The sequence below is a fragment of the Gemmatimonadaceae bacterium genome (assembly GCA_036496605.1).
Lineage (GTDB): Bacteria > Gemmatimonadota > Gemmatimonadetes > Gemmatimonadales > Gemmatimonadaceae > AG2.
Window position 1 is genome coordinate 230686 of record DASXKV010000050.1, and the last position, 111731, is coordinate 342416.

119 protein-coding genes (2 of these 119 only partly in view) are annotated in these 111731 nt (G+C 64.1%); 65 read left to right on the forward strand and 54 right to left on the reverse strand.

Translation table 11 applies throughout. The features are described 5' to 3' along the window. The 3 genes from VGH98_19620 to VGH98_19630 all read right to left on the reverse strand — a co-directional run. Positions 1–452, reverse strand: the 5' end (the start) of a protein-coding gene (locus VGH98_19620) for an ABC transporter permease (GenBank protein HEY2378195.1). The gene continues 2188 nt to the left of window position 1, outside the view; 452 of the gene's 2640 nt are visible here — the first part of the coding sequence; its start codon is at positions 450–452; its stop codon lies off the left edge, out of view. A gap of 18 nt (positions 453–470) precedes the next feature. Continuing rightward, positions 471–800, reverse strand: coding sequence for a PadR family transcriptional regulator (locus tag VGH98_19625; GenBank protein ID HEY2378196.1), 330 nt, complete (start codon positions 798–800; stop codon positions 471–473). A 92-nt stretch (positions 801–892) separates the two neighbouring features. Beyond that, entirely contained in the window at positions 893–1519 is a 627-nt protein-coding gene (locus tag VGH98_19630; protein HEY2378197.1) for a hypothetical protein, read from the reverse strand. 77 nt (positions 1520–1596) lie between these two features. On the opposite strand from VGH98_19630, the gene VGH98_19635 reads away from it, so the two are divergent. The 8 genes from VGH98_19635 to VGH98_19670 all read left to right on the forward strand — a co-directional run bounded on the left by VGH98_19635 (position 1597) and on the right by VGH98_19670 (position 8589). Continuing rightward, entirely contained in the window at positions 1597–2004 is a 408-nt protein-coding gene (locus VGH98_19635) for a cupin domain-containing protein (GenBank protein HEY2378198.1), read from the forward strand. 78 nt (positions 2005–2082) lie between these two features. Beyond that, on the forward strand, positions 2083–3174 hold the full coding sequence (locus VGH98_19640) for a M55 family metallopeptidase (protein HEY2378199.1): 1092 nt from the start codon (positions 2083–2085) through the stop codon (positions 3172–3174). 55 nt (positions 3175–3229) lie between these two features. After that, positions 3230–3694 (forward strand): DinB family protein, encoded by a 465-nt coding sequence (locus tag VGH98_19645; GenBank protein ID HEY2378200.1) that lies wholly within the window; start codon positions 3230–3232, stop codon positions 3692–3694. A gap of 101 nt (positions 3695–3795) precedes the next feature. Then, positions 3796–4317, forward strand: coding sequence for a hypothetical protein (locus VGH98_19650; GenBank protein ID HEY2378201.1), 522 nt, complete (start codon positions 3796–3798; stop codon positions 4315–4317). A gap of 168 nt (positions 4318–4485) precedes the next feature. Next, a complete protein-coding gene (locus tag VGH98_19655) occupies positions 4486–4989 on the forward strand; it encodes a hypothetical protein (protein HEY2378202.1) in 504 nt (167 codons plus the stop codon). Between the two features lie 188 nt (positions 4990–5177). Next, entirely contained in the window at positions 5178–5522 is a 345-nt protein-coding gene (locus VGH98_19660; GenBank protein HEY2378203.1) for a PadR family transcriptional regulator, read from the forward strand. After that, positions 5519–8251, forward strand: a complete 2733-nt coding sequence (locus VGH98_19665) for an ABC transporter permease (GenBank protein ID HEY2378204.1) — start codon at positions 5519–5521, stop codon at positions 8249–8251. Before VGH98_19660 ends, VGH98_19665 begins: the two co-directional genes overlap by 4 nt. Before the next feature lie 23 nt (positions 8252–8274). Next, positions 8275–8589: a hypothetical protein gene (locus VGH98_19670; protein ID HEY2378205.1), complete on the forward strand. Its 315-nt coding sequence runs from the start codon at positions 8275–8277 to the stop codon at positions 8587–8589. Here VGH98_19670 and VGH98_19675 read toward each other — a convergent pair. The 3 genes from VGH98_19675 to VGH98_19685 form a co-directional block, all read right to left on the reverse strand. After that, positions 8565–9233 carry a hypothetical protein gene (locus VGH98_19675; GenBank protein ID HEY2378206.1) on the reverse strand — a complete coding sequence of 223 codons (669 nt, stop codon included), beginning with the start codon at positions 9231–9233 and terminating at the stop codon, positions 8565–8567. The genes VGH98_19670 and VGH98_19675 overlap by 25 nt on opposite strands. Before the next feature lies 1 nt (position 9234). After that, positions 9235–10074, reverse strand: a complete 840-nt coding sequence (locus VGH98_19680; protein ID HEY2378207.1) for a sugar phosphate isomerase/epimerase family protein — start codon at positions 10072–10074, stop codon at positions 9235–9237. A gap of 84 nt (positions 10075–10158) precedes the next feature. Further along, positions 10159–10671: a L,D-transpeptidase gene (locus VGH98_19685; GenBank protein ID HEY2378208.1), complete on the reverse strand. Its 513-nt coding sequence runs from the start codon at positions 10669–10671 to the stop codon at positions 10159–10161. A 182-nt stretch (positions 10672–10853) separates the two neighbouring features. On the opposite strand from VGH98_19685, the gene VGH98_19690 reads away from it, so the two are divergent. Beyond that, positions 10854–11213, forward strand: coding sequence for a PadR family transcriptional regulator (locus tag VGH98_19690; GenBank protein ID HEY2378209.1), 360 nt, complete (start codon positions 10854–10856; stop codon positions 11211–11213). 1 nt (position 11214) lies between these two features. After that, complete coding sequence (locus tag VGH98_19695; protein ID HEY2378210.1) at positions 11215–13905, forward strand: ABC transporter permease; 2691 nt, start codon at positions 11215–11217, stop codon at positions 13903–13905. Positions 13906–14064: 159 nt separating this feature from the next. Here VGH98_19695 and VGH98_19700 read toward each other — a convergent pair whose 3' ends face one another. Continuing rightward, positions 14065–14367, reverse strand: a complete 303-nt coding sequence (locus VGH98_19700; protein HEY2378211.1) for a hypothetical protein — start codon at positions 14365–14367, stop codon at positions 14065–14067. Between the two features lie 626 nt (positions 14368–14993). Between VGH98_19700 and VGH98_19705 the strand changes: the two genes are divergently transcribed. The 10 genes from VGH98_19705 to VGH98_19750 are packed head-to-tail and all read left to right on the forward strand — an operon-like array spanning position 14994 to position 24729. Then, positions 14994–15671 (forward strand): 4'-phosphopantetheinyl transferase superfamily protein, encoded by a 678-nt coding sequence (locus VGH98_19705; GenBank protein HEY2378212.1) that lies wholly within the window; start codon positions 14994–14996, stop codon positions 15669–15671. Continuing rightward, positions 15668–16636 (forward strand): 3-oxoacyl-[acyl-carrier-protein] synthase III C-terminal domain-containing protein, encoded by a 969-nt coding sequence (locus VGH98_19710; protein ID HEY2378213.1) that lies wholly within the window; start codon positions 15668–15670, stop codon positions 16634–16636. Before VGH98_19705 ends, VGH98_19710 begins: the two co-directional genes overlap by 4 nt. A gap of 2 nt (positions 16637–16638) precedes the next feature. Then, positions 16639–17703, forward strand: coding sequence for an SDR family oxidoreductase (locus VGH98_19715; protein HEY2378214.1), 1065 nt, complete (start codon positions 16639–16641; stop codon positions 17701–17703). 2 nt (positions 17704–17705) lie between these two features. Next, on the forward strand, positions 17706–17957 hold the full coding sequence (locus VGH98_19720; protein HEY2378215.1) for an acyl carrier protein: 252 nt from the start codon (positions 17706–17708) through the stop codon (positions 17955–17957). Beyond that, positions 17944–18852: a hypothetical protein gene (locus tag VGH98_19725; protein HEY2378216.1), complete on the forward strand. Its 909-nt coding sequence runs from the start codon at positions 17944–17946 to the stop codon at positions 18850–18852. The genes VGH98_19720 and VGH98_19725 overlap by 14 nt, the downstream gene beginning before the upstream one ends. Beyond that, on the forward strand, positions 18845–19597 hold the full coding sequence (locus VGH98_19730; protein HEY2378217.1) for a ferritin-like domain-containing protein: 753 nt from the start codon (positions 18845–18847) through the stop codon (positions 19595–19597). The genes VGH98_19725 and VGH98_19730 overlap by 8 nt, the downstream gene beginning before the upstream one ends. 2 nt (positions 19598–19599) lie before the next feature. Next, entirely contained in the window at positions 19600–20148 is a 549-nt protein-coding gene (locus VGH98_19735; protein ID HEY2378218.1) for a ferritin-like domain-containing protein, read from the forward strand. Further along, complete coding sequence (locus VGH98_19740) at positions 20136–21302, forward strand: DUF3419 family protein (protein ID HEY2378219.1); 1167 nt, start codon at positions 20136–20138, stop codon at positions 21300–21302. Before VGH98_19735 ends, VGH98_19740 begins: the two co-directional genes overlap by 13 nt. A gap of 2 nt (positions 21303–21304) precedes the next feature. Next, positions 21305–22432 (forward strand): GNAT family N-acetyltransferase, encoded by a 1128-nt coding sequence (locus VGH98_19745; GenBank protein HEY2378220.1) that lies wholly within the window; start codon positions 21305–21307, stop codon positions 22430–22432. Further along, positions 22429–24729: an MMPL family transporter gene (locus VGH98_19750; GenBank protein HEY2378221.1), complete on the forward strand. Its 2301-nt coding sequence runs from the start codon at positions 22429–22431 to the stop codon at positions 24727–24729. The genes VGH98_19745 and VGH98_19750 overlap by 4 nt, the downstream gene beginning before the upstream one ends. A gap of 8 nt (positions 24730–24737) precedes the next feature. Here the strand turns inward: VGH98_19750 and VGH98_19755 are convergent, their stop codons facing one another. From VGH98_19755 to VGH98_19765, 3 genes are all read right to left on the reverse strand, one after another. After that, positions 24738–26252 carry a hypothetical protein gene (locus VGH98_19755; GenBank protein HEY2378222.1) on the reverse strand — a complete coding sequence of 505 codons (1515 nt, stop codon included), beginning with the start codon at positions 26250–26252 and terminating at the stop codon, positions 24738–24740. 14 nt (positions 26253–26266) lie between these two features. After that, entirely contained in the window at positions 26267–27751 is a 1485-nt protein-coding gene (gene glpK, locus VGH98_19760) for a glycerol kinase GlpK (GenBank protein ID HEY2378223.1), read from the reverse strand. 96 nt (positions 27752–27847) lie between these two features. Next, entirely contained in the window at positions 27848–28579 is a 732-nt protein-coding gene (locus VGH98_19765; GenBank protein ID HEY2378224.1) for an MIP/aquaporin family protein, read from the reverse strand. 29 nt (positions 28580–28608) lie between these two features. On the opposite strand from VGH98_19765, the gene VGH98_19770 reads away from it, so the two are divergent. Continuing rightward, positions 28609–28809 carry a hypothetical protein gene (locus VGH98_19770; GenBank protein ID HEY2378225.1) on the forward strand — a complete coding sequence of 67 codons (201 nt, stop codon included), beginning with the start codon at positions 28609–28611 and terminating at the stop codon, positions 28807–28809. Positions 28810–29039: 230 nt separating this feature from the next. Further along, the gene (locus VGH98_19775) at positions 29040–31451 is read left to right on the forward strand and encodes a hypothetical protein (GenBank protein ID HEY2378226.1); all 2412 of its coding nucleotides are present in this window, start codon (positions 29040–29042) and stop codon (positions 31449–31451) included. Between the two features lie 65 nt (positions 31452–31516). Here VGH98_19775 and VGH98_19780 read toward each other — a convergent pair whose 3' ends face one another. From VGH98_19780 to VGH98_19805, 6 genes are all read right to left on the reverse strand, one after another. After that, positions 31517–32356 (reverse strand): hypothetical protein, encoded by an 840-nt coding sequence (locus VGH98_19780; protein ID HEY2378227.1) that lies wholly within the window; start codon positions 32354–32356, stop codon positions 31517–31519. Between the two features lie 14 nt (positions 32357–32370). Further along, positions 32371–33231: a DUF2092 domain-containing protein gene (locus tag VGH98_19785; GenBank protein ID HEY2378228.1), complete on the reverse strand. Its 861-nt coding sequence runs from the start codon at positions 33229–33231 to the stop codon at positions 32371–32373. A gap of 87 nt (positions 33232–33318) precedes the next feature. Continuing rightward, positions 33319–34104, reverse strand: a complete 786-nt coding sequence (locus tag VGH98_19790) for a hypothetical protein (GenBank protein ID HEY2378229.1) — start codon at positions 34102–34104, stop codon at positions 33319–33321. Positions 34105–34111: 7 nt separating this feature from the next. After that, on the reverse strand, positions 34112–35407 hold the full coding sequence (locus tag VGH98_19795; protein HEY2378230.1) for a porin: 1296 nt from the start codon (positions 35405–35407) through the stop codon (positions 34112–34114). A 5-nt stretch (positions 35408–35412) separates the two neighbouring features. Then, positions 35413–36525: a type II asparaginase gene (locus VGH98_19800; protein HEY2378231.1), complete on the reverse strand. Its 1113-nt coding sequence runs from the start codon at positions 36523–36525 to the stop codon at positions 35413–35415. A gap of 53 nt (positions 36526–36578) precedes the next feature. Further along, the gene (locus tag VGH98_19805; GenBank protein ID HEY2378232.1) at positions 36579–37982 is read right to left on the reverse strand and encodes an aspartate ammonia-lyase; all 1404 of its coding nucleotides are present in this window, start codon (positions 37980–37982) and stop codon (positions 36579–36581) included. 293 nt (positions 37983–38275) lie between these two features. On the opposite strand from VGH98_19805, the gene VGH98_19810 reads away from it, so the two are divergent. The 4 genes from VGH98_19810 to VGH98_19825 all read left to right on the forward strand — a co-directional run bounded on the left by VGH98_19810 (position 38276) and on the right by VGH98_19825 (position 41712). Then, complete coding sequence (locus tag VGH98_19810; protein ID HEY2378233.1) at positions 38276–38716, forward strand: hypothetical protein; 441 nt, start codon at positions 38276–38278, stop codon at positions 38714–38716. Positions 38717–38876: 160 nt separating this feature from the next. After that, positions 38877–40010, forward strand: coding sequence for a protein kinase (locus tag VGH98_19815; GenBank protein HEY2378234.1), 1134 nt, complete (start codon positions 38877–38879; stop codon positions 40008–40010). A gap of 54 nt (positions 40011–40064) precedes the next feature. Next, on the forward strand, positions 40065–41021 hold the full coding sequence (locus VGH98_19820) for a nitrilase family protein (protein ID HEY2378235.1): 957 nt from the start codon (positions 40065–40067) through the stop codon (positions 41019–41021). A gap of 4 nt (positions 41022–41025) precedes the next feature. Then, the gene (locus VGH98_19825; GenBank protein HEY2378236.1) at positions 41026–41712 is read left to right on the forward strand and encodes a DUF4397 domain-containing protein; all 687 of its coding nucleotides are present in this window, start codon (positions 41026–41028) and stop codon (positions 41710–41712) included. A gap of 37 nt (positions 41713–41749) precedes the next feature. Here VGH98_19825 and VGH98_19830 read toward each other — a convergent pair whose 3' ends face one another. Beyond that, entirely contained in the window at positions 41750–42679 is a 930-nt protein-coding gene (locus VGH98_19830) for a polysaccharide deacetylase family protein (protein ID HEY2378237.1), read from the reverse strand. 409 nt (positions 42680–43088) lie between these two features. On the opposite strand from VGH98_19830, the gene VGH98_19835 reads away from it, so the two are divergent. From VGH98_19835 to VGH98_19865, 7 genes are read left to right on the forward strand one after another with little or no spacing between them, the layout of a single operon-like run. Further along, the gene (locus VGH98_19835) at positions 43089–43304 is read left to right on the forward strand and encodes a hypothetical protein (GenBank protein ID HEY2378238.1); all 216 of its coding nucleotides are present in this window, start codon (positions 43089–43091) and stop codon (positions 43302–43304) included. A gap of 31 nt (positions 43305–43335) precedes the next feature. After that, positions 43336–44991, forward strand: coding sequence for a beta-N-acetylhexosaminidase (locus tag VGH98_19840; protein ID HEY2378239.1), 1656 nt, complete (start codon positions 43336–43338; stop codon positions 44989–44991). Positions 44992–45016: 25 nt separating this feature from the next. After that, positions 45017–45439, forward strand: a complete 423-nt coding sequence (locus VGH98_19845) for a VOC family protein (protein HEY2378240.1) — start codon at positions 45017–45019, stop codon at positions 45437–45439. Next, positions 45436–46326: a type II CAAX endopeptidase family protein gene (locus VGH98_19850; GenBank protein HEY2378241.1), complete on the forward strand. Its 891-nt coding sequence runs from the start codon at positions 45436–45438 to the stop codon at positions 46324–46326. The genes VGH98_19845 and VGH98_19850 overlap by 4 nt, the downstream gene beginning before the upstream one ends. Positions 46327–46351: 25 nt before the next feature. After that, positions 46352–47299: a class I SAM-dependent methyltransferase gene (locus VGH98_19855; GenBank protein HEY2378242.1), complete on the forward strand. Its 948-nt coding sequence runs from the start codon at positions 46352–46354 to the stop codon at positions 47297–47299. Continuing rightward, positions 47283–47888: a hypothetical protein gene (locus VGH98_19860; protein ID HEY2378243.1), complete on the forward strand. Its 606-nt coding sequence runs from the start codon at positions 47283–47285 to the stop codon at positions 47886–47888. Before VGH98_19855 ends, VGH98_19860 begins: the two co-directional genes overlap by 17 nt. A gap of 3 nt (positions 47889–47891) precedes the next feature. Then, positions 47892–48740, forward strand: a complete 849-nt coding sequence (locus VGH98_19865; protein ID HEY2378244.1) for a hypothetical protein — start codon at positions 47892–47894, stop codon at positions 48738–48740. Between the two features lie 5 nt (positions 48741–48745). On the opposite strand, the gene VGH98_19870 is transcribed toward VGH98_19865, so the two are convergent. From VGH98_19870 to VGH98_19880, 3 genes are all read right to left on the reverse strand, one after another. Further along, complete coding sequence (locus tag VGH98_19870) at positions 48746–49906, reverse strand: hypothetical protein (protein ID HEY2378245.1); 1161 nt, start codon at positions 49904–49906, stop codon at positions 48746–48748. 1 nt (position 49907) lies between these two features. Next, positions 49908–52187, reverse strand: coding sequence for a TonB-dependent receptor (locus tag VGH98_19875; GenBank protein ID HEY2378246.1), 2280 nt, complete (start codon positions 52185–52187; stop codon positions 49908–49910). Between the two features lie 197 nt (positions 52188–52384). Further along, positions 52385–52573 (reverse strand): hypothetical protein, encoded by a 189-nt coding sequence (locus tag VGH98_19880; GenBank protein ID HEY2378247.1) that lies wholly within the window; start codon positions 52571–52573, stop codon positions 52385–52387. 46 nt (positions 52574–52619) lie between these two features. Between VGH98_19880 and VGH98_19885 the strand changes: the two genes are divergently transcribed. Beyond that, positions 52620–53024, forward strand: coding sequence for a hypothetical protein (locus tag VGH98_19885; GenBank protein ID HEY2378248.1), 405 nt, complete (start codon positions 52620–52622; stop codon positions 53022–53024). A gap of 107 nt (positions 53025–53131) precedes the next feature. Beyond that, positions 53132–53356, forward strand: a complete 225-nt coding sequence (locus tag VGH98_19890) for a hypothetical protein (GenBank protein HEY2378249.1) — start codon at positions 53132–53134, stop codon at positions 53354–53356. Positions 53357–53523: 167 nt separating this feature from the next. Here the strand turns inward: VGH98_19890 and VGH98_19895 are convergent, their stop codons facing one another. Beyond that, positions 53524–54114: a DinB family protein gene (locus VGH98_19895; protein ID HEY2378250.1), complete on the reverse strand. Its 591-nt coding sequence runs from the start codon at positions 54112–54114 to the stop codon at positions 53524–53526. Between VGH98_19895 and VGH98_19900 the strand changes: the two genes are divergently transcribed. The 9 genes from VGH98_19900 to VGH98_19940 all read left to right on the forward strand — a co-directional run bounded on the left by VGH98_19900 (position 54113) and on the right by VGH98_19940 (position 58978). Continuing rightward, positions 54113–54667, forward strand: coding sequence for a GNAT family N-acetyltransferase (locus VGH98_19900; GenBank protein ID HEY2378251.1), 555 nt, complete (start codon positions 54113–54115; stop codon positions 54665–54667). The genes VGH98_19895 and VGH98_19900 overlap by 2 nt on opposite strands. A gap of 31 nt (positions 54668–54698) precedes the next feature. Further along, the gene (locus VGH98_19905) at positions 54699–55184 is read left to right on the forward strand and encodes a hypothetical protein (protein HEY2378252.1); all 486 of its coding nucleotides are present in this window, start codon (positions 54699–54701) and stop codon (positions 55182–55184) included. A gap of 274 nt (positions 55185–55458) precedes the next feature. Then, the gene (locus VGH98_19910; protein ID HEY2378253.1) at positions 55459–55947 is read left to right on the forward strand and encodes a polymer-forming cytoskeletal protein; all 489 of its coding nucleotides are present in this window, start codon (positions 55459–55461) and stop codon (positions 55945–55947) included. Positions 55948–56003: 56 nt separating this feature from the next. Beyond that, a complete protein-coding gene (locus tag VGH98_19915) occupies positions 56004–56342 on the forward strand; it encodes a hypothetical protein (GenBank protein HEY2378254.1) in 339 nt (112 codons plus the stop codon). A 125-nt stretch (positions 56343–56467) separates the two neighbouring features. Next, positions 56468–56815 carry a hypothetical protein gene (locus VGH98_19920; protein HEY2378255.1) on the forward strand — a complete coding sequence of 116 codons (348 nt, stop codon included), beginning with the start codon at positions 56468–56470 and terminating at the stop codon, positions 56813–56815. Positions 56816–56972: 157 nt separating this feature from the next. Beyond that, a complete protein-coding gene (locus VGH98_19925) occupies positions 56973–57242 on the forward strand; it encodes a hypothetical protein (protein HEY2378256.1) in 270 nt (89 codons plus the stop codon). Between the two features lie 2 nt (positions 57243–57244). Next, positions 57245–57685: a DUF5946 family protein gene (locus VGH98_19930; protein HEY2378257.1), complete on the forward strand. Its 441-nt coding sequence runs from the start codon at positions 57245–57247 to the stop codon at positions 57683–57685. A gap of 83 nt (positions 57686–57768) precedes the next feature. After that, positions 57769–58446, forward strand: coding sequence for an isoprenylcysteine carboxylmethyltransferase family protein (locus tag VGH98_19935; protein ID HEY2378258.1), 678 nt, complete (start codon positions 57769–57771; stop codon positions 58444–58446). Positions 58447–58525: 79 nt separating this feature from the next. Beyond that, the gene (locus tag VGH98_19940; GenBank protein HEY2378259.1) at positions 58526–58978 is read left to right on the forward strand and encodes a PspC domain-containing protein; all 453 of its coding nucleotides are present in this window, start codon (positions 58526–58528) and stop codon (positions 58976–58978) included. 48 nt (positions 58979–59026) lie between these two features. Here the strand turns inward: VGH98_19940 and VGH98_19945 are convergent, their stop codons facing one another. Further along, a complete protein-coding gene (locus VGH98_19945) occupies positions 59027–60346 on the reverse strand; it encodes a hypothetical protein (GenBank protein HEY2378260.1) in 1320 nt (439 codons plus the stop codon). 64 nt (positions 60347–60410) lie between these two features. On the opposite strand from VGH98_19945, the gene VGH98_19950 reads away from it, so the two are divergent. Then, positions 60411–60932: a hypothetical protein gene (locus VGH98_19950; protein ID HEY2378261.1), complete on the forward strand. Its 522-nt coding sequence runs from the start codon at positions 60411–60413 to the stop codon at positions 60930–60932. A gap of 63 nt (positions 60933–60995) precedes the next feature. Here VGH98_19950 and VGH98_19955 read toward each other — a convergent pair whose 3' ends face one another. The 4 genes from VGH98_19955 to VGH98_19970 are packed head-to-tail and all read right to left on the reverse strand — an operon-like array spanning position 60996 to position 63171. After that, the gene (locus tag VGH98_19955) at positions 60996–61376 is read right to left on the reverse strand and encodes a hypothetical protein (protein ID HEY2378262.1); all 381 of its coding nucleotides are present in this window, start codon (positions 61374–61376) and stop codon (positions 60996–60998) included. Positions 61377–61391: 15 nt separating this feature from the next. Beyond that, positions 61392–61889, reverse strand: coding sequence for a DinB family protein (locus VGH98_19960; GenBank protein HEY2378263.1), 498 nt, complete (start codon positions 61887–61889; stop codon positions 61392–61394). Positions 61890–61936: 47 nt separating this feature from the next. After that, positions 61937–62446 (reverse strand): opioid growth factor receptor-related protein, encoded by a 510-nt coding sequence (locus VGH98_19965; GenBank protein HEY2378264.1) that lies wholly within the window; start codon positions 62444–62446, stop codon positions 61937–61939. After that, the gene (locus VGH98_19970) at positions 62443–63171 is read right to left on the reverse strand and encodes an NAD-dependent deacylase (GenBank protein HEY2378265.1); all 729 of its coding nucleotides are present in this window, start codon (positions 63169–63171) and stop codon (positions 62443–62445) included. The genes VGH98_19965 and VGH98_19970 overlap by 4 nt, the downstream gene beginning before the upstream one ends. 21 nt (positions 63172–63192) lie before the next feature. Here VGH98_19970 and VGH98_19975 point away from each other — a divergent pair, with 21 nt between their 5' ends. Beyond that, positions 63193–63774: a hypothetical protein gene (locus VGH98_19975; protein HEY2378266.1), complete on the forward strand. Its 582-nt coding sequence runs from the start codon at positions 63193–63195 to the stop codon at positions 63772–63774. Here VGH98_19975 and VGH98_19980 read toward each other — a convergent pair. The 4 genes from VGH98_19980 to VGH98_19995 form a co-directional block, all read right to left on the reverse strand. Beyond that, complete coding sequence (locus VGH98_19980) at positions 63766–64251, reverse strand: GNAT family N-acetyltransferase (protein ID HEY2378267.1); 486 nt, start codon at positions 64249–64251, stop codon at positions 63766–63768. The genes VGH98_19975 and VGH98_19980 overlap by 9 nt on opposite strands. A gap of 11 nt (positions 64252–64262) precedes the next feature. Then, positions 64263–64943 (reverse strand): RDD family protein, encoded by a 681-nt coding sequence (locus VGH98_19985; protein ID HEY2378268.1) that lies wholly within the window; start codon positions 64941–64943, stop codon positions 64263–64265. Positions 64944–64946: 3 nt separating this feature from the next. Then, complete coding sequence (locus VGH98_19990; protein ID HEY2378269.1) at positions 64947–65609, reverse strand: RDD family protein; 663 nt, start codon at positions 65607–65609, stop codon at positions 64947–64949. Positions 65610–65682: 73 nt separating this feature from the next. After that, on the reverse strand, positions 65683–66213 hold the full coding sequence (locus VGH98_19995) for a hypothetical protein (GenBank protein HEY2378270.1): 531 nt from the start codon (positions 66211–66213) through the stop codon (positions 65683–65685). Positions 66214–66458: 245 nt separating this feature from the next. On the opposite strand from VGH98_19995, the gene VGH98_20000 reads away from it, so the two are divergent. Both VGH98_20000 and VGH98_20005 read left to right on the forward strand, forming a co-directional pair. Continuing rightward, positions 66459–67034, forward strand: a complete 576-nt coding sequence (locus VGH98_20000) for a Uma2 family endonuclease (protein HEY2378271.1) — start codon at positions 66459–66461, stop codon at positions 67032–67034. A gap of 45 nt (positions 67035–67079) precedes the next feature. Beyond that, a complete protein-coding gene (locus VGH98_20005; protein HEY2378272.1) occupies positions 67080–67673 on the forward strand; it encodes a type 1 glutamine amidotransferase family protein in 594 nt (197 codons plus the stop codon). A 32-nt stretch (positions 67674–67705) separates the two neighbouring features. Here VGH98_20005 and VGH98_20010 read toward each other — a convergent pair whose 3' ends face one another. The 6 genes from VGH98_20010 to VGH98_20035 form a co-directional block, all read right to left on the reverse strand. Beyond that, entirely contained in the window at positions 67706–68545 is an 840-nt protein-coding gene (locus tag VGH98_20010; protein HEY2378273.1) for a heavy metal-binding domain-containing protein, read from the reverse strand. A 51-nt stretch (positions 68546–68596) separates the two neighbouring features. Further along, positions 68597–68989 (reverse strand): hypothetical protein, encoded by a 393-nt coding sequence (locus tag VGH98_20015; GenBank protein HEY2378274.1) that lies wholly within the window; start codon positions 68987–68989, stop codon positions 68597–68599. A gap of 73 nt (positions 68990–69062) precedes the next feature. Further along, complete coding sequence (locus VGH98_20020; GenBank protein HEY2378275.1) at positions 69063–69635, reverse strand: RES family NAD+ phosphorylase; 573 nt, start codon at positions 69633–69635, stop codon at positions 69063–69065. A gap of 27 nt (positions 69636–69662) precedes the next feature. Beyond that, positions 69663–70013: an antitoxin Xre/MbcA/ParS toxin-binding domain-containing protein gene (locus VGH98_20025; protein ID HEY2378276.1), complete on the reverse strand. Its 351-nt coding sequence runs from the start codon at positions 70011–70013 to the stop codon at positions 69663–69665. Positions 70014–70232: 219 nt separating this feature from the next. After that, on the reverse strand, positions 70233–72275 hold the full coding sequence (locus VGH98_20030) for a M13 family metallopeptidase (GenBank protein ID HEY2378277.1): 2043 nt from the start codon (positions 72273–72275) through the stop codon (positions 70233–70235). Between the two features lie 284 nt (positions 72276–72559). Then, positions 72560–73579, reverse strand: coding sequence for a hypothetical protein (locus VGH98_20035; GenBank protein HEY2378278.1), 1020 nt, complete (start codon positions 73577–73579; stop codon positions 72560–72562). 342 nt (positions 73580–73921) lie between these two features. Here VGH98_20035 and VGH98_20040 point away from each other — a divergent pair, with 342 nt between their 5' ends. Beyond that, a complete protein-coding gene (locus VGH98_20040; protein ID HEY2378279.1) occupies positions 73922–74248 on the forward strand; it encodes a hypothetical protein in 327 nt (108 codons plus the stop codon). Between the two features lie 28 nt (positions 74249–74276). Here the strand turns inward: VGH98_20040 and VGH98_20045 are convergent, their stop codons facing one another. The 9 genes from VGH98_20045 to VGH98_20085 form a co-directional block, all read right to left on the reverse strand. Further along, complete coding sequence (locus VGH98_20045) at positions 74277–74771, reverse strand: hypothetical protein (GenBank protein HEY2378280.1); 495 nt, start codon at positions 74769–74771, stop codon at positions 74277–74279. Positions 74772–74782: 11 nt separating this feature from the next. After that, the gene (locus VGH98_20050; GenBank protein ID HEY2378281.1) at positions 74783–75436 is read right to left on the reverse strand and encodes a hypothetical protein; all 654 of its coding nucleotides are present in this window, start codon (positions 75434–75436) and stop codon (positions 74783–74785) included. Between the two features lie 446 nt (positions 75437–75882). Next, positions 75883–76047 (reverse strand): Clp protease N-terminal domain-containing protein, encoded by a 165-nt coding sequence (locus tag VGH98_20055; GenBank protein ID HEY2378282.1) that lies wholly within the window; start codon positions 76045–76047, stop codon positions 75883–75885. A gap of 155 nt (positions 76048–76202) precedes the next feature. After that, the gene (locus VGH98_20060; GenBank protein HEY2378283.1) at positions 76203–76694 is read right to left on the reverse strand and encodes a GNAT family N-acetyltransferase; all 492 of its coding nucleotides are present in this window, start codon (positions 76692–76694) and stop codon (positions 76203–76205) included. A 178-nt stretch (positions 76695–76872) separates the two neighbouring features. Next, positions 76873–77352, reverse strand: a complete 480-nt coding sequence (locus VGH98_20065) for a hypothetical protein (protein ID HEY2378284.1) — start codon at positions 77350–77352, stop codon at positions 76873–76875. 365 nt (positions 77353–77717) lie between these two features. Then, positions 77718–78008 (reverse strand): hypothetical protein, encoded by a 291-nt coding sequence (locus tag VGH98_20070; GenBank protein HEY2378285.1) that lies wholly within the window; start codon positions 78006–78008, stop codon positions 77718–77720. A gap of 87 nt (positions 78009–78095) precedes the next feature. Then, a complete protein-coding gene (locus tag VGH98_20075) occupies positions 78096–80540 on the reverse strand; it encodes an ABC transporter permease (GenBank protein HEY2378286.1) in 2445 nt (814 codons plus the stop codon). Between the two features lie 44 nt (positions 80541–80584). Continuing rightward, positions 80585–82270, reverse strand: coding sequence for a carboxypeptidase-like regulatory domain-containing protein (locus tag VGH98_20080; GenBank protein HEY2378287.1), 1686 nt, complete (start codon positions 82268–82270; stop codon positions 80585–80587). Positions 82271–82334: 64 nt separating this feature from the next. After that, positions 82335–82457, reverse strand: a complete 123-nt coding sequence (locus VGH98_20085) for a hypothetical protein (protein ID HEY2378288.1) — start codon at positions 82455–82457, stop codon at positions 82335–82337. Positions 82458–82664: 207 nt separating this feature from the next. On the opposite strand from VGH98_20085, the gene VGH98_20090 reads away from it, so the two are divergent. Continuing rightward, on the forward strand, positions 82665–83822 hold the full coding sequence (locus VGH98_20090) for an ABC transporter permease (GenBank protein HEY2378289.1): 1158 nt from the start codon (positions 82665–82667) through the stop codon (positions 83820–83822). A 2-nt stretch (positions 83823–83824) separates the two neighbouring features. Next, positions 83825–84772, forward strand: coding sequence for an FtsX-like permease family protein (locus VGH98_20095; protein ID HEY2378290.1), 948 nt, complete (start codon positions 83825–83827; stop codon positions 84770–84772). A gap of 15 nt (positions 84773–84787) precedes the next feature. Here the strand turns inward: VGH98_20095 and VGH98_20100 are convergent, their stop codons facing one another. Then, positions 84788–85018 (reverse strand): hypothetical protein, encoded by a 231-nt coding sequence (locus tag VGH98_20100; GenBank protein ID HEY2378291.1) that lies wholly within the window; start codon positions 85016–85018, stop codon positions 84788–84790. A gap of 86 nt (positions 85019–85104) precedes the next feature. On the opposite strand from VGH98_20100, the gene VGH98_20105 reads away from it, so the two are divergent. Next, a complete protein-coding gene (locus VGH98_20105; GenBank protein ID HEY2378292.1) occupies positions 85105–85557 on the forward strand; it encodes a response regulator in 453 nt (150 codons plus the stop codon). A gap of 48 nt (positions 85558–85605) precedes the next feature. Here VGH98_20105 and VGH98_20110 read toward each other — a convergent pair whose 3' ends face one another. The 3 genes from VGH98_20110 to VGH98_20120 all read right to left on the reverse strand — a co-directional run bounded on the left by VGH98_20110 (position 85606) and on the right by VGH98_20120 (position 89792). Beyond that, positions 85606–87090 (reverse strand): hypothetical protein, encoded by a 1485-nt coding sequence (locus VGH98_20110; GenBank protein ID HEY2378293.1) that lies wholly within the window; start codon positions 87088–87090, stop codon positions 85606–85608. A 120-nt stretch (positions 87091–87210) separates the two neighbouring features. Then, on the reverse strand, positions 87211–89325 hold the full coding sequence (locus tag VGH98_20115; GenBank protein ID HEY2378294.1) for a prolyl oligopeptidase family serine peptidase: 2115 nt from the start codon (positions 89323–89325) through the stop codon (positions 87211–87213). A 218-nt stretch (positions 89326–89543) separates the two neighbouring features. Continuing rightward, on the reverse strand, positions 89544–89792 hold the full coding sequence (locus VGH98_20120; protein HEY2378295.1) for a hypothetical protein: 249 nt from the start codon (positions 89790–89792) through the stop codon (positions 89544–89546). Positions 89793–90127: 335 nt separating this feature from the next. Between VGH98_20120 and VGH98_20125 the strand changes: the two genes are divergently transcribed. From VGH98_20125 to VGH98_20135, 3 genes are all read left to right on the forward strand, one after another. Next, positions 90128–90517, forward strand: a complete 390-nt coding sequence (locus tag VGH98_20125) for a BlaI/MecI/CopY family transcriptional regulator (protein HEY2378296.1) — start codon at positions 90128–90130, stop codon at positions 90515–90517. After that, positions 90514–92331, forward strand: a complete 1818-nt coding sequence (locus tag VGH98_20130; GenBank protein HEY2378297.1) for a M56 family metallopeptidase — start codon at positions 90514–90516, stop codon at positions 92329–92331. The genes VGH98_20125 and VGH98_20130 overlap by 4 nt, the downstream gene beginning before the upstream one ends. 318 nt (positions 92332–92649) lie before the next feature. After that, positions 92650–94992, forward strand: a complete 2343-nt coding sequence (locus tag VGH98_20135) for a carbohydrate binding family 9 domain-containing protein (GenBank protein HEY2378298.1) — start codon at positions 92650–92652, stop codon at positions 94990–94992. Between the two features lie 16 nt (positions 94993–95008). Here the strand turns inward: VGH98_20135 and VGH98_20140 are convergent, their stop codons facing one another. Beyond that, positions 95009–97141, reverse strand: coding sequence for a prolyl oligopeptidase family serine peptidase (locus VGH98_20140; GenBank protein ID HEY2378299.1), 2133 nt, complete (start codon positions 97139–97141; stop codon positions 95009–95011). A gap of 149 nt (positions 97142–97290) precedes the next feature. Here VGH98_20140 and VGH98_20145 point away from each other — a divergent pair, with 149 nt between their 5' ends. The 3 genes from VGH98_20145 (at position 97291) to VGH98_20155 (ending at position 100876) form a co-directional block, all read left to right on the forward strand. Further along, a complete protein-coding gene (locus tag VGH98_20145) occupies positions 97291–97758 on the forward strand; it encodes a hypothetical protein (GenBank protein ID HEY2378300.1) in 468 nt (155 codons plus the stop codon). Positions 97759–97877: 119 nt separating this feature from the next. Continuing rightward, positions 97878–98225, forward strand: a complete 348-nt coding sequence (locus tag VGH98_20150) for a PadR family transcriptional regulator (protein HEY2378301.1) — start codon at positions 97878–97880, stop codon at positions 98223–98225. Next, positions 98222–100876, forward strand: coding sequence for an ABC transporter permease (locus tag VGH98_20155; GenBank protein HEY2378302.1), 2655 nt, complete (start codon positions 98222–98224; stop codon positions 100874–100876). Before VGH98_20150 ends, VGH98_20155 begins: the two co-directional genes overlap by 4 nt. A gap of 44 nt (positions 100877–100920) precedes the next feature. Here VGH98_20155 and VGH98_20160 read toward each other — a convergent pair whose 3' ends face one another. Further along, entirely contained in the window at positions 100921–101796 is an 876-nt protein-coding gene (locus tag VGH98_20160; protein ID HEY2378303.1) for an AraC family transcriptional regulator, read from the reverse strand. A 174-nt stretch (positions 101797–101970) separates the two neighbouring features. On the opposite strand from VGH98_20160, the gene VGH98_20165 reads away from it, so the two are divergent. After that, positions 101971–102552 carry a hypothetical protein gene (locus VGH98_20165; protein HEY2378304.1) on the forward strand — a complete coding sequence of 194 codons (582 nt, stop codon included), beginning with the start codon at positions 101971–101973 and terminating at the stop codon, positions 102550–102552. A 30-nt stretch (positions 102553–102582) separates the two neighbouring features. Here VGH98_20165 and VGH98_20170 read toward each other — a convergent pair whose 3' ends face one another. After that, a complete protein-coding gene (locus VGH98_20170; protein HEY2378305.1) occupies positions 102583–104475 on the reverse strand; it encodes a BTAD domain-containing putative transcriptional regulator in 1893 nt (630 codons plus the stop codon). 147 nt (positions 104476–104622) lie between these two features. Here VGH98_20170 and VGH98_20175 point away from each other — a divergent pair, with 147 nt between their 5' ends. After that, a complete protein-coding gene (locus tag VGH98_20175) occupies positions 104623–105252 on the forward strand; it encodes a hypothetical protein (GenBank protein HEY2378306.1) in 630 nt (209 codons plus the stop codon). A 74-nt stretch (positions 105253–105326) separates the two neighbouring features. Continuing rightward, positions 105327–105668: a PadR family transcriptional regulator gene (locus VGH98_20180; GenBank protein HEY2378307.1), complete on the forward strand. Its 342-nt coding sequence runs from the start codon at positions 105327–105329 to the stop codon at positions 105666–105668. A 199-nt stretch (positions 105669–105867) separates the two neighbouring features. Here the strand turns inward: VGH98_20180 and VGH98_20185 are convergent, their stop codons facing one another. Further along, the gene (locus tag VGH98_20185) at positions 105868–106107 is read right to left on the reverse strand and encodes a hypothetical protein (GenBank protein ID HEY2378308.1); all 240 of its coding nucleotides are present in this window, start codon (positions 106105–106107) and stop codon (positions 105868–105870) included. Between the two features lie 105 nt (positions 106108–106212). Then, positions 106213–107865, reverse strand: a complete 1653-nt coding sequence (locus VGH98_20190; protein HEY2378309.1) for a tetratricopeptide repeat protein — start codon at positions 107863–107865, stop codon at positions 106213–106215. A 118-nt stretch (positions 107866–107983) separates the two neighbouring features. On the opposite strand from VGH98_20190, the gene VGH98_20195 reads away from it, so the two are divergent. From VGH98_20195 to VGH98_20210, 4 genes are all read left to right on the forward strand, one after another. After that, entirely contained in the window at positions 107984–108376 is a 393-nt protein-coding gene (locus tag VGH98_20195; protein HEY2378310.1) for a hypothetical protein, read from the forward strand. Positions 108377–108455: 79 nt separating this feature from the next. Beyond that, positions 108456–108809, forward strand: coding sequence for a PadR family transcriptional regulator (locus VGH98_20200; GenBank protein HEY2378311.1), 354 nt, complete (start codon positions 108456–108458; stop codon positions 108807–108809). Continuing rightward, positions 108802–111531, forward strand: coding sequence for an ABC transporter permease (locus VGH98_20205; GenBank protein HEY2378312.1), 2730 nt, complete (start codon positions 108802–108804; stop codon positions 111529–111531). The genes VGH98_20200 and VGH98_20205 overlap by 8 nt, the downstream gene beginning before the upstream one ends. A gap of 152 nt (positions 111532–111683) precedes the next feature. Continuing rightward, on the forward strand, positions 111684–111731 hold the start of the coding sequence (locus tag VGH98_20210) for a TM2 domain-containing protein (GenBank protein HEY2378313.1). 231 nt of this gene lie beyond the right edge of the window; 48 of the gene's 279 nt are visible here — the first part of the coding sequence; its start codon is at positions 111684–111686; its stop codon lies off the right edge, out of view.

Here is a 111731-nt window from a genome sequence, read left to right on the forward strand (position 1 = left end):
GCCGCGGCGGGGTAATTGCGCGCAGAGTGTCGTTCCAGCCAGATGGTCACGAGGCGATTCGGCTCACGAAACGGCAGCGGTTGCAGCATGACGCCGTACACGACGCTGAAGATGGCCGTCGCCGCGCCGATCCCAAGCGCTACGAGCGCTACACCGGTGAGACCGAACGCGGGCGACTTCCGAAGCAGACGCGCGCCGAAGCGCACGTCGCGCACCCACTCGCGCATCGCCGCGCCAGGGCGCTCATCGCGTGACGTTTCCTGCACGGCGTCGACGCTTCCGAACGTGAGCCGCGCTGCGCGGCGGGCCGCGTCCGGCGACATGCCACGCGCGATATTCGCCTGTATCTCGCGCTCGAGATGAAAGCGCATCTCCTCGGCCAGATCCGCGTCGACGCGTCCGCTCCTGGCGATGGCACGAAATACCGTTGCGATTTGGTGGATGAGTCTCACGTCTCCCTCTCCAACAGACTACGCGGTGCGCATCACGAGCGAGATCGCGGCCGAGAGTCGCTCCCAGTCGGCACGTTCCTGCTCGAGGCGCCGCCGGCCGGCGCTCGTTAGGCGATAGAATCGAGCGCGACGGCTGGTCTCGGACACGCCCCAATCGGCCGTGATCCAGCCCTGGCGCTCGAGTCGCTGGAGCGCGGGATAGAGCGAGCCCTGGTTCACCTGCAGGACATCCTTTGAGAGCAGTTGAATCCGCTGCGCGATCGCCCAGCCGTGGAGCTTCTCGGTGGCGATGGTGCGGAGGATCAGGAGGTCGAGGGTGCCCTGAACCAGGTCAGTGGGCTTGGTCACGTTGGCCTTGGTTATCTACAAGAGACAGTATGGCGTCGCTGTTGTAGATAAACAAGGGAAGGCGACCTGAAGTAGTCAACGCACGCACTGACCTACATCTTGCTTCCAGTGTACATGATGTGCGCCTTCGGCGTGCCCGGGAACATGATCCACGGTCCCGTCGCAGTCGGCCTGGCGGAGAGGCCGGTCGTTGTTGGCGTTGCGAACGGGATGTACGTGACGAAGAGCGACGTGCCGCCGCTCGCCTTTGCGGCGACGGAATCGAAGGTGCCGCCGAAGATCTGATACAGCATCGAGGGCTGCGTCGGCATCTTGAGCTTGCCCGCCTTGACCTCCGCGAAGCGCACCGTGTCGACCTGGCCGCCACTCACGCCAGTCGCTCGTAAGGCGCGTCCGCGCGCCATGAATGGCTCCATGGCTTTGTGATAGCACGCCGCATGAAATGCCGGCGCCATCGGATCAGGCAGGAGACAGATCATGTCGTTCGTGCCTGAGCGGAGCGTCACGAGCGGCTTGCCGGCCGCCGTGTAGCCGAGGACGATGGCGCCGGCGCGCATCTCCTCCGGAAGCGGCGTCACCGCCGCGGCGATCTGATAAGCAGCCGAATGCAGCGCTGCTCGGCCGGCTGGTTCCTGCGCGCCGACGCTAGAGGACTTTGCAAGAAAGAGCGCGCATACCGCGGCGCGCGACCAATGAATAATGATCGATGTACGAGACATGAACTGTTCTCCGGAGTAACGTGCGGCGGCAGCATCAGAGTACGAAGAAGCAACCCCTCGCACAACCTGAGCTGATCATGACCTTCGATTCATCGAGCGCGTTCCCCTACGCGACGCACCTCGACGTGCTCTTCCCTGCCCTCGAAAAGGTCGCACTCGATCCTCTCGTCGCCAGCGTCCGCGACAGCTGGTACAACCAGACGCTCGTTCGCGTCAACGACTCAGTCGTTAGGCTCGGTGTGATGCAAGGCGAGTATCACTGGCATCGCCACGACAATGACGACGAATTCTTCTACGTGATCGAGGGACGCTTTCTCATCGACCTCGAGCCCGCGACTGACGGCGGCACCCCGGGACGAGTCGTCGAGCTCGAGCCGCGCCAGGGATTCGTCGTGCCGAGAGGCGTCATGCATCGCACGCGCGCGCCGGAACGGTCGGTCATTCTCATGATCGAGACGGCGAACATCGTTCCGACGGGGAATTGAGTCGTCCAGACGCGACGCCCTAGCTCGTCTGCGGTTGGAGCGCCACATTGGTGCGTCCCCTTCGAGCTCTCGACTGCGATGACACGTTCACGCGCGCTCTCCCTCGCGGCGGCCTTCCTTTCCCTATCTCTCACCGCCGCCTCGCCGATGCCTGGCGGGCGAGCGAGGCACGTCACGGGCGCTCCCATCCGAATCCTCGTCTACCACGATATGGAAGGACTCGCCGGTCAGGACGACTGGCGCACCTTCCTCTTCAGTCACCCGGAAAAGTATCCCGAGGGACAGAAGATGCTCGCGGCGGATCTCAACGCAGTGATCGATGGCCTGTTCACCGGCGGCGCGACGCAGGTCGACGTCGTCGACGCGCATGGAAGCGGGAATCCCGAGCCCGATGTCCGCCGCGATCTCCTCGACCCGCGGGCAAAGCAGGTCTTCCGCGACAAGGCATTCGACCCGTACGTCGACCTCACCGCGCCTAACGTATATGACGCGGTCGTCGCCGTCGCGATGCACGCCAAGACCGGGAGCCACGGCTTCGCGTCGCACACGATCACGCTGGGCATGGACATGCAGATCAATGGAAAGTCCATCACCGAGAGCGAGATCGTCGGCTACTCGTGGGGGCGCGTCGGCGTGCCGATCATCTTCGTGTCGGGCGATGATCATCTCCAGAAGGATCTCGAGGTGATGCCATGGATCGAGTATGTCGTCACGAAGAAGGCAACGAGCGCGTCGACGGCTGAACTGCGTCCGGTCGACGAGGTGCACGCCGAGATGCGCGAGAAGGCCGCGCGTTCGGTGCGGAACATCGGAAAGGCAAAGATCATGACGCTTGCAACGCCGATGCAGGCAGCACTTCATGCCGCCCCACCGGCGAGCCTCGCGTCGTTCAATGGTGTTCCCGGGATCAACTACGCGAACCAGACGGTGACGTTCACCGCGGGGGATTTCGGCGCAGCCTACGCGGGCGTGATCGCCCTCGTCGGCGCGGCGACGGCGGGCTATTCGCAGGTACTGAACGAGACGGTGCGGAAGCTGCCAGACGGGAAGAAGATCCTGGCGGAGAACAGCGATTCGCTGTTCATGCGATGGATGGATAGCGAGTCGGGCCGTTGGACGCCGCCCCCGCCGTCACCGCGCACGAACAAGACGTACTTCGGCGATCGATAAACCGGCATGTCCTCCTGAGCGCAGCGAAGGATGACAAACACCCAAGGAGGCTCCTGTGGACGACCGCTCACTCTTCACCGATTTCTGGACGAAGGAGTCAGAGACCACTCGTAAGGTGCTCTCGCGGATCCCCGAAGACTCCGACTACCGTCCCGATCCCAAATCACGGACCGCACAGGAGATCGCGTGGCAGATCGTATGCGAAGAGAAGATGCTCATCGAGGCGCTGGAGAGCGGGAAGGCAGACTGGGCGCCCGCGCCGATGCCTTCACAAATGAAGGAGATCGTCGACACCTACGAGAAGCAGTGTGCCGACATGCCGCGCCGCTGGGCGGATCTGCCCGCCGAGCGATGGGAAGGCGCGCTCGAGTTCTTCGGCAGCGTGCGTCCGGCGTCGCCGATGGCGTGGGGTTTTCTCTTCGACATCATCCATCATCGCGGACAGATCACGACGTATCTGCGGCCGATGGGATCGAAGGTACCGCAAATCTACGGACCGAGCGCCGACGAGCCGATGTAGCGTCCGGCTCTTCCAGTCCGTCTTCGCCAACGTGGTGATCGTTATGCGCCGTCACCTACTGGTCACTCGATCGTCAACTGAGTTGACCCGCCAACTCACCCATGCGCATCTCCGAAACCACATCGCGACTCGTCGTCAGGGACACACCGCACGGCATGTGGTCCCTCGGAATCGTATTCGTCGCGACGGGCGCGTTCGTGCTGTCGGCGCCGCTTTGGTCGGGCGACTGGCGCGCGTTCGGCTTATGGGATCGTCTCGTTCTGATCGCAATCGGGCTTGTGCATCTCGGCGGCGGCCTCGTGTCAACGTTGCGTCCCCGCGCGACGGCGACCGATCTCGATCAGGCGACGGGCACGCTAATTCAAAAGGTTCGTCGTTTCTGGCCGCTGACTGAAAACATGGCGCGCTTCCCGCTCGGCGAGGCTCGTGCCGTGGAGATCGTGCGCTCGTCGGACAGCGACAACGATCCGATGTTCCAGCTCAGGCTGTGTCTCGCAGAGAGCCGAGCGCTCTGGCTGCAGGCCCAGCCGGTGTACGGCGAGGCGCTCGCGCGGCACGAGGCGGCGCGCTTGAGGCGGTTTCTCCGGTTGGCAGCGCTCGACATGGACCTCGGTAGTCGTTAGGCCAGCAAGCTGTCTCGAATGAGGCGTGGCGCATGGCTATTGTCGGGCGCTGTGATGGCGTGCACGCAGTCGAACTCCAATCGGCGCGACACGGCTGTCGCCGATACTGTTCATGGCGCACCTCCGGCTGCGCCGAGTGTATCGCCGGCCAGGAGCGACACGACCAGCGTGAGACCTCGCGATCTCACGCTGCGGCACACTGCCAGGAGAGCCAAGACACGCGTCCGCAGCACTAGCGGCGCTCGCGTCGACGTACTCGGTGCCTACCGTTGGGGCTATCTCGCGGCGAGCGGACGCATCGTCATCGGACAACCGATTCCCGCGTCCGCTGGGCCTTGCGAGCCGTTCCTCGATGGAATGAGAACGTGCTCGATGCGCGAGATCCACGGCACCGACACCGTCTGGGTCAATGCGTTGGTGCGGCACGACCGCGTATACCACATCGACATCCAGAAGCATGCCCGCGATTTGCGCCCATTCTACAATCGTCTCATCGCCACCCTCGGCAAGCCGGTCGCGGGCGCGCCTCCAGCTGCGCGGACGTCGACACTCTACTGGCGCGGCGCGATGATATGCGCGCGCGTCGATCCGGCGAGCGCTGCCGAGGCCAAGGGAGCAGTCCAGTTTCAGATCTGGGATGGTCGTGAAGAAGGCGGCTGCCGGTTCGAGTAGCCGCTAAGGAGCATGTGACGCACGCTTCGGCGTGCTAACCGAGACATGACTCGTCCAGATTCGCCGCGGCTGATGCCACTCCTGTCTGAAACCGTTCCGGGAATACCCCGTATGGGCAACCCATACGACACTATTGCGCGCCGCGGCCCGGCGTCGCATTGTGATATGGGAAACCCATAGGACGACGCATGTCGCCGAAACTCGAAGTCCAGCAGGGCACGCTCGCCCTCATGATCCTCAAAACCCTCGAGGGACTCGGTCCCCTCCACGGCTACGGCATCGCGCGCCGAATTGAGGAAATCAGTAAGAACCGCCTCACGCTCAATTACGGCACTCTCTACCCCGCCCTCCTCAAGCTCGAGCAGGAAGGCTTCATCGCCGCGGAGTGGAGGCAGTCCGAGAACAATCGCCGCGCCAAATTCTACGGGCTCACCGCCGCCGGGCGGAAGCAGCTCGCGCGCGAAACCCGCGAATGGCAGCAGACCGCCGATCTGATCGCTGCCTTCTTCGCCCCGAAACGGGAGGCACCATGAGCATCCTTGGAACGGTCCGCGGCGCGCTCGCCCGCGTCCGTGGTCTCTTCACGTCACCGGACCGCGACGGCGAGCTCCGCGAAGAGCTCCAGGCCCACCTCGACATGGCGACCGCCGAGAATATCCGCCGCGGCATGGACCCTAACGAGGCACGACGGCACGCGCTCATCGCTTCGGGCGGACTCACCGTCGCCTCCGAAGCCGTCCGCGACCAGCGATCGCTCCCCTGGGTCGAGAGCATCGCCGCCGACATCAAGTACGCCTTTCGGACGCTGCGCAATGCTCGGGCGTACACCGTCGTCGTGGTCGCGACATTGGCGCTCGGCATCGGTGCGAATACCGCAATCTTCAGTGTCGTTCGCGGCGTGCTGTTGAAGCCCTTGCCCAATCGCGATGGTGATCGGCTGCTGTATTTGCGGCAGTCCACGGACGGCCCCGGCGGCGACAATATCTCGTTCTCCGTTCCCGAGGTCACCGACATCCGCCACGGCGTTCCCGCGTTAGGCGACATCGCCGAGTACTCGCCCTTTACCTTCACGCTCGAGCAGTCGGAGGGCTCGACGCGGCTCAGCGCCGGGCTCGTCACCGGGAACTTCTTCGAGATCATGGGTCTGTCGCCCGTGCTCGGGCGAGTCACTCGGCCGAGCGACGACGGCCCCGGCGTGCCACCGGTCATGGTGCTCACGCAGGAGTACTGGACGACGCACTTCGGCGCCGACCCGAGCATCGTTGGCAAGCAGGTCAAGCTCGACGGAAGGTCCGTGACCGTCATCGGCGTCGTGCAGGCAGCGCCCTGGTTCCCGAACCAGGTTGATGCTTTGCTCAACATGGTCATCAGCCCGCATCATCTGAGCGCGATGATGATTCAGGGACGCACCCATCGCATGACGGAAATGATCGCACGCCTCGCTCCGAGCGCTACGTTGCAACAGGCACGTACCGAGGTCGCGTCGACCTACGCGCGGATGCTGCACGATCACACGGACGCCTACGATCCGAACGCGCACTACCGCGTCGCCGTCATGCCGTTCAAGGAAGCCCTCGGCGAGCGTGCGAGCTTCACGCTCTGGCTCCTCATGAGCGCAGCGGCGTTTGTGCTGATCATCTCCGCGGCGAACGTCGTGAACCTGACGCTGATGCGCGGCGTGCGACGCGAATCGGAGCTCGTCGTGCGTGCCGCGCTCGGCGCTGGCGTCGCGCGGCTGCGCCGGCTGCTGCTCGTCGAGAACACGCTCCTCACGCTCATGGGCGCCATCGTCGGTGTTGGAATCGCGTTAGGCGGCGTACGCCTGCTCACCACACTCGTCGCGCGCTATTCGGCACGCGCCAATGAGATCAGCCTCGATTATGTGGTGCTGGGCTTCGCCCTCGCGTTGGCGATCGTCCTTGCACTGTTACTGTCATTCGCTGCCTTCATACCGCGCGAGGGGACCCTGGCGTCCATAGTCAACGCGGGGTTCCGCCGGATGGCCGGCAGCCTGACGCGGCAGCGATTGCAGCGCACGCTCGTCGTCGCGCAGATCGCCGTCTCGGTGGTGCTGCTCGCGGGCGCCGGACTACTCACGCGAACGATGGTGCAGCTATCCGAGGTGAGTACCGGGCTCAAGACGGAGCAGGTGCTGACAGTCCAGGTACCGCTCCTCAAGTTCAGCGCGCCGAACGGCGCGACCGACAATGCCTCGCTCTACCGGGCAATCATGACCGCCGACGTCGGCAACAAGGCGCGCTACGACGAGATGCAACGCGAGATCCGCGCGCTTCCGGGAGTGATGGACGTCGGACTCGGCTCGACGACTCCGCTGCACGGCGCCGATGCAGTCTTCGAGGTCAAAGCCCAGGATCAGTCGCTCGCGGTTGGAGAGGCCGTGCCCCGCGCGTCGTATCGCACCGCCGATCCCGAGTACTTCCGCGCGGCGGGAATCCCTCTGCTCGCGGGTCGCGCATTTCAGGCGACGGATCGTCCAGGCGGTGCACGCGTCGTGATCCTCAATCGTGCGCTCGCCGAGAAGCTCTTTCATGACGAAAACCCGATTGGCAAGCAGGTCGCACTAACGGGCGAGCTGCTGAAGTTCTCGCCGCTCTCGGGCGATTGGCGCACGGTCGTTGGCGTCGTCGGTAACACGCAGGACGGCAGCCTCGACGCGCCGCCGACACCGGCAATGTTCTCGCCGTTCGCGCAGGAACTGGCGCTCGGCGGTGCGCTCGTCATTCGCGCCGACAGCAACGCTGATCGGCTGGCGACGGCGGCGACGCGCATCGTCCGGCGCGTGGTGCCGATGGCGGCGATCGAGCACGTGCTCACGATCGCGCAGATCAAGGATCAGAGCGTGGCGCCGCGACGGTTGAACGCCGAGCTCGTGTCGTCGTTAGGCCTGCTCGCGGTGATCATCGCGACGGTGGGTATCGCCGGCGTGCTGGCGTTCTCGGTGAGCACGCGCACGCAGGAGATCGGTATTCGCATGAGTCTCGGCGCGGACAGCGGGCGCGTCCAGCGCATGATCCTCGGCGAGGGCGGGTTGTTGGTCGTGATCGGGCTCACGTTAGGCATGGCCGGCGCGTTCTTCGCGACGGAGGTGCTGCGCGGGCTGTTGTTCGGTGTCGCGCCGCACGATCCGACGACCTTCGTCGGCGTAGCGCTCGGGATGGCAGCGGTGGGTATCGGCGCCTGCTGGATTCCTGCGCTTCGCGCCGCGCGAATCGATCCGGCGATCACGATGCGGTCTTCCTAGTAGCGACTCCACGGAGGCCTGACATGAGCATAACACAAGCAACGGATGACCGGACGTTCGCGGCTTCAAACAGCCGCTCCTTCGCCTGGCTTGGCGTCGCATTACTTCTCGCTGGTCTGAGCGGGCATCTCTTTGCCGCGCGCGCGATCGGCGGTTATTACATCGCGTATCGAGACCACATCTTTGGATTCTTTCTTCTGACGACGGTCTCGGTCGCAATCGTCGCCGCGCTTGGCTGGAAGTTCTGGAAGGGTCGCCAGGACGTCACGTTGCTGATCGTCGGTGTGCTGCAGGCAATCATCGGCTTGCTGATCTACATTTTCCGATACCACGTCTGACGATAGCCGCCTAACGGCGTCAGGCTGTCGAGCCAACGCTTCGCCGCCGCGTCACCCGACCACAGCGCCGTGCCAAGAGGTGAACCGAGGAAGACAAGCGTACCCGAACCGACGCGTCGCGCGAGCGCGACGGGGATGTCGCCGACGCGGGCGATGATGGTACCTGCCTGTGGCGCGAGTGGGATCACTCGGCTGAAGTCGCGCACGCTCGCACCGACCGGCCAGCTGTAGTCGACGTACGGAATGCCGTGCGCCGGCCACAATTCGACTGGCGACGTGACGTGGATCTGGAGGTGGTCGCGCAACTGATCGCGGTACGCGGGAAAGTCACCGAACGCGGCGCCGGATTCGAGCAACACGGTGCCGCCATGATGCAGCGAGGCCAAGATCAGCTGCTCGGTCGATGGATCGATGTGTGTTGCGCCGGGGATAATCAGCCAGCCTGTCATCCTGAGGAGCGCTAGCGACGAAGGATGACACAGGTGTGTCGCGTAGCCAGCGAGCGACTCACGCAAGCCACAGTGCTCTCCGAGATCGAGGACCACGCAGGCGGCTCCATCGCGTTCCTCGAGCTCCAGCGGCAGAGTCATCAACGCCGTCGCGGCGGATGCACGAACGAGAAACTCTCGACGTGAGAGGCTCATCTCATAGCGTGCCCACGATGAACCGGTCCATCGCCTTCGACGTATCGTAGAACTGTTGATCCGGCGCGTAGCGGTACCGCGCCTCCATCTCGGCGACGAGCCACCCATCGTAGCCCACCTTGCTGAGCGCGGCGCGAATCGCCGGCCAGTTGTTGTCGCCGAGAAAGAGGTTCGTGTACACGCTCTGATCGCCGGAGCGGCCGCGATGCTTGAGCACATCCTTCATGTGAATGCGCGTGATCCGCGGTCCGTGGATCTCGATCCACTGTTCGGCGAAACCGGTATCGTGAATGTTGCCGACGTCGAGATGCAGGCCGACGGCGGGGCTGCGCACGTCGTCGAGGAATCGAGCAAACTCTCGTGGGCTGAGAAGAAATCGTTGCTCGGAGTTACAGTTCTCGCAACCGATCTTCACGCGCGCGCGTGCGGCGCGCTCGCCGAGCGGGCCGAGCGTCTCGACGCAGCGTTGGTAGACCTCGTTGTACGGGACTTCCTGCGTCACCAGTCCGGCGACGACGAGAATCGCGTCGGTGCCGAGCAAGGTCGCCGTCTCGATTTGCCGCTCAACGATCTGGCTGGCCCGCGCGCGCACTGTCGGATCGCGTGCGGAGAGGGGCGTAGCCCAGTGCAAACCAGTCGAAACGTTGGAGACGACGAGTCCCGCTGCTTCGACCTTACGTCGGAGCTCGCGGACGTCGGCATCCGTCGTCGTCAGCTGGAACCACGGCTCGTCCCCGAGCCAGAGCTCGATGCCATCGAAGCCCGCGTGTTTCACGAGGTCGAGGCCTTTCTCGAATCCCCACCCCTTCGGGATCATGTTGTCGCCGATGGCTTTTCTCATGATGCTCGAGAGGTTGTGTGGGACCGTCAGCGCGCCACATCGTAAGCCTGGAGCTCATCGGGACGACTGTCAAGCAAGCGAGGTTCAGTCTTCTATAATCAGTCGCACGCCGCCACCCTGGCGTTGGATCCACTTCGCGAGGCGAATCGCGTCGTCAGCGGTCATGCGAATGCAACCGTGTGATGCGGCGTCTCCGATCGAGTCGGGATCGTTCGTGCCGTGTATGAAATAATCGGGCGACTCGAAATAGATCTTCACACCCTGCATTGGATTCGCGGGGACGCCGGGCGGCTGATACCTCTCATCGCGCGCCCATGCAACGTCGGGTGGTTTCCAGCTCGGGTTCCAATCGATCTTCCCCGTTCGGAACGAGCCCTTCGGCGTGGGATGTTTGTGAGTGCCGACGGCGATTGAGTATGTTCTGACGACCTCGCCTTTGACGATGACGTCGAGCTCGCGCGCGGAGAGGCTGACCTCGAGTCGCGTCGGCGGACGTGCCGAGTCGGTGGGCCGAAGCACCGTCCACCAGATGAGCACGGGGACGACGGGCAGAATCGTCAGGAGCGCTCCGATCCGCCAGCGGCTCCTCCGATGCATCTGCCCCTCCCACCTGATTCAGAGTCGTAAAGGGCAACTCACATTCCTTGGCGTCGGCTCGTGATGTTGGCCTTGGGGAACGTCCCGCCGGCGTACCTTCGCTCCCGCGACCATAACCCACGTTATCAAAGAAATTCACGACGGATTGAAACCCTTTCGTCCTTTTGGCCGTCTAAAGGAGCATGGCACCCGACCGGCAACCCAGCCAGCGATCCGAGGTCCTCCAGGGCACCCTCGAGATGCTGACGCTGAAGCTCCTCACCGCCGAGGCCATGCACGGTTGGGGACTTTCATTGAAGCTCCGCCAGATCTCCCACGACGTCTTCGACGTCAACCAGGGGTCGCTCTACCCCGCCCTCCAACGCATGCTGCGCCGCGGCTGGATCCGCGCCGAGTGGCGCGCGAGCGACAACAATCGGCGCGCGCGCTACTACGCGATCACGCGCGAGGGCCGCCGGCAGCTGGAGGCGGAGATCGAGGACTGGGAGCGGTCGTCCGGTGCCGTGAACCGCGTGCTCCGCTACGCCTTCCAAGGGGGATGACATGGCCTGGTATCACGAGTTGTTCTCGTCGTTCGTCGCATTGGTCGGCCGGCGACGGCAGGAGCGCGAGATGAGCGAGGAGGTGCGCTTCCATATAGAGATGGAGACGCGCCGGAACGTCGAGGCCGGACTCTCCGAAGCGGAGGCGCGACGCCGCGCCGTACGGGACTTCGGCGGCGTCGAGCGGCACAAGGATCACGTCCGCGACGAGCGCGGAACGAGCTGGTTCTACGATGGCTGGAACGACGTACGATTCGCCGCGCGCTCGCTCCGTCGACGCGCCGGCTTCACGACGATCGCGACGATCACGCTCGCGTTAGGCATCGGCGCGACGACGACGCTCTTCGGCGTGGTCAAGCAGGTTCTATTGACGCCGCTGCCTTACGGACAACCCGAAAGCGTCGCTGTCGTCTGGAGCGCGTGGAAAGGCTTTGACCAGACGTGGCTCTCCTACGACGAATGGGAAGGATGGAAGGCGCGTATCCCGGCGTTCCAGGACATCGCGATTTATTTCGACGGTTCATCCACGTTCGACGGAGACAACCCGGAGCGCATTCGCACCGCGAACGTGCAGATGAACGTCTTCCCGATTCTCGGCGTTCGTCCAATTATCGGACGCAACTTTACTGCCGATGAGGATCGACCCAACGGACCAAGCGCCGTGATCCTGGGCAACGCGCTCTGGCAGCGGCGCTTCGGCGGGGACCCCTCCGTGATTGGGCGCAAGGTCCAGATCTCGGGTCAAACGTACACGGTCGTGGGCGTCATGCCTAACGGCTTCCGCTTGCCGATCGACTTCGGCGGCAGCGGGCCGAGCGAGGCGTGGTTCCCTCTCGCGACCGACGCGGCAGCGCAGGGAGCCGTGCCCGGGCCCGAATTCCCGAAGACTGGAGCGAACCACGGCTTCTATGCGGTCGCGCGCTTGGCGCCGGGCGCCACCGCCGCGACGGCGAACGGCCAGCTGCGAAGTGTCGTCGCCGAGCTCGAGAAATGGGGCTACATGGCGAACGTTGGTTTCCACGCGTACGCGGTGCCAGTGGAAGAGCAGATTACCGGCCGCGTGCGGCCGGTCCTGCTGGTTGTCTTCGGTGCGGTCGGATTCGTGCTGCTGATCGCGTGCGCGAACGTCGCTGGCCTCCTACTCGTACGCGGCGAGTCGCGCAAACGCGAGTTGGCGGTCCGCGTCGCCCTCGGCGCCGGGTCGCAGCGCCTAACGCGGCTATTGCTCGCGGAGAGCGGAGTGCTTGCGGCACTGGGCGCGACGCTGGGTATCGGTCTCGCCACGTTAGGCGTGCGTCTCATTCGCGCCAGCGCCCCCACATCTTTGCCGCGCGTCGCCGAGACGACGCTCGACTGGGGCGTGCTGACGTTCGCGTTGGTGGTCGCGGTCGTCGCCGCGCTATTGGCCGGTATTATCCCAGCACTACAGGCGACGCACCTCGCGCCTGCAGTTGAGCTCAAGGAGGGCGGTCGCGGCGCGACGACCAGTCGCGCGCGGCTCCGGTGGCGTCAATCGCTCGTGGCGACGGAAGTCGCCCTCGCCGTGGTGCTCGTCGTGGCCGCGGGGCTGATGATTCGCAGCGTACGCAACCTGCTTGCGATCGACGCCGGCTTTCGGCCTGATGGCGTGCTAACGATGCGCATCTCGACGCCGTCGACGTTCTATCCGGACTCGGTGCGCGTCGCTGCATTCTGGGACGAGCTGCAGCGGCGCGTTGCTGCAGTGCCAGGCGTCAGGCGGGTCGGTGCGGTGCGTCTGTTGCCGCTGGCGACCGAGATGGGCGACTGGGACGTGCAGGTCGAAGGCTACACGCCGCCGCCTAACCAGGGCACGCCTGGCGACTGGCAGATCGTGACGCCTGGATATTTCCAGGCGATGGGACTCACGTTGCGCGAGGGCCGCGTGTTCGAGGCGCGCGACGATATGGCAGGTTCGTTGGCGTTGATCGTCAACCGCACCTTCACGGAGCGGTATCTGGCGGGCCGTCACGCGCTCGGTACGCGTGTGCGGATCGGCGCTACCGACACGACGAAGTGGTACACGATCGTCGGCGTCGTGGACGACGTGCACCACAATACGCTGGTCGGTAAGGTGAAGCCCGAGTTCTACGCGACGCTCGCGCAGTTCGCCGTGGCCCCGGGGAGCACGCGGCGCAGCATGAGCCTCGTAGTACGCACGGACGGCGATCCGACGACACTCGTCGCACCGGTGCGTTCGGTCGTGAAACAGCTCGATGCTCGGTTGCCCGTCTCCGAGATCCGGACGATGCGCACCATCGTCAATTCGGCGATCGGTGGTCCGCGCTTCGCGATGGGCGCGCTGGGGCTGTTCGGCGTATTGGCGCTCGCGTTATCGGCGATCGGAATCTTCGGGATCGTGTCGCAGGTCGTCGCGTCGCGCGAGCACGAGTTCGCGATTCGATCCGCGTTAGGCGCGACTCCGCGAGAGCTGGTCGGTTTGAGTCTGAAGACAGTCGTTCGTCAGGCTCTGGCGGGGCTCGCGGTCGGAATCGTGATCGCGCTGTTGTTCACGCGGGCGATGACGTCGATGCTGCAGGGCGTGACGCCGACGGATCCATGGACGTTCGCCGCGGTGGTGGTTGTGACTGGATTGGTCGCGATCGCGGCGAGCGTGGGTCCGGCGCGTCGCGCGGGAAAGGCGGATCCGGCGAGGGTGTTGGGGAGTTCCTAGGACGGTTGGCGTCCTGAGCGAAGGATCTTCGTCGCTTGGGCTGCTCGAGGGCAGGTCGCTCAGGATGACGCTCCGCCACCAGGACCTGTAGAGATCTCGACCGCGGGCTTTCAGTCCGACGGTATACTGGCAAACTTCGTAGCAGTGCTGGTCGGGACCTCAGAATTGCAATAACGCGTGCGTCATCAGACAATCGAAGCAGAAAAAGACATAGAGCATTCCGACGTCGGCAAACATGTAGTGCTGCTGTTGAGAGAGACTGCTGACTGCGTGCGGATTTGTCGCATCGTTATGCTCTATTGAGTCGATCTGCGCGACAAACGGCATCCGCTTCCGACATTTATTGCAGCTTGGCGTTCCGTCGTATTGTTGCCAATCGGGCTTCCCGCCGAGTTTGCTCCTCTGGCCGAGCGCGTAACGGTCCACCGCGGGCTTTCCTTCCGGCGGCCGTGAAAAGGACATCGTGTACTCGCGCAGCGTCTTTGGTTTTGGGCGCGAAGCGCGGGGGATTCGTTTCATAATCGAACCACTGTAAGCAGCAAAGATCTCGACCGTCCGCCGTCAGTACAACAGTACTGAGTACGAAGTATTGAGTTGCGAACCTACTAGATGTTAGCTCATTTGCGAGCCGACGCATTGCCTCAGAGTGTCGAGCGACAGCAGGAGCGGGCCACAATGACGATAGGGTGTACGGATTCAACGGATGCAGCTGATCTGAACCGCTCGCTCCTCGTGCCGAGCGGCTCCGCTCGTAACGAGCCCGGACGATGCTTTGTGACGACCTCGGGATGTCCCACGAACCTGACAAGGCGTCGATATTCGATCGGTGTGCTGATAACGAAGCATCGTCACGGCTCGTGGTGGAGCGGAGTTTCAGGCGCCACCAGAACGGATCCGTTCAGATCCGTTGAATCGGTCGGATCCGTACACCCTCTCGTCATTGTGGCCAGATTGGTCATCTCCGCTCGTCACGACGCCGAAATGCAAGGCCGGCCTACGTAATACGTAGCACCCGACTACGTCATTCGCCGGATTAGGCTAGCCCGGCCCAACCGACATTCTGCAGCTGTCCTCATCCGGGAAGCAGAATGCCGAACGCCACTCGAAAAGAGAGCGCGCCCTACTCGCTCGCCTTCGCCACCAGCGAGGCTGCGTCGCTGCGCGCGCTCACGCTTCGCGAACGGCGTGACCATGCCCGGCTCGCTCACGAGCCGCGGCAGCGCGATTGGCTCGCCGGGCGGTTAGCGGCCAAGCGAGCAGTCGGCGCGTTTCTGTGCACATCCCTGCCCCTGCACCACATCGAGCTCGAATCGCAGACTGGCGCCGCGCCACGGTGTCTCGTGCGCAACGACCTCATCGAGCCGTGGACACTCGCGCCACTCCTGCTCTCCATCGCGCACCGAGATGGCATCGCGATCGCCGCGGCGTCGAATCCGTCGACGCGTATCGGCGTCGACATCGAGTGCGCGGGCGAAATCGACACGGAGCAACATCGATACTTCCTCGCGCCGAGCGAGCTTGCAGACACGAAACGACTCGGCGCAACCCTGATCTGGGTGCTCAAGGAAGCCTTCTGGAAGGCGCTCGGGTTGAGCCAGGCGCTCGCCTTCACCTCGGTGCAACTGGCCTTTTTCCATGGCACCGGCACACTCGCGGGTGCGTGGGTCGAGAGACGTTGGATTCGTGCGCACGCACGGCGCGTGCGCCTTCGGACACGACCCGAGCTCGTCGCCGCCGTCGTCACCATCGACGAGGAGCCGCGATGAACAACACATCCATCGGCATCCGCGGCATCGCCTACGCACTCCCCGCCTCGCGGCGCTCGTTGAGTGAGCTCGAAACACTCGGCAAGCTCCGCAGCGAACCGGAGTTGCTCGAGCAGTTCGGCTTCGCGCAGGTGTGCGTGGCCGAGGAAGAAACCCCGTACGCCCTGGCACTCGAGGCAGCGTCGACGTTGCTGTGCGAGCATAACGTGAAGCCGGAGAGTGTGGACGTTCTCATCTACTGCGGCACGCCGGCGGTGGCGTTCTCGCGCGGCGGCAGCGTCGCCGCGGCGGCGAACGACATCGCCACGACGCGCCGCTTCCGCTATCCATCGACCCGGTTGCAATACGACCTCGGCCTCGCCTGCGCATCGACTCTTGCGCTGGATCAGCTCGCGTGTACGTCGCTATTCGCCAGTGTGCGCATGGCGCGCGCCCTGATCCAGTCTGGCGACGCGCGACGCGTGCTCTGCGTGTCGGCTGAGTTCTTTCCGGAGCGGGCCGGCCGCGAGGCGATTTATAACTGCACGGCCGACGCCGCGTGCGCGGTGCTCGTCGAGGCGGGCGCGGACTGCAATCGGATCCTCGCGTCGGCGCAGACCACCAAGGGATACTACTGGGACGCCGACTCGATGCCTAACGAAATAGTCGCGTCCTACTTTCCGACGGCGGCGTACGTCATCAGTGACGTCCTGCGCCGCGCGGGATGGCGGGCGAGCGACGTCTCGCTCGTCATCCCGCACAACGTGAACGTTCGCAGCTGGGAGATTCTCGTCGGCCTCACCGGCATCGCCGAGGCTCGGCTCTGGTGTCGCAACGTCGCACGCATCGGCCACACGCTCGCCGGCGACAACTTCATCAACCTGCGCGACGCCACCGATGACGGCAGCGTGAAACGCGGTGACCGCCTGTTGCTCTTCTCATACGGCTACGGCGCGCACTGGACCGCGCTCGCCCTGGAGGCATGACCATGCGCCCAGAGCGTTCGATCCTGATCACCGGTGCCACGGGCTTGCTGGGGCGAGAGGTTCTTGGCCGCCTCCTCGCCTCCGATCCGCGCCTCCGGGCGTACGCGCTCGCGCGCGACCCCCGAGGGCTGGCGTCCGATGCGCGCGTCGTGCCCGTGGTCGGCGACCTGCGCGCCGATGGACTCGCCCTGTCGCCTAACGACCGCGATGCGATTCGGCGTGACGTCTCGGCAATCATCCATATCGCTGCCGACACCACCTTCTCGGCGCCGCTCGATCGCGCGCGCAGCGTGAATACTCGAGGGACCGCTCGCGTGCTCGAGCTCGCGAACGAATGCGCGTCGGCGGTACACGTGGCGTATGTGAGCACGGCATTTGTCGCCGGGCGGCGCACAGGCCCGATCGCCGAGGTTGCCAGCTGCGCGACGAGCTGGGTGAATGCATACGAGCAATCGAAGCATGAAGCAGAAACGCTCGTGCGCGAACAGGCCGCGAGTTGGATGATTCTTCGCTCGAGCACCGTCGTCTGCGACGACGCGAGCGGGCGCGTGACGCAGGTGAACGCTGTGCACCGCGCACTGCGGTTGTATCACCACGGTCTGGCCGCGATGATGCCGGGCGTCCCCGATTCGAGCGTCGATGCCGTCACGGCCGATTCCGTCGCAGACGCGATCGCACGGCTCGCTCTCCGCTCCGACGTGGCCGGCGAGACGGTGCACCTGTGCGCCGGTGATGGCGCGCTCCCGCTCGACGAACTGCTCGACATCACGTACGCGCGCTGGGCCCAGCATCCCGAATGGCGGCGTCGGCGCGTCGCGCGTCCCGTCGTTGCCGATCTCGCCACCTACACGTTGTTCGAACGGACGATCGAGCAGGTCGGTGACGCTTCACTGAGGCGCCTGACGCGTGCCCTGTCACACTTCGTGCCTCAGCTCGCGCTCCCCAAGCGCTTCCAGACGACAAACGCCGAACGACTCCTCGGGCATAGGGCACCACCAGTGCGCGCCTTCTGGCTGCCGATGATCGACAATCTCGTCGCGCGGCACTCGATTCGGAGGGCCGCGTGAGTATGGCAATGTTCGTGTCGCGCACCGTGGATTGGGTCAATCGGACGCTCGTTCCACCAGGCGTTACCGTCGATGCCGACACGCCACTCTTCGCGAACGGGCTGATCAACTCGATTCGCATTCTCAAGCTCATCGCCTGGACGGAGCACGCGCTCGGGATCCGCATTCCGGACACTCAGATTCGCATGGATTACTTTCGCACGGTGCGCCGCATCGCCGAGACCTTCGCTGGAGACTCCGATGTGGCCGCGTGAGGCAGTCATCAGGGTACTGCGTGCCCGTGGTGAGCTGTGGGACATTGCGCCCGGCGTGACCGTGCTTCGGGGCGATGCCGCGACCTTGCTTCGCGCGCTCGAGCGCGCAATCGGCGCACTGTGTGGCGTCGAGACCAGCGATGATTGGCGTGTGCCACCGGCGATCGACTTCGCGACACTCGCGCGCGCGGACTATTTCGCATCCTTCCCGCAATGGTTGACGCTCGCGTCGCATCTGAGCGACGATCCCGATGTACTGCGCAATGTCGCCGAGCATAACGAGCTGAGTGGTGCCGTGGCGCCGGCGCGCCTCGCACTCAACCCGGCGGTCTGTTATCACGTTTACGCTGCGCTCGCGGGCGATATCATCAATGCTCCGAAGATCGTGACAGCGCAATCCGAGTGCTGGCGGCACGAGGGCGGCCGACACGTACCGCTCGAGCGAGGATGGGCCTTCACGATGCGCGAGGTGGTGTGCGTCGGCAGCGACGAGGACGCGCGCGCCTTCCTCGAACGATCGGTCGAGCGCGTTGGTGATCTCGCACGCACGCTCGAACTGGACGCGACGGTCGAGGTCGCGACCGACCCCTTCTTCGCGCCAGTCGCGCGAGCGAAGCTGCTGCTCCAGCAGATGAAGGAGCTCAAGCGCGAGCTTCTCTTGCCGGTGAGTCCGCAGGCGCGCATTGCCGCGTCCTCGTTCAACCTGCACGACACCTTCTTCGGCGAGAGCTTCGACATCCGGCTCGCCAATGGACGGCCTGCGACGAGCGCCTGCGTCGCATTCGGTCTCGAGCGCTGGCTCCTCGCCATTCTCGTTAGGTACGGGCCCGATGCGGCACGGTGGCCGGCCATTCCATTATCGATCGGCGACCTCGCCGAGGCACGACATGGCTGAGACGATTCCGTCGGCCGGCTCGCTGTACGCGCGCCACGCCCGCGCCGCCGACCGCGGCGCCTGGTCGGTGGAGCACGATATCCGCTGGGTCGCGATCAATCGCGGCCGTGCACTTGCCCAGCCGGATATTCTCGCCAAGCTGCGCGCCGCCGCCCTCATCGAGTCGTTCCATCCGGTCAACCTCTCACGGCTCATTCGCTTTGCATGGGACGACGTCGACGCCGGCGTCGTGTTCTCGCTCGAGATGTACGAGGGATTCAAACACTTCCATGCCCTGCGCATGTATCTCGACGCCGTCGGCTTCGAGCCGCGCATTACCGACGAAGAGCTCGGGCAGATTCGGCAGCGGACGGACCGCAACGATCTCGATCCGACGGATCCCGTTGGTCCGCTCGTCGAGTTCATGCTCAGCGAGCACCTCGCCGCGTACTTCTTCCGTCGACTCGGCGAGCAGGCCGAGGAGGCACAGCTGCGCGTATTGCTCGCGCTCATCGCCGCCGACGAGGTGCGCCACGCGCAGGCGGCGTCCGACCTCATCGCCAAGCGCATCGCCGCGAATCTTGAGCTCGCGCCTAACGTACTTCGCGCCGCGGCGCACTTCCGACACTATGGCGAAGAGGCCGTTGGCCAGGTGCCGACGGCGATGGAGGGCGACGAGATCGCGATTCGTACTTTCGCCACGCGCATCGAGCGACTCTGCGGGATGCGCTTCGTCGATCACCTCAAGATCGAACTGGAGCTCTGACCATGCAAATCACCAATCGCGAGCTCACGCTCCTCAACTTCTACCGTGCGTCGGAGCTGCACGGTGGACTCGTCCTCGGACGACTCGTGCAGCATGTGCGCGAGCCGGAGTTGATCCTCCGTCTCACCGCGCACAGCGCCGAGGAAATTCTGCACGCGCAGCTCTGGACCGAGACAATCGTCGCCGTCGGCGGCCAGCCGAGCGCTACCTCGGACACGTATCAGTCCCGTTATGCAGCCGCGCTCGGTGCTCCGACTTCGTTGCTGGAGGTGATGGCCCTGACGCAGGTCTTCGAGCGCGGCGTCTACCGGCACTTTGTGATGCATTTGCGACGGACGGGCACTCATCCGCGCGTGCGAGCAACGCTTCGCCGCATGCTCGCCGACGAGCGCGGGCATCTCTCATGGGTGAAAGAGTGGCTCGACGCCCAGGCCGGTTCGCGCCGTGCCGCCGTGCCGGCACTGATGCGCCGCTATACCGTCGTCGATGCTGCGATTCGCAGACAGCTGATGAGTGATTACGAATGGAGGGAGTTGGCATGCGCGTCCTGACCGTTACCGAACGCCTATCAACGGGTCGCGCCGAACGCATCGCGCTCCCGAATACCGTCGACGACCGGCTCTACTTTGCGCAGGTACGCGAGGATCCAGAGCTGGAGCTACACGCACTAACCCCTGGACCTAACGACTCGTTCGTCGTCGTCGGCTCGGGGGGATGCACGGCGCTCTCGCTTCTTGGCGGTGGCGCCGGCCATGTCACTGCGGTCGACGTCAATACCACACAGGGGCATCTCATCGAGCTCAAGCTCGCGGCGCTCACTGTCCTCTCACGCTGGGACGCGCTGGCCTTCCTCGGCGCATGCGATTGTCTCGTTGGCGAGCGCATCGACATGTACGCCGAGTTACGGCCACAACTCTCCTTCCGCGCGCGTGCATACTGGGACACGCAGCTCTCGGCCATTTCGGACGGTGTACTCGGCGCCGGCGTCACCGAGCGCTTCATTCGCATGCTCGTGCGCGCCCTGCGCGTCGTGCTGCGACCGCGTTCTGGTCTGGAACGCATGCTCGGTTGTGAGTCGATCGACGCGCAGCGGGGACTCTTCGCACGCGAGTGGAACACGATTCGCTGGCGCCTCTTCTTTCGGATTCTGCTCAATCGAGCCGCGTTCCGTCGGACGTACGACCCGGCGTTCTTCAACCACCTCGAGCGCCCGAGCTTCGCCGAGCATTTCCGACGGTGCGCCGAGCATGCGCTCACCGAGCTGCCGGTGCGCGGGAATTATTTCCTGCACCACATGATCACTGGGCGCTACGACGTCGACGCGGACGACGGGGTCCCACCGTATCTCACGGAGGCGGGTTACGAAGCGATTGGCGCGTCGAGCGAGCGACTCACCGTCGTCGACGGAACGATGACCGATTATCTCCGGACGCTTCCGGATCACAGCGTCTCCGGCTTCTCGCTCTCGAATATCTGCGAGTGGTTGGCGCCCAACGATATCGACGCATTGTTTGCCGAGATCGTGCGCACGGCGGTGCCGAATGCGACGCTCTGCTTCCGGAACTTCGTCGGTTGGACCGAGGTGCCGACGCGCTTTCGCTCGGTCGTTCCCGAGGATCGTTCGCTTGGCGAGCGGCTGATTCCACGGGATCGGAGCGTCGTTGCGCGACGCTTCGCCGTCTGCCGCGTAAACGCGGAGGCGTGATCATGGGCGCCGCAGTGTCCGCGCGTCCTGCCATCTGCGTGCGCGACGCCGATGCCGGTGACAATGACGCGCTCCTCGAGATCGCCGCCTCGTGTCCGATGGAAGGCGACATCGCGCTCGCGATGACTCGCGCTCCCGATTTCTTCCAGCTCAATCGGCTCGAGGGTGCGCAATGGCGCGTCGGCGTCGCGGAAATGGACGGCCGAGTAGTGGGATGCGTCATGGGAGCGCAGCGACGCGCGTACCTCAATGGAGAGGAACGCTGGACCTTCTACACTGGCGACTTGAAGGTTCATCCGACGAAGCGGCGTGCAGGCGTGGCGGACGCGCTGAGTGAATGGGTACGAACCGCGCTCGGGGATATGGGAGGTAGCGGCGCGCCAGTCCTCCTCACCATTCTCGGCGGGAATCGCGCGATGGAGCGTCGTACCCTCGGTCGCGGCCGCGTCCCGCGCTTCGAACGGTTCGCGACGATTCGAGCATTCTCAATTCCGCTGCTCTTTCCGCGGCGATTCGGACAGACGTCGCCGCGCGTCCATCGTGCAACGATGGCCGATATCGAGGAGATGATCGTCCTGTGGAAGCGCGTCGCGCCGGCGCGGCAGTTCGCGCCGGTGCTCACTCCCGAGAGTTTCGCCGAGTGGGTCGCCAGCGCGCCTGGACTCGATGTCTCGGATTTCCGTCTCGCGCGAGATAGTGCCGGCCGACTCCTCGGCTTTCTCGGCTGGTGGGATCAGTCGTCATTCAAGCAGCTTCGCGTGATGCGGTACTCGCCGAGGCTCGGCGTCGTGAGAGCCGTCATCAATGGCCTCGCAAGCCTGACGCACGGCGTGGCGCTCCCGAGTCCCGGAGAGGCCCTTCGTTATTGCACGGCGACGCACGTCTGCGTGCCCGGCGAAAAGTCCGACGTACTGAGGGCTCTCGTTAGGTCGAGCTACGGCGAGCTCCGTGACTCTCGTCATGCATTCGCGACGATCGGTCTCGACGTGCGCGATCCGCTTTGTGGCGCGCTCGATGGGCTTTTCGTTCAGCCGACAGATTCGCACGCGTTCGTTTGCACGGCACTTGGAGATTATTCGGGACCGTCGCTCGTCGATCGGCCGTTGCAGTACGAGATCGCGCTCGTATGAACCGGTCGCGACTCTCGGACGCTCTCCCGTCGTTGATCGTAAGACATCGCGCCATTGTGGTGCTCGGCTGGATCATCACATCCGCGCTGATGCTGCCGAACGCTCGGCACTTGGAGTCGGTGTTGCGCGTTGCGGCGCGCGTGGATGGCAGTGAGTCCGCGACGGTGGACGAGCAGCTCGCGCGGCGCTTTCGATCTCCATTTGCACACTCAGTCGTTCTCGTGGCGACAGGTCTTCCGTCGCCCACCGAGTCGACCGGACGTGCCGTGTTGCTCGGCCTGACCGACTCGTTGCAGACTCTCCGTGGCGTGACGCGGGTATTCTCCTACCTCGATGGGCGCGAGCCTCTCTTCGTGGGAGATGGCGGCTACTTCCTCGTCGTCGGGTTGTCGGATGGGCGCGAAGCGGATGTCATGCTCGATACGCTGCGTGTGGCAACGCAACGCTGGGCCGCGCTGCTACGGCACGATTACGCGAGTGTGTCGCTGCGATTCACGGGCGAGACAGCGCTCAACGTCGATCTTCGGCGGAAGAGTGCCGACGACGCGCGGCGCGCCGAGTGGCGCGTGCTACCCGTCACGCTCGTTCTGTTGGTCGTCGCGTTCGGCGCACTCGTTGCCGCGCTTCTGCCGATCGGTGCGGCGCTCCTCTCGATTGGCATCGCGTTAGGCGCCGCAGCGCTGCTCGGACATCTTTGGTCGCTGTCGATTCTGCTTCAGAATGTCGTGACGATGATCGGGCTGGGGCTCGGTATCGATTATTCGCTGCTCGTCCTGCAGCGGTTCCGAGAGGAGCTTCTCATTGCCGACGATCGACAGCGCGCCGCCGCGCAGGCGCTGCGTCACGCCGCGCCGACGATCCTTCTCTCCGCATCGGCGGTCGCGATCGGCTTTGCGGCGCTGGCGATGATCCCCGTAAACGAGCTGCGGTCGGTTGCGGTGGGCGGACTGCTCGTGACGGCAGCTTCGATGCTCGTCGCGACGACGCTCGTGCCCGTCGTGCTGGGAACGCTGGGTCGTCGCATCGACATTGGGCGCGTGAGTCGCGTTAGGCGCCGGGTCGGCATCGGATGGCAGCGCTGGGCGGCTTTTGTGACGCGACACCCCGGCCGCGTGTTGCTGTTTGCTGGCGCAGCCATTGGGCTACTCGCAATGCAGTCGCGACGACTGACGACCGGCCAGCCATCGATCGATTGGTTACCGAAGCAGATGGAATCCGCCGTTGCACTGCGTGAATTGACCTCGATGGAACGCGGCGCCATCGTGCAGACGCTGCGTCTCACCCTCGACTTGCCATCCGACGTCTCCGCGGTCGACGATAGCGGATGGGCGGCGACTTCGCGGCTGGCGCGACGACTCGTCGCCGACTCGTCGGTAGCGCGGGTCCGATCGCTGCCAGGACTGGTCGCGCCGATGGGCAACGCGCTACCGCGCAATGTGATGCTCCAGACACTTCCTCCGGACGTCAGGCAGATGTTCGTGAGCGGCGATGACCATGCGGCGATGTTGGAGGTCATCCCGCGCGAGGGTTTGTCGCCGGATGAGCTAGCCGCGCTCGTCAGGCGCATTCGCGACATGCCTCCGGCGAGCGCGACGCCAGCGGGCACATCGATGCTTCGCGTCGGCGGAGTTCCGGCACTCAACATCGACTACGAGACCGCGGTGGCCGGGCCGCGACAACTCACGCGCGTCGTTTCACTGATCGTCGTCGCGACGTTCGTCGTGCTCGCGATCGGCTTTCGTTCGCTACTCGTTCCGCTCAAGGCAATTACTCTCAATCTGCTCGCCGTTGCCGCGGCATTCGGTGCCGTGACACTCGTCTTTCAGGAAGGCATCGGCGCCTCGCTACTCGGCGTCGCTAGCCCGCTCGGTCGTGTGTTCCCGGCGGTACTGGTGCTGGTCTTCTGCATCGTCTTCGGTCTGAGCATGGATTACGAAGTCTTCCTTGTCGCGCGCGTGCGCGAAGGACGATTAGCTGGTCTCGGCGAGCGCCAGGCAATCGCGCAAGGTCTGACGTGTACGGCACGACTGATCACGAGCGCCGCCGCGATCATGATCGCCGTGTTCGGCGCGTTCATGCTCGGCGATTTCTTGCTGATGAAGGTGCTCGGCTTTGCGTTGGCGTTCGCGGTACTGATCGACGCGACCGTAATGCGCCTGGCAATCAGTCCGGCGTTATTGGTGATCGCGGGTCGCTGGAATTGGTGGCCGGGCGAGCGGAGAGCGCAGAAGCCAGCAACGCGTTTGCGAGAGGAAGCGCACGCGCATCTCCTACGACTTGAAAAGGGAAATTTATGATGAAACCGCTAATCGCTGCTTGTTAGGCTCGCAAGCCGAATCCGCGCGTGGCGCCGGTTTGGCTCCGTTGCCAGCGTTGCGCGATATTCAGCAGCCGCCTCAATTGGCCGACCCAGAACAACGAACATGTCCCCGAGAAGCTCATGGGCCGGCGCGAGCGGTCCGGGCGTAACGGCGCTCTTTTCCGTCGCACCTTCACGCGTCGCCGCCTCGCGCATGTGTGTTACCGCGTCTGCCTCTCGATGTTCGGCGAGATCGAGCCACGCTTGCGCACCGAGTTGCTGAATCGCGACCTGCTCTGCCCAATAGCCTTCACCAGCGGCTTTGAGTCTTTGCTGAATCGACGCCAGCGAGTCGATCGCGGCGTGTGCCTTGCGCGCGTCGCCAATGTGTGACGCGCCGAGTGCCCGCGCGAAGTAGGTCATCGCGTCGGCGTAGGGGTACGAGCTCGGCTTGGCCTCCAGCGCGGCGGCCTCCGTCCACGCGTCGCGCTCCAGCGCCCAGCGCGCGGGGATCGCGGCAAGTGCGAAGACGCCGGCGGAACCTGGTGCGGCACCGGTGATCGCTTTTGGATCGAAGCGGGCGGCGAGCGCCGGAAGCGCGTCGAGCAGCTTCTTCGCTTCAGAGTCTTTACCGAGTTGCAAATTGGCGTACATGGCGTAATCGGAAGCGTGGAGCGCCTCGGCAATCGAGCCGCTCTCGAGCGCAACGCGCATCGAGCGGTTGTTCGCGCCGACCGATTCCTCCCACAGGCCGACGCGCGTAAACGTGTGCGATGGCATGTGCAGCGCGTGCGCCGCAGAAGGCGCGATGCTCGCGTACTTGCGAGCGGCGGCGCGGGCTTTGTCGGCGAGCGCCGGATAGTCGTAGCTGTGGATGATGTAGTGCGCCAGTCCTGGGTGATTCGGCTGCTTTACCCAAAGCGACTCGAGGACCGCGCCGGCGCGGAGCTGATTCGCGTACGTTTTGTCCGTCGGCGACGCGGCGGCGGTGAGTGCAATCGCGTGAAAGATCATCGCTTCCGTATCCGCCGGCTCCTGCGTAACGAGATCGGCCATCGCGTGCTCGTAGGCGGCGACACGAGCGGGCTGGTCGCTATGCTCGAAGTCGTCGTACAGCTTGCTGACCGCGCGGACGTAGCCACGCTCGCGCTCCGTGGCGGGCGCGCCAAGTCGCGACGCAGCGTCGGACGCCTGTCGGCCTTGTTGCAGTAGGGACGGCGCCCGATTGCCAGCGGCCATCGGATTCCCCCATCGGCTGAGGGCGATGCCCCAATACGCCATCGCGCACGCAGAGTCGGCGGCGAGCACGTCGTTGAAGCCCCGGATCGATGCGCCGAACTCGAACGAATGCAGCAGTGCCACCGCGCGGTCAAACGATGGCGCAACGCTCGGCCTGCACGACGTCGCGAAGTGAACGGTGCCGAGACGCTCCGCAGCGTCGTGCGCGTGTTCCTGTGCGCGAGCAGTCAACGGCCGCAGAACCAGCAGAGCGCTCACACCGACGAGGTACGCGTGCCTCATGTCGACCTCCCTCTTTACTCCTTCGCCCAGGCCTTTGCTCGATCCACCGCGCGGTCCCAGCCCTTCGCGATCGTCTTCCGCTCCGCGGGCTTCATCCGCGGGGCAAATTGCTTGTCGACCTGCCATTGCTGCGCGATGTCCGCCTGCGACTTCCAGAATCCCACCGCGAGCCCCGCCAGGTACGCCGCGCCTAACGCGGTCGTCTCGGCCACCTTGGGACGCACGACGGCTACGCCTAACAAGTCGGCCTGGAGTTGCATGAGCAGATTGTTCACGCTCGCGCCGCCGTCGACGCGGAGCTGCTTGAGCTTGATGCCGGCGTCGGCCTCCATCGCCGCGAGCACCTCTTTCGTCTGAAGCGCGATCGCCTCGAGCGCGGCACGCGCCAGGTGCGCCTTGGTCGTGCCTCTCGTCAGGCCGACGATCGTGCCACGCGCGTATCCGTCCCAGTGCGGCGCGCCGAGTCCGGCGAACGCGGGAACGAGATAGACGCCGCCGGCGTCGGGGACGCTCGCCGCGAGCGCCTCGATCTCCGGCGACGCGCGAAAGAACTCGAGGCCGTCGCGCAGCCACTGCACGAGCGCGCCAGCAATGAAGATGCTCCCCTCGAGCGCATACTCGGTACGATTGCCAATCGTCCATGCAACTGTCGTCAGCAAGTTGTTCTTCGACGCGATGCGCTTGGTTCCAGTGTTCATGAGCATAAAACAGCCTGTGCCGTACGTGTTCTTCGCCATGCCGGGCTTGGTGCACGCCTGCCCGAAGAGCGCCGCCTGCTGATCGCCGGCAATGCCCGCGATCGGAATCGGCGCGCCGAGGAGCATCGTGTCGCCATAGATCTCACTCGACGAGCGCACGTCGGGGAGCATCGAGCGCGGAACACCGAAGATCTTGAGGAGCTCGTCGTCCCAATGTCCCTTCACGATGTCAAACAGCATAGTCCGCGACGCGTTGCTTGCATCCGTAACGTGCGCGCGGCCATTGGTAAGGTTCCAGACGAGCCAGGAATCGACGGTGCCGAACGCGAGCTCGCCCGCCTTCGCCCGCGCCTTTGCTCCTTTCACATTCTCTAAAATCCACTGCACCTTCGTGCCGGAGAAATACGCGTCCAGCACCAGCCCTGTTTTTCGCCTGATGAGCCGATCGAGTTTGCGCGCCCGAAGACGGTCGCACATCGGTGCCGTGCGCCGATCTTGCCAGACGATCGCGTTGCAGATCGGCTCACCCGTCGCACGATCCCAGACCAACGTCGTCTCGCGTTGATTCGTTATGCCGATCGCGGCAATGTCTTTCGGAGACGCATTCGCTTTCGTGAGCGCCTCAGCCGCCACGCCCGCCTGCGAGGACCAGATCTCCCGCGGATCGTGTTCGACCCATCCAGGCTTCGGGAAGATCTGCGGGAACTCCTTCTGCGCGACGGAAACGATCGAGCCGGAGTGATCGAAGAGGATTGCGCGGGAGCTGGTAGTGCCTTGGTCGAGCGCGAGGATGTATTGCATGTGCTCAAGCTTGGATTGGGGTTCTAAGGGGCTAGAGACTAGGGGTTAGAGCCTAGCCTTCGTGGCCCCCAGGCTCTAGCCCCTAGCCCTCTTAAGTCACGATTTCCACAGCACATGATACAGTAGCGCTCCCAGCACGCCACCGATCGTGGGCCCGACAATCGGAATCCACGCATACCCCCAATCGGACCCACCCTTGCCTGCTATCGGCAGCACGGCATGCGCAATTCGCGGCCCCAAATCGCGCGCGGGGTTGATCGCGTAGCCCGTCGGCCCACCTAACGAGAGACCGATCGCCGCAACGATGACACCGACGAGCACCGGGCCGAAGCCCTTCTGGAGCTCAGATCCGGGCAAGAAGTTCCCCGGTGATATCACCGCGAGCAGCGCCAGCACGAGCATGAACCCGCCGATGACCTCCGCGAGGAGATTCGCGCCCGGTTTGCGGATCGCCGGGTTGGTCGAGAACACCGCGAGCTTCGTCGCCGGGTCCGGCGTGGCCGCCCAGTGCGGCAGATACGTCAACCACACGAGCACGGCGCCGAGGAAACCGCCGGCGATCTGCGCGGCGATGTACCCTGGCACTTTCGCCCACGGAAACGTCCCGATCGCCGCGAGCGCGATCGTGACCGCGGGATTCAGGTGCGCGCCGCTGATGCTGATCACGGCGTACACCGCGATCGTGACGGCGAACGCCCACCCGGCGGCAATGACGATCCACCCGGAGTTGTAGCCCTTGCTGCGTTGGAGGACGACGTTGGCGACGACGCCGTCGCCGAGGACGATGAGGATCGCCGTGCCGAACAGCTCAGCGAGGAGAGCGGACATGTTCGCGGGAGAGTGGCGCCGGAAGTAAAATGGAGGACACCTCGCGGCGCGCGTTCTGGCCAAGCTTCAGCGGTCTCGAATTCTCGCGCGAATTGGCGCGCTGTGCCAGATGCCGCGGGCGCAAACGCAGCGATGCGGTGGAGCAGATGCCCTGGCGCGGGGGGCACGCGTCCGACAGCGAGGTGGATGAGATCCTCGACATGGATAAGGATATCGCCGACGACGATTAGCGAAGCAACGCGAAGCGACGCGAAGCGTTCGCGCGACACCATCCCCATGTGTGCACGATCACACATAACGATATGTTCGAACAAATTTTCTCGCATTCCGCGAGAATTGTTTTGTTTTTCGCTCGACAACATTGTGCGCGGCATATCCTCCGCATACGCACGACCGAACTTTGGCGGCCCGTCGATCAGGGCCGTCGACACGTCAGTCGCATCAGTTGCTGGAGGAGTCAATGCAGTGGTTCCCCGCTCGTTCTCCTGCGCGATGGTCGCTATACGTCGCGCTCGTCGCCATCACTGCGAGCTGTCACGATGCGGTCTCGCGCAGCCTCGCTGTACCTAACGACTCCCTGACGGCGTCGCTCGCGCGCGGGCCCGCATCGCCCGCGGCCGCCAGCCCGACCCCGCCGACGATCTATCCGACCGACGGATCCTACGGATGGAGCTTCAACGGCACGACCGACTCGCTCCGATCCGGTGCCCTCACGACAAGCGATTTGCGAACGCCATTTCTCGCGGCAACCGATCCCGCGAGCAGTGGGTGGCTCTGGGCAGCTGGCGAAGGCCCCGGCCAGATCAATGCCGCAAAGCGTGCGTATCCCGTCAGTGTCAGTGTGATCGGACCTTCGTTCTTCTATACGTTGCCCGCAGCGCGGAAGAGAGTCTACGTCCGCTTCATGTACGAGCAGAGCAACCCCTTCAACTTCGACGGCACCACCAGCAATCGGGACTCGCTCACAATCGTGCGGTTCAGCAATCAGAGTCAGCAGCAGATCGTTAGCGCGGCGGCCGCTCCCGGCGGCGCAATGATCGCCGCTTGGAACTCCAGTTGGACCCGATCGCCCTCACGGTCCTCGACCTTCAATCTCAATTCCGGGCTCGGTCAGTGGACCTGTTACGAGATGATGGTCGACCTGACCGTGCGACGTCAGGCGCATACGACAATTTGGGCAAATGGCAACGTCGTTCTCGATAACACGATCACCGGTCGGCGCGTGCCAAGCTCCACGAGTTCGATTCGCTATCTGCGCTTCGACGGAGCGATCAATAGCATGAAGAGCGCGTCGACGGCATGGTTCGCACTCATCGGGGTGAGCGGTCAGCAGATGGGGTGTCCGCCATCTTCGCCGCCGCCCCCGCCGCCCCCGCCGTCGAGCGCGACACAGCTGGGCCTAACGACTCAACCGTCGAGCGCGGCCCAGAGCGGAATTGCCTTTCCGCAGCAGCCACTCGTACAACTGCGAGACAGTGCCGGTAATGCCGTCAGCCAGGCGGACGTCGTCGTGAGCGCCGCGATCGCCAGCGGCGGTGGCACGTTAGGCGGCACCGCCTCGGTGTCGACCGATTCCAGTGGCCGAGCGGCCTTCAGCAACCTGTCGATCAGCGGTACGGTCGGCGCACGGACGCTGCGCTTCGCCTCGGGGACGCTCACCACCGTCGTGTCCAGCACGGTCAATCTCTCCGCCGGTCCGGCGACGCAGCTCTCGATCACGATGCAGCCGTCGAGCACCGCGCAGAGCGGCGTCGCCTTCGCGCAACAGCCGGTGGTTCAACTCCGCGACCCGGCGAACAACGCCGTGAGCCAATCGGGTATGGCGGTCACGGCAACCATCGCTAGTGGAGGCGGTTCGTTGGGCGGCGTCACCACGATCACCACGAGCACGACCGGAGCAGCCACATTCACCAACTTGGCGATCACCGGAAGTGGCGCGCAGACGCTGCAGTTCGCCGCGCCAGGATTGACGACGGTCACCTCGGCAGCGATCAACGTCAGCTCAGGCGGCACGGGCGGCGGCACTGTCCTCTTCTCCGAGAGTTTCGAGGATACGAATTTCGGTGCACGGGGCTGGTACGACCTCGGCGGGATGACGAGCCTCTCGTCGACCGACCACATCACCGGCAGCACGCACTCGCTGCAGATCAACTTCCCGCAAGGGGCGATGAAGCCGAGTCCGAACGCCAACGCCCGACACCTGTTCACGCCCAGCGACGCCGTGTATGTGCGCTACTGGATCAAGCACAGCTCGAATTGGGTTGGCTCAGGACACAATTATCACCCGCACGAGTTCTACATACTCAGCACCCTCGACGATCAGTACGCGGGCCCGTCGTTCAACTATCTCGCGACGTACATCGAGGACAACTGGATGTCCGATGGCGGCCACCCGCTGCTCCAATCGCAGGATGCGCAGAACATCGATGTGACTCGCATCAATCAGGATCTGACGAACGTCACCGAGAACCGTGCCATCTCCGGGTGCAATGGAAATCCCGACAACACACCCGAGATCAGCTGCTATCAGAGCGGGAGCGACTGGAACAATGTGAAAGTGTGGCGTTCGGCGCAGCCCGCGTTCGTCAATGCAACGGGCCCGACGTACAAGGGGGATTGGCACAAGGTCGAGGCGTACTACAAACTGAACTCGATCGTCAACGGCATCGGGCAGCGCGATGGCGTCGCTCAGTATTGGGTCGACGGTGTGCTGTACATCGATCGACACGACTTGATGTTCCGCACCGGTGCGCATCCGACGCTGCAGTTCAAGCAGTTACTGATGGCGCCCTACATCGGCGACGGCTCGCCGGTCGCGCAGTCGCTCTGGTACGATGATCTGGTCGTGATGACGGCTCCGCCGTCACCGTAAACCACGGCCAGGCTCCCGAGCTCGGCGGTTTAGTATATCATAAACCGCCGAGCTTGCGGAGGGGACTACGGTGGCGGGGGTGGCGCCGACTCGGCCGGAGCACCCTCGGGTGACTCGACGACGATGTACGTCGTCTCCGTGCCCTCGAACTCGGGCTGATACCAGACACCGCCGCAGTGATTGTACGTCACGCCACCGTAGACAGCCACCGGACAGCTTGGTGGCAATGCGTACACTGTGGACCCGATCGCGGCGGCCGTGACTGCACCAGCCACGAATCCGGCGGCAGCCGCACCCCATCCCCCATAACAGCAACCATAGCCGCCGTTCCAGTTTCCACCGCCGGCAACGATGTCGTTGTCCTGGATGTTGATCGGCCGATCGTTGCTGATGTTCGTGCGATCGCCATTACCGATGTTGGTGCGATTACCATTGCCGATGTCAGTGCGATTCCCATTGCCCACATTGGGGCGATTGCCGTTCCCGACAGTCGCGCCGCCGCCGGGCCGGTTCGCGAGGTTGCCGCCGCCTGTACTGGGCCGGTTCGCGAGGTTGCCGCCACCAGCACTCGGTCGGCTCGCCGGCGGGCTAACGCTCGGACGATTCGCACCCGGACTGACGTTCGGGCGGCTCGCGGTTGGCGTCGACGGACGCGGCGCTGGTCGCGAGAAGTTGCCACCGCTCGGACGCGAGGGACGTGACGTCACACTCGTTCGCGCACCGCCGCGCGACATGCCACCGCCAGCGCCGCGCGACATGCCACCGCCACCGCCGCGCGACATGCCACCGCCGCCACCGCCGCCGCGTCTACCACCACCGCCGCCGCGGCGCTGGGCGTCCGCGCGCGCACTCAGACCGGCGGTTGCCAGGCACGCGAGCAGAAGGATCGTCATGAGTCTCTTCATAATCTTTCCCTCTCCTACTGTCGTGCAGTATTGGATGACGATGCAACGACGGGCACTTCGGCGATTGGGATGGCCTTCGCGAGAGGCGGCGCTCGAAAGACGAACGTATTGTCGTCGAACGATGGCGCGAGGTTCCACGTGTACGTCGCCGTGTGTTGAGGCCGAGCCTCATCGGTGAGGGTCGTGATGACGATTCGGCACGGCAACGGGTTCTCGCCACGTTGAATCCACAGCTGCCAATCGAGCCCCTCCTGCCGGAACGCGTACTGTTCACACGTCACGTCGTTGATCGCGCTCGGACCGAGATCCGTGGCCGACGTGATCGCTTTCACGTCGCTCTCTGGTGTTCCCCATCGAAAGAGATCGACAAGCGGCAGTTCGATGTCGTACTTGTCCTCGAGGTCGTCCGCGAGCTTCTCGATTGTGGACGGCGCGGCAACGGTCGCGTAGAACTCCGGCCGCGGCGCGTAGAGGGTGAAATTTTTCCCATCATAGAAAAAGAGACGTCGTTGTCGGTCGTTCTTCACCTCGGCGAAAAGCCGGTCCGGCCGCCTCGCGACGAGCTCCACGGAGCGGATGATTTGAACTTTCTGACCATCCGTTCGCACGTCCTCGGTAACGACGTCGGCAGCGAGCTTGAAGTCCTTGAGCGTACGAAGGTAGTTGCCCATGAGCTCGAGCTGCGCGAGCGCGTCTTGATCGAGTACGGGCGTCGTGTCCGCCGTCACTTCTCCGTGCGAGATCTCCGTGTGGTTCGGCGCGCTCGCAACGACGGGCTGCACACGCGACGGCACCACCTTCAGAAGCGTGGCAATGACGGCGATCGCGGCGATCACGCCGATGACTGTGACCGTGATCTGACGTGAGCGACTCATCGAACTCTCCGGAATGCTGACATCGGAGTATCTATCGCGGGTGGACCGCCGTGTTATGCGACCTTGGACGAACGACGCGTGATTCGCTCACTCCATGGTCTGCCTGAGCTCGACCAGCGCCTGATCGATGCCGTTCACGCGTGAGAAGCCGAGGCGCGGGTACTCGAGCTCGATGATGACGTAGGTCGCCACCGACACGCTCGCCGCAACGCCGATGATGTAGATCCAATTCCGCGCGGGACCGCCGGCGAGTCCGTAGCCGGCAAACAGCGCAGCCGCGAGCGCCGTGACGCCGAGCATCGTCCAGATCAGCGTCGGCGGGTGCAACCGGCGAGCCATGCGCTCCTTCTCGACCACTCCGAAGAGCTCGTTGAGTGCGGGCAAGAGTAGCATGCGTGCTCGTTCACCGGTCGGCGTTAGGCACACGGCGACCGAACGCGTCCAGAGGTTGTCTTGCGCCTTCGTGACCGCCTCCGGCTCATGGGTCATTCGAATCGAGCCCGGCGCCTCGGAGTACCACGCAACCAGGGCGTCCAGGTAGCCCCGAAATTCGCCGCGGACTGCGCCCTGGAGCTCCACTGGAAGCAAATCGATGCGTTGCCACGCCGTGCCGGCGGCGTTGGCTTCGTCGCCAACGATCTCTCGCCGATGCTCGAATCGGCCAGCGGCGCCCGAGAAGGCGAAACCGACGAGCAACGCGAACAGGCTGTACACAGCACTGTCGACGACACCCACGCCGGTGCGAGCGTTGCTGCCGCGCCGCGCGATCTGGCGCAGACCAAATCGGCGTCCGAGCTCGATGAACAGCAGCATCGCGGAGAAGAGACCGACGGCGATGCCAATAGCGATGATCGCGAAGCGAATGTGCAACATAGAACCCCTAGAGTCGCAACTGGAGTCGTGATTGAAAGAATTGCGTCGCGCCTTTCGTCCCGAATCGGGTGAGCACGCCGTACCCGTACCCAAACTCGAGACGAATATTGTCGGTGACGTACCAATTGATCATCGGCGTGACTCGCCAGAAGATCCCGCCCTGGATCGGCCCATTCGTCAGGTTGCTATATGAGAACTTGATCAATGGTGCCCAGGCACCAGGCCCGCCTTGCATCACCGTGCTGTCCGGTGAGACTTCTTTGAAGTAGTTGCCAGCGAGATTGAAGCTTCGAACTTCACCGGTGGTGATCCACGAGACGACAGCCTCTCCGCCATGGAACCATGGATTGCCAGTCTGGCTCGAGTTCACCTTCTGCCAGTAATACTCTCCCCCAAGGAGCAATCGACCCGGACGGTAGTAGAGCTCAGGACCGAAAGTGAGCGCCGATGCGGCGGCGAACGGCCCGGTGTCGATGAAGTACAGCGCGGGAAACGCCTCCGGCTTCGACCGCAATCGCAGGGTGTCGTGATTCGCGTCGCCGATGCGGAAGTTCATCGCCATGTGCAACAACGTGCCGCTCGTGTCCGACGCGCGTGGATCCCAACCCGCGCGCGCGACGAATTGATAGTTGTATGACGAGAAGCTCTGCCCTTCGGACAAGGCGTCGGTGAATGCGCCCAGATTCCAGAAGACGTGCGACGTCGGCAGGTAGCCGAGCCATTTGATGCCGTCGGCGAGCAGAGGAACCGTTGCGTCAGTGAATGGCAGTCGCTCCATCGACCAGCCGTCGTAGCCGACCATCACCTTGTTGAGGCTGAATCCCTCTTTCGCGCGCCCGATGAAGAAGTGGCTGTAGATCTCGGGGACGGCGATCATGAGTCCCGTTTGCCGAACCAGCCACTTATATGTTGCCGCGTCGTACATGACGCCGGCTTGCCACGTGAACGACCGCTTGGTCTTGAAGCGCCCGCCGAGCAGAATGCGTGCGTCGCGCAGCCGAAATTCCGGATTCAGGTTCGGGAACTGCTCCCTACTCGCCGAGTCCTGCGAGTACGCAGCGACGTCGAAGAGCAAACCCGCACCCACGTGCAGGGTCATGAAACCGAGATCCCACTCCGGGCGGGTGAGCAAACTCCGGCGCAGGGATTCATTGTCGGCCTCGCCGGCCGTGAGCTCGTTCACGAGGATCGAGTCCCGCGTCGAATCCGTCCGTGTCGCCGTGGGACCAGGCTTCTGCCCCAGGGCTGTCATGATATTCGTTAGGCTGAGCGCGACAAGTGCGATGGCCGTGCGACGCCTCACGATGGTCAGTACTCGTCGAAGTAACGCTGGATCGTCAGCGGATCAGTCGTCTTGAGCAGCGCCAGGCGCAGCAGCACGCGCGCTTTCTGCGGATTCAGGCCTAACGACGCGACGAAGTGCAGGCTGTCGTCGTTCACCTCGACGTTCCGTCCGACCTGGCCCGTTGTGACGCGTGACGAACGCACGCAGACGATGCCGCGCTTCTCCTGTGCCTCGAGCGCGGCGAGCGCAGGCTTCGTCATGTTGCCATTCCCGACGCCGGCGATGATGATGCCCTTGGCGCCGGCCGCGGCGGCCGCGTTGATCAGCGCGCCGTCCATGTTCTCCGTCGCCATGATGATGTCGACGCGCGGCAGGACGGTCGTCTTCTCGACGGCGAAGTCCGTGCTCACCGTGTTCTTGCCGACCGGACCGCGATACCACTCCGGCACGCCGTAGGCAACGGTGCCGATCAGGCCGGAAAGCGGCGACATGAACGTTTGCACGGCCGTCGTGCTCGTCTTCGTGAGCGACGACGCGCCGTGGATCCAATCGTTGACCACGACGAGCACGCCCTTGCCCGCGGCGTCCCGGTTCGCGGCGACGGCCACGGCATTGTAGAAGTTCAGCGGACCGTCCGCCGAAAGCGCCGTCGAGGGACGCATTGACGCGGTCAGCACCACCGGCTTGCGCGACTTGACGACGAGGTTGAGGAAATACGCAGTCTCCTCGATCGTGTCGGTCCCGTGTGTGATCACGACGCCCGAGACATCCGGCATCGCCAGGAGCTCGTTGACGCGATTCGCGAGCTTGAGCCACACCTCGTCGTTCATGTCCTGCGAGCCGATGTTCGAAATCTGCTCGCCACGCAGATGCGCCAGCTTCTTCGCCTGCGGCACTGCGTTGAGCAATTGCTCGACACCGACCTGGCCGCTCGAGTAGCCGGACTGCACGTCGCTCGCCGCGGCACCGGCGATGGTACCACCGGTCGCAAGCACAACGACGGTCGGTAGGCCGTCGTGATTGTGATTGCCATTCCCGTCCTGAGCGATCGCGCACGACGGCACAAAGCCCATCGATACAAGGAGCGCCACGATTACTGGAAGTTGCGCTCTCCAATCACTAGTGCGACTCGACATGGGACTTCTCCTGTTGGATCAATCGCTCACCGAGTGATGAGCGCCTTCAGCGCCTAACGCCCGGACCCCGTGAGGGCCGTCGGGTTGAGGATTTCGTCAATCTGCTGATCGGTGAGGATGTGCTTCTCACGGACCAGCTCGAGGATGCCGTCGCCCGATTCGAGCGCCTCGGCGGCGAGCTCCGTCGCCTTGTCGTACCCGATGACGGGATTGAGCGCCGTGACCGTCCCAATGCTCGACTCGAGGTAATGTTGACAGACGTCGGCGTTGGCGGTGATCCCGTCGATGCAGAACTTGCGCAGCGTGTTCGCGGCGTTCACGAAAAGCTGTTGCGACTCGAAGATCGCCGCGGCCATTACCGGCTCGAATGCGTTGAGCTGGAGCTGGCCCGCCTCGGCCGACAGCGTTACGACGAGGTCGTTCCCAATCACTCGATAGGCAACCATGTTCGTGACTTCCGGAATCACCGGATTCACCTTGCCCGGCATGATGGACGAACCGGGCTGGGTCGCGGGCAGATTGATCTCGTGCAGACCGCAACGGGGACCCGACGACAGCAGTCGCAGGTCGTTGCCGACTTTAGCAAGTTTGATCGCGAGGCTCTTGAGCGCCGACGAGTAGAGCACGAACCCCTGCGTGTCCTGCGTCGCTTCCACGAGATCCTCGGCAAGACGAATCGGCATCAGCGTAATCTTCCCGAGATGATCGGCGCACTTTTGCGCGTAGCCCTTCGGCGCATTGAGGCCGGTGCCGATCGCGGTGCCACCCATGCTCACTTCGCACAGTACTACCTTGATCGCCTCGAGCGCGCGCACTTCGTCGGCGAGCGTTCGGGCAAACGCCTTGAACTCCTGCCCGAGTGTCATCGGCACCGCGTCCTGCAGCTGGGTGCGGCCCATCTTTACGATGTTGCTGAACTCCTTTGCTTTGACCCGGAAGGCCTCGATGAGGTCTTCGAACGCCGAGACGACCTGCGCGTTCCCGAGGGCCATGCCGATGTGCATCGCTGTCGGATACGAGTCGTTCGTCGACTGCGAGCGGTTCACATGATCGTGTGGATCGACGTACTTGTATTCACCCTTGACGTGACCCATCAGCTCGAGCGCGCGATTCGCGATGACCTCGTTCGCGTTCATGTTCGTCGACGTGCCCGCGCCGCCCTGTAGAATGTCGAGCTGAAACTGCTCGTGGAGCTTGCCGTCGATGATCTCCTTGCACGCGCCCTCGATACCGTCGAGCACCTCGCGCGAGAAACCGCCCGTCTCGAAGTTCGCGCGCGCCGCCGCGAGCTTCACCATCGCGAGCGCCTTGATGAAGTTGGGAAACTGACTCAGCGGCTGACCGGTGATCTGAAAGTTCTCGAGTGCGCGCGCAGTCTGTACGCCGTAGTACGCGTCCGCCGGTACTTCGAAATCGCCTAGCAGATCGTGCTCAGTCCGAGTCTTCTTCGCGGGCATGCGAACCTCACCATTCGATGTAAACGGCGTGTGCCGCGCGTCGAGGCCTAACGAGGCGCGGTCGCGAATGCGATGACAAACGCAAGCTGAGACCTCGCTCAGCCGCGACCGAGTGGACGAAGGTCCAACCGGCGAACGCGGCTGCACTGCCCGGGTTGGACAATCACCGTCGTCGAGCGTCGTACGTCACAGGTCAGAGTGACGACTTCTGTTTCGCCGCCGTGCGGCGAATCGTCGAGCATCGGAGGCGCGCTGCTGCGTCCTCGGCGACGCCTCTTCGACGAGGAGACTCGATGGACATCCAGATCCAGTTCTCGCGCGACGGTGTAGGGTCCGTGGTCGTACCGGGCCTCGCGTATGCCGGTGTGCGAACCCTGGCGAAGTTGCTGCCCTCAATCGTGCCGACCAGCGCGACGCTCGCGCTACTCGGCGCGCTGCTCTGGTTCGCCGCGGCGATTTATCTCTTCTTCGTCGTCACCTGGCAGCGCGACGACAATTGGCTCGCGGCCGGTCTGCTCATCGGCTTGGTCATCTTCGGCGGCGCGCTGGCGGCGGATTTTCTCGTCGGCATGCTCGACATGGGCTCGCTAGCCAGATCGATGCCCGGCATGCTCGAATCGTCGGTTGGATTGATTCTGCGGACGCTCGTGCTCATTCCGGCGTCCGGCGGAGTAGTCGCGGGCGCGCGGTGGCTCACCGCAGAGATAGGACGCGGCGGCGCGATCACGCGCTAGACTCCCCGCGGCTCTCGCCTCGTTGGGCGGCCGCAATGACATAGGGGCTTGGGGCTAGCGGCCAGAGATGCAGGACGCCGAGCGCGTTGCGCGTCTCGCGTTGTGAAGCGTTAATTCCGAGTCTCGCGCGTTCCACATCCATCGTCCTTCGATCAAGCCAGTGTCGCAACTCTCGACTCCGACCGCGTACAGCTACGAGTCCGGCCGTACCTACCGGCTCGAGCGGCTCATCGGCAAGGGCGGTTTTGGCGAGGTCTATCTCGCGACGGCGACGCCATCGGAAGGGATGCCAGCGCAGGTGTGCGTCAAGATCAGTGAGCGCATGACGGCGTGGCTCCGCGAGGCGTACTTCGCCGAGTTGCTCGATCGCGAGCCGCGAGCGCTCCGCGTGTTCGACCGTTTCGCGATCGTGGACGGTCTCCGCATGCGCTACTGCCTCGCGATGGAGTACGCCGAACATGGAGACCTGAGCGCGTGGTTGGCGCAGAAGGGGCCGCAGTCCGAGCGTTTCGTTAGGCGCGAGATCGCCGCGATCCTCAAGGCGCTCGATGCACTTCATCGCGGCCAGGCAATGCACCGCGATCTCACGCCGTTCAACGTCTTCGTCTGCGAGAACGAGGAGCTCAAGCTCGGCGACTTCGGGATCGCGACGCATCAACTCAGTCGCCGCGGCGTCACCGCCGATGCGTTCAACGTCCTCAACGCGCCGACGGAGATCGCGTGGGGAAAGATCCGTCGCTGGCAGCAGCGCGACGACATCTATCAGGTCGGCCTCATCGCGTCGATGCTGCTGAAAGGCGACATCACGAGCCCGATGCGGAGCAAGGATGTCCGGCGCCTCCCCTGCAGCGACCATCTCAAGGAAGTCATCCACCGCTGCCTCGGCTCACGCGGCAAGCGTTACGAGGCCGCGAACGAGCTCATCGCCGCGCTCCACGCCAAGTCGAGTCAGCCAAATCTCGGCCGGATCACGAGCCTAACGGGTAAGCACATCGCATTCACCGGCTTCCTCAGCCGCCCGCGCAGCGAGGCGATCGCTGCGGCCAAGAAGGCAGGCGCGATCGTGCAATCGAAGCCAGGGCAGTCGACGGATGTCCTCGTGCGCGGGAAGCCTAACAAGCAGCAGATCGCTGGCCAGGTCGGCGGGACGAAGCTGATGGAGATCCGCCGAATGGCGGCGCTCGGGCATCCGGTCAAGGTGATCGGGGATGGGCAGTTCTGGAGGTTAGTGGACACACGGCCGACTCGCGGCAAGACAAGGACACCTCGTAAACGCGGCAACGTGCGCCGATGACAAGCTGAACAACTCGGGCTTTCGTTGGCACAGCACAAAACCCAATTTTGCTCTATGCGTGACATCCGAGGGGCAGCCGTGCAATTCCAGCACGCGCCCGGCGACAAAGCGTACAATCTCTCCCGCGTTCGACACTTCGTCACCGAAGGCGCACGTTCTCACGTCGAGATCATCGCCTTCCCGGAGATGTGTCTCACCGGCTACTGGCACACGCGCAAGCTTTCGCGAGCAGAGATGAAGGCGCTGGCGGAGCCCGTACCCGATGGACCGTTGAGCCAGGAGCTCCTGCGTCTCTCGAGCGAGCATGGCATGACCATCGGCGCAGGCCTGATCGAAGAGGCTCCTGACAGCCGGCTCTACAACGGGTACGTCGTCGCCATGGCTAATGGGACGTGGGCCGTCCACCGCAAGCTGCACGAGTTCGTGAGCGAATACCTGGCCAACGGCGATCGCTACACGGTCTTCGATACGCCGCATGGCTGCCGAGTCGGCGTGCTCACCTGTTACGACAACAACATCGTCGAGAATGCGCGAGCGACAGCGCTCGCCGGCGCCGAGATCCTCCTCGCGCCGCATCAGACGGGCGGGTGCAACTCGGTTAGCCCGCGCGCCATGAAGCCGGTGGATCCGGCGATCTGGGCGCGTCGACACGAGGATCCCGACGCGATTCGGGCCGAACTCTGTGGACCGAAGGGGCGAGCGTGGATCATGCGCTGGCTTCCGAGTCGCGCGCACGACAACGGGATGTTCCTCCTCTTCGCCAACGGAATTGGTCCGGACGACGACGAGATCCGTACCGGAAACGCAATGATACTTGACCCGTACGGGGAGGTGATCGTCGAGACCAGTGAGCCAGGCGACGCCATGGTCATGGCGGACCTCGATGCCTCGCTCATCCCAACGTCGTCTGGCCGCCGGTGGCTGCGCGCACGGCGACCGGAATTATACGAATCCTTAACTCGGCGAACGGGCAACGAAATGGATACGCGCCGCGTCCGATTTGGAGAGTAGTAGCATGCGAGTTGCGAGAATACTGATCACGCTCTTGGCGGTCGGCGCCGTCGCCGGCTGCGACGTCGCCGCGACCACCCTCACTGGCACGACGGGCGGTCAGCCCGCAGTGCGCGTCGTCAACGCATTCACGAGTCCCGTCGACGTGCTCGTCGACGGCAGCGTTGCGATCTCCGCGCTCGCCGCCGGCCAGGTCGTCTCCACCAACACGACGGCCGGCAATCACTCGGTCGTGCTACGGCCAACAGGCGCGAGCACGACGACGTCGCAGACGATCACCGCGGCCACGGGCGCGATGAGCACGATTGCCGCCGCGGTCGCCGTGGGCGGCGCGCTGACGAGCGCAGTACTCGACGACACGAACAACGTCGTCCCATCCGGCGCAACGAAGCTGCGAGTAATCCACCTCGCGCCGAATGCGGGCACGCTGCAGGTCTATCGCACACAGCCTGACTTCTCGACGCCGGTCTCGTGGCAATCGCCGTTTAATTATCAATCGGACCCGACGAGCGCGACGTTCGTCCAGAGCACGGTCGGAAGCTGGGAGGTTCGCGTCTGGCAATCGCCGGCCGACGCGAGTGGCTGGGACACCGCGCCCGCGAGAATCATCGTGCCACTCGTGAGCGGCGAGAAGGCAACGATTGTGATTCTCGACAAGACCGGTGGAGGCGTGCGGCTTCAGTTGCTCTAGCCGCCGCGACGCCCCCGTCACGCTCACAGGGTAGATGCTATCGACGCTCCGACACCATCAGCTTCCCAAGATCTGCCCACCTTACGAGGATGACGTTGTTGTCCCGCAGCGCCTTCTTGAACTCCGCGCTCCGCACGACATCGTAGTCCCGTTGACGCCACGCCGAGCCGTACGGCTCGTGGTTCACCGTCACCGCCTGGAGCTCGGAGTCGTCGTGGCCGAGGTGCACGATGATTTCGTTGAGTCCCGGTTTGAGATTGGCGATCGTGTTGAGGTAGAACTCCTTCCAGTGATCGCGCGCGACGTCCGGCGACGCAACGACCACGTTGTCTACGGCGATGTCATTTGGCGAGAGCGGCATCGGCGAACCGCCCTGGAGGCTGCCGCGAAACGCGAGAAATGGCAGATGATAGTCGTGCGCGACCTTCACGTACGTCGCCATCAGTTCCGGCGTCGTGAAGAGGGCACCCATGTGGCTGTCGAGATGCGTCGGGCGAACGCCGAGCGCCATCGCGCGATCGATCTGCGCTCGTAATTCACGTTCGACGTCCGCGGCCTTCGCTCTCGCGACGACGGGCGGTACATCGGACGGAAAGGTCCCATCCGCGTCGAGTAAACTCTGAACCTGGTCGCTCGGCGCAACACTTCCCCACCGGTATGTTTGCCACTCGCTGGTGAGCGTTAGGTGCAAGCCCAGATCGGCGTCGGGGTGCGCCTTGGCGTACGCGGCGACCTCCGTCACCCACGGCGTCGGCATCATGATGCTCGCCGACGAGATCGCACCCTGATCGAGCGCGTCGAAGCTCGCCGAGTTCACGGAATGCGCAACGCCGAGGTCGTCGCCGTGGAGGATGAGGAGCTTCGCGTTGGCGGGATAGCCAAGTCGTTCGGCAACGGTCTTCGTCTGCGCGGGCAATGTGGCAGCGAACATCAAAAGAGCCAGTGACGCATAGTGCAGCTGGTGCATTGAAGCCTCCGTGGCGCGTTCCTGGGTAGGTCGCAAGGCAAGAGAGTACCAGCATCGCCGCCAGGTGGAAAGGAAGCGCGCGGAGCGCTACTATAGCGACATGATTCGCTCTGCATGGTTGGCCTTGATTGGCAGCATCACAGTCGCAAGCTGCGAAAGCCCTACTGGCCCGGCGCGCGACAACTCGCCGGTTCAAACGGACGCGACGGCCTATACTCTTCTCCGGACCGCTCACGCGTACCAGGCGACGGCGCTTGCAACGTACGTCAATCGGACCGGCAACTCGGTCTACTATGCGCGCTGTACCAGTTCTGACACTGGTCCCATGTGGGGGCTCGGGCGGACGGGGGCCGACAGCTTACGTCGGTTTTTCACGTCTTTCGCATGGGCATGCGTAGGCGGCGTACCGATGGGCGAGATCAAACCGGGAGAGAGCGTCACGGCTCGCGTCATCCTCGGTTCCCTCGATGAACCGAGCATGAACCCGCCACTCCGACCGGAAGACATCACCGGCACCCTGCGGGTTTTTCTCGAGCTCTGCGCGCAGTACGGCGCTGACTCCGATAATTGCGTGCGGGCGCCGCTAACGCTCCGCCAGTCAAACGCTTTCCTCGTTCGATTCTGAACCCGACCGCCGACACTCAACACCAACGCGCATGCCCCCGCAGGGACTCACCGCCGGCCGGCTTGCCGCCGGCCTAACGATTGGTTGCTTGCTCTCCGCGTGCCGCCCCACGCCGTCACCGCAGACCGCGGCGACGCCCGCAACGCGCCCACGACCCGTACAGATGGCACCGCTCGCCACGCTCAACGCACACCGCGTCATCCCCGAGCCCGTTTCGGTGAGCGCGGGTACGGGCGCGCCCTTCGCGCTCAGTGCGACGACGGCGATCGTCGTCCCCGCGAACAACGCTGACGCGGCGCGCGTCGCCGAGCAGCTCGCCGCAATGCTCCGGCGCTCGACGGGCTACCCTTACCCCGTCTCCACTGCCGACACGCCCGTGCCTAACGGCGCAATCGTGCTCCGGCTCGGCGGCGGTGCGGAGCTTGGGAGCGAAGGCTACGACCTCACGATCGATGCGAATGCGGCGCAGATCCTCGCCAGCACCGCTGCCGGGCTCTTTTACGGGACGCAAACGCTCCGTCAACTGCTCCCCGCACCGGTCGAGGCCGAACAGAATGAGCTGCGGATGGTCAGCGCGTGGACGCTTCCGCCCGGCAGGATCATCGATCACCCACGCTTTGCGTGGCGTGGAGCGATGCTCGACGTCGCTCGCCATTTCTTCACCGTCCACGAAGTGAAAGAGACGATCGACCTCCTCGCACTCTACAAGCTGAATACACTGCACCTGCACCTCTCCGACGACCAGGGATGGCGCATTGCGATAGACTCCTGGCCCAACCTCACGATCGTTGGAGGTAGCACCGAGGTCGGAGGTCATCCCGGTGGCTTCTACACCAAGCAGGACTACGCGTCGATCGTTAGGTACGCGCAGGATCGGTTCATCACGATCGTGCCGGAGATCGACATGCCGGCGCACACCAACGCCGCGATCGCTTCTTATCCGCAACTCGGATGCAGCAAGCCGACCCCGGGCGTCTATGGCGGGACGCAAGGAGCCGGCGTCTACACTGGTATCGCCGTCGGCTTCAGCTCACTCTGCCCAGACAGCGAGGTGGTTTACAAGTTCATCGACGACGTCGTGCGCGAGTTGAGCGCGATGACGCCGGGCCCGTACTTCCACGTCGGCGGCGACGAGGTCGAAGCGCTCACGAACGAGCAGTACGCGCGCTTCGTCAATCGAGTGCAGGACGTCGTCTACAAGTACAACAAGACGATGGTCGGCTGGGAGGAGATCGGCAAAGCGCAGCTCCGTCCGACGACGATCGCACAGCAATGGAAGAGCGACAGCGCGCTGCTCGCGTTCAAGCAGGGCGCCAAGCTCCTGCTCTCGCCGGCGAGCAAAGCCTATCTCGACATGAAGTACACGCCTTCGACCGAGCTCGGTCTCGACTGGGCGGGCTACGTCGATCTGCGCACGTCGTATGACTGGGATCCTGTGACATACCTGCAGGGTGTCCCGGAGCAGGCCGTCGTCGGCGTCGAGGCGCCGCTCTGGTCCGAGACGGTGCAGAACATCACCGCGGCGCAGTACATGATCGTTCCTCGACTTCCGGCGATCGCCGAGGTCGCCTGGACGCCCGCATCGGCCAAGAACTGGGACAGTTTCCGTTCGCGGATCGCCGCGCACGCCCCGCGCTGGCGATTCCTCGGCGTGAACTACTATCCGTCACCAGAGGTTGCGTGGTGATCGTTAGGCCCAACCCTCCACCCTCGTGACTGCTTCTCAGACCGACCGCGCACAACCCGAGTCATTTCGCGGACGCGCGTTGATGGTGTCCCTCACCGTGAACAACCTCGAACGGAGCCGAGATTGGTATCGTGACGTCATCGGTTTTACCGTCGATCGCGAGCACCAACGAGACGGCAAATTGATGGCGGTGTCGCTCAAAGCCGGCGCCGTCCAGATCCTGGTCAACCAGGACGACGGCGCGAAGGGAGCGAATCGCGTCAAAGGCGTCGGCTTCTCGATGCAGATCACGACGACACAGAACATCGACGAGCTCGCGAAGCGCGCCAAGGATCACGGCGCGACGCTCGACACGGAACCCATGGACACACGGTGGGGGGCACGGATATTCCGCCTCACCGACCCCGACGGATTCAAGCTCACCATCTCATCCGAGCGCCCTTCGTGAACCATTCCCAACAGAGTACGCGAGCCTCGCTCGCGACGTTTCTCTGCCTAACGTTTGGCCTCAGCGCGATCTGGTACACGCTGATCATCCAGGCGCACAGCCTCGGCGCGCATGGCGGCCTGTACGTCCTCGCGCTCATGTGGTCTCCGGGCACGAGCGCGCTCGTTACGCGTCTGATCTTCCAGCGCAACCTGCGCGGCGAAGGGTGGGGCTGGAACATGATCACGACGCGCAGCGCGATCCTCGCGTACCTCCTCCCGTTAGGCTACGCGACCGTCGCCTATGGACTCGTCTGGGCGACCGGCCTCGGCGGCGTCGATCTCAGCCGGTTCCACTACGGCATCGCAACCTTCCTCGTGGTCGGATCGCTTCAGAGCTTGATGTCGGCGACCGGCGAGGAGCTCGGCTGGCGCGGCTTCCTCGTGCCGACGCTCGCGAAGACGATGTCGTTCGGACGACTCTCACTCCTGAGCGGCGCGATCTGGGCCGTCTGGCACATGCCGCTCATCATCTTCGCCGACTACAACGGCGGCACGCCTGCCTGGTACTCGGTGACCTGCTTCGCGCTGATGGTCGTCGCGCTCGGCGTCCCCTTCGCGTGGCTGCGATTGCGCTCCGGAAGCGTCTGGCCCGCGGCGATCCTGCACGCGTCGCACAATCTGTTCGTCCAGGCCTTCTTCGATCGCGTGACGGTGGACACGGGCCCGACACGCTGGCTCACGGGTGAATTCGGCGCGGCGTTGGCGCTCGCGATCGTCGTCACAGCGTGGATTTTCTGGCGGTATCGCGGCTCGGTAATGATGCCTAACGAAGCACCAGGCGTTGCCGCGCCCTCCTTGTCGACGCATGCGGACGCGCTCAATGCGACGCCAGTCGGCCGCGGCTGATCAATGAGGCGTTGGGCCGTCGCACATGACACGCGTCGACTATGACTCGATCGCGGCGGATTATGACGAACGCTACGCGCGCAACGACTACCGCGGGGTCGCCGATGCGCTGACGCGGTTTCTGCGCACGACGAGGTCGCCCGTCGTGCTCGAGGTGGGGTGTGGCACCGGTCATTGGCTTGCCGTCGCCGCCAGCGCGTCAAGCCTCGTCACCGGCGTCGATCGATCGTGGGAAATGCTCCGCCGCGCGCGACGCGCCGCGCCACGCGCGCTCATCGTCCACGGAACAGCGGAGCAGCTCCCTTGGGCGTCGCAGAGCATGGATCGCGTGTTCTGCATCAACGCGTTCCATCACTTTGCCGACAAAGCTGCGTTTCTCCGGGAGTGCCGACGGGTACTGCGTCCGGGCGGCGCGTTCCTCACCGTCGCCATCGATCCGCACATCGCGACTGACAAATGGTGGATCTACGACTACTTCCCGACAAGCCTCGAGGCCGACCGTCGGCGTTACGCATCCACTGATCTCCTTCGCCGCGATCTTCTCGACCTCGGATTCGCGGCCGCGTCGACCGAGGTTGTGCAACACATGCCCGCCGAGCGCTCCTTTGACGTCGCTCTCGCGCGCGGATCACTCGAGCGCTCGTCGACATCCCAGCTGATGGTGATCAGCGACGCCGAATACGAGTCGGGCATTGCGCGTCTCCGAAAGGACCGCCCCGTGCTGCGATCGGATTTGCGACTTTATGGAACAGTCGCCACCCTGTCAGCCCGAGCAGCGCGCCTCACAGTCCCTGTCATCCTGAGGAGCGAAGCGACGAAGGATCTCCTTTTCACCGCGAGAACCGAGAATGAATGTCACGCTCAGGGCGTGAGGCGCAGACCAGCCGCAAGCGAGATCAATCGCGGTTTGAAGGATCAAAATCTGAAAGCGCTCACCACGTTTGAGTCGGAGTCGGATGCGCATCATACTTAAGAAAAGCCCAAGTATCGTAACCGCGGTCAAGGGCATCATGATGAACAAGACGACCGCCGCAGTGCGACCTGTAATTGTATTGGGAGATTCCGCGCCTTGTGAAAGCACGACTGCGAACCCTGTGACGAAGATCGCGAACTCGATGCCGGCGATTCGCCACAGGATCCTTGCCAGCCTTCCCAGCCCATGGTCTGAAACCTCCATGCGACACCTCCTCCTATACCGTATACCCTTTCTCGGTTTCGTGCTCGCGACAACTTTGGCTGTTGCGAGTTGTGGCAAATTCGCTCAACAGGCCGATGCCCAATTCGGCGATCAGCATTTCAAAACATCGATCGCATTGGTCGAGCTGTATCATGTGCGACATGGCGCCTATCCCGCCTCGCTCGCGGATCTAGACTTCATTGGCGATTGGGACAAGATCGCGTTGGTCAACGTTCGCTACGAGCGACTGTCCGACGGCTATGCGCTCGATGTCGTGCGAGGTTGGGTCGGCAAACCCACGATCAGCTACCCGAAGGAGTTCTGGCACGGGCTCGGGTTGAAGCGAACGAATGTAGCCATGATACCGCCGCCAAACGGCGATTGAGCTATGCGTGACCCGTCGGGAATACGAGCAGAGTTCGACGAGGAATGCCGACGCGTCGGCGTGCGACTCGACGATGTCCTGCATTTGCTCGACCCATCGCCGCCGCGTGTGCCAGGACTGCACGCAATTGGATTCGACCTCGCCGTGGGCCTCGAGTATCTCCAGGCCATGCCGGACAATGCCGGCACGATCGCGTTCGTCGAGTGCATGCGGCCGCATCTGCTGCTGGCCGCCCATCACCGCGCAACGTTGGCCGGCGCGCAACAAGGAGCCTTACAGGCCGGGCCGAGAGTCGAGTTGTCCCCCGCGCCCATCATGGCGTACCGAACGATGCGCGAGATCGACGATTACGAAGAGTACTTGCTCGCGGTCGTCTGTTCGCTCAGCGGCGACGACGCGGCACGCGATCGCGTGCTCGAGCGTCGCGGCATCTACACGCGATACGCAGAGATCTTCGACGCGTACCTCGAGCTCGCCGGCGACGGCGTCGAGGGAGCCGAGGCCCTGCGGCGCGCGACCTTTCTCTACTGGTGCTCCGCGACTCAACCAGCGTGCCTAACGGGCGTGGCCGAGTTGGCCGAGTCGCAGGAGTTGGATGTCGTCGAAACGCTCGACCATCTCTGCGAGCGAGGCACGCTCGATCCGCAGTTGCGCTGGATGCTCGGCTACTATCACGGTCGCTTCCCGGCTGTGTTCGGCCGCTTCGAAAAGACGCGTGCGCTGCAGCGCGTGCTCAGGCGGACATTTCCCGAAGCATGGCGCGCCGCCGAGCCCGAGACGCGAGATTTTGAGCATCGCGGCCTCATGGGAAGGTTCTGGAATGACGTCATCACGAGCGCGACTGACGACTGACACAACTATTGCCGCACGAACTTGAACGGCCCGCCACCAATTCGAAAGTTGCCCGTGATCGTGTCGCCCTTGAGCGTCCCGTCGAAGACCTCCGTAGTGTCCGCCGCCGACCACGCCGAGAGGAGAACCAGCTCGAGCTGGCCATTGTGCGCCGAGCCGAGCATCCCGCACGGAAGACAACCGACGTAGCCGAGGCGCGGGCGCGGCCAGTATTGCCCGCTCAGTGCATCGGCTTGACCACTGCGCGACCCCGGCGACTCGACCCAGATGTTGAACTCGGTGAACTGCGCGCCGAGTGCGGGAATCGTCGATTGGTCGAGCTGAAAGCGGCCCTCGATCGCCTCCGTCTGCGGTGCCGTAACCTGCACGCTGTCGTACCGCAGCCTGACGAGTGAGCCGAACACGCCGAGTCCACCGCTCACACGACTGATCAGCCCCTCGCCCGAAAGCGGATCGTTGTGCGTCCGATACCAGTCGTAGTAGTTGGAGTCGACGGCGGACACCGTCACCGCTTGCGCGAATCCCGGGATGAAGACGTGCGGCAGGTCGTCGAGATCCGCGTTGCGCAACATCCCGGGAAGCTGCACGTGCGTGCTCTCGGTGAAGAACGAGCGCGGCCCGAATGGCGTCTCGACGCGCACGAAGTAGCTCCGCGCCGTCGGCGACGCCGGCCAGTCGAGCATCAGCGTGGCGCTCGAGCGATCGAAGCTGCCTAACGCCGCGCTCATCGCCGTCGCACCGTCCGGCACCGACGTCTCGGCGCTGAGCTGCTCACCCGCGGTCGTTACCACCGTGAGCCGGTACGTCGCGTTCCGTTGGAGTGAGCTGCCCGCGAGCGCGAAACGGTAGACACCGTGCCCGGCCCCAGGGCCGCCGTTGTTGTCCTCGTGCGCGACGAGCGTGCCGCCGTCCGGCGTCGTCAGCGTCATGAGCGCCCCGGTCTCCGCGATCCCCGCGTCGCTCCCGATCGGATCCTCGAGATCGAACGACGGCGCGATGATGTCGACGCGCCCGGAATTCGTGCGCTCCAGTAGCACGACTTGGGTCTGCGCGCTTCCGCTCAACACACCGTGCAGTGCGAGCTGCGGCGTCGTGCGCGGAATCGCCGTCTTATCGAGCTCGCACCCGCAGACGAGCGCGACGAGGACCGGAGAGTACTTCCTCAACTCAAAACGCAACGCGTACCCCCACACTCGGCAGAATCGGAAACTGGGTGTATCCTCGCCGCGTCGGACTGGCGGTCGCGTAGTCGTAGAAATAAACGAAGACGTTGCGCGCGTTGTACGCGTTGACGACGCTCACGTACGGCGCAACGGTCGCTCCGCGCACCGTCATCTCTCGCGAGACGTCGAGATCCAGCCGTTGCGTCGCCGGGAAGCGCGCCGAGTTGCGTGCCCCGCCTAACGGCTCGAGATAGATCGGCGGATTCCCCGTTCCCCACGTATCGTTTGCGGGATCATAAACTCGGCGGGCGATCTGGCCGACGATCGGCGTGTAGGGCGTTCCCGTCGCGTAGCCGAGGCGCGCACCGATGCGGTAGTGCGCAAGCCGCCACGTCGCGACGGCATTGACATCGTGTCGCCGGTCATTGCCCGGAGCCCACCGCACGCCGTCGCGCTCGTGCGACGCGACACCGTACGAGTACGAAAGCCAACCCGTTGGCCCTCGCGCCGGCTGCCAACGCGCTAGCAGATCGACCCCGTAGGTGAGACCAGTCGCGGCGAAAAACTCGTCGCCGCGGACCGTTGGATCTTCGTACGGATTCGCGTCGAGGACGCGATCGTACTTCTTCACGTAGCCCTCGATCTTGATCGACGTCGTCTCCAGTCGTCGCTCCACGCCCGCGACCCAGTGCCACGCCGTCTCGACGGGAATGTACTGATCGCTCGCGAGCCAGATGTCGAAGAAGCGGAACGGACCGTCGCCGGCGAGCGAATGCATGTTCTGCGTGACGCGGCCGGCCGCCGCAGTGAGCGCGATCGTCGGCGTCGCGAAGTATTTGACGGACAGTCTCGGCGACAACGCCGCCCAATCACGACCGCCGCTGAGCGCGTCGCCGCGCAATCCACCTTCGATCACCCAGCGGTAGGACACACGCCAGATGTCATCGAGCCATGCCGCATACGACATCGGGTCCTGGACGATGTCGAACGCGCTTGTTCCCGTCTCGGCCGAGCTGGATGAATAACCAACGTGCGTCGACGCGACCTCGTAACCGAGCGACCAGTCGTTGGCGCTGGTGCGCATCGCCAAAGACCCGTTTACTCGAACGTCGCGCACGTCGCTGCGCTGCGTCTCGGCGCCTTCCCCGATGTCGAGGCGCGTCGAGAACGCCGATGTGGAGACGCGCTGCTCGAACGAAATCCTCGAGGTGAAGTCCTTCGACAGCGTCGCGCCAACGACGCGGTTCCCCCAATCGTACTGCCACCCTCCCTGCCCCGCGCTCGAGAAGCTCGAGTCGTTGACCAGGCTGGCGAGGTTCAGATCGAGCAGGTCCTTGCCCGCGTATCCAGTGACGGCGACACGCCAGGCGTTAGGCAGCGTGTACGCGACATGTCCCTCGAGATCGACGAAGTGATAGGGGAAGTTGTCGCGGCTGAAGGCAGCCGCGACGGCATCGGCATAGGTCCGCCGGGCGGCGAAGCTCCAGTTGCCGCGGCCACTGCCCAACGCGCCGGCGAGCCGGGCCGACGTCGCGAGCACGGAGACGTCGGTCGTCCCGTGGATTCCCGCGCGCGTCTCATCTGCCGAGTGCACGTCGAGCACACTCGAGAGGCGGCCGTCGTAGCGCGCGGGGAAGGCACCGGTCATGAGCTCGATACCACCGACGGTCGCGTCCATGAACGTCGAGAACAGCCCGCCCATGTGAAATGGATTGTAGATCGGAATCCCGTCGAGCAGCACGAGATTCTGGTCGGCGCTCCCGCCGCGAACATTGAGCCCCGTATTGTAGTCGTTGCGCGCGCTCACGCCCGCGAGGAGCTGGACGACGCGCGCGACGTCCGGCTCTCCGATCGCAGGCACACCTGCCATCAGACGCGCGGGCATCGCGATCGTGCCGACGTTCGGTCGCGCGGTAAACGACTCGACCTCAGTGCGCGCGACGTCGGTGCGGACGGGCGCGAGCTGCTGCGCCTCCGTCTCCAATACGATGCTCACGCGAAGCGTATCGTTAGGCGCGACGCCGACAACACGATCGAGCGACCGGTAGCCGAGGCGCTGGATGTGAATCGTCGCGCGGCCGGCCGGAACGTTGATGAGCGCGAACCGGCCGGCGGAGTCGGTCGTAGTTCGTACAGCGCTGCCACTGACGCCGACCGCCGCACCGGGAATTGGCGAGCTATCGGGCCGGCTCGTCACTCGACCGATGATGATTCCACTACTCGGCGTTTGTGCGCCGAGCATCGCGGGAACGAAGAAGATCAGCAGGCCCTTTACAGGGTTCACGAACTCGTGCCTGGAGAAAGGTCGCCAAATCTGCGCCCGCGGCATCGGCGTGTCCAGCGGCCTGCACGTTCAGTATAGTTCTACTGTTCGATGTCGTGCGGCAGCCGGCAACCGTTGATCGAGGAGCGCTGCTGCCTAACGGCGCTACCTCGGCCTTGGACGTGAAACGCGTCCGACTTTGATTCGGTCGCAGCAGACTATGACAAACGCGACGCGCGAAACGGTAGATCCGGTACCCAGTGCCGCGGCCTAACGGCGAATGAGCTATGCGTGACCCGTCGGGAATACGAGCGGAGTTCGAGGACGAATGCCGCCGCGTCGGCGTGCGCCTCGACGACGCGCTCCACCTGCTCGACCCCGCGCCGCCGCGTGCACCGGGCCTGCATGGCAATATGCCTCGACGTTCCCGTGGGCCTCGAGTATCTCCAGGCCATGCCTGACAATGCGGGCACAGTCGCGTTCGTCGAGGTCATGCGCGTCGAGGAGGCGCTGCGACGCGTCGCCTTCCTCCTCTGGTGCGCGGCGACACAGCCGGCGTGCCTCACTGGTGTCGCCGAATTGACCGAGTCGCAGGAGTTGGACGTCGTCGAAACGCTCGACGGCGTCTGCAAGGAAGGCGAGCTCGATCCCCAACTCCGATGGATGCTCGGCTACTATCACGGTCGCTTCCCGGCTGTGTTCGGCCGCTTCGAGCGTGCGCGCGCGCTTCAGCACGTGCTCAAGCAGACGTTCCCGGAAGCCTGGCGGAGCGCGGACCGCGAGGCGCGGCACTTCGAGGGACGTGGGCTAATGGGCAGGTTCTGGAGTGACGTCATCACGAGCGAAGAGCGCGACTGATGAACGACGCAATCTCGTCCACAGGACGTTGACACTGTGTGCATGGCGCGATCGCGCGATTCGTCTTAATTAGCAAATCAGCAGCTCGAGGATCGTCGAGAGTACAAATGGTCAAATGGGTCAAGCTGACGAACGTTGGCTCGGGCTTCGCCGCCGAGCTCCTGGTCGAACGATTGCGCGGCGCCGGGCTGCATGCGCGAAGCTCGGGTGACGTTGGTATGTTCGGCGCGGGATTCCAGGGTCCCACCGCGCGCGGCATCGACGTCTTCGTCCTCGTCAACGAGCTGAGTGCCGCGCGCGAGATCCTAGAGGAGACCAGTGAGCCTGGTTAGAGCACGTCCGCGCGGTCGCGTACTTCTGGGCGATAGCGCCATTGCCGTTGTGGGCATTCGCGATTCGACACGTTTGGCGTGCACCGCAACCATCTCGTCTGACGGCACCTAACGACAACGGGCGACCGCATCAGCGGCCGCCCGTTCCAAACCGAGGCTGCAGACTGCTAATTGCCCGCGGCTTTGGGACGCGGAAGCGCCGTCGGCGGCAAGATCTTGTTCAGACGCATGTAATTCGAGATCTGGCTGTAGTGATCGGCCATGTCGAGCGCGTGGCCGAGGACCATGTTCGCGCGCGCGAACTGCCGCGACTGGCCATTACCGAAGGTCAGCGTCACCTGGTCCGCCAGCTTCCCGTCGCTCAGCTGCGCGAACGCGTCCTCACAGAACTTGAATGACGCCTTGAGCTTCGAGACGAGCGTGTCCTTAGGCCACTTCGCCTTCATCGAATCGGCGGTCGTCGAATCCTTCGCCGATATCGTCGCCTTCATCTCGCCGAAGTTGTTACAAAAGAAGTAGTTGTCGCTCGCCAAGTGCTGGGCAATGTACCCGATGGAGAGTTGGCCGGGCGTCGGCTTGTACCCGAAGATCGATTCGGGTATGGAATCGAAGGCCTGAGCGAGGTTACGCTGATAGGACATGGTCCGGCCACGGAATGACATCGTGATCGGATCGGTCGCCGGCGTACCCGACGGCTGTTGGGCAACGGCAGTCACTGGGAGCGCCAACACCAGCAAGGCAACGAAGGAGGTTCTCATGTCATCGTCCGGAGCTGAGGATGCCCGTGATTCTGGCCGGCGCCCGCCGACGGCGCAACGGTCCGAAATGACCGGAGATGGTAAACTCGTCATCGAGTCCGCGCGGCTCGACCTCGTCCTCGATACGCGCGAGGCCGTGCTCGCGCGCATCGAAGCGCTGAGTCCCGCCGACCGCGCGGAGGTGTCGCCGGAATGGGTCGAGCGCATGCGCCAGTCGACGCCGAGTCCGTGGACGCATGGCATGTCGCTGGTCGAGCGAACGTCGGGCGCGGTCGTTGGCAGCGGGGGGTATAAGGGTCCGCCAGACGACGACGGCGCGGTCGAGATCGCGTACGGCATCGGTGAGGAGTATCGCGGCCGCGGTTATGCCAAGGAAGGCGCCGCGGCGCTCGTCGAGTTCGCCCTCGGCGCCGGTGCGCGTTTAGTCTATGCTCACACTCGACCCGAAAATTCTGCGTCGGCCCGTGTTCTCGAATCGTGCGGCTTCGAGCGCGTCGGCGAAGTGGTCGATCCTGAGGACGGTCTCGTTTGGCGGTGGGAGCACCGAGAGTGACTACTATGTGCGCCGGTCCGATTAGGCTGACATGACGACATCGTTCTCGGCCCTCGCTCAGCTGCTCATCGCGCTCTCGCTCGTCGCTTGCGGCCGGACCACGCTGCCGCCGGCAACCGGCAACGCCTCCCAGCAAGCGCTCGCGGGCGACTGGGTCGTCGAATTCCGACTCGACAGCATGCGCACGGCCGGGAAGTGGCAAGCGGCGTCCTCGAGCTCCGCACGGGGCACCCTCCGACTCACCGACTCCAGCACACGCAGCGAGACCGTTCGCTCGACCATTGACGTCGACTTCACACCCCTCCTCGGCCGCCCGATGTCCTGCTTCGACCCGCGCCCGACATCGACGACGATCAGCCAGAACGGCGAGAGCACGAGCCTGGACTTCACGCCCGGCGCCGCGGACTGCGGATTCGGCGCCTCCGGAAAGTTTTATGGAGACTCATTGGTCGGAACGTGGGTGGAGACGTCCTTCATCGGACCGATGGCGACGGGCCGGTTCCGCATGAAGCGGTGATTGGGGCTAGGGGCTAGTGGGCTAGAAGGCTCCGCTTTTCATCTAGCCCCGAGCGCCTAGGCCCTCGCAGATCGTGACGCGCGACACATTCCTTGCTGCCTAACGAGCGATTTTCAGCGAGCTCGGCAACACATCGTTCGGAGATTCGTGACGTGCATAACAGACGGCGCGTCACCCCGCTGATATCTACTCGCCCACCTTCACGCGCCCACTTCAACAGGACGTTGTCATGGCAATCTGGAAGGAACCGACCACATCCAAAAAGGACACGATAATGACCCCTACCGCTGAACCAGCACTGCAGAAAGAGCCCGAGCTTCGCCCCGTTGATGTCGCCCCGCAGTCGGCTCGTCGAGCGGTGCCGCGTGACGCGAAGGAGTCCGTGATCTGTGCCGACATCAACATCACCGGCAAGATCGATGGCACGGGCCATGTCCGGATCGCCGGCCGTTTCGAGGGTGACGTCCACATCCAAGGCGACCTCACCATCGACGCCGGAGCGAAGCTCACCGGCGCCGTCAGCGCCAACTCCGTCACGATCGGTGGCGAGATCGTGGGCAACATCGAGAATGCCGCCAGCGTCGAGATCCTCGCGACGGGTGTTCTCAATGGGGACCTCAAGGCCGGCACGCTCAGCGTCGCCGCCGGCTCGCGTATGCGCGGCCGCGTGGAGTTTGGCTGGGGTGACGAGCGCGATCAACTTCCTGAGAAATCTTCGGCGTCGAAGTCCACGCTGAGCCTGGGGAATCGACACGCCTCGTGAGTACGCTGCGAAGGACTCCGGCTGGTGCGACGCGCACCTGTCCTCACTGCCGGGCAGTGATTCTGCAGAGCACGAGCGTCTGTCCTTCGTGCAAGAAGCACGTGCGGTTTGGAGGTCCGGGTGGAGACGCGGTTGTCTCCACCCTCACCCCACTCCGCGTCGAAGGCGCGATTCGTCATCCGAACATCGGCGAGGCCTGGGAGTACGCGGTGATGATCACGATCACCAACGACCGCGGCGAGGAGACCGCACGCCAGATCGTCGGCGTCGGCGCCATCCCACCGGGCGAGCAGCGGAAGTTCACGTTCTCCGTCGAGGTCTTCACGCCGGCGGGAGCGGTCGAGCAAGAGGCTGACGCCAAGATCCCCGCGATTCGAGGCAGCTCCGCGAACTGATCGCATCACGACTGTTCGGCGTCGCGGGCTGGCTCGCTGCCAGCATCGTTCTTTGGGACATCCGGGCGTAGCAGTTGCAGGCCTCCTCACGGTCGAGAAGCCATCTCTCAACCGTGGAGGTTCAGATGCGCTCGTCCATCGTCCGGCATGCGCGCGCCCTCATCACCGTCATCCTCGTCATCGCGGCCCTAACGGCGACGGCGATTCTGACGCGAACGTCGACCGTCCGCGCGCAGCAGCCGTCCGGAAATCCCGCCGAACAGGTGCGGCAGATGCAGGCAATGATGCGGGCGAACATTGAGGCCGTGATGGAGGGCACCCTAGCGGTGATGTCGCGCAAGGAGACCGCCGGCCAGATGGCGACTTTTTCAAAGAACTATCTCGACGCGCTCGTGGCGAAGGGCTTCACGCGCCAGGAGGCACTCGCTCTCGTCGCGGCGCACTCGCCGACGGTAATTCCTGGAGCTCGGTGAATCCACCTCGCGTACCATAGCCAACGGAGTGCCACGCCTTGAAGAAGAGGACATTGCGCTCGCTGGCCGGCGTTCGCACAATTCCCACGGATTAGCGATACCGAGGGATGCTCGACGTCTCATTAGAGTGCATTGAAGACCTCAGTCCAACGACGCGATGATCATTCTGTGGGTGTTCCTTGGCGTGGCATTCTGGGGCACAGTCCTCGGCGGCGGCCTTTACTTCCTTCGGCGCTATGTGCGGGCCATCGAACGCCGGGGAACTGGGGAGCAGGTAGTCGCCGAGCTTCGGGAACGCCTGTCGAGCATGGAGGAGATCGTCGACAGCCTCCGGAGCGACGTGAATCGCCTCGAGGAGAGTGAGGAGTTCACGACGCGGCTGCTGACGAGTGGTGGTGGCCCGTCGGCCACACGCCCTAAGGGGTAAGCTTGCAAAGCGTTAGGCAGGAGCGCTCCGCAGCGCGCGACGCCTACGACGAGCTCTGTACCTACACGCTTACGCACCCCGACCCGTCATTCATTCACCAGCAGGTCGTCGACGCCTTCGCCGCACAGAACGCGAGCGAGACGAGCAAGCCGATCAGCGTCACCTTCGCGCTCGTGGGACTCTACCTCCACGTCGAGAAAGGATTCAACGGGCGCGAGGTGCAACGCGTTCACATGCAGCTCGCGCGTCAGAAGCACAAGTGGCCCTCGTTCTCACTCCCAGAGGCGCGCGGTGCGATTACCGCGCTCGACGTAATAAAAACGCCGGAAGGGACTGAGCGCGATCGCGCGATCCACGACTGGTGTTCCGCGGTCTGGGGTGCATTCGTCGGCAACCGGGAGAGGATTATCAGTCTACTCAATAACCGTCGTCTTGGCTCTTAGCAGAGTGTTAGGCATTTCGGGATGAGCATTGGGAGACTCTTTCTTAGCACCGCTGGTGTCGCCACCTTCGTCGAAGGGCACCCGTGAAACATCTCGCCGCGAAGGCATGGTTCTCGATCGTCGCGCTGGCAATCGTCATGGCGCTGCTGCTCTTCGGTCTTGCGGGGACGACGCGCTACTGGCAGGGCTGGGTCTACCTCGCGATCTTCATCGGCCTAACGATTGTCACCACGCTCGATCTGCTGAAGCGCGATCCGGCGCTCCTCGAGCGTCGCATGGTCGGCGGGCCGACCGCCGAGCAGCGCCCGGTTCAGAAGATCATCATGTGGGGCGCATCGGCGGCTTTTGTCGCGATGCTCGTCGTGCCCGCGCTCGATTATCGCTATGGATGGTCGCATGTACCGGTCTCTCTAGTTGTCGTCGGCGACATCCTCGTCGCGTTAGGATTCACCTTGATCATGATCGTCTATCGCGCAAATACGTACACGGCCGCGACAATCCAGATCGCGCAGAACCAGACGGTGATCTCGACCGGCCCGTACGCGATCGTGCGACATCCGATGTACGCGAGCGCGTCGCTCTACGTACTCGGGACTCCGCTCGCGCTCGCGTCGTGGTGGGGCCTCGTCGCCGTCGCGGTGTTCGTTCCGCTGCTCGCGTGGCGGCTGCTCGACGAGGAGCGGTTCCTCGCCGCGGATCTGCCGGGTTACGCCGAGTATCAGCGAAAGGTCCGTCATCGTCTCGTTCCCTTCGTGTGGTAGCGCGTATAAGTGTATCTTGCAGCCGCATGCCTCAGCGCGCTCTACCCTCAGCGCTCTACCCTCCGCGCTCTGCCCCCAGGTGAATCCGGTCCCCTCACCAGTCGCTAGCTCCGACGCGCCCGCACCGCGCCTCTGGCGCTCGCGCACGAATCGCGTCGTGTTAGGCGTCATCGGCGGGCTCGCGGAGAAGCTTGGCTGGGAAGCGAAGCCGATGCGACTCCTCGCCGGATTGCTCGGCGTGCTCACGCTTCCGCTCGGCGCGCTCCCCGTCATCGTTCCCTATGTCGCGCTCTGGGGAATCACGCGTGCGCGAGGCGCAGCCGTACCCACTCAGCCGCTTCGCCGCTCGCGAGACAATCAAGTAGTCGCTGGCGTGCTCGGTGGAATCGCCGAGTGGCTCGGCGTCAAGCCGATGCTCGTGCGGCTGTCGTACAGCGCGCTCACGCTCGCGACGTTCGGATTGCCGGGTGTGGCGACGTACCTGGTTCTGTGGGCGAAGACGAAAGTCGCGGAGCCAGGCCAGAAGTCCTGAGATTGCTGGTGATTGGTGGTTGGTGAACCACCAACCACCAGCCACCAATCACCTAGGGATGACCCCGTAGTACCGCGCCATCCAGTACGGCAGCAGATAGTCGATCCCTGCCGTCTCGACGAGGCCCTGATCCCCGCCGTACAACAGCTGTGGACTACGCTGCCAGAGGAAATCGGTGTTGGGCCGATCGTTCACCGCGACGATGCCGCACGCCTTGTTGGTGCCGCACACCTGGTACTTGTTGCTCACGTGCGTGAAATAGTCCCGGCGCGAGCGCTCGAGCCACAGACCGAGGAAGTTGGGCGTGTCGGAGTCGCGAAGGGCATTGGCGCCGCGGAGCGCCCGATCGATCATGTTGAAATGTGCGTTCTGGTGCGTGGCCGTGCACCGCCGCAGCACGCCGTAGGCATTCGCATAGAAGGGACGGTAGAGCGAGGCGGCCGGCTCGAGCCTAACGAGATCGAACATTCCGATATAGTCCAGATTGAACTTGAAGTAGCCGCCGTACGTGTCGGAACACTCGGCGCGGATCGGCACGCTGACGAGCGGCGCGTGTGCCGCCGCGAACGCTGTGTACACGGCTTCGTGCTTCAGCGGATTCAGATGACGGCCGATCTGGAGGAACGTCAGCTGCTCGTCGGGCCGGCCGTTGAACGTCGTCGAGAATGAGCCGTTAGGCATCTGGACGCTCCAGCCGTGCGTGATCAGATTGGTGAGGAGTCGCGTCACGAGCGCCGACGCTTGCGCGCGAAGGTTTGCGTCGGGAACAAAGTCGTAGACGACGGCCAGACCGAAGAAGACGCCCGCGTACTGATCCCGCGAGGTGTTACCGATCCAATAAACCCGCTGGCCGTTGTACGTCGTCGCGTACATCCCGTTGTGGCCTTCGTCGGCGGTGATTTTGGCGAGGTAAGGCGAGCTCGCCGGCACCCACGATCGCGCGAGGACATTGCGGTCCGTCTGCGTCGTCACGTCGACCAATGATTGAACGCCGTTGAGCGCGCGCCGCACGGCGTCGAGTGCGTCTGCCGATTGCGTCACCGCGTACCGGAAGGACTCGGCGGCGAGATAGTGTCCGGTCCAGATCGCGCCGTCGCCCATGCGATTGTACGTCGTAACCGTCGTGTAGCCGGCTGACGACGGATCCGACGACGCGAATCCCGGATCGGCGAGCGTGCCGTACGGCATGTGGAGCGCGCGGATGTTGGCCGAGATCGCATCGGCGTCGGCTTGCGTCGGGACCGGTGTCGCCGCCACGACGGCGACCTGCCGCGTAGTTAACGTGCTCTTAAGAGGGTTCAGCGGCTCCGTCGATTGACAAGCGCTGATCGCGACAACGATGATGAGGAGGGCGAGGGCGTTGCGCATACACACTCCTGGGGACTCCGGCGCTCCTGCGCGCAAACAGGATGCCGGACGTGACGAAGGAACCATGTTTTCCAGACCTCACCTAACGATTCGCTTCAAGCGCCACCCCGACGGCACCGCGTCGCTCACCTGCCTGCGCGCGGACGGCACGTCAACCTGGCAACGGCAGAATGGCTCGCTCGGCGCCGTTTTTCCGCCGCACGACCTCACGCACTACGCGGTCGAGACGACCCTCGGCTACCAACGCGGGTTCTATGGCCTGATCGCGCAGGGGTGGGACATCGCCGATTTCGTGAAGCCCTGGCCAAAGGGGCCGATCCCGGTCGAGGCGCAGGAGGTCGAGCTCATCGTTGGCTTCTTCGATACGGAGCGCCGGAGCGTAACGCAGATGTCGGAGACGGAGTTCAATGATCACGCCAAGCGATATGTCGCGGCGCGCAAGTCGCTGAAGCCGGCATCGTTAGGCTCGGCGCCGCGGCTGTCGACGGAGCAGATCGACACTGTCCGGTCGGTTCGATCGGAGCTGTTGACGCGATGGTCGTCGTTGGGTCGGGGTGAGGCGATGGAATTGCTTTTCCCGGGTTGATCTCCGGTCAGAAAGAGGCTCAAGACCGCTTGAGGTCAGGGCCCTGGTAGTCACCGGCCACGCTCAGGCCTGGGCGGCGACGATCGGTCCAGCCCCGACGAGTCGCCGACTTCGCGAATCGACCTTGAGATTCAATCCCTCGAGCGAGCGCGCGCCGAGCAAAACGAGATCGCCTTCCTCGGCGAACACGACGTCGTCCGCGGTCGCAATCCCCTCAGCGTGTACAATGGCAAAACCGATTTCACGCTCTACGACTTGTCCACTGGCCAGCACGAATCGATAGCGCCGCTCGGCGGTGACGCCGAGACCTTCGAGGACGCGTCGCGGGATCCACGTGAGCTCACTGCCAGTGTCTACGAGGACGTCGTTCAGCGCGCGCAGCAGCCCGCGTCGACCCGGATGCTCGACGCTCATGGTGACGCGAAAGGTTCCCATGTCACTCATGATGTGCTTCTGCTCTCAGAATCCCGGCATCTTTTCATCGGCGGTCGGGCCGTAAATCGACGGCACGGGCACGTCGATCAAGCGCAGGTACACGGTGAGCTGCCCGCGGTGGTGAATCAGGTGATTGATGTGCTGGCGGACGACCTCGCCACGCGGCTGCGTAAAGACTGTCCGATCGCCGAACTTTAGCGACCAGTCGACCTTGTAGTCGGCGTCCCTCGCCGCCTTGAACGCGGCGCGGGCGTCGGCGACGTTCTTGTCGAACATCGCGAGCAGGTCTTGAGTCTTCTCGTAACTGTAGCCGACCCCTCCTTTCAGGTTGAGCTCCGTGTTGGTCAGCGTCTGCGCGATCCACCCTGGCATCCACGACACGAGCTGCGTCAGATGGCCTAACGAGAACGACTTCTCGTGCGGCTTCCATTTCCCTTTGTCGGCCGGGACCCGTTCGATGACACGGCGCGTGGTCTTCATTTCCTGTTCGAACTCGGGGAGGAAGTTTTCCGAAATGGACATAGGGCTAGGGGCTGGGGATTGGGGTTAGCGCGTCGCGAACATTGAGCTTAGCCGTGTTCAACCGCATGGCGCCAGAAGGACATGGTGCGCTCGCCGATCACGCGGCCGTGCGATGCATAGATCCCCTCGAGGCACGCGAAGAGCTGTTCGGCGCGCTGCTCGAGGCCCAGGAGGGAGAGCGATTTCAGAATCCGCGTGAGGCGCAGGAAGTTGTGATTGAATGACGTCAGCCAGTTCATGGAGCGATCGGCGAACCTCGGCGCGCGGATGATTCGGTCGCCGGTGATCTCGAGGCCGTAGAAGTCGAGCATGACCTCGAGCGAGCGCTCGAGGTTGCGGCGAAGCGTGTCGTTGGAGCGAAAGCGCGCGATCGTCGCATCGTCGAGAATCGGCGCCTCTGGATTGAACGCACTGCGCTCGGTGAGCGGGAAAAGCCACTGGATGTAGTCGTGATTGTCTTCGAGCTCCTCGTGCGGGAATTGCCAGACATCCGTTAGTCGTCGGCCCGTGGCATCCTGTCCCGTTCCGGAGTAGAAAGCGATGACGGCTTCGTTCATGGCCAGGCGAGCCTAACGAGGCGCGGCAGAATCTCGCCGGCTGTCCCGACGAGTTGTGTGACGTGATGCCCCCACGGCTGTCCCTCCATGTCCGGGTTGACGATCACGACGTCCGCACCGTGCCGCTCTGCGTACCGCGGAACCTCCGTCGCCGGCCACACCAGGTTCGACGTCCCTACCGAGATCAGGAGGTCGCACGCTGCCGCCGCGTCGCGCGCCTGCTCGAGCGCGCCTGCGGGGAGCATCTCTTCGAACATCACGACGTCCGGCCGCAACAGACCACCGCACTTCGGGCAGACCGGATCGGCGATCCATTCCGACCGCACATTGCACTCGAAGCAGCGCGCCTCGCGCAGATTGCCGTGCAGCTCGATGACGTTCTTGCTCCCGGCACGCTGGTGCAGGCTGTCGATGTTCTGCGTCACGAGGAGGAACTCTTCGGCGTGGCGCTCGATCTCGACGATGGCGTAATGACCCGGATTCGGCTCGACTTCCCGTGCCTTCGTCGCGCGTGACGAGTACCAGTGCCACGCGTTAGGCTGATTACGCCGGTAGCCGTCGGGGTAGGCAAAGTTGCGGACGTCGACCTCGTTCCAGAGCGCGTTCGCCGCCGCACGGAAGGTCGGCACGCCGCTTTCGGCGGACACGCCGGCGCCCGTGAAGACGACCACGCGTCGCGCCTTACGAAGGCACGACGCGACGGTTAGAAGCTGCTCATCAGCCATGGGTACTCCGGATGCTACTCCGTGCGTCTTACCAGGGGCACGCGCAACGCCTTCTACAAGTATTCGCCCAACTCTGGTATGAAAGTATTTGCTGTCGCGGACGATCCCAACTATGATTGCCGCGTGCCCCGCACCTGTGTCGCCGTCGTCGGGCCTGGAGAGAACGCGTCCGCCACCGCCATCGCCGACGCAACGACCGTCGGTCGACTGGTCGCCGAGCGTGGATGGGTGACACTCACCGGCGGCCGCGCGGTAGGCGTGATGGCCGCGGCGACGCGTGGCGCGGCTGACGCAGGCGGCCTCACGATCGGTGTGCTCCCGGGCACCGACAAACGCCATGCCGCGCCCGACGTCGCCGTCGCCCTCGCGACGGGACTCGGCGAAGCCCGAAACGCCGTTCTCGTCAGTGCCGCCGACGCCGTCATCGCCTGCGGCATGAGCAATGGCACGGCATCCGAGGTCGCACTCGCTCTCCGCGCGGCCAAGCTAACGGTGCTCGTCAGGCCAGACGCGGATACACGAGCTTTCTTTAGCGCGGCGCACATATGCGACACCCCAGAGCAAGCCGTAGAGTGGCTCGAGCCTCTGCTGTGCTCAGGATGACAATTCCCGCGTCATCTCGATCATCGTCCTTCGAAACCCTGCCCTCTCGAACAACCGCTGCGCCGGCTCATTCTGCTCGGCGGTCGAGAGCACGACGCGCGGCGAGCCTCTTTCTTTCAAGAACGCTAAAGTCGCGTCGAGCAGCTTGCGGCCGACGCCGTGCTGCCGGCGGTCGGGATCGACGATGATATCGTGAATCACGCCAGCGCTATCACGAAGGGACATCCAGTCCTTCCCCTCGACCGCGGCGTACGTGTACCCGATCACGTCACCATCTTGCTCGGCGACGAGCACGCACACGTCGGGGTCCTCGAGCTGCGTCCCGAGAAAATGACCGTACCCCTCGGCAGTGTGACGCGTCGCCGGGATGAAGCGCTTCTTGTCGAACTCATAGTGCGTGCGAACGAGGAGCGCGCCGAGCCGGCCCACGGTCGGCATGTCGTTCAGAGTCGCGCGGCGGACGATGATCTCGGGCACGAGTGCGGAAACTAATCCGCTCCCGCTGGATGCGTCGTCGGCCGATACGCGTCGACCTCGATGACCTGCGTGTCCGCCGCCTGGTCGCCGAGCCGGCGGCCGTCCTCGCGCGCGAGCACGACGATCGGCTCGATGAGCGGGCCCGCGACCGGAACGACGCCGACCAGACCGCCGATGAAGCAGCGCAGCGCCGAACCGCCGGTATTGCACGGCCGATTCGTCTTGACGTTCACGACCATCAGGCCGACGGCCTTTTTCCCGATGCTCTGCCCATTCGGTCGTCCATCTTTCGTGAGACCATAGTACATCGACCACGCGATCGCGCCGAAGAGGTTGATCAACACCGTGGTTTCGGTTTGCCGCGGCAGTTTGAAGATGAGCGCGATTATGCCCGCGACGATCATCGGTCCCATCCCGATGACCTTGTCGATGATGGACGCGCCGAATCGTGCGCCGAGCCGCGCCTTCGGGTAACGCCAGATGATCTCAGCCGGCTCGCGCACCGCCGTTGCGAGCTCCACTCGCTTCGCCGCGCGGCCTTCCGGCGTATCGATGCGGCGATGTGCCGACTCTTCGGCGAGCGCCTGACGAGCTTCCGACGTCAGCGTCTCCGGGTCACACTCGAGCAGGTTTAGCAACTCCTGATCGGCGTAGCTCGCGTAACGCAACCGGAAGTCTTCCAACGTGCGCATGGACTACCGCGTCGGCACGTAAGTATCGAGAGGAATGACCTGCGTTCCTGCCGCGCGATCCCCGAGGCGGCGACCATCCTCGGCCGCGAGCGCGACGATGGGCTCGATGAAGAAGCCGAAGATCGGGACGAGGTTGACCGCTCCCCAGATCAGCGCACGGATCGCTGACTCGCCCTTGGAGCAGGGCTTGTTCGTCGTCGTGTTCACGACCATCAGGTCCATCATCTCCTTGCCGATGCTCTGCCCGTCGTCGCGGCCGTCCTTGGTGAAGCCATACCAGACCGCCCAGCCAATGCAGCCAACGAAGAGGAGGACCGAAGCCGCAGAGCGGCCATTAAATTGATTCGTAATGGCGAGGAAGACCGCGGCAACGATGATCGGGACGACGCAGACGATGCAGTCGATGATGTACGCGAGGAAGCGCGAGCCGAAGTTGGCCTTGACGTAACGCTGAACGCCCGCCGCGCCGGCCGGGGCATACGCGCCGATGCCAGCGACGACCTCGGGCCATCCGGGCGGCAACGTGAGCCCGCGTCGCACGGCTTCGTCGATGAGAGCCTGCCGCGACTCAGGCGTTAGGCGCTCGGGACCGACGTTCATGACTGCGAGCAGGTCGGCGTCCGAGGTACGGGCGTAGCGCTCCCGAAGGGCATCGGTCGTGTACATGTCCAAGGCTCGGCGTGGGGTTCGCCGAGACAATGCAGCGCCGCCTCACGCATTCGCAAGTGCGAACAGTGACTCAGGGCGGGTCGATCCCGATGCTGACGAAACCGACCTCGAGCAACCAGACCGGAGTATCCAAGCCGAAGAACTTGTGGACCGTGACGCCGGTGCGGAGGCCGACGCCGTGAGAGTGGACGACCGCCGCGATGCCCGCATTCAGGCCGGCAACGCCGCCGCCGCCACCGCCACCGCCGGGCGTGAATGCGCCGATCGCGCTCACACCGGCCGAGGGAAGCAGGATGAAGTGTGGCCTGACAAGGGGAACCGTGACGTCGCCCCGAAAGCCGAAGGCTATGATGCCGTTCGCGAAGAGCCACGGCATGGTTCCGAAAGCTATGTCGCCACCGATCCGGCCGGAGCAGACTTGGGTAAAGTTGAGGCCGAACGTGAACAGCTCGGGGACGATTTGACTCCGCACACCGGGGAAGCCTAACGACATGCCGATGAGCCACTCGGCCGGAGCGTTAGCCGCCGTGTCGGGCGGCGTCTGTGCCTGGAGAGGGGCGGCGCCGAGAAGGAGCACGACGAGAACACGTGCGGCAAGCATGAGTACTCCTCGAGAAGTGTGACATCTCACTAACGCGGCAGATGTCGCACTTTCGGCTCATTCCGCTCGTGCGCGGAATTCACGCAGCCCCCATGGCTGACTCACTGGCGGTCATTTCAGCGCAGCCAACGCCGGCCGCGAACGGAAAGGATTGGGTCTCTCGCAGAAGGATTAGGGGAAGGGACAGGCCATGCCGCATCGTGCGCAATGTCCGCTTGCCCCCCATCCGCCGAGCCGAGCAGATTATGGCCATGCCTGCCATGCAACGCCTCTGGAGCGCGCGCGAGGTTCGCGACCTCATCGAGAAGAACGCTTTCGCGACGCCGCGCTACGAGCTCGTGAATGGCGAGCTCCTCGTGACGCCGTCGCCGAATGCGTTGCACCAGGACGCGGCGTACCTCCTGCTTCGGGCGCTGAACGATTACTTCAAGATCGTCCCCATTGCCCACGGATATACGGCGCCCTTGGACGTCGACCTCGAGCCGGAGCTGGTCGTCCAGCCGGACGTCCTCGTTGTACCGATGCGGGAGTTTGAGCGGTTGCGGCGCGAGAAGCTGCCGGTACGCGAGCTCCTGATTGCCGCGGAGATCCTGTCGGCAAGCAGTGGTCGGTTCGATCGTGTCACCAAGCGCGAGCCATATCAGCGGCACGTCAGTGAGTACTGGATCGTCGATCTCGATGCGCGACTGTTCGAACGCTGGTTGCCTAACGATACACGCCCCGAGATCCTGGCCCGGGAGCTGATATGGCATCCGTCGGGTGCGTCCGAGGCTTTCCGCCTCGATCTAGTGCACTACTTCGCTGAGTGCCTCGGCGAGTAAGAAGTCCGCGACCCAATCTCACATCGGGATGAGGGGGCACTGAACATGGCTCGCGCGATTCATGTTGTCCTCTTTGATGGCTTCGCCGACTGGGAACCGGCCCATGCGCTGGCGGAGCTGCGCCGCTGGGGCAAGCGCGAAGTACGCAGCGTCGGATTCACGACTGCTCCGGTCGTTTCCATGGGCGGGCTCCGAGTCACGCCCGACCTCGCGTTGAGCGCGGTGCAGCTGGCCGACGTCGAGCTGCTACTTCTGCCCGGCGGCGACATGTGGCAAGAGGGCGCATACCCGGTGGCCGAGTTGGAGGCGCTCATTCACGATCTGGTGAAAGTGGAGAGGCCCGTCGCCGCGATTTGCGCGGCGACGCTGGCTCTCGTCCGCAGCGGCGTGCTCGATGACCGCAAGCACACGAGCAATGGGCGCGACTACGTCGCGCACTACGCGCCCGATCACCGTGCCGGCGCGCACTACGTCGAATCGCTGGCCGTTCGCGATCGCCACGTGATCACGGCGAGCGGGCTTGGCGCCGTCGATTTCGCTCGCGCCATCTTCGCCGAGCTCGCCGTCTTCACCGCCGAGAACGAGCAACTCTGGTTCGACATGTTCAAGCACAATCGACTCCCCGCCACGGCGCTTTAGTTACGCGACGCGTCGAAACCAATTTCCGTAGCTCATCCGGCACTATCGAACGTCACTACCTGCTGCACGGCCTGCAGGGGCGTTAGCGACTTATCACTCATGGGAACGACCGCCGTTCCGACCGCAAAGAATTCGATCGCGTTCGCGCCCCACCCCCAATTGGATTCCTCCACACGAGCGCCGACGACGCCTGTTCCTCCGCGCTCGAGGGCTTCCGCTTGCATGCGCTCGAGTGCCGCTTCACGCGCCGCGTACGTCGCCTCCGTATAGATCTTCATCTCCTGGTTGCGGCCGACCTGCTTCAGTGCCTGCATGAAGCTCAGATGCGCGATGTGATACACGCATGCACCCATCGATAGACTCACGGGCCGATAGCCCGCTCGTACCAGCTTCCACAGATCCTGGCCGCTCAAATCAGAGGTAAAGGGACGATTGTCCTTGGTCCGGAAGCTTCCTGTTCGTTCCCGATGACGAATGGCGGTGCCGATGGCTTGAAACTCGAGCACGCCCTCTTCCATTGCGTACTCTTTGAACACGAGTCGAACGCCGACGACGCCATCGCCCCCGAGGAGATCCGCCTCCTCTTCCATCCGCGTCATCGCGAGCTCTCGCGCGTCGAACATGGCTTTGGTCAGGACCGGCAGCTCCTGGCTCACGCTCCATTTTTGCCATTGAAAGCCGACGTGGTAGATCGATGAGCCCATCACCAGGCCGAGTGCCTCGAAGCCGACCTGTTCGACGAGTAAGAACTCATCTACCGACAGGTCACTCGTAAAAAACGCGGGACGGTCGCCCGCACCGCGCATTGCGCGAAGTCGTTGCGCAGCTCCACTGGGTAAATTCGCCGTCGACCCCGGAACGTAATTCGGCATGAAGGCTCCTGTTCGTGAAGTGCGAAAGCAAACACGAATGCCCAGTCGCAATCAACGTTTCGTCGAATTCAGCCATTGTTGCAGCGCGTCGCGGCCCTGCTGCGTGCGTCGAAGCTCGACCTCGATCGCGACGCCCAATTCGGCCAGGAACGCTTCGATCTCCATTGGAGTGGTGCGAATCACGACGCCGCGCACCTCTTGCTGCCGACTCGCTTCGAACGAATCGTCGGCACTTCTTCTCAGCACGTAGACGTGTTCGGCAACGGGCAGGCGAACGGCGGTGACACGTCGTCGCAAGAGGGTCCGCTCGACCTTCGCGCCGGGAACGATCGCCGAGAGTGTACTCACCAACTCGTCCAACATCTCATTGCGATCGGCTCTTGTGTATTGCGCGAGCAGAGCGGCGACGGTCACCTCTTCATATGATCCTTCTGAATCAGGCATGAGAGCTCACTGAAACGGACGCGTCATCGGTACGGGGCACCTCGGCATGTTAATCCTCCGCCAGCCGTTGGGCTCAGGACACCAGTGGCAGATTCGCGAGCGCAGGAAGCAGCTGAAGGACCGACTCGCCCCGCTCGAGTGCCGCGAGCATTTGCCGCGTCACATCGATCGTGGTCTCGATCTTTATGTGCGACCCGGCACGCAGACGCTCGATGAAGATGGCGAAGCTCTGCCCTGCCCCGCTCGCGGACGGCCAACGGATTGCCTCGACACCAGCTTCTACAGCGACCTCCGCCACTTCGCGACAGCGTTCCATGCTCTCGTCGACGAGATCGTTCGGCGTGAGTCCCCACGCATCCAATTGCTCGGGCGTGGTCAGATCGACGACAGCCTGCAGTGCGAGATCGAGGCCGAAGATGGATCGTGGGTGCATGTCGCCGAGCGAAACACGATCGCGCGCAGCGCGCCGGCGCAGCTCTTTTATCGCGGTTTGTGGTTCGCGGGAGGCGTAGACGGCGCCCAGCGAGGCAGTGTTGAAGCGGCCGGGGAAACTGCGGCTCGTCTGCGCGGTGCGGCTCAAATCACCGTAGCGCGGCGAGGTGATCCGAAACACGAGCCCGACGACGGGGTTGTCCGTCAGTATCACGGGCGTGACGTGCGGGGCAAACTGGCGTTAGAGCGAAGCGCCCGCGTTCAGGGCGTACAGGACGCCGGTGACGCGATCGACGTGACCATCGACGATCATCTGTCGTGGGGTGCGGTTCTTCAGGACCACCAGTGGCTTGTCGAGCCATGCCTGCGCTGCTCGCGGTTTGGCGAAGAGCGCGTCGAGCTCCTCGAGGAATGCTTCGAATGCTTCCAGCCGCTTGAGGTAGACGGGCGTCGGCTCGCCACCTCTGCCGCCGCGCCAGCGATGCAGCGTCGGCTCGGTCGTGTTGAGCGCCTGCGCGAGTTCGGCGTAGCGGAACCCGAACTCGCTGTGCAACCGCTCTATCGCTTCGAGCTCACGTACGGTCGTGGCCATCTGTCCCTCTGAGAGTGCCCCTCTCAAGGTAGCATATGTTAGTAGCATATGCAAGTAGCATATGCAAGCAATACACATGCATAGGCGGACAGTTTGTCCGGGAGAGCAGATTGAAACGGAGCCGGCATAAGCAGATTCTCAACTTCTACGGCGAGTGACTCCCGAATGTCAAACGCCCAGGCCAACAGCACCGGGGCGTTTGTCGTCATTCTGCGTAGCTCACCAGATCTTTACTCGGTCGGCCGGCGCACGGTACATCTTGTCACTCGGCTGCACGTTGAACGTTTTCATGAACGTGTCGTTGTTCGTGAGCGGGATGAACGCGCGGGCGGGGCCCGGCGAGTGTGGGTTCGTCAGCAGCTGGTTGCGCAGGGCGGCGTCGCGGAACTTCGTGCGCCAGATCTGCGCGTAGCCGAGGAAGAAGCGCTGATCCCCGGTGAAGCCGTCGATGACAGGCGCCTCGTGACCGTGCAGCGAGATCTTGTAGGCGCGGTAGGCCTGCGCGAGACCGCTGTTGTCGCCGATGTTCTCACCCATCGTTAGGCCCGGGTTGATGTGCAGGCCGTCGATCTCATCCAGCGCCGCGTACTCCGCGCCGAGCTTCTGCGTCCGCTCCTGGAATTTCTGCGCGTCGGCCGCCGTCCACCAGTCGCGGAGATTGCCGTAACCGTCCGACTTGCGACCCTGGTCGTCGAAACCGTGGCCGATCTCGTGCCCGATCACCGCGCCGATCGCGCCGAAGTTCACCGCGTCGTCGGCGTCGATATTGAAGAACGGCGGCTGCAGGATCGCCGCGGGAAAGACGATCTCGTTGTTGACAGAGTTGTAATACGCGTTCACCGTCTGCGGCGTCATGCCCCATCGCGTGCGATCGACAGGACGTCCGAGCTGGCTCGCCATGTCGGCGTAGCGGAAGCGCGCCGCGCGCATCGCATTGCCGAGTAGATCATCGCGCTTTACGACGAGCTTCGAGTAGTCACGCCACTTGTCGGGGTAGCCGATCTTCACCGTGAAGTGCGCGAGCTTGTCCTGCGCTTGCTGTTTGGTCGCGGGCGACATCCACTCGAGGCTGTCGATCCCGACCTTGTAGGCCGCGAGGATGTTCTTCACCAGCCCGTCCATGCGCGCCTTCGCCTCGGGCTTGAAATATTGCTTGACATAGAGCTTGCCCGCGGCCTCACCCATGGCGCCTTCCACGTCCGCGACGCCGCGCTTCCAGCGCGGGCTCATCTCCTGCTGACCGGCGAGGGTCTTGTTGCGGAACTCGAAGCGCGCGTTCTGGAACGCGGCCGGCAGCTGGTCGGCGTAGTCGTCGAGAAGCTTGAAGGTGATGTACTCGCGCCAGGTGGAGACCGGTGTGTTCGCGAGCACGTCGTTCATCGCCTTCACGTAGTCAGGCTGGTTGACGATGACGTCCGTCCCCTTGCTCAGCCCGGCCGCGTCCAGATACGAGTTCCAGTCATACGCCGGCGTCGCCGCCTCGAGCTGCGCGCGTGAGAACTTGTTGTACGTCAGGTCGCGATTGCGACTCTTGGCACGGTCCCACTGAGGCGTCGCGATCTGAGTTTCGAGCGCGAGAATGCGCGCCGCCGCGCCCGCCGGATCCGGCTGGTGCGCGAGCGTGAACACTGTCGCGATGTAGTTCTCGTACGCCGTCCTGATTGCGAGCGTCTTCGCGTCCGTCCGGAGGTAGTAATCGCGGTCAGGCAGGCCAAGCCCGGACTGGCCGATCTGCACGATGTTCACCGTCGATTGCTTCGGGTCCTGCCCGACGCGCACGCCGAAAGGATTCGCGATCCCTATCTGCGCGAACTTCGCAAAGGCGGCCGGCAGTTCCTTCGTCGACTTCACTGCAGCAATCTCGGCGAGGGTTGGCTCGAGCGGCTTGATGCCGAGCTGTTCGACGCGAGCCGAGTCCATGTAGGAGCTGTACAGATCGCCGATCTTGCGCTGCTCGGAGCCCGCGGGCGCGTTCGACTCGGCCGCGTTCTCGACGATCTGATGAATGGCGGCGCGGCTCTTCTCGGTGAGCTCGTTGAACGCGCCCCAACTCGACGCGTCTGCCGGGATCTGCGTGTGCTCGAGCCACGAGCCGTTCACGAAGCGGAATAAGTCGTCTTGCGGACGGACGGCGCGGTCGAAGTTCGTGGTATCGACGCCGAGCGCGCGAACGGGTGCGGCTTGCTGCTGCTGGGCCGCGGCGGACACAGCGAGCAATGCGGACGCGGCCGCGGCGAGCGGGTAGCGGAGATGAGAATGCATGTGACTGCTAATAGGGGCTAGGGGACAGGGACTAGGGGCTAGAACCATAGGGTGCGCATTCGTCTACACACGGTACGCGGTGGATGGTCCCTAACGCTGCAGATCCTCGTGATTCGGCACCGGGCCCAGCCACTCAGCGCGCGGTCGAGGCCGAGATCCAGAAGCGAGAGCTGAAAGTTGAGATTTCGCTCACGGAAGTCTTTGCGGGGCTCTGAGTAGCCAAATGGCCTGCCGATATCGGCAGGCCATTCTCTTTTGCCATGCTGCTGCGGACTGGAGAAAGATCAATACGACAATACGCACCCGCCGCTACCACTATTGAAGGCGTTGCTCCACAGCGACTGCACCGGGTACGACCCCGTGCTCAACGTCACCCTCGCCGACGCACCCTGACCGGACGAGATCCAGGCGCACTTGTCCCCGTTCTCGGCGCCACTGCCATCGAGCCAGCCCCCGTTCGGGAACTGGTCGCTAATGGTCTCGGCCAGCTCGTGGCCTTCGACAATGGTGATGCCGGCGTTCGAGCCCAGACCGTTGAAGTTCGCGCCGCAGCTCGCGCCCGCGTCTGTCATGTAGGGAAGGTTCGTGTAGGCCACGTTGCCATACGACGACGAAGTCGAGCTGTGGTAGCCGCAGTACTGCGTGCCGAAACCCGATGAACTGTTTCCATGCGAGGTCGCGATCACGTACTGCGCGGACGCGTTGCTCGACGCGCTCGTGTTGCCGAAGTGGGCGGCGGCTCTGACGGCTTCCGACGCGAGATTGGATTGGCTCGGGTGCGACGGAGCGGCGCCGCCATTGTCGAACCAGACGCCGACGAGGATTCCGGTTGTGTTGCCGGCGGCGGCGCCCGCACCGTTGCAGTAGACCGTGCCGCTCGAAACGGCCTGGCAGTACTGCGTCACGCTGTTCAGCCAGCTGCTGCCGCCCACACCATTGAGAAAACTCTGAACGGTGGCCGCCTCGCCAGACGGGTCGTTGTTGTTCCACTGCGACCCCCAGAAGACGACGTACGCGCGCGGAGCGGTCTCCACGCCGATGCCGCCGACGCCGCCGTGATAAGACAGATCGTTGCTCCTGTGGAAACGCGAAAAGCGCGCGCGCTGTGCTCCTTCCACTGTGGTATGAACGTGGGCCGCGCGGAGGACTTCCATCCCGTCCGGGCTCCGAGAGAACGATGGCGACTCCGCGTTCGGCGACATCGCGGGTTCGGTCGGAGTGCGATTCACGTCCGAGCAGGCTGCGGCCACGACGAGCGTGACGAGGGCGGCGCCGATTTGCGACGTATTACGACGGTGATTCATGCGACTGCTTCTCCTGAACAGTGTGACGCGCCCGTCGATTGAACGGGGGGAGGGGGCGCAAGTGAACACACCGCGCCATTGCGGTGACGTGCCCAGATTGTGTTCATCGCCGCGACCCGGTAAGCACGACGCTCGGAATGGCAGGCGTCGAAGCAACGTTCTGGCGTCGCGGTGTGCTCAGCTTCGATTACGGGGGCCCATTCTACATCAGGTACCGTGATCTGGCCAGATCACCCACGGTTCATGCCGGGTGGCCCAACTCGGAGCGACGTCTCGTTTCTCCTGTAACGCATCGGTGATGGCGGGCCCGGTGCGGAGCTCCTGCGTCCGGAGACGCGCGCGATGATGACGTCGAATCAGTTGACGCCCGAACAACGCACAACGACTCGCATGTTTGGACGGCCCATCTTCGCCGCGGGGCATGGCTATGGCATGGGCGTGGCCGTCGTCATGGAACCGGAGAAGGCGGATCCGCTGCAATGTCGCGGCGGCGTCGGCACGATCGGTTGGCCGGGGGCGTACGTCGGTTGGTGGCAGGCGGATCCGAACGACCACTCCGTGCTGATCTTCCTCGCACACAACATGGTCGAACTGCATCAGATGGCGCGCGGGATCGGTCTCGGTGTTTGGAGGGCGATCGCGACTTTTCACCAGATCGCGGTCGCGTGAGTCGCATCGCCTAACGAGCGCGCAGGTATCACAGGATCCGGACCCACGGCGGCGGGCTGCTCGACCGCTTGGATGCGCCGTCGAAGGTATCCACGAGACGACCGCTCCGGATGTCGCGAAGCTCGTAATGCTGCGGTGCGTCCCCGTGCACGGGCGCCTGCCGAATAGCCACGTATCTGCTGTCCTCGGAGAACTTCCATTCCCAAACGGGGAGTCCGTTGCCTTTGATCGTGCGGCGCTTTCCAGCGCGCAGGATTATGAGCTTGAGTGGGACTGGATAGCTCGTGCAGCAATTCGGGTAGAGCGCCAACCAGCCGACGGCGTCTCCGTCCGGCGATATGGCGACGCGATCCGCTGCCACCTGGCCGCTGTCCCGAGGCGGGCGAATCTCACGTCCTGTCGACGTAATGATGTGCACCCGTCCCGCCGAATCGATGTCGGCGCGAGTATAAGTCTGCGCGCCGCTCGCACCGGCGATAAACGTCCAGGTTACGACAATGAATTTAATTAAGTAGCTCTTCACGCTGCCGAGCGTTAGTGATAGTTCCAGTAGAATTCTACCTGCTTTGAGAAGTCGTCGTAGATGAGTACGTACGCATCGACATCATCGCCGGCCCTCCAGAACAGGAGCTCGCTCTTGCCGTCGCCATCGTAGTCACCGGCGTCGACAAGGTCCATCTCATCACCGAGTGGCCTGGGCGTGGCGCCAACCAGGAACCAGTGGTTGAGCAACTGTGGATCCATCCAGCCGTCGCAGGGCTCCACGCCACCTCTCAGGCGGAGGCCGACGATCTCTCGCCCTCGGCTATTGCGGTAGGCCGACACGACGACGAGATCGCGCGCCGTGTATCGATAGACAATGTTGTGCTCGGAGGAGTCTCCCTTCGCAGAAACGGTGTAGCGACAGGTGTACGCCTTGCCGACGATCTTTCGGAACGCGGGGAACACGCTGTCGATCACCGGAGGACTCGGTTGGAACGGCTTCCACGAATCCGGGTCGGCGTAATGGCCCGAAGTCACAGCAACAATGGGTCGGACTGCCGGCGCCTTGCACCAGCCCGCGAATCGATGCGACCGGTTGGCGATCGCGGGTATCCTCTGACCCGGCGTGACGTCGAGAGAGTGATCGCGGCGAAAGGTCCAATCGTCGCCCTCGAAGCCCGCATCGGTGGTGTTGAGTGTTCCCAAACTCTTCCCGTCGAATGCGAGCGTGAATTGCTGTGATTTGAGGTCGGTGCCGTTGAGCGAATCCCGACCAGTGAGCGGTGTCCATGACGGACCCCGGCGCGCGAATAGGGGTCAGACGCCGATCGAACGCGTCTCACTACACTGCGGTGGCTGCTCCAGCACTCCTATGACGGGAGGCGGCGCATGTCTGAGTGAGGTCGTAACAACCAGAACAGCGACTCCAGCGAGAGCTAGTGATCCGCGGATCATGGGAGGATTGGTTGAGGGCGCGTTGCCGGCTCTCACAGGACGACCGCGCAAGTGACTGCGGCACAGGGGAACCATCCATGGCCTCGGCCGCGTTAGGTATCCTCTGGCGCCTCGGTCGGTTGTTGGCGCTCCGGCTCATCGAGCCAGTCCAAATCCAATCCCAACTCTCCGATGTCGATCGTTCAACTCTGCTCGAGTTAGAGTGAAGTAAGAAGTTCATCGCTTGGTCCGGCGTGGAGAAGTTCTTCGTCACTAGCTCTGCGTTGAATTTCGTCGAGCTCCACGTTGAGATTTTGCAGGGCTGTGGCCCCGACGCCCTCACCATCTCGGATGAGTCCGAGAAGGAGATGCTCGGTCCCCACGTATTGGTGATTCAGGAATACGGCTTGCTCTCGGGCAATTGCGAGGACCTTCCCTAACGCGCTCGGTGAAGTTGAAGCTGTTCATGTGACCTCAGTAAGCTGAGAGCACGCAATCGCACGCGACGAGCGAGAGCGACTAGCACTTCGACTGCGCTCTAGCCGAGCTGCTTTGCCAGGATCTCCGAATACGGCTTGAACCCGGCACGCCGATAGAGACGCATCGCGCCCGCATTCTCACTCAAAACACCGATCCGGAGATCCGTCGCGCCGGCGGCCTTTGCCCAGCGCTCGGCCTCGTCGAGGAGCGCCACACCAAAGCCGCGCAGCCGAAAGCGCTCGCGGACGATCAGATCCGTGATGAATGCATAGTGTCCCGGCGGCTCGTCGAGTCCCTCGTGAGGCACGCGCGCCAGCACGCAAACGAAGCCGACCACCGTATCGTCGGACTCGACGACAAAAATCCTGCCAACGCAGGTTTTGCACTGCTCGAAGAGGTACTCGAGATAGGCGTCGGCCATCGACTCGCCCGAGGCAAGTCGGTCGTCGATGCGGCGCATATCGTCCTGAAGCTCGACGATAAGGTTGCGCACCGAGGGGATGTCCTCCTCGCAATACGACCGGACGGCCAGATCTCTCGGTATGCTCATTGTCAGTGCAGTGTGTCGCGCGCGATCCGGCCTTTCACGATTCAGCCCAACGACCCCCGGCCGGTGATTTCTACAACGCTTCGTTAGGCCTCCGGGTTCCGGAATCTCGAGATCGTAAGTCTTGAACGTGGGCCGCGTCGAGACACAAACTGTCCTCACGTCACGGCTGTGGCGCTCGTTAGGTAGTTGTTCCGCGACGGCGCCTCATCAGATTCCAGATAAGGAAGACTACATAAGCCGCAAGCGCCGCCGCGACCGATCGTGAGATTTCAGCCCCCGCGCCGATACCGCCGATCATGAATGCTACGAAACTCGCGGCGCCCTCGGGAAAGGCTTCGATGATCGTTTTTTCGAGTGTTGTTCGCACACCGAGCGGTTGCGGGGCAGCACGCGCAGCCTCGTGAACCGCGAACTGCGTCGCTACGGTACCGGCCGCCAGAAGGCCTGCCGTGATTGCCCATCGCTCATCGCCAGGACCGTAGTCGACAATGCGGAATCCAGCCAGGAGCGCCGCGTCCCATGCGCGCGCGGATAGCCACGAGAGGAGGACGCCCGCTGCTGCCAGCAACAGCCAAACGGAGCCAATTCCGCCGACGCGGCGCACTGGTGCGATCACCAAACCGCTACCAAACATGGCCAACAGAAGTACAGGGTCCATGAGATCTCGTTAGGCGACCTGGCGGAATTCCGGGCTTCGCCCCTTGCGCGGAAGCAATTGGCAATACTGGGTTCTTCGCAGAATTTCGGGACGATTGAGCTCTACCCGCGAGCCATCTCGCATCTGAAGCTCGATCTCGAAACTCGTTGCTGCCGTCTCGTGGCTCGGAGCTGGGCTCGCAGATGGTGGGTGAGATGCCGGAGCGCCACTTCGAAAGGGCCGGAGCTCATCACTGACGTCTCGCTTCTGGCGCTCGCCCTCGACACAACTCGTCACGGAATTCCGCGAGCAACCGAGTGTTGTCATAGTGCGCCGGAGGAACTCCGCCCGCGATCCCATCGTCCACGCGTCGGCGCCGCAATCGATCAGAGAAATGGGAAGACGAGCGCGAGCAGCCAGAGCACGACGCCGCCGATGAGGGCGAGCCGCAACGGCGCGCGTGCGAACAGCGATCGCGGTCCGCCATCGCCGAGCCAGCTCCAGGTCAGGAACAACGCGACGCCGATCGGCGCGAGCCCGGCGTAGCCGATCCAGAGGGCGGTGATCTTTACGTCCTTCGTGCGACCGAGCAGGCGAACGACGATGACGGCTGCAACGAAGATCGAGCAGCTGAGGAGCCAGAATCGGCCGACCTGGCGTGCGGTCAAAGTTCTCATCACGCGTCCCGTTGAGTACATGCACAAACTGTCCTGGGTGCACGCGACGGCCCATCCGTCAGATGACGTAGGTGTTTGCCTCCTGTCCTACTCCGATTGTAACGCACTCGCTGGATTCAACCGCGCGGCGCGAGCGGCGGGAATCGTGGTTGCCAGGACTGTGATCGCGGTAATTAGCAGCGTGGCAATTGCCAGGATCAACGGATCCGACGCGCGAATGGCGTATACACGATTGGAGATGAGCTGGCCGGAGAAATAGGCCAGCCCGATTCCGAGCGCGGCACCGACGAGACCGAGTATCACCCCTTGCCGCATAACGAGCAGGAACACGGAGCGCGGCGACGCGCCGAGGGCGAGACGTGTGGCCATTTCCTCACGCCGCAGCGAACCGGCGTACGAGACAACTCCGTAAATTCCAACCGCCGCAAGCACGATCGCGATGCTTCCGAAGATCAGCATCAGCGCCATCCCGAGCTCCTGCCGCCGGAGTGTGCCGCCGACGAGATCCGACGCGAGCTCGAAATCGAGCGCCATCGTCGGGTTGAGCTTCCGTACCTCGGCGCGGATGGCTCGCTCGACGGCGCCCGGGTCCGATCGTGACGTGGACACGACGGCGGTCACGCGCGGAAGCGGAAACTGCGTCAGCGGTTGATAGAAAGTGGGTTCCGCGGGATCGGCGAGAGACTTCTGCCTAACGTCGCCGACCACGCCGACAATCGTCACCTCGTTCTTCGGATTGGGCGCCGGATATCCAGCGGAGAATTGCACGCCGATCGGGTCTCGGCCCTTGAGGTAGCGATCGACGAACAGGCGGTTGACGATCGCGACCCGTACAGTGTTGGGGAGATCGCCTGAACCGAAATCGCGACCCTTGACGAGCGGCGTGCCCATCGCGGTGAAGAGTCCCGCGCTGACGACGCGTTGGCGCGTGCCCGGCGCACTGGCCGCGTCAAACGGTTCGCCATGGAACTGCGCCAGCAGCGAGCTCTCGAGCGTGCCGCGCATGGGATACGCCGAGACCAGCCCGGCCTCGGCGACGCCGCGGACACTCCGCACCGCCGTCAAGAGATCGAGCTGTGCCTGGCTCACGGCGGCGGGCGTGCGAAATTGCGGACCGAGGAACGACGCGTCGAACAACAACCGCTTGTCGGTCACGAACCCGATGTCCGTGTTGCGGAGATTCGCGAATCCGCGAACGAGCCAGCCGGCGCCGGCGAGCAACATGATTGCCAGCGCGACTTCGGCCACCGTCATCGCCATGAGCCAGCGTGTCGTGCCGCGGCCGGCGCTCGCCGACCGTGAGCTGTCGTTCATGAGTGTTTTCATATCGCTACGCAGCAAGCGCAGCGCCGGAGCAAGCCCTATAATTGCGCCGGTGACGACGAGCACCGCGAGCGAGAAGAGCAGAACGCGCGCATCGAATTGCACCGCATCCAGACGCGGTAGCTTCGACGCGCCGATCGCGAGCAGCGCGCGGAGACCCAGCGCCCCAAGGGCGACCCCGACGATCGTGCCGGCAACCGACAGGACCATCGACTCCGTCAGGAGCTGGCGAACCAGCCGTCCCCATCCAGCGCCTAACGCCGCCCGCACGGCCATCTCGCGCGCCCTCGCCGCGCCGCGCGCGAGCAACAGATTGGCGACGTTCACGCATGCGAGGAGCAGGAGCAGCCCCGTCGCCGACATGACGATGATCAGGATCGGCCCGAGATCGCCGACGATCGAGTCAACGAGCGGCCGCGGGACATAGACTCGGTTGCGGTCCGACGCGGGAAAGTCGGCGGCGAGGCCGCCAACGACCGTCGCCATCTGGCCTTTCGCGCGCTCGATCGTCGTCCCATGTCGCAGGCGCATGAATCCTTCCTGCCCGTGGTTGACGTCGGTGGTCGGCACTGGCTGTGCAACCCAAATGTCGGCGCCGTGTGGAATGTCGAAGTCGCGCGGCGCGACGCCGGAAACGGTCGAGTTGAATTCGGCGAAGTGGATCGGCTTCCCAACCACTGCGGGATCGCTGTGGTAGAACTGCTTCCACATCCGGGTCGAGATCACGATCGCCGGCGGTGGTCCGGGCTGCGGCGGTGCATTGGGCGGCGGTGGCGGGAGTACCTTGAAGTCGTCGTGCGAGAAGCCACCTGCGGTCATCGGGAGACCGAACAGCTCGAAGAACCCTTCGCTCACCGCCTGAACCTGCACGTGCGAGGGCGTTCCATCTGCCGCGAGAAGCGTCGCGTCGAACGACTGGAGTCCCGCCGCGCGCTCGATGGAGAGTTTGGGATCGTTCAGGCGGTAGATCTCTGCGCCCGACAGAAGCCCCGTCGTGACACGGCCGTCCGTGAGAGCCGTTCGCAGGCTGTAGAGGTCCTCCGCGTTTGGATACGGGAGCGGCTTGAGAAGGACAGCGCTCAGCGTCGTGAAAATTGCCGTCGTGGCGCCGATGCCTAACGCTAGTGTGACGATGGCCGTGAGCGGGAATCCCGGCGCACGGCGGAAGGCGCGGAGTGTAACGCGGATGTCCTGAAGCAGCGTTTCCATTTCCTGGACTCCTCAGCTGGTGGGGCGCATAGCGTGGAAGGCGCCTAACGACTCAGGCGCAGCACGAGCGGCTGGACAATCTCGCCCGGCGCGATCGTAACGGTGGTGGTGGAGAGCTCGGAGCCGCGCGACGCCTTGACGAGGAGCAGCGTGCCGGTGGGGACGTTGCAGATGCGGAACCAGCCGTCGTCTCGGGTGTCGGCGTGGGCGTCGCCGCCGGGCCATTCGACGGCGACACGGGCGTGCGCGACGAGCGTGCTGTCGCCGAACCAGACGCGTCCGGCCACAACCGCCCGGTCCTTCTCCAGCGCATCGACCTGGCAGACGGTCGCGGCGGCGGCGGCCAACGGGATGAGATTGACGCGCGCGTCGACAACCTCGTTAGGCTTGGCGGTGACGGCGACGCGCGCGGGCACGGCGTCGATGATCTCGTGGAGTGCCGTCGTGGCCTCGAACAGGTACTCGCCGGGGAGCACTTGCTCGAACCGGACGTGGGCGCCGGCGTCGGCGTCGGCCTCGTAGGGCGAGCCGACGAGCCTAACGATGGCCCCGGCGGCGGGCTTGGCGTTGCCGTCAGCGGAGAGGGCGGCGAAAACGCGGACGGTGCCCGTTTCCTTTCGCCAGAGGACTGTTTGGGTGGAGTCGCCGCGCTTGACCGCGCGGAGGTCGCCGCCCGCGACTCGGACGACATCGGTCGTGAGTCGCCAGCGTCCGCGGCGCCCCGCGCTCACCGGCATGGGCTCGAGCCCGCGCATCGCGGACGTGTGGAGCGTGCGCAGCGGAGTGGGCATCCGGATGTTCCAGTTCGGGAGGATCCAGGCACCGGTGGCGAGCCGCTTGAAGCTGACGCGGCCGCCGAGGAGCGTATCGCCTCGCGAGAGATCGATGGGGAGATTCACATATGTGAACGTGAGCGCCCGGAGCTCGGTAGTTGCGGAGTCGAGCCACAGGGTGCCGCGGATCTCGACGTGCTTGGGAGAGTGGGCGGGCTCGAAGTCGAGGCCAAGCTCGGACGGATCGGGACGTCGGCTCGCCGTTAGGCGGAAGCAGTGCTCGTCGGCGAAGTAGGGGGAGAGGAGGACGTCGAGGTCGGGGGCGAAGAACGTCATCCCCGAGTCGTCCTCAGTCGCGTAGCCGTCCTTCCGCAGCTTCTCGGCGGGGAGGCTCGCCCACGGCGCGGTACCCTCGGCCTCGAGCTCGCGCAGGCTGACGTCACGGAGCTGCTGGTGCTTGGTGTCGTAGGTGCGGACGTGGAGGACCTTGGTGAAGCGATAGTCGCGCTCCTCGAGCGTGATGGCGGCGGCGAAGAGGGCGGTCTTGGCTTGCTCCCAGAGGGCGTAGGTGGCGGTGGCGGCCGGGGTGGAGTCGGTGTGGACGTGGCAGTCGCCGCGATCGCGAGTGGCGACCTCAGGAAGGACGACTGGGATGTCGGTGAGCGTGAGCGCGACGGTGGTATCGCCACGGAGGTCGAACGCGGCGCTCTCCGTCGGACGAAAACCGATGCGCATAACGCGGAGGTAATATCGTCCCGGTACGCCGGCGCCGATGGTGAAGGTGCCGGAATCGGAGGTCAGGGCACGCGCGTACGTTAGACTCGAATCGCGGAGCAAGACAACGGCCCCAGGGACGCGGCCATTGGCGACCGCGGAGGTGACCGTGCCGTGGATGACTTGCGCCTCGATTGCCGGCGAGAGCGCCGCGATGAGCGCGAAGGCTGTCTTCGCCATCATATTCCAGATCTCCCGACAAAACGCAACCTGCTGAATTGAATCTGGTGATAGCGTTCTCGATCCGCTACGCGCTCCGCGGTATGCGCGCCAAGCCGGGCTTCACCGCGGCGGTCGTCCTCACGCTCGGACTCGGCATTGGTCCGAACGCGGCGATGTTCGGCATCGTCGATCGATTGATGTTCCGCACGCCGGAGTATCTCCACGATCCCGGCCGCGTGCACCGCGTCTACCTGTACTCGCCGGATAACGGGAAGGAGATTGCCGATAACGAGCTCTCGTACACGCAGTATGCGGATTTCGCGCGTTGGACGACGCAATTCGATCGCGTCGCCGTCTTCGGTCAGCGAACGCTCGCCGTCGGCACCGGCGAGGACGCGCGTGACACGGAAGTCACATTCGCGAGTGCGAGCTACTTCAACTTCTTCGACGCGCCCCCGCCCTCGGCCGCTACTTCACCGCGAGCGAGGACGCCGTTCCCGTCGGCTCGCCGGTCGTCGTTCTCTCGTACGGCTACTGGCAGACGCACTACGAAGGGATCGGCGCAGCACTCGGGAAAACATTGTCGGTCGAGGGCACGACGTTCACAATCATCGGCGTCGCGCCCGATCGCTTCGTCGGCATCGCGGACAACGTACCGCCAGCCCTTTTCATCCCGGTCACGACCTTCGCGGGCGCGGTGCGCCGGAACAACTCCAATTACTACGCGAACTACACGGGGCCGGCACTTCGGGTGCTCGTCAGGCGCAGGCCGGGCACGACGCTCGCCGCGGCGACGGCAGACCTGACCTCGGCCGATCGCCGCAGCGCCGCCGCCGAAGCCGCCCTCGACAAAGGGCCGACTTTCGATATCGCTAAACTACGTGCCGTCGCCGGCCCCATACAGTTCCAGCGCGGACCGATGGCGAGCCACGACGCACGCATCATTGACTGGATCAGCGGCGTGTCGCTGATCGTGCTCCTCATCGCCTGCGCGAACATCGCCAACCTGATGCTGGCGCGGGCGCTGCAGCGCCAACGTGAGATCGCGCTCCGGGTCGTCCTCGGCGTCGGCAGAATGCGGCTTCTCGCCCAGCTCGTGACGGAGAGCGTGATCCTTGCGACGCTCGGCGGCCTCGCCGGGCTCGCGATCGCGCAGGGCGGTTCTCGGATTCTCGGGTCGATATTTCTCCGGACTAACGAGTCGGTCTCCGTCGCGACCGACTGGCGTACGCTGGGATTCTGCGCCGTCGTGGCGCTCACCGCGGCGGTCGTAACCGGTGTCGCGCCCATCGTTCACTCCGGCCGCGCGGAGCTCGCGCTCGCACTCAAGGCTGGCCAGCGTGAGGGAACGCGACAGCGCTCAGGGCTGCGCAGCGCATTGCTCGTGCTTCAAGGCACGCTCGCGGTGGTGCTGCTGGTCGGTGCCGGCCTCTTCGTGCGCAGCCTTCGCAACGTGCGCGCACTCCGCTTCGGCTACGACGTCGACCCGGTGATGTTCGTTCACGACCCGGGACGCCGCTCGCGGAGTCGGAGCGCGCCAACCTCGCCCGACGGCTCGAGGCGCGGTCGTTAGGCATCCCCGGTGTCGAGTCGGCATCGCTGGCGCTCTCAGTCCCCTTCGTGGACAGCTGGTCGCTCAGCCTATTCGTGAGCGGGATCGACAGCGTTGCGCGCCTCGGCCGCTTCACGGCTCAGGAGGGATCGCCATCGTACTTTCACACAACGGGTACGCGCATTCTTCGCGGCCGAGGCATCACGATCGAGGATACGAAGAACTCGCCGAAGGTGATGATCGTCAGCGAGGCGATGGCGCGCGCGTTGTGGCCCGGACGCGACGCGATCGGCCGGTGCATCCGCGTGCGCGCCGACACGATGCCCTGCACCACCGTCGTCGGCATCGCCGAGAACGTCAAGGATTGGAGTCTGACCGAGGGCAGCGGCTTGCAGTACTACCTGCCGATCGAGCAGAACCCAGCCGGGAGCACCGACCTGATCATCTTCATCCGCGTCCGCGGCAAGGCCAGCGATTACGTCGAGACGGTGCGTCGCACGCTCCAGCCGGAGATGCCGGGAAGCGCCTACGTCTTCGTCCAGCCGATGACCGACGTGATCGGTCCGCAGGAGCGAAGCTGGCAATCGGGGGCGACGATGTTCGTCGCGTTCAGCGGACTCGCACTGATTCTCGCGGCGATCGGGTTGTACGGCGTGATCGCGTTCGACGTCGCGCTGCGGACGCACGAGCTGGGCGTTCGCATCGCGTTAGGCGCGCAGGTGCATGACGTGCTGCGGTTGATCGTCGGCGCGGGCGTGCGCTTTGCCGCGGTCGGAGTGATGGTTGGTCTGGCCTTGACGCTCGCGGGTGGAAGATTCGTGTCCCCGCTCCTGTTCGGCGTCTCGGCGCGCGATCCGTGGATTCTCGGCGCGGTGACCGCGTTGCTGTTCGGCGTCGCGCTGGCGGCAAGCGCTATACCGGCGTTGCGGGCGACGCGCGTCGATCCGAATGTGGCGCTGCGGGAAGAATGATAGCGCCGCTCAGCCTTACTCAGCCCAACTCAGCGCGAGCAGCTCACTATCGCTCATCGTACGCCATTCGACGGGAAAGTTGCGCACACGGCCGACGGCGGTGTCGCTCTCCAAGACCAGCGACGGCGTCGCGAGTCGGTCGTACGTCATCGGCGGGAGCTCATACACGAGGCAGCGCATGTCTTCGACAACGAGCCGTCGGGCGGTTCGTCGCGCTTCGCGGAGCACAGTGAACGAATGCAGCATCGCAGTCACAGCATAACGAACATCGTCCTCGTTGCCAACGTGCACAAACAAAGAAAGATTTACTCGATGATCTGCGAGGTCCAAACGTGGCCCGCAGATTGCTGCGTCGTCGCAAGATGACTGCGGAGCGGACGGCGCCTCAGGAACCTCGCGGCCGGGTCCTCGTAGTCGACGATGACCCAGACACGCTGTTCATCATTCCAACGTGTTTGGAACAGGCGGGTTACGAGGCGCAGGTCGCGGCAGATGGTTTGTCGGCGCTCGCGGCAATCCGCCGTCAAAGGCCAGACGTCGTCATCCTCGACCTGGCGATGCCGTTGCTCAGCGGCCCCGACGTACTTGCCGCGCTCAAGGCCGATCGCGACACGAGCGACATTCCGGTCATCGCATGCACGGCGCTCGCGGGAACGGCCGACGTGCCCGCCCTCCTCGAGCAGGGTTTTTCCGAAGTCTTACTGAAGCCAGTCGACATATCGACGGTGAAGCGCGCGGTCGAACAAGCATGCAGTCGTGGGGCTACGGATACGCGCCATAACTAACGCCGTAGGAAGTATGCTCCAAGTCGGTGAATGCGCTTCTTCGCGGCGTCAATCGTAGATGCAGTAGTATCTCAGCGTGTGCAGTCGAGACAGCAGCACTGCCATGCCAGCGCGCCAGGCCGCGCGCCGATCCAGACGATTCGCCAGACCAGCGAGCGCCGCTCGATAATGTGCGATCGCGTTCACGCGAGCCGAAGGAAGTTGCGGCGTGAATCGAGTGCTGTCGACGTAGCCACTCTCGTCCGCGCCGAGGGCCATTGTGACGATGTCGCGGTAGGCGGTAGCGACATAGATGTGGATCATCGGATCGTTCCAGCCGCGGCGCAACGCCGCTTCGCCGTGTTCGATGACCCGGGCGAACTGATCGCTCCCGTCCCGACAGGTGCCGTGGATCGCCCAGCCCTGTGACAAGAGGGTAACGAACGCCTCACGACCGGTCGCACCTAACGAGTCGGTGTTGTAGGCGGCTTCGAGCCACTGCCGGTTGTACTCGCGTCCACCGCCGAGGGGATCGTCGTCATACGACACGCCGGCAGCCGATAGCTGACGATAGAAATTCGCGCCGGCGCTGATGCTGTCGAGCGGCAACCGTCCGGCGGTGGCGTTCATGATATAGTCCGCGGCCAGAAGCGCCGCGGCTCGGCGTGCCGGCTCCAACGAAACGAGCGAATCACGAACCATCAGTGCGATGCGGACGAGCGCGGAATCGATTGAAGCGGTGCGGATCGTGTCGTCCTCCCCGGCGTGGCGCAGTCGTTCTGCAACGAGCTTGAGCTCTTTGCCGAGCGCTGGTAGTTCCGCGCGGTCGATGGCGGAATCCACTGTCGCGAGCATTTCCGCATTGGCGCTCGCAGCGAGCGTATCTCCTTCCAAGTCCTCCTTCCAGACGCCGCGGTCCAATCCGCTGTTGTGCGCATAAGCGACAAGAATGTCCGTAAGCGAGGATCGCTCCCGCTTGCCGCCGAGGACCACGACCGATCGGCCACCCCGCCAAGTCCTTGGCTGAGTCCAGAGGCCCGTTCCCATCCCAGAGATGTCGGCGGAATTGACGCTGGCGCCTAACGCGTCCGATAGCATTCGTGCGAGCGAATCCTCGAGCGCAAGTGCCTCCGCCGACGTCGTGTCCGAGCTTTCGAGCCATACCGAGCCGAGCGAGCACATACGGTCGGCAAGTCGGGTCGTATCGGCTGGCAATGCTTCGCCTGGCGGCGGATCCGAGATGTAAAAGACTGCGCTTCGTCGCATCGTTCGGCCGGCAATCACGACCGAGCCGCGAGCACTGCGGCAGCGCCGTCCGGAACTTGTCGCGGCCTCGGGCTCGTCCGAACGGACGGTGTCGGACGGATGGCTGCGCAGCCAGGCGCCTAACGTGATCGTGGAATCGATGCCGCGCGTGACGACGTCGAGCGGACTGCTCGCGGCCGCGGCTGGGGCCGCGCTCTCGCTCTTTCGTGCACACGCCGCCGCGAGCGCGAGGAGCGCCGCGGTCGCGACTCGTTCGACATGCCGACTCGTTCGACGAAGCGAATGCACGGATATAGTCGTCTGGGCGAAGCACTGCGCTACGCGATGGACGATCTAGCCGGAGTCATGGCACACGACCGTGAGCGCGCTTCTCTCCCACAACCATCAACCATCAACCAACAACCAACATCACCGAAGCAAGTACTTGTCCAGGAAATCCGATTGCGCGTGGAAATACGTCAGCCACGATCGGTGGAGCAACAGATCGTGAATCTCGTTCGGAATGATGATCAACTCGTTAGGTACCTTCTGTTCACGCAACGCCTTCGTCAGCAGAACACTCTGGTTGAACGGCACATTGTGGTCGTCGTCCGCCTGGATCACGAGCACCGGCGAGTGCCACCGCTTTATGGATGACATTGGCGACGACGTCCACGCCAGACTGTCCGACGCGGATTGCGCCCCAGCAGCGGCGTAGACCTTGAGCAGACCACTCCAATCGTGCACACCCGCGTAGTCGACGCCGGCGGCAAAAACATCGGACGCGCGTGCCAGCGCGAGCGCCGTGAGATAGCCACCGTAACTGCCACCCCAGACGCCGATGCGCTTGGCGTCGACGTCTGCTCTTACCTTGAGAAAGTTCGCACCGCCTAACACGTCGTTGAATTCACTCGCTCCGGACGGACCGAAATCGGGCGGCACGCGGAAATTCATGCCGTACCCCGTGCCGCCTCGGTAGTTGACCGACAGCACGACGTATCCGCGGCTCGCGAAATACTGATTCTCCGCGTACATGTACGAGTACGCATCCATCGGATTCGGGCCGAGGAGCATCTGGCGATACGGGCCGCCATGAAAGAAGAGCAGTGCGGGGTGACGCGCGCCGCGCGATTGGCCGGGCGGCAGGAAGAGCTGGCCGTGGATCATCATGCCGTCGGGCGAGCGGAAAATCACCGGCTGGGGCACCACGAACGTCGCACCGGGATAATCCTCGGGAAGCGCTTGCGGCGCGACGTCTTGCACGGCGCCGAAGCGACCGCCCGTTTGCGAGATCACCGCTGGTCGCATCGGACTCCTGGCGTCCGCGTGTAGGAACGCGACCGAGTGGCCGTCGCTCGTGAACACCGCCAGATCCGCGATCGTCTGCCCCGTCGTCAGGGCCGTCGGCGTTCCGCCTGCCACCGCCACCTCCCAGATGTGCCGATGATCGAGGTCGTCCTGATTCGACGAATACACGATGCGACGTCGATCCGGACTGAGATCGGCGCTGAACACCTCGAAGTCGCCGGGAGTGAGCAGCGTCGGTGTGCCGCCGGCAGCGGCGATGCTGTAGAGGTGCACCCAACCCGTTTCTTCCCACGGAAACACGATTCTGTCGTCCGCACCCCACGCGAACGCCGAGTTTCCTTCCAGCGAGTAGAAGCGGCTCGCGGTGCCGGCGTTGGCGTGCCAGATCTCGTGTCCCTTTCCGGTCGCAGGATCGGCGATCCAGATCGACCACGGCTCGGCGGTGCGGGTCGATGAAAATGGACCAGGTGCGCCCTGAGGAATGCGGATGAACGCGATCCTGTCACCGTTAGGCGACCAGATGGGACCGACGTCTCGGTCGACGCTCGGCGCAAGCCACGTGATCGATTTGCGTCCGAGGTCGTACACACCGACGAAATTGTGATCGCCGCGGCTGCTCACGAATGCGATGCGCTTGCCGTCGGGTGCCCAGGCGAGCGAGCCGTCCCGTCCGAGATCTCGAACAATAATCTGCGGCTTTCCGCTACCGTCCAAGGGCGCCAGCATGATCGAGTTCCGAGCCACGTACGCGATGATATTGGCGTTAGGCGCCGGCGTCGGCGAGCTGCCTTCACCAATCAGGCGCGGTGCGGTGTCGCCGAGGGCGATCGTCCAGATCTGCGATGGTGTGCTTCCGAGTGGGAGATCGCGCGGATTCGGCTCACCACCGCGCTCGAACACGAGTGCGAGGCCGTCGAAGCTCCACGCTGGCGTCCCGATTTCCACGCCGATGTCACCAGCGTATCTCGTCAGTTGTCTCGACGTGAACGATCCGTTCGCGCCCGGTTCGCTGACCCAGATGTTGCGGCTGCCTTCGGCGTCGAAGATCCACGCGAGTCTCGCACCGGCCGGTGCAGCCGTCAGTCCACTGGGGAACGGTGCACTGAGCGCGGCGTCGATGGTAAACGACGGCCCCTGTGCTGCCGCGGTCCCGAAGGTTACGGTGACGAGGATGGCGGATCGCCGGAGAGCGGCCCCGATGCGGCCGCGGTTTCGATGCTTGGTTGGGTGAAGCATGGCCGGTGAGCTCATGATTGTGTGACGGTGGACGGTATGCTTGTCGAGGACATAATACGCGTGTTGGTATGAAAGAAACGCAACTCCAAATTCGTCGCGATAACGCGGCGCGCGACATTCTCGTTGCCACCACCGAGGAAGGCGTCGTGGGGTTCCTCTCCGGCGGCCTCATTCGCGAACCCGTTGCAGGATATGTTGCGGAGATCCACGCCATCTACTTACTCGAGGCCGTTCAGCGTGCAGGCATTGGTCGGCGCCTGGTGCGGGAGTGGGCGACCCTTGCCCTGGCCCGCGGGCTGCGCGCTGCCGTCGTTCGCGTTCTTGCCGCGAACCCCGCTCGTTTTTCTACGAAGGCCTTGACGGCGAACGTTGCGCGGCAGCGACTGGACATGGACGTCGACGACCGAGTAATCGTCGAATGCAAGACTACGGAGCGCCTGACCGTTTTCCGCCGGACCACAGCTCATCGGCTATCTCGGCGCGACCATCTTCCAGGTCGGCGTGCTGCTTCACTTTGGTCCACACCCAAAGTTCTATCGCTTCGTCGTGAGAAGCTAGCGTCAGGTTGGAGTACCTAACAGTTCTTCGCTCTCATTCGCGTTATTCGCGTCCGAAAACCCTGGACTCGCCAGGAGCCTGGCCCTCTCCCGGACGGCTGCTGTGCTGCTGCGTCCCACGGCTGCAGTGACGAGGAGGATCGTCGCCTGACAACTAGAAGAGTAGTTGACAGCGCCGGTTGACATCGTTACTGTCAACTAGAGACCTAGTTGTAGCGCGCAACTCACTCAGCCTCGTCGCCACGATGGAAATCTCTTTCACGGATCGTGAGTTCGACGTCATGGCAGTGCTCTGGGAACGCGGCAGCGGCACCGTTGCCGAAGTCCGCGACGCACTGAGCGACGAGCTCGCCTACAACACGGTTCTCACCGTGCTTCGGACCCTTCAAGAGAAAGGCTACGCGCGGCCGAGCGTGGAAGGTCGCGCGCATCGGTACTATCCCACGGTGACGCAGCACGCCGCGGGAAAGAGCGCGCTTGGTCGCGTGCTGGCGAAAGTCTTCGCCGGCTCGTCGGAACTGCTCCTCACGCAGCTCGTGAGCGAACGGGCAGTCGACGCCGATGAGCTGCGGCGCCTTCGGAAGTTGCTCGACGAGCGACTCGCATCACTCGCGCGGCGGCGCCCGAAATCATGATGAGCGCCTGGATGATCTACGCCGTGATCCTTACGACATTCGCTTACCTGGCAGCGCTGGCGGCAGAGCATCTCATGTGGATGTGGCGAGCGCCGAGGCGACTGCCGTGGCTCATTGCGATCGGCATCGCCGTCTTCGCTCCGCTGGTGCTTCCCATGATGCACAGCGCGCACGAGTCGATACCGACCGCGGAGTCGCCGGGAATCCATAGTGCCAACGATCGCCTAACGGCTGCATTCGAGAACCGCGACGCAAGTACGGACGTTGCGCGAACGGACCTTCGTCCGAGAGCGAGGTCGTTGTCGCTGAGTGGCGTGGCAACCTCACTCGAGCCCTTCCTCATTCGAGGATGGATCGTGAGCTCCACTGTCGCCCTCCTCGCGTTGTTGATCACGTACGCTCGACTGCGCAGGTCACGCGCGACGTGGCCGGAGATCGAGCTCGACGGCACGCGCGTGTTGGTAGCGCCTCGGCAAGGCCCGGCCGTTGTTGGCGTATGGCGTCCGCGGATCGTGATTCCAGAATGGTCGCTTTCCCTCGACGTCGCCACGCGATCATTCATGCTGCAGCACGAACGCGAGCACCTCGCGACAGGCGATCCTCAATCTCTCTTTCTTGCTGCCGTCGCCATCGCTCTCTTTCCGTGGAACGTGCCCCTCTGGGTCGTGACGCGGGGTCTTCGTCGCGCGATCGAGCTCGATTGTGACCATCGCGTGCTGTGGGCGGGCTGCGACGTCGACCGCTACGGCTCGCTGCTCCTCGAGTTCGCGGCACACCGCGCGAGGCCTCTGGGTCTCGCGACTGGATTGATCGAGCGCCAATCGCTCCTCGAGCGGAGGATAAGAGTCATGACTACCAGCAGGCCGCGTCGGCCGCTCGTCGTATCTCTACCGCTCGTGTTGGGTATCGCCATCGCCGCGTTAGGCGCTACACGAAACAGTGTTCCTCGCTCGCCGTTCATCGCCGCCCGTGCTATAGGTAGCTCGAACGCAAAGCGTGTTGCTGGGATGCCCAGCGCAGCCGTCGTCGACAGAGCTCCGTTGGCCGCGCAAGTGAGCACGGCAAAGAGCAAGGTTCGGCTGCCGCACCTGAGGTCCGAACCGAGAATCAATGCGGATTGGGAGAATGCTCCGATTCAGTATGTAATCGCCGCATTCGCATCGTTCTCGCATCGTCGCATCATTGCCTTGTCGGACGTGACTGGTTTCATATCCGCTCATATTGTCGATCAGCCGTGGACGACAGCGTTGAAGAACATCATGGCGGCCTACGGTTTCGGCGTGACATTCGATGCGGATAGCAGCATCACGATCTCATTGGCGAAACTGGTCAAGGACTCAGTCCCTTCGGAGCGCGTCGAACGCCCGTCATCGTCCCGGGCAATCACCGGGACCGTCAACGATGCGGCGACGGGCCGAGGAATCAGTGGCGCACGCGTCAACGTGGCTGGCAACCTGGCTATCGGTGAGCCCAACGAGGCATTGACCAATGATCGGGGTGAGTTCTCGCTACGGGGGCCGGACGGGGAGATCTGGCTCGACGCGTGCGCCGCGGGGTATGAGTTCACTCGAGTCACGCTCTCACCGTCAATGAGCGTCGCCAATTTCCACGGGCGCCAGACGCCCCAGGATACAACGACGAATCGCTCGATCGTCGATTCCTCCCGCTCCGCCAATAGCCGCGAAGGGCCACTGTATGTGGTCGATGGAAGAGTAATCGGCGCGGCGACTGCAACTCAGTCAGGATGCAGACGCTTAGTATCAGACTTAGGATTCTATAACTTTGTAAACTTGAGGCGCATCGACAGCCGTTAGGCGGCAGTCCGGCCCAACTTCCTGAAGTGCGATCATCCGTTGTCATCCTGAGGAGCAAAGCGCCGGCGAAGCGACGAAGGACCTACCGCGAGCATGTTAGAAGCGCGTAGCCGGATTGGATTCGCTCCGCATTCGCGTGATTCGCGTCCCCAAACCCTGGACTCGCCAGGCGGTCCCGGTCCATCGGAGCTCGTCAGATGCACGGCCCGAGCGCTCTCCAGCCGGTGCTCTCTTCACCGAGTGAACAATCGCCTTACATTTGCGCGCGCGAGCCAGTGCGGCCATCATCTATGCCACTACGAATCTGCGACGTCTGGCATGCTCGCCTGTCTTGCACTGTGTCACGCTCTCGCCGCCGTTGAACCGAAGCCGCTGGCCACGTACCTGGGCCGTGAGAATCAGATCCACATCCACATCCCGCGCGTCGAAACGGAGACCTCGGTCCGAATCGACGGCTCGCTGGGTGAACCGGTGTGGCGCTCGGCCGCCGTGTTGGCTGGGTTCTCACAATTCTCGCCGCAGGACGGCGTGCCCGCGGCAGATTCGACGCAGGTGCTGCTCTGGTATTCGCCGAGCGCCCTCTACGTCGGCATTCGCGCCTTCGAATCGCACGGCGCCGTTCACGCCACACTCGCCGATCGCGACAAGATCTCGGCTGACGACAACGTGCAGTTGCTCATCGGAACGTTTCACGACCGGCGACAGGCCTACGTTTTCGCGGTGAACCCGCTCGGTGTGCAGATGGACGGCATGCTCGTCGAGAACGGATTCGGCGCGCGAGGAAGTTGGACGCCGACGCTCGCCGGGCGCGCGTCGGCCGATCTCAGCCAGGACTTCGTGTTCGAGTCGAAGGGACGGCTCACGACGTTCGGCTACGAAGTCGAGCTTCGCATTCCGTTCAAGAGTCTCAAGTATCAGTCGGCGGCGGTGCAGACGTGGGACCTGAACGTCGTGCGCGAAGTGCAGCACTCGGGTTATGAGGACAGTTGGGCGCCAGCGCTGCGAGCGAATGCGTCGTTCCTCGCGCAATCGGGAACGATCGAAGGACTGACTGGTCTCGACCGCGGCGTCGTCCTCGACGTCAATCCCGTCGTGACGCAACACGTGAACGGCGCTCCGGCGACAACGGGCGGCTGGGGATACCGCACCGAAAGCCCGCAGCTTGGCGGAACGGTGCGCTGGGGCCTGACGAACACGCTGACGATGACGGGAACCGCACATCCGGATTTCGCAGAAGTGGAATCCGACGCCGGACAGTTCGTGATCGATCCACGCCGGGCGCTTTTCTTTCCAGAAAAGCGCCCCTTTTTCATAGAGGGCCTCGAAGCGTTCAGCGTCCCGCACACGCTGATCTACACGCGTGACATCCTGCAGCCCGACGCGGCGCTCAAGCTCTCGGGCAAGATGAACGGTACGACGATCGGCTTCCTCTCCGCCGCGGACAACCCCGATATAACAGCCCACGGCGGAGAGCGCGCCATCTTCGATGTGATGCGCGCACAGCACGACTTTGGCAATCAGTCGCGAGTCGGCGTCGCGTACACGGATCGCATCCTCGGCGGCAACTACAACCGCGTCGCCGACGTCGACGGACGACTCGCGTTCGGGGGCGCGTACAATGCGATCTTCCAGTATGCGGAAAGCTTCGACAAAACGCAGAACGTCGTGCGCGACGCGCCGCTCTGGACAGGCGCACTCGTCCGAAACGGGAAAGAATACGGCTTTCGATTTCTGCTGGACGGCATCAGCGACGACTTCATCGCGGGCAGCGGATTCATTTCGCGCGCCGGGATCGTGCACGGCCTCGCCGAACAGCGGTATACCTGGTACGCCAATCGTGGGTCGGTGCTCGAGGCCATCACTGGTTTAGTCAATTATGACGACACCTGGGAGTACTCGCACTTTATGCGGGGCGACGACGCCCAGGATAAGAAGTTTCATACCAGCGCGACGGCCGCGTTTCGCGGCGGCTGGAACGTCGGCCTCGGCGTGTACTGGGAGTCGTTCGGATGGGATTCGACGCTCTACGCGAATTATCGAATCTTGTCGCCGGCGGGCGACACGCTCCCCTTCACCGGCGTCGCGCGAATCTTCAACCGCGATTACGTGTTTACGTTGGCGACACCGCAGTGGAAGGTCTTCAACGCCACGCTGCTCTACGTCGGTGGACAGGACGAGAATTTTTACGAGTGGGCGCAGGCTAATATCAACCTCGCGACGCTCACCGTGAGCATGCGGCCGAACGATCGCGTTCGCCTCGATGGGTCATACTCGTACCAGGATTTCTGGCGGCGCAGCGACCGTTCGCTCGTCGCGCGCAATGCGATCCCGAGGCTCAAGGTTGAGTATCAACTCACGCGGTCGATCTTCCTGCGCGTCGTCGGCGAGTACGATTTCGGCGAGACCAACGATCTGCGCGACGAGACGCGGACGGAGTATCCGTTGCTCGTGAACGACGCACTGGCACTCGCGACGCGGTCGCGCACTCTCCGCGGCGATTATCTGTTCTCGTACACGCCGCGGCCCGGCACCGTTCTGTATGTCGGGTACGGTAACGCGGGCACGGGACTCCCCAACGCAACGCGCCGGTTCGACTTCGAGCCGCTCCAGCGGACGTCGGACTACTTCTTCTTCAAGTACAGCTACTTGTTTCGAATGTAGCGGCCGTGAAGAGACGCTAATCCGTGAGCTTCCTCGCGAAGTAGGTGTACACGAGTGCCGACGTGTGCGCGCGCTCCTTCAGATTCGCGCCGGAGCCGTGGCCCCCTTCCACGACTTCGTAAAACAAATACGGATCGCCCAGTGCCGCCATCTTCGCCGCGAACTTGCGCGCGTGCTGCGGTCCGACCCGGTCGTCCTTCGTCGTCGTCCAGATGAGCGGCTCCGGATATTTCACTCCCTCCTTCAGGTTCTGATACGGCGACGTTCGCTCCCAGAACGCCCGCTCGTCCGCGTTCGACACGCTGCCGTACTCGCCCACCCATGATGCGCCGGCGTCGATCTGTTCGAAGCGAAGCATGTCGAGCAGCGGCACCGCAATATCGACGGCGCGGAAGAGGTCGGGGTGTTGAGTCATCTCCACTCCCATAAGAAGCCCTCCGTTCGAACCGCCCTCGATGCCGAGCCGCCGCGGACTCGTTATGCGACGAGTGATCAGATCCTGGGCCACTGCCGCAAAGTCATCGTAGATCACCTGCCGGTGCGTCTTGAGTCCGGCCTCATGCCAAGCCGGCCCGAACTCGCCGCCGCCGCGGATGTTAGCAAGTACATACACCCCGCCCCGCTCGAGCCAGAGCTTTCCGCCTACGTCCTGGTAGTTGGGCGTCATCGAGATCTCGAATCCTCCGTAGGCCGTGAGGATCGTCGGATTCGAGCCGTCGAGCTTCATCCCCTTTGGATGGACCACGAAGTACGGGATCCTGGTTCCGTCGGTGGACGCAGCCTCGAGCTGCTCCACCGTGTCGCGCGACGCGTCGAATTGGGCGCGTCGCGATTTCACTTTCGACACCGCGCCCGTGCGCGCGTCGGCAAGCCAGACGCTGCTCGGCGTGAGGAATCCCTCGACGTTCACGAAGGCCTCGTGGCCGCGCGGGTTCGTGCTGGCCACGCCTAACGCGAGGTTGTCGGGAAAGGAGAGCCGCTCGTGCGTCCACGTGCCGTCGCTCTTGCGCGTGAACTGGAAGATTCGGCCGCGCACGTTTTGGTTGACGGCGACGAGAAGCGCATCATGTGTCGCGCCGGCGTCCTCCACCGATTCGCGCGGACCCGGCTGATAGATCGTGGTCGGCGCCAGGTGGCCAGGGTCCTTCGCTCCAGCAGCCGCATCGAAGCTCGCGAGTGAGCCGGCGGCGATGTGAGACGTGCCGATCTCCCACGGCTCGGACAGGCGTACAACCACCTGCCCGTCGAGCATGTCCACGAACCTCGCCTTCGCGGGGATCGACAGCTCGCTCACGCCATCAGTGGTGACGACGAATTTTTTCGACTCGAAGAATGTGACGCCGCGGCTGATGATCGTGATGCGATGACCTGTGCCGTCATTCAGAGTCGTGGGATCCGACGGTAGCTCGTCCGTCGGAGCGCCGCGGAAGATTTCGACGGCAGCCGACAGCGGCTGTCCGCGCACGACTCGCTTGACGACATACGCATACCCTGACTTCGTGAGCTCGCCGGGGTTCCATTCGCGCGCGACGAGCAGCGTGTCCTGTCCCATCCACGCGAAGCCTTGCTTGCCGTGTGGCAGTACGAATCCGTCCTTCACGAAAGAGCGCCTAACGAGGTCGAACTCGCGCACCGTGCTCGCGTCCTCGCCGCCGTCGGAGAGGGAGATCAGGCAGCGCCTGTCCGCTGGCGGCAGGCAGTCCGCGCCTTGCCACACCCAGTTCGCCTTCTCGGCTCGGGCGAGCGAATCGAGGTCGAGCACCGTCGTCCATTGCGGTGACGCGGTGCCGTAGCTTGCGACGGTCGTGCGGCGCCAGATGCCGCGCACATGTGCGCTGTCCTGCCAGAAATTGTACAGCTGACCGCCGATGAATCGCGCGTACGGAATCCGGTCATTCGACTGAGCGATCGCGAGCGCCTCGGCGTAGAATTGCCCGTAACGCGGATCTTTCTCGAGCACCGCCGTCGTCTTCGCGTTCTCGTCACGTACCCACTTCATGGCACGATCTCCGTGCTGCTCCTCGAGCCACAGGTACGCATCGGGGCGCTGGCTCGAACTGGAGGCCTGCTGCTGCGCCGACGCGAGTTGCGCGGCGATCAGCGGGATCACGAGAGAATAGAGAAGGGCCATGCGAGCGCTGGAGATCATTGTGACTCCGGAATGACTCGGCAAATCATGTCGCGTTGAACGAGCGCTTATCTTGTCATCCTGAGGAGCGAAGCGCCAGCGAAGCGACGAAGGATCTACCAGAGCTTGCTCGAAGCCGGCCACTGAAATGGGATGGTTGCGTTGGACTCATGATTCTCCGAAGACTCAAGGCCATCGTTGTCACTGCCGGCATCTGGGCAGCGGCGTGGCTGCCGCTCGGCTTCTTGTACGGGCTGTTGGTGTTCTGGCAATCACGCCCTTCGGACGCGCTGCTCGATAAAACCGTCGACCCGTGGCCAATTATCGGGCGCATGATGATTGTATGGACGCTCTGGGGAGCCGTCGTCGGTGCGATGTTTGCCCTCGGCGTACTCGTCGCGGAACGGCGACGCAGCCTGGGCGAACTGTCCGCCTGGCGCTTCGGAATCCTCGGCGGACTGGCAGCCGCGATGTTGCCAGTCTACTTCTTTGTTGAGAGCGTCCGTCACGAAGGCCATCCCCGGCCTCGCTTCATTGTCGTCATCGCTCTTGTTGTGCTGTACGGCGCAGCAACCGCGGTCGCGATGCTCCGCAGTGCGCGGGCCGGCGTAACGAGCGTCGATCGCCAGCCCGCGTGAGAGAACGTTACCGGGAAATCAATCGCTACTATCTAGATTGACGTTGACATCCGACGAGCGGTACCCTATTCTACTCTAGGCCTTGAGTGAATTGGGGTGTCATCCCGTAATGTGGGTGCATGGTGCTTGACGCAACCGCGCGCGACCTCTTTCCCGGCGCCCTCGAGATGATGGTGCTCCGGCTGCTGAAACAGCGGCCGATGCACGGGTACGCACTCGTCCAGCGGATCCAGCAGGCGTCCAACAATCTCTTGCAGGTCGAAGAAGGGTCGCTCTATCCTGCTCTTCAGCGTTTGCTCAAGGACCGTCTCGTCGAAGCCGAATGGGGCATATCGGCGACCAATCGGCGCGTCCGCATCTATCGCATCACGCGCGCGGGCACCAAGCATCTCGGCGTCGAGATCTCGCGCTTCGAGCGCATGCTCGAAGGCATCACCCTCGTCCTCGCGCTCGGCGGCAATATATGAAATGGCTCGACCGGCTCCTGCAGCGGCGGCGCCTCTACGACGACCTGGCATGCGAGATCCGATCGCACCTCGACGAGAAGACCGACGAGTTGATCGCGCGTGGGCTCGCGCCCGCCGCGGCGCGCGCCGCCGCGCGCCGCGCGTTCGGCAACGTCACCCGCATCCAGGAGCAGGGCCGCGACGTGTGGCAGTGGCCCACCATCGACTCGATGCTCGCGGACGGACGCTTCGCGCTCCGACAGATGCGGCGCGTGCCGACGCTCTCGATCACGATCGTCCTGACACTCGCGATCGGCATCGCCGCGACGGCAACCGTGTTCAGTTGGACGAGGAGCGTGCTCCTCGATCCGCTCCCCGGCGCAGGAGCGCCGAGCCGCGTGATGGCACTCGAGACGACGACCGCCTCGGGCAGCTGGACACCGACATCGTGGCTCGATTACCGCGACTTTCGCCGATACCTTAAATCCTTCGACGGACTCGCGGCCGCGTATCCCACCGCGCTTGCTTTCGGCGACGCGTTAAACACGGAACGCATATGGGGCGAGCTCGTGTCCGCGAACTTCTTCGACGTGCTTCGCGTACGCCCGGCCCTGGGGAGCTTTTTCCCCTCGGGGGTGGAGGAATCGGAGGGCGCACAACCGGTCGTCGTCATCAGTCATTCCTTGTGGCAGCGACGCTGGCATGGCGACAGCACTGTCATCGGCCGGGTGGTCGACATCAACCGCTTCCCGTTCCGCGTCGTGGGCGTGGCGGCGCGGGAGTTCCATGGCTCGATGCCAGGTGAGCAGTTCGACGCGTGGGTGCCGGCCGCGATGCTGGGGCAAATCGTGCCGACGGGAGCGTGGTGGCTCCGCGATCGTGGCACACGCACGTTCCGCGTGCTCGCGCGACTGCGTGACGGCGTGACGTTAGGCGCCGCACGCTCCGAAGTGGAAGCGTTGGCGGCGCTCGCGGCGCAAGCAAACGGCGCGGTGAGCAAGGGTATGGGCGGCCGACTGATGCCCCTGTGGCAGTCGCATTATGGCGCTCAGGACGCCCTGCGTTCGCCGCTCGTCGTGCTTCTCGTCGCGTGCGCGCTCGTGCTGCTCATCGTCTGCGCGAACGCGGCGAGTCTGCTCCTGGCGCGCGCAACGGCGAGGGCGCGCGAGCTCGGGCTGCGGATGGCGCTTGGCGCACCGCGCGGCCGCTTGTTGCGTCAGCTGCTCACCGAGGCCTCGCTGCTCGCGGTGAGCGGCGCGGCGATTGGTCTCGTGTGCACGATATGGCTGGCGCGTTCGCTGAACACACTTGTTCCGTCGTTCGCGCGGCCGATGCTGCGTGCGCCGCAGGTGAACGGCACCCTGCTGGCATTCACGGCGCTTCTGGCCGTGGGAGTGACAGTGCTGGCCGGTCTCGTTCCCGCGCTGCAAGGCTCGCGAGCAGCGTTAGTCGAGCGGCTCGCCGGCGGCGGTGAACGCGGAGCCGTCGGAAGTCGGCAGATGACGCGGGCTCGACGCACGCTCGTCACGATCGAGATGACGCTGGCCGTCGTGTCACTCGTGGGTGCAGGATTGTTCTACGAGAGCTTCCGCCATACGCGCGACGTGTCGCCCGGCTTCGATCCGAACGGGGTGGCGATGGCCTCGGTGAGCCTAACGCTCGCCGGCTATGACTCGGCGCAGGGCGAGGCCTTTCTCACGAACACCGCCGATCGTCTCGCTCGAGAGCCCGGCGTCACCGACGTGACGTACACCGATTATGTGCCACTCAGTTTCGGGCCCGGCTCGTGGGAAGATCTGCGCGTCGAAGGCTATGCGCCGGCGCCGAACGAGAATATGAAGTTGTATCGCGCGGCGATCGGACCGAACTATTTCAAGGTGCTCCACGTGCCGCTGGCGGCCGGCCGCGAATTCACGCTCGCCGACGATTCGGCGCACGCCGCGGTCATGATCGTCAACGAAGCATTCATCCGACGGTTTCTCGGTGGCGGGCCCGCAATCGGTGTGCGGGTCCATGGGTGGGGTCGTTGGTTCACCATCGTTGGCGTCTCGAAGGACACCAAGTTCTACCGCCTCACGGAGTCGCCGACGCCCTACTTCTACGTCCCCGTGCGCCAGGTGTATCGGCCCGAATACAGCTACGCGTTCCTCGTGCGCACCGCGGGTCCGCTACCGAACGCGGTGCAGGCGATCGAGCACGCGGTGCGCGCTATCGATCCGAGTGTGCCGCTGTTCAATGCGATGTCGTTCGCGACGTACGTCAATGGACCACTCGAGGGCCAGCACGCCGCCATGCAACTTTTGATAATGCTTGCCGCGATTGCGTCGCTGCTCGCGGCGATCGGATTGTACGGCGTCGTGAGCTACGCAGTGGCGCAGCGCACGAAGGAGATCGGGATCCGCGTTGCCCTCGGCGCGCGGCAACACGACGTGTTACAGGTCGTCGTTGGGCACGTCGGTAGGTTGCTGCTGGTCGGTGTGGTGCTGGGACTCGGCATCTCTATCGGCGTGGCGCGACTCGTCGCATCGATGCTGTATCAGGTACCGCCCGCTAGCGTCGCCGTGTTCGCGGCGGCTGCTACGGTGATGGTCTTGGTGTCGCTCGTGGCGACGGGCGTCCCGGCACGTCGCGCATTGCGCATTGCGGCGGTTGTAGCGCTGCGGGAAGATTGATCGCGTCCGCTCAGCGATACTCAGCCCAGCTCAGCGCGAGCAGTTCACCATGGCTCATGCTCCTGGCTCTCGATCTGGGAAAGCCTTGGTCGGCCACGGACACACCGCCGATACTCGGCCGGGGTGACGCCAAGGCGCATGCGGAACTGTCGCGTGAAGTGACTCTGGTCGACGTAGCCCGCGCTGACCGCGATCTCCGCGATCGATGCATCGCTCGTGGCCAATTGCTCGGCAGCCCAATCGGCACGCAGTGCGCGCACGTAATCGGCGAATGTCTTATGAAAGTGCCGACGAAAACTGCGCGAGAGATGACAGGGATGAATTTCCGCAGCGGCTGCTAAGTCGCCGAGCGTCAGCCTATCGCGAAAACGCGCGTGCAATAGTTCGCGAATGCGCGCCACCCAGCGCGGGTCATCGCGGGCCGCACTCTGTTGCCGAATCGCCCGCACCCCGCGCGCCATGATCTGGATGATCAGCGCTTCGATCGCCAGTGGAGACGCGGAGTCGGAAAGGCGCATCTCGTCGACGATTCGCCGACCGTCGGCCGCAATGACTGCGTCACTTCGAAGGCTGACTTCACTCGTTAAGCGACCGACCCCCGCCATCTCGTCGAAGTGTCGCGCGTTAGGCTGTACGACAACCACACGTGCTCCGCGCGTTCCAGAGACGTTCGAGTGCATCTCGCCGAGTGGCTCAGTCCAGACACATCTTTCCGTGCAATCGAGCGCGCGCCGCGCGATCGAGGTGAGGAACGAGCCCTCGAGCATGACGGCGACGATCGGCCGGTCGTGTGTGTGCGGCTGAAGGCAGACACCGGGTGGAAACCATGCGTGCGCTACACCCCCGCTCGGGGTTTCGACGTTCACGAAGCGGGGGCTTCCCATCGTCACCGGCACAGCGCGCGAAACGAGATCGCTCATCTCTCAGGTTACACCAGTCTGGTGCGTTCGCCCAGGCAAAGCGCGTACAAGGGAGTCAACGACGTGCAAGACGGCGCGAGTTGTCGTGCCTAGCATAAAGTGCGAGTCGACCGGCGCACAAGCATCCGCGCGCCGATCGGCGTGTCGAGCCGTCCTTTGGAGCGGAGAGATCTGATGCGGATTTCGTTTTCGGTCATGATTGCGGGCATCGCGTTGTCAGCCCTTGCTTGCGATTCCCCATTTCAACCCGCCGCCCGCGCGGCGAACGTTCTGCCTGGAACGTCGCTCTCAGCGGCGTCAAATGACGTCGTGGCGTTGGCGACGGGCGGCGGCCACTATCTGCTCGCCGCGACATACGACGCGAGGTTCGCCTTCAGCGCGAGTGCTAAGGCAGACGGTAGTGCAAGCGGCGAGTTCCATCAGTTTGTGCAGTTCGAAACGGGCACGTTCGACGTCACCGGTGAGGTCACCTGTCTCACGGTCGACCCTGCAAACGGGCGCGCGTGGATTGGTGGCAAGGTCAAGGAGAACCGCTCGACCGATCCTGACTACATCGTTCCAATCACAGCGCCGGGACAAGACGTTTGGTTCCGTGTCTTGGATGCTGGCGAGGGCGGCGCGTCCGTGGACCGCACCACCTTCTACGGCTTTGTCGGATCATTCGCGTCGTCCGCCGAATACTGCGCTGCACAATCGTGGCCAGCGGATAACGCGCGCACGTATCCAGTGACCGCCGGTAACATTCAGGTTCGATAAACATCGCGGTGCGCTTCGGAAGGATGCGAATTACTCCTTCAGAATCGCCTTCACTCGTGGATCACCGCGGACCGAGTCGAGCGCCGGATCCAATCGGGCAAACCGCAGGGCAACATTTCCCTCGTCTCGCGCTTTCATCAACCACGCGACGGCCGATCGAGGGCGGCCAAGTTTCGCCGCCAGGGTGGCCGCTTCGATGCTCCGAAGGCGGCGATTTGGTAGCGGTCGTTCGAGAATGCTCAATCGTTGCTGGAGCACACTCGACCAATTTCCCGTGGCGTACGCGCGCTCCATGGCGTGCACACCCTTCTCGCCATCACCTTCGTCACGTGTGATGCGCTGCAGAGCGTCGATTGCCTCTTTCCTCCTGCCGAGCGCCTCATTCACACGCCACAGCAAGTGATGCATCGGCTCGTAGGATGGGTCGATCGTCGCGACTCTCTGGAGCTCGGCAAGAGCATGCGTGTAGTCGCGCGACCAGAATAGCATGGTGGCCAGATCCGTTCCGACGACTGCCGATTGTGGCGCCACCGATCGCGCCTCGCTCAGTTGAGTCACCGCCTCCTGCACCTCTCCGTGCGCGGCAAGGTCGAATGCGAGCCAGTCCCGCGCGGCGACGTAGGATCCGTCCAACTCGATCGCGCGCCGGTATTCAGCCTGTGCGCGCAGGTCGTGACCGACCAATTGCTCGACGTTGCCTAACGAAGCGTGTGCCGCGGCACTGTTCGGATCGAGAGCCACCGCGCGTTCCGCCGACCGGCGCGCGCGCTGGAGCTCCTCCGCCGAGGGTGACAGGCCATACCAGGCGAGCATCGCATACGTGTCGGCGATACCGCTATAGCCTTCGGCAAGTGTGCTGTCTTGGCGAACGGCCTCAGTAAAGTCTGACAACGCGGCCCTCAGCCCTTCCGGCGTTCGCTCATTCCATTCTGTTCGGCCCTTTTTGTAGAAGCGGTCGGCGGTCGCCCGTCGCTCATCACCCAGCTCTTTGCCAAGGGCCCGCCACGGATTGCGAAGGCTCGGAGATCCTCCGAGCAGGATCAGCATTCCCGCCGCCGCCAGAGTCACCAAAGCTCCGACGACGCGCGTTCGCACACTGCGCCGCGCTAGTGGAGATCGCCCTGAAGCGCGAACCCTCTCTGCTGACAGCGCGGTGACCGTTGCTGAAGAGCGAGCACGCGCGGCTGGGCGAATCGAACGAACCTCGAGCGATTGCATGAGTCGGAGCGTGCTTGGCGACGGCTCGACATCGAGATCAGCGCGCATTGCGCGCGCGAATGCATCGCACACTTCTCTCGCGCTCGCCTGATCTCCCGCCCTGCCGAGCAACTCCACGACCCTCTGCAGTGCGCCTTCATCGTAAGGCGTCAGGTCGAGCAGCCGCCGAGCATAGGAGATTGCCGTTTCCATGTCACCCGCTCGTTCGCGGCTGAGCGCCAGTTTCCACACAATCTGCGCGGCATCACGGCCAAGGCGATTTCGTTTTCGATCCAGCCATCGCTCGAACTCTGGTAGTCGAGCGACGACAAATCCTGGGAGAAAGCCGCCGCGATAGCATCGCTCGGCGGTCTCGAGATCCCCTGAGCGCATGGCCCGATAGAATGCGAACACGTCGCAGAGGATGACGTCCTGTTCGATTGCGACCTGCGCTCGACCGATCGACTCGATGCCCTGCCCGCCAAGGCCCGTGCGCAGAACATGCAGCGTCTGATTCAGCGAATGACGCGCGTGGCCATCGTCCTGCTCGGGCCAAAACATCGCCTGGAGCATACTGCGTTCGCGCGATGAGCCGCGGGAGCTCCCGGCGATGTACGCGAGAATCGCAATCTTCTTTGGTTGGCCGAGGAGCGTCCGGATTCGCTGCCCGTCGCCGGAGCGGAGGTCGATGCCTCCAAGAGTTGTGAACTCTATCAAATGCGTCAAATCCCCGTCGTCGGTACCCAGAAATGACCGCTAGATGATCGCGACGTGAGCGATCGCTCCTATGATGACGACACGCGCGCGGTCAGTCCAGCAGTCGCCCGATCGGGTACGCCGCGCCCAAAGGCCACATTCCCCCCAGGAGGCTTCATGCACTCGATAGACAAGCGACATCTGCCGCTGATCTTCTTCATTGTGCTCGCCGGATGCAGCGGAGACACTCAGATGACGGCTGCCCGGCTAGCTCCGACGCGTGCCAATGCCGACTTCACCAACAATTTCGTCGATCACTCGCCGATTATCGTGCGCGTAGCCGGGATCGAAGTGCGTGTCATCACCGTGGACGCCGACCAGGGGATCCTGGCGATTCATGGCCCGGTGGACAATCTGCCGGTGTGCACCGACGCAAGCACACGCGACGCCGTCGACGGCCAGGCGGTACATACTCCCTCAGTTGCCCAGGGTAGTCGGCTCCTGCTCAAGGCGGCAGACACGCACGTTGCGATCTATGCGGGTACGGACATCTCCGCGCTCTTTCCCTTTGATCCGTCCAAGTTCTGTCCATTCATTCAAAACACGCCGACGCTCTACGAAGGAATTGTGAAGTACAGTGTGAATTTGGGCAGCGCGTCAACGTCGTTTCGTTGGGAGGGCGACGTCACGCGGTCGAGCGATGGATTGGTCTTCCACTACGTCGAAGATCAGCACACGGTCGCTCCCGGTGGCGTGGGCGGTGGCGCGTCCAGGGGGACTATCAAAATCCAGGGAATGGGCCAGTAGGCATCCGACGAGCATCTTATTTCGTGATCCCTCATCACCATACTCTTTCTCCTGGCTTCCAGTAGAAGGGGGCGATGACGGAGGTTCACAACGCGCAATCGGATGTGTTGCGAGGGACGCTCGACCTTCTCGTGCTCAAGACCGTGGCACTCGAGCCAATGCACGGCTGGGGCATAAGCCAGCGCATCGAGGTGCTCTCCCGCGGCACGCTGGCCGCGAACCATGGTTCTCTCTACCTCGCCTTTCAGCGGCTCGAGCAGAAGGGATGGATCAAGAGCGAATGGCGAACGACGGACAACAACCGGCGCGCCAAGTACTATCGCATCACTGTGCCCGGGCGGCGAGCCCTCGGCGAGGAAACCGACTCGTGGCGCCGATACGCCGCGGCCGTCGAATGGATTCTTCGGGCGGTGTGAGGCCGACGCCATGCTCACTCATCTATATCACTGGCTTCGCGCGCTCGTGCACGGGCAAACGGTTGACCGCGAATTATCCGAGGAGTTCGCGTTTCACATCGAGAGTGAGACGACGAAGAACATCGCACGCGGCATGCTGCCCGCCGAGGCACGCCGGCGCGCGCTGGTCGCATTCGGAAGTGTAGAGAATACAAAAGAACTACATCGTGATCGGCGCGGCACGCGGTGGCTCGAAGACGCCGCGGCCGATGCGCGGTTTGCGATGCGCGGGCTCCGTCGCAATCCAGGGCTCATCGGGACGGCCGCGCTGACGTTTGCGCTCGCCATCGGCGCCAACACGGCAATCTTCTCGGCCGTCGACGCTGTACTGCTGCGACCACTGCCCTTCGAGCAGGCCGATCGCCTCGTCGCCGTCGGCGAGAACAATCCGGAGTTTCACTGGCACATGCAGGACGCCGCGCCGGCGAACATGCTGGACTGGCGGACACGGGTCACTGCCTTCGATGATGTGATGGGCTATGCGAGAACGGAGATTTCCCAAACATCATCTCGTCGACGCCAGCGCAATCCGCCGAACTTCCGGAAGCGCCGCGAGGTCTGCATCAGCCGCGTGCCAGTTCGCGAGCAACCGACGCGCGGCCTCGGCGGCGCCGGTGCTGTCGCCGCGCGCCGCACGAGCGCGCGCGAGGCCGAGCAGAGCTGCCGAGCGGTTAGGCGTCAGCTTGAGCTCTTGCTCATATGCAACCTCCGCCTCCGCCGGCCGCTTGGCGGCGACGAGCGCGTCGCCGAGCAACTCGTGCGCAATGAGGGCCGACGGCGGGCCCACGAAGAGAAACTTGCCCTCCATCGCTGACGCTTCTTGCAGGAGCTGAATCGCGCGCTCGCCATCGCCGCGCTTCGTCGCAATCATTGCCTCGATCTCGCGCGCGCGCACGACGATGGAGGTCGGCACGTTAGGCGCGACCGAGTCGACGATCGCACGGAACCTCGCGACGGCTTTCGACGCCGTTGCCGTATCGCCGGCGACGGCCGCCGCGATCGCCCGCTGATACATCGCGTTCAAGGCAAAGAACTGCGCGCGGTGTGAGGCGGACGGACCAGGCATCGGTACCTCACGTACGCCTAGCATCGCGCGCCAATCCCAGGCGTCGGCGCCGTACTGGAAGGCGAGCGTCAACGCGACGTACTGCGCGTCGACGTCGTTCGGAGAGCTGAGGTCGACGCCCGCCAACACCGCGCGCGCCGTGTCGGTGATCGAGCGCGCGAGTGCATAACGACCCTGTTGCAGGTACATGTACTGCAGCCACTGCAGGTCGTGGAAGTCGAGGTCCGCGCCGGACGCGCCGCGTCGCTTCACCCAATCTCGTGAGGCCTTCCATGCCTTTTCGTTCGACGCAACCGCCTCCTCCCACAATCCGAGTTGCAAGAAGATGTGCGACGGCATGTGCTGCGCGTGCTCGGACTCGGGCGCAACCTTCGCGTACGCGCGCGCCGCCGTGAGCCCGCGCGCTGCGTACGCGGGGGCGTCCGTCGCGTGGATGAGATAGTGCACCGCGCCCGGATGGTTCGGGCTCTCGCGCACGACCCGCTCGGCGAGCGCGATGGCCTGCTCACGATTGTCGCCACGCGGGTCGGCGATCTGAATCGCGAGCGACGCGAACGCCGCCGCCTCGAGGTCGTTCGGGTAGCGCGCAGTGAGGTGACGCATCGAGTCGGCAAAGGCGCGCGAGCGGACGCCGAGCGACGTGTCCACGTAAAATGCTTCGATCGCGGCACCGTATGCGCGCTCGCGATCGGTTTTGGCTTTGGCTAGACGCGCGGCAGCCGTAGGGCCGAGCTTCGCGAGGGCAGCGCGCGCCGCGGTGGGATCGTCCTCACTCCAGAGGATGTGAGAGTTCGTGAATGACTCGAACCAATATGAAAGCGGGAACGCACTGTCAGTCTTTTCGGCGTCCTGAAACGCCTCGGCGGCCTCAGTGTATTCGAAACTGTGGAGTAAGGCGACACCGCGAAGGAAAGACGCCTGCGCCGCCGCCGCGCCGGAGTTTGGGAAGACGACGGTGCCGAGCGACGCCCCTGTACCCTGCTGCGCGGCGGAAGCTCGATGACCGTCATGCTGCGCCTGAATAGCGTGAGCGGGTGCACCGGCGAGAGCAACGACCAGGAATGAAGCAACCGCGGCACGGTCGATAGACATGGCGTCCTCGTGGCTCCTCAGGGGACTCGAACATAGCACTCTTTTGCGGGAAGCGCCGGATGGCTCGCATATCACCTTGCCACTAGATTGGCGTAACCCACTCCGCTCCCATGAGATAATGCTAACCTACGCCTCAGCGCGTGACATGCTCGTCGCCGAACTGCGCGCGAATGCCGCGGACCACGACGCCGAGCGGTACGACGCCATCGGCCGCCGCTTCGACCGCATCGAGCACGAGTTTCCGAAAGGCACCGCGCCCGAGCTCGGGCGCCTCCACATCGCGCTCACCTTCTGGGACGGCTGGATCGACGCGCGGAACAACGGGTGGCCGCGCGGACCAGTCGGCGTCGCGGACTGGCCCAGGCTGGCGCGTCGGGTCGCGGACGATCTGGAGAAGGATCGCGACGTGTCGGACCCGCTCGTGCTGTCGAACTTCGATCTCGTCGCGCATCCGCAGCTCAACGAGCGCGTCCAGATCCTTGCCGCCCGGCTCCGCAATCGAGAGGCCTGACAGATCGTCCGCAGGCAACGTCGCTTGACAGCCGGAGTCCGGTGACCCATAGTCCCCGGAGAACCTCCGGGGAGATGTCGTGCCCAGAGAAGCCGACGAGTTGCTGCGTGGGACGCTCGATGCGCTGATCCTCAAGACCCTCAGCTGGGGCCCGCGCCACGGCTACGGTATCGCGGGCTGGGTCAAGGACACTTCCGGCGAGCGGCTCAGCATCGACGACCGGGCGCTCTACCTCGCCCTTCACCGCCTCGAGGACCGTGGTCTCGTCGAAAGCGACTGGGGACTCTCCGACAACAATCGCCGCGCCAAGTACTACCAGCTCACCGCGCGCGGCCGCGCCGAGCTGCGCGCCGAGTCGAAGCGACTGGCGCGGTATGCCGAGGGACTCTTTCGCGTGTTGAACGCCAAGGCCTGGGAGGGCGCCGATGCCTAACGAGCCACGTATTCCCGGGATCCGGCGACTGCCGCGTGTCCCCGGCCGTGCGGTCGAGAAGGACGTCGACGACGAGCTGGCATTCCATATAGAAAGCCGGACGCGGTATCTCGTGGGTGAGGGGATGGACGCCGCCGAGGCGCGCCGAGTGGCCGAGACAGAGTTCGGCGACCTGGTGGCCGCCCGGCGCGAGCTCGCCGCCGTCGACCGCCACCGCCGTCGGCGTGAACGGCTCACGCGCCTTGTCGACGTCGTCACGCAGGATTTCCGTCACGCCGTGCGCTCGTTAGGCAGGGCGCCCGCGTTCACCCTCACCGCGATCGTCACTCTCGTCGCCGCACTCGGTTCCACAATTGCCATCTTTGGCGTGATCGACGCAATTCTCATTAAGCCGCTCCCCTTCCGGGATCCCGACCGGCTTGTCGGAGCGTGGCACGACATGGCGCCGATCTCGCTCTACCACGTGCAGCAGTCGCCGGGCACGTACTTCACCTACCGCACGCAGGCGCACACCATCGAGGGCATCGGCATCTACGACGAAAGCGCCGTCAACGTCGGTGACGAGCGCTCCTCCATTCCACCGGAGCGCGTCACCTCGGCGGACGCCTCGGCGAGCCTTTTCACGGTGCTTGGCATCCCCGCGGCGCGCGGCCGCGTCTTCAACGAAGAGGAGGACCGCGCCGGCGCGACGGCCGTCGTGGTCATCGGCGACGCCCTCTGGCGCACCCACTTCGGCGCCGACGCGTCAATCATCGGACGCACCCTCGACGTGAATGGCGTTAGGCGCCAGATCGTCGGCGTCATGCCGCCGGCATTCCGCTTCCCGACGCCAGAAACGCAGCTCTGGATCCCGCTCCAGCTCGATCCCGTCAATCCGCCGCCGACCGCGTTCGGCTACACCGGCGTCGCGCGGCTCAAGCCTAACGTGACGCTCGCCGACGCACAGCGCGACTTCACGGCCGTGCTGCCGCGCGTCATCGAGCTCTATCCCAAGTTCGTGCCCGGCATCACCCAGCAGCAGATCATGCAGCAGACGAAGCCCGTGCCCGTGCTGACGCCCCTGACCAGGGACATTACCGGCGAGATCGCTGGTGCGCTCTGGATCATGGGCGCCGCCGCCGCGCTGCTGTTCCTCGTCGCCGGCGTGAACGTCGCGACCCTCGCCCTCGTCCGCTTCGACGCGCGCGAGCGCGAGCTGGCCGTCCGCGCCGCCCTTGGCGCTGGCCGCGCGCGCGTCGTGAGTTATCAATTTGCCGAATCACTGGTAATTGCGTTAGGCGCCGGTCTCGTTGGACTTGGCCTCGCCTGGAGCGCCGTGGACCTGCTGGTGAACCGCGGCCCGGCGGACATCCCCCGCCTTGCGGAGATCGAGATCGGTGGACGGGTGGTCGCGTTCGCCGCGACGATCACCGCGCTCGCCGCGATCGGCTTCAGCGCCATTCCGACGCTTCGCATCATCACCGGCGCCGTCGCATTGCGCGAAGGTGCACGAGGCGGCACCACGAATCGCAGGCAGCAGCGCCTCCGCAGCGCGCTCGTGACGGCACAGATCGCGTTAGGCATCCTCGTCCTCACCGCGTCCGGCTTGCTCCTGCGATCGTTCCAGGCGCTCCATGCCGTGCGCCTCGGCTTCCAGCCCGACCACGTCGCCAGCTTCTGGGTCGCCCTCCCCAGGACTCGTTATTCGACCAACGCGGAGGTCATGCGCTTCACCCAGACGTTACTCGACCGCGTGCTCGCCCTCCCGGGCGTGCGCAGCGTCGGAATGACCTCGAGCATCCCCCTCACGCCTCGCGCGTTCAACCCCAACCCGATCTATCCCGAGAGCGATCCGCAGTGGAACACCAAGCTCCCGCCACTGCAACACTTCACGAGCATCGGTGGCGACTTTCTCGAGACCATGGGCATTCCCCTGGTCGCCGGCCGCCGCTTCTACCCCGGGGACCGCCAGCTACAGAACGAGGCGCTCATCTCCCAGGAGACCGCACAATTCTTCTGGCACGACTCCACCAGCAGAGCGGCGTTAGGCAAACGCTTCAAGGCGCTCCCGAGCGATCCATGGACCACCGTGGTCGGCGTCGTCGGCAACCTGAGGGACACTTCGCTGGCAGCTCCACCGTCCATGAAAGTGTACTTCCCAGAGCTCGTGCGCGATGACAGCGTGAGGCAGCACATCACGCGTCAGCTCGCGATCGCGATCCGTACCACGTCTGTCGATCCCGGGTCGATCATCACCGCGGCGGAGCGCATAGTGCAGGACATGGATCCGACGCTCCCCGCGTTCGACACGCGGGCGATGACGGAGGTCGTCCGCGCCTCCACCGCGCGCCTCGCGTTCACGACGCTGATCCTCTGCGCGGCGGCACTGATCACGGTGATACTCGGCGCCGTCGGCTTGTATGGCGTGCTCGCCTACCTCGTCACCCTTCGCCGGCGCGAGCTCGGGATTCGGATTGCGCTCGGCGCGTCCCCGCGGCGCGTGGCCGCGGCGATGACGAGGCATGGTTTAGTGCTTGCTATAACCGGCGCGGCGATCGGGCTGGCGCTGCTCAACGTGGCGTCGCGGTCGATTCGGAGCTTCCTCTACGGTGTCGCGCCGTGGGATCCGGTTGCGGTAATCGGATCGACACTGGTCCTGCTCGTCATTGCGGCCGTGGCGAGCTGGGTGCCGGCGCGGCGAGCGGCGGGAGTCGACCCCGCAGAGGCGTTGCGGGCCGAGTAAGTCCCGGAGCGCCATGGAGAGACGTGGACAGGCGCGGCGTCGTTCTGCACTTTAGCGTTTCCCGGCTCAACGGATGCGCTCCTCAACTTCGCTTCCCCATGACAGCTCCCGTCACTCATCGAGTAAAGATCTGCCCAAACTGCCGCGAGGTCATGGAATCGACTGCGCTCGTGTGCCCGCGATGCGGCACCGTACAGCCA

Bases quoted from the DNA above. Each gene is read 5' to 3' on its own strand.
- VGH98_19630 (HEY2378197.1), bottom strand. From the start codon at position 1,519: ATGTCTCGTACATCGATCATTATTCATTGGTCGCGCGCCGCGGTATGC.
- VGH98_19635 (HEY2378198.1), top strand. From the start codon at position 1,597: ATGACCTTCGATTCATCGAGCGCGTTCCCCTACGCGACGCACCTCGAC.
- VGH98_19640 (HEY2378199.1), top strand. From the start codon at position 2,083: ATGACACGTTCACGCGCGCTCTCCCTCGCGGCGGCCTTCCTTTCCCTA.
- VGH98_19650 (HEY2378201.1), top strand. From the start codon at position 3,796: ATGCGCATCTCCGAAACCACATCGCGACTCGTCGTCAGGGACACACCG.
- VGH98_19660 (HEY2378203.1), top strand. From the start codon at position 5,178: ATGTCGCCGAAACTCGAAGTCCAGCAGGGCACGCTCGCCCTCATGATC.
- VGH98_19665 (HEY2378204.1), top strand. From the start codon at position 5,519: ATGAGCATCCTTGGAACGGTCCGCGGCGCGCTCGCCCGCGTCCGTGGT.
- VGH98_19670 (HEY2378205.1), top strand. From the start codon at position 8,275: ATGAGCATAACACAAGCAACGGATGACCGGACGTTCGCGGCTTCAAAC.
- VGH98_19675 (HEY2378206.1), bottom strand. From the start codon at position 9,233: ATGAGCCTCTCACGTCGAGAGTTTCTCGTTCGTGCATCCGCCGCGACG.
- VGH98_19680 (HEY2378207.1), bottom strand. From the start codon at position 10,074: ATGAGAAAAGCCATCGGCGACAACATGATCCCGAAGGGGTGGGGATTC.
- VGH98_19685 (HEY2378208.1), bottom strand. From the start codon at position 10,671: ATGCATCGGAGGAGCCGCTGGCGGATCGGAGCGCTCCTGACGATTCTG.
- VGH98_19690 (HEY2378209.1), top strand. From the start codon at position 10,854: ATGGCACCCGACCGGCAACCCAGCCAGCGATCCGAGGTCCTCCAGGGC.
- VGH98_19695 (HEY2378210.1), top strand. From the start codon at position 11,215: ATGGCCTGGTATCACGAGTTGTTCTCGTCGTTCGTCGCATTGGTCGGC.
- VGH98_19700 (HEY2378211.1), bottom strand. From the start codon at position 14,367: ATGTCCTTTTCACGGCCGCCGGAAGGAAAGCCCGCGGTGGACCGTTAC.
- VGH98_19705 (HEY2378212.1), top strand. From the start codon at position 14,994: ATGCCGAACGCCACTCGAAAAGAGAGCGCGCCCTACTCGCTCGCCTTC.
- VGH98_19710 (HEY2378213.1), top strand. From the start codon at position 15,668: ATGAACAACACATCCATCGGCATCCGCGGCATCGCCTACGCACTCCCC.
- VGH98_19715 (HEY2378214.1), top strand. From the start codon at position 16,639: ATGCGCCCAGAGCGTTCGATCCTGATCACCGGTGCCACGGGCTTGCTG.
- VGH98_19720 (HEY2378215.1), top strand. From the start codon at position 17,706: ATGGCAATGTTCGTGTCGCGCACCGTGGATTGGGTCAATCGGACGCTC.
- VGH98_19725 (HEY2378216.1), top strand. From the start codon at position 17,944: ATGTGGCCGCGTGAGGCAGTCATCAGGGTACTGCGTGCCCGTGGTGAG.
- VGH98_19730 (HEY2378217.1), top strand. From the start codon at position 18,845: ATGGCTGAGACGATTCCGTCGGCCGGCTCGCTGTACGCGCGCCACGCC.
- VGH98_19735 (HEY2378218.1), top strand. From the start codon at position 19,600: ATGCAAATCACCAATCGCGAGCTCACGCTCCTCAACTTCTACCGTGCG.
- VGH98_19740 (HEY2378219.1), top strand. From the start codon at position 20,136: ATGCGCGTCCTGACCGTTACCGAACGCCTATCAACGGGTCGCGCCGAA.
- VGH98_19745 (HEY2378220.1), top strand. From the start codon at position 21,305: ATGGGCGCCGCAGTGTCCGCGCGTCCTGCCATCTGCGTGCGCGACGCC.
- VGH98_19750 (HEY2378221.1), top strand. From the start codon at position 22,429: ATGAACCGGTCGCGACTCTCGGACGCTCTCCCGTCGTTGATCGTAAGA.
- VGH98_19755 (HEY2378222.1), bottom strand. From the start codon at position 26,252: ATGAGGCACGCGTACCTCGTCGGTGTGAGCGCTCTGCTGGTTCTGCGG.
- glpK (HEY2378223.1), bottom strand. From the start codon at position 27,751: ATGCAATACATCCTCGCGCTCGACCAAGGCACTACCAGCTCCCGCGCA.
- VGH98_19765 (HEY2378224.1), bottom strand. From the start codon at position 28,579: ATGTCCGCTCTCCTCGCTGAGCTGTTCGGCACGGCGATCCTCATCGTC.
- VGH98_19770 (HEY2378225.1), top strand. From the start codon at position 28,609: ATGGAGGACACCTCGCGGCGCGCGTTCTGGCCAAGCTTCAGCGGTCTC.
- VGH98_19775 (HEY2378226.1), top strand. From the start codon at position 29,040: ATGCAGTGGTTCCCCGCTCGTTCTCCTGCGCGATGGTCGCTATACGTC.
- VGH98_19780 (HEY2378227.1), bottom strand. From the start codon at position 32,356: ATGAAGAGACTCATGACGATCCTTCTGCTCGCGTGCCTGGCAACCGCC.
- VGH98_19785 (HEY2378228.1), bottom strand. From the start codon at position 33,231: ATGAGTCGCTCACGTCAGATCACGGTCACAGTCATCGGCGTGATCGCC.
- VGH98_19790 (HEY2378229.1), bottom strand. From the start codon at position 34,104: ATGTTGCACATTCGCTTCGCGATCATCGCTATTGGCATCGCCGTCGGT.
- VGH98_19800 (HEY2378231.1), bottom strand. From the start codon at position 36,525: ATGTCGAGTCGCACTAGTGATTGGAGAGCGCAACTTCCAGTAATCGTG.
- VGH98_19805 (HEY2378232.1), bottom strand. From the start codon at position 37,982: ATGCCCGCGAAGAAGACTCGGACTGAGCACGATCTGCTAGGCGATTTC.
- VGH98_19810 (HEY2378233.1), top strand. From the start codon at position 38,276: ATGGACATCCAGATCCAGTTCTCGCGCGACGGTGTAGGGTCCGTGGTC.
- VGH98_19820 (HEY2378235.1), top strand. From the start codon at position 40,065: ATGCGTGACATCCGAGGGGCAGCCGTGCAATTCCAGCACGCGCCCGGC.
- VGH98_19825 (HEY2378236.1), top strand. From the start codon at position 41,026: ATGCGAGTTGCGAGAATACTGATCACGCTCTTGGCGGTCGGCGCCGTC.
- VGH98_19830 (HEY2378237.1), bottom strand. From the start codon at position 42,679: ATGCACCAGCTGCACTATGCGTCACTGGCTCTTTTGATGTTCGCTGCC.
- VGH98_19835 (HEY2378238.1), top strand. From the start codon at position 43,089: ATGGGCGAGATCAAACCGGGAGAGAGCGTCACGGCTCGCGTCATCCTC.
- VGH98_19840 (HEY2378239.1), top strand. From the start codon at position 43,336: ATGCCCCCGCAGGGACTCACCGCCGGCCGGCTTGCCGCCGGCCTAACG.
- VGH98_19855 (HEY2378242.1), top strand. From the start codon at position 46,352: ATGACACGCGTCGACTATGACTCGATCGCGGCGGATTATGACGAACGC.
- VGH98_19860 (HEY2378243.1), top strand. From the start codon at position 47,283: ATGCGCATCATACTTAAGAAAAGCCCAAGTATCGTAACCGCGGTCAAG.
- VGH98_19865 (HEY2378244.1), top strand. From the start codon at position 47,892: ATGCGTGACCCGTCGGGAATACGAGCAGAGTTCGACGAGGAATGCCGA.
- VGH98_19880 (HEY2378247.1), bottom strand. From the start codon at position 52,573: ATGCAGGCCCGGTGCACGCGGCGGCGCGGGGTCGAGCAGGTGGAGCGC.
- VGH98_19885 (HEY2378248.1), top strand. From the start codon at position 52,620: ATGCCTGACAATGCGGGCACAGTCGCGTTCGTCGAGGTCATGCGCGTC.
- VGH98_19890 (HEY2378249.1), top strand. From the start codon at position 53,132: ATGGTCAAATGGGTCAAGCTGACGAACGTTGGCTCGGGCTTCGCCGCC.
- VGH98_19900 (HEY2378251.1), top strand. From the start codon at position 54,113: ATGTCATCGTCCGGAGCTGAGGATGCCCGTGATTCTGGCCGGCGCCCG.
- VGH98_19895 (HEY2378250.1), bottom strand. From the start codon at position 54,114: ATGAGAACCTCCTTCGTTGCCTTGCTGGTGTTGGCGCTCCCAGTGACT.
- VGH98_19905 (HEY2378252.1), top strand. From the start codon at position 54,699: ATGACGACATCGTTCTCGGCCCTCGCTCAGCTGCTCATCGCGCTCTCG.
- VGH98_19910 (HEY2378253.1), top strand. From the start codon at position 55,459: ATGACCCCTACCGCTGAACCAGCACTGCAGAAAGAGCCCGAGCTTCGC.
- VGH98_19920 (HEY2378255.1), top strand. From the start codon at position 56,468: ATGCGCTCGTCCATCGTCCGGCATGCGCGCGCCCTCATCACCGTCATC.
- VGH98_19925 (HEY2378256.1), top strand. From the start codon at position 56,973: ATGATCATTCTGTGGGTGTTCCTTGGCGTGGCATTCTGGGGCACAGTC.
- VGH98_19945 (HEY2378260.1), bottom strand. From the start codon at position 60,346: ATGCGCAACGCCCTCGCCCTCCTCATCATCGTTGTCGCGATCAGCGCT.
- VGH98_19950 (HEY2378261.1), top strand. From the start codon at position 60,411: ATGTTTTCCAGACCTCACCTAACGATTCGCTTCAAGCGCCACCCCGAC.
- VGH98_19955 (HEY2378262.1), bottom strand. From the start codon at position 61,376: ATGAGTGACATGGGAACCTTTCGCGTCACCATGAGCGTCGAGCATCCG.
- VGH98_19960 (HEY2378263.1), bottom strand. From the start codon at position 61,889: ATGTCCATTTCGGAAAACTTCCTCCCCGAGTTCGAACAGGAAATGAAG.
- VGH98_19965 (HEY2378264.1), bottom strand. From the start codon at position 62,446: ATGAACGAAGCCGTCATCGCTTTCTACTCCGGAACGGGACAGGATGCC.
- VGH98_19970 (HEY2378265.1), bottom strand. From the start codon at position 63,171: ATGGCTGATGAGCAGCTTCTAACCGTCGCGTCGTGCCTTCGTAAGGCG.
- VGH98_19985 (HEY2378268.1), bottom strand. From the start codon at position 64,943: ATGCGCACGTTGGAAGACTTCCGGTTGCGTTACGCGAGCTACGCCGAT.
- VGH98_19990 (HEY2378269.1), bottom strand. From the start codon at position 65,609: ATGTACACGACCGATGCCCTTCGGGAGCGCTACGCCCGTACCTCGGAC.
- VGH98_19995 (HEY2378270.1), bottom strand. From the start codon at position 66,213: ATGCTTGCCGCACGTGTTCTCGTCGTGCTCCTTCTCGGCGCCGCCCCT.
- VGH98_20000 (HEY2378271.1), top strand. From the start codon at position 66,459: ATGGCCATGCCTGCCATGCAACGCCTCTGGAGCGCGCGCGAGGTTCGC.
- VGH98_20005 (HEY2378272.1), top strand. From the start codon at position 67,080: ATGGCTCGCGCGATTCATGTTGTCCTCTTTGATGGCTTCGCCGACTGG.
- VGH98_20010 (HEY2378273.1), bottom strand. From the start codon at position 68,545: ATGCCGAATTACGTTCCGGGGTCGACGGCGAATTTACCCAGTGGAGCT.
- VGH98_20015 (HEY2378274.1), bottom strand. From the start codon at position 68,989: ATGCCTGATTCAGAAGGATCATATGAAGAGGTGACCGTCGCCGCTCTG.
- VGH98_20025 (HEY2378276.1), bottom strand. From the start codon at position 70,013: ATGGCCACGACCGTACGTGAGCTCGAAGCGATAGAGCGGTTGCACAGC.
- VGH98_20030 (HEY2378277.1), bottom strand. From the start codon at position 72,275: ATGCATTCTCATCTCCGCTACCCGCTCGCCGCGGCCGCGTCCGCATTG.
- VGH98_20035 (HEY2378278.1), bottom strand. From the start codon at position 73,579: ATGAATCACCGTCGTAATACGTCGCAAATCGGCGCCGCCCTCGTCACG.
- VGH98_20040 (HEY2378279.1), top strand. From the start codon at position 73,922: ATGATGACGTCGAATCAGTTGACGCCCGAACAACGCACAACGACTCGC.
- VGH98_20060 (HEY2378283.1), bottom strand. From the start codon at position 76,694: ATGAGCATACCGAGAGATCTGGCCGTCCGGTCGTATTGCGAGGAGGAC.
- VGH98_20065 (HEY2378284.1), bottom strand. From the start codon at position 77,352: ATGGACCCTGTACTTCTGTTGGCCATGTTTGGTAGCGGTTTGGTGATC.
- VGH98_20070 (HEY2378285.1), bottom strand. From the start codon at position 78,008: ATGAGAACTTTGACCGCACGCCAGGTCGGCCGATTCTGGCTCCTCAGC.
- VGH98_20075 (HEY2378286.1), bottom strand. From the start codon at position 80,540: ATGGAAACGCTGCTTCAGGACATCCGCGTTACACTCCGCGCCTTCCGC.
- VGH98_20080 (HEY2378287.1), bottom strand. From the start codon at position 82,270: ATGATGGCGAAGACAGCCTTCGCGCTCATCGCGGCGCTCTCGCCGGCA.
- VGH98_20100 (HEY2378291.1), bottom strand. From the start codon at position 85,018: ATGCTGCATTCGTTCACTGTGCTCCGCGAAGCGCGACGAACCGCCCGA.
- VGH98_20115 (HEY2378294.1), bottom strand. From the start codon at position 89,325: ATGCTTCACCCAACCAAGCATCGAAACCGCGGCCGCATCGGGGCCGCT.
- VGH98_20120 (HEY2378295.1), bottom strand. From the start codon at position 89,792: ATGAGCTGTGGTCCGGCGGAAAACGGTCAGGCGCTCCGTAGTCTTGCA.
- VGH98_20125 (HEY2378296.1), top strand. From the start codon at position 90,128: ATGGAAATCTCTTTCACGGATCGTGAGTTCGACGTCATGGCAGTGCTC.
- VGH98_20130 (HEY2378297.1), top strand. From the start codon at position 90,514: ATGATGAGCGCCTGGATGATCTACGCCGTGATCCTTACGACATTCGCT.
- VGH98_20135 (HEY2378298.1), top strand. From the start codon at position 92,650: ATGCTCGCCTGTCTTGCACTGTGTCACGCTCTCGCCGCCGTTGAACCG.
- VGH98_20140 (HEY2378299.1), bottom strand. From the start codon at position 97,141: ATGATCTCCAGCGCTCGCATGGCCCTTCTCTATTCTCTCGTGATCCCG.
- VGH98_20145 (HEY2378300.1), top strand. From the start codon at position 97,291: ATGATTCTCCGAAGACTCAAGGCCATCGTTGTCACTGCCGGCATCTGG.
- VGH98_20150 (HEY2378301.1), top strand. From the start codon at position 97,878: ATGGTGCTTGACGCAACCGCGCGCGACCTCTTTCCCGGCGCCCTCGAG.
- VGH98_20155 (HEY2378302.1), top strand. From the start codon at position 98,222: ATGAAATGGCTCGACCGGCTCCTGCAGCGGCGGCGCCTCTACGACGAC.
- VGH98_20160 (HEY2378303.1), bottom strand. From the start codon at position 101,796: ATGAGCGATCTCGTTTCGCGCGCTGTGCCGGTGACGATGGGAAGCCCC.
- VGH98_20165 (HEY2378304.1), top strand. From the start codon at position 101,971: ATGCGGATTTCGTTTTCGGTCATGATTGCGGGCATCGCGTTGTCAGCC.
- VGH98_20175 (HEY2378306.1), top strand. From the start codon at position 104,623: ATGCACTCGATAGACAAGCGACATCTGCCGCTGATCTTCTTCATTGTG.
- VGH98_20180 (HEY2378307.1), top strand. From the start codon at position 105,327: ATGACGGAGGTTCACAACGCGCAATCGGATGTGTTGCGAGGGACGCTC.
- VGH98_20190 (HEY2378309.1), bottom strand. From the start codon at position 107,865: ATGTCTATCGACCGTGCCGCGGTTGCTTCATTCCTGGTCGTTGCTCTC.
- VGH98_20195 (HEY2378310.1), top strand. From the start codon at position 107,984: ATGCTAACCTACGCCTCAGCGCGTGACATGCTCGTCGCCGAACTGCGC.
- VGH98_20205 (HEY2378312.1), top strand. From the start codon at position 108,802: ATGCCTAACGAGCCACGTATTCCCGGGATCCGGCGACTGCCGCGTGTC.